Source organism: Scopulibacillus darangshiensis, assembly GCF_004341035.1.
Lineage (GTDB): Bacteria > Bacillota > Bacilli > Bacillales > Sporolactobacillaceae > Scopulibacillus > Scopulibacillus darangshiensis.
Window position 1 is genome coordinate 1 of sequence record NZ_SLXK01000006.1, and the last position, 115343, is coordinate 115343.

A 115343-nucleotide genomic window follows, 5' to 3' on the forward strand; every position below is an offset into this window, starting at 1 on the left:
ATACGGCTTAGGCCAGTCTATGTCACGTAGGGGAAACTGTTGGGATAACGCCCCTCAGGAGTCATTTTTTGGCCACCTAAAAGATGAGGTGGATTGTCAATCAGCCAGAACTATAAAGGAATTAAAATCCAAAATCAATCATTACATGGTTTACTATAACAATTACCGTTATCAGTGGAATTTAAAAAAGATGACCCCTATTCAATATAGGAATCATCTTCTATCTGCATAATCTCTTTTTTTAAAGTGTCCTTGACATGGGTGCCAGTTTAAAATGGCCGCCCTTTTTATTTCTGACGACTGAAATAATCAATAATAAATGTCTTGAAGGCTGCGGCAGCCGGTGATAAATAGGCCGATTGCCGAGAAGCAAGACCGATCCTTCTCTGACACGCCATATCATTAATCTTCAGAAGGGACATCCTTTCTGAGTCAATATCCTTGGTATGCGGCAAGATGGCAATGCCAAGATTTGCTGATACAAGACCTGCTAAGGTTGCCACTTCCTCCCCCTCAAATACGATATTCGGCTGAAAGCCCACCGACTCACACATCTCATCGAAAATTAATCTTAAACCATACCCCTTCTTCATGCAGACAAACGCTTCATTTTGAAGGCGAGAAAACGAGACATCCCTTTCGCTTGCCATTGGGTGTCCTTTAGGGACACATATGAATAATGGTTCAACAAACAACTGATCATAATGAATGTCGGGCGCGTGAACCGTTGGCGATATGAAGCAAAGGTCAATGTCGTTTTTCATTAATTTATCAAGCAATACTTCGGAATAACTTTGGTAAAGGCTGAACCTAATATTCGGATGTTCGTTTTTATATGTTGCAAGTAATGTTGGAACGAGTTCATTGCCCAGCGTATGTAAAAAGCCAATTGCAGTTTGGCCGTGTTCAGGTGATACAAGATCATGAATCTCCTGTTTCCCTTCTAAAATGGTCGCCATAGCGGTTTGAACTTTCTTCAGAAATAACAGACCATAACGATTTACTTTGATCGACCGCCCGGTTCTGTCGAACAGCGGGGCACCTAACTCGTCTTCCAATTTTGCGATCGAACGGCTTAAAGCCGGCTGTGAAATGGCCAGGGCCTTTGCCGCTTTGGTCATGTGCTCCATTTCAGCGAGTTTCCTGAAATATTCTAATTGATGCCATTGCACTTGCTTCCCCTCCTTTGAACTCATTAAATTATAACCTATATGCATTAATATAATGCAAATTATAAATTGGACGTATTAATTTAAAAGGCATATGATAAGGACAGTAATTCTTATACTTTAGAAGGTGAGAGTAGCAATGACATACATCGAGCATGGAAAAGAAGGATATTGGCGGGCTAATTTGGCATTATTTTTGGGGGGATTCGTTACTTTTTCTCTTCTTTATACAACACAGCCGCTTATGCCGGTTTTTTCTAAGGCGTTCCATATTTCACCCGCTGCAGCCAGTTTGAGCCTTTCGCTATCGACAGGCGCCTTGGCTGTTTTTATGCTTATAGCAGCGGCCTTGTCCGATACGCTTGGCAGGAAAAAAATAATGGTGTTTTCAATGTTCGCCGCTTCTTTAATTACTATTTTGACAGCCTTTAGCCTTAATTTTACTGATCTTTTGATTCTGCGTGCCGTCCTTGGCATCATGCTTGCTGGAGTCCCATCCCTCGCCATGACATATGTCAGCGAAGAGTTTCATCCGAGAAGTCTTGGAACGGCGATGGGTCTGTATGTCAGCGGCAATTCCATCGGCGGGATGTACGGCCGGATTGCTGTCGGGGGTTTTACTGATCTCTTTTCGTGGCATATTGCATTGGTTATAATGGGCGGCATCAGTTTCATTTTAAGCTTTTTCTTTTGGAAAGGACTGCCTGAATCAAGGCATTTTGAGGTTAAAAAGGTTACATTGAGGCGTACATTAACAACATTAGGCGGTCACTTGAAAAATTCGGGTCTGTTAAGCATTTTTTTTATTGCCTTTACCATAATGGGCGGATTTGTCACCCTTTTTAATTACATCGGTTATTTACTGTCCGAAGAACCTTATTCCTTAAGCCAAGGCGTTATCGGCTCATTATTCATCGTTTATCTAACGGGGACGTTCAGCTCAGCGTGGCTTGGAAAACGAGCTGATGTTAAAGGGCATTCTTATATCATCAAATTGTCATTAGCGATTATGTTGCTTGGAGTGGTCTTAACTATCGTTCCATCACTGATCATCAAAATTGTGGGGATCGCCGTTTTCACCTTTGGTTTCTTTGGTGCCCATTCCGTTGCCAGCAGCTGGGTCGGCGAACGTGCCAGACACAATAAAGCACAAGCTTCATCACTATACTTGCTGTTTTATTATTTAGGATCAAGTCTTGTCGGTTCCTTCGGCGGCTTCTTCTGGAGCCATATGGGATGGGGCGGCGTCTCCGGTCTAATCATCGGATTAATTATCATTGCATTTGGACTCACTTACTTTAGTGCTTCAAGAGAGAAAAATGAATTTAGGATGGAAAAGGACATCGTGTAAAAAAACAGCCTGGCATGCAGGCTGTTTTTTCTCAGGCCTTTATGAAGACGTTTTCTCCCGCTTTTTTATCGACTTTGGGCTTTCATCGACCTCATGAACGACCTCGAGACCGAATTTTTACCGACTTTGGGTGTTCATCGACCTTATGAACGACCTCGAGACCGAATTTTTACCGGCTTCGGGCTTTCATCGACCTCATGAACGACCTCGAGCCAGAATTCTTACCGGCTTTGGGCTTTCATCACCCTTATGAACGACCTCGACCCTGAATTTTAACCAGCTTTGGGTGTTCATCGACCTCATGAACGACCTCGAGACCGAATTTTAACCAGCTTCGGGCTTTCATCACTCTTATGAACGACCTCGAGACCGAATTTTTACCGGCTTCGGGCTTTCATCGACCTCATGAACGACCTCGAGACCGAATTTTTATCGACTTTGGGTGTTCATCACCCTTATGAACGACCTCGAGACCGAATTTTTACCGGCTTCGGGTGTTCATCGACCTTATGAACGACCTCGACCCTGAATTTTAACCAGCTTCGGGCTTTCATCACCCTTATGAACGACCTCGAGCCAGAATTTTTACCGGCTTCGGGCTTTCATCACCCTTATGAACGACCTCGAGCCAGAATTTTTACCGGCTTTGGGTGTTCATCACTCCTATGAACGACCTCGACCCTGAATTTTAACCGGCTTCGGGCTTTCATCACCCTTATGAACGACCTCGAGACCGAATTTTTACCGGCTTCGGGCTTTCATCGACCTTATGAACGACCTCGAGGCCGAATTTTTACCGGCTTCGGGCTTTCATCGACCTTATGAACGACCTCGAGCCAGAATTTTTACCGGCTTTGGGCTTTCATCACCCTTATGAACGACCTCGAGACCGAATTTTTACCGGCTTTGGGCTTTCATCACACATCTTTAAGAATAAATATTTGAAACTATTTTTGTTTGAATCATAAACAAACCCCAGCGGAAAACGTTCCGCTGGGGTTTTATACTAAGCGTCTTTTTGAACTTTTCTTCTAAGAACCATTTGCAGAATGCCACCGTTACGGTAGTAGTCAACTTCAACTTCACTGTCGAAGCGCGCAATCACTTCGAATTCAGTCGTTTTGCCGTTTTCATCAACAGCTTTGGCTTTAAGAAGCTGCTGAGGCCTAACGTTTTCGTCAATCTCAACGCTGATAGCCTCTTTACCAGTTAAGCCAAGTTCATCAGCGCCTTCGCCATCCTTAAATTGCAGTGGCAGGACGCCCATCATCACAAGGTTAGAGCGGTGGATACGCTCGTAGCTCTTCGCGATGACTGTCTTAATACCAAGAAGATTTGTACCCTTAGCTGCCCAGTCACGGGAAGATCCCATACCGTAATCATCACCGGCCATAACAATAAGGCCTGTGCCGTCTTCTTTGTATTTCATTGCTGCATCATAGATCGGCATCACGTCTTCTGTTGGCCAGTAAGTTGTATAGCCGCCTTCTGTGCCGGGTGCAATTTGGTTACGGATCCGAACGTTGGCAAACGTTCCTCTCATCATGACCTCATGATTACCGCGGCGTGAGCCGTAGGAGTTAAAGTCAAAAGGTTTAACGCCTTTATCCATTAGATACTTGCCTGCCGGGCTGTTCTTGGCAATCGCACCAGCAGGTGAAATGTGGTCAGTTGTGACTGAATCGCCAAACTTACCGACAATACGCAAATCTTTTAATGATTCGATCTTGCCTGGTTCAGGTGTCAGACCCTCAAAGAACGGCGGGTTTTGAATATAAGTGGAATCGTTGTCCCAATCATAAAGCTGTCCTTCGCTCGTATCGATATCATTCCAGCGCTCGTTTTCTTCAAACACGCGGGAGTATTCTTTCTTAAACATTTCAGGGCTGACAGACTTCGTCATGACCTCGCTGATCTCATCATTTGTTGGCCAGATGTCTTTGAAGTAGACGTCATTGCCGTCAGCGTCTTTGCCGAAGGAATCCTTTTGAAGATCAAAATTAACAGATCCGGCGAGTGCATAAGCAACAACAAGCGGCGGTGAAGCCAAATAGTTAGCTCTTACTAGCGGATGGATACGCCCTTCAAAGTTACGGTTACCAGACAGAACAGAAGCAACCGTGAGATCTTCATCATTGATCGCTTTTTCAATTTCTTCTGGAAGCGGACCTGAGTTACCGATACATGTTGTACAGCCATATCCGACAGTATTAAAGCCAAGCTTCTCAAGGTATGGCGTTAAGCCTGAATCGTTAAGATAATCCGTTACAACTTTAGATCCTGGAGCAAGGCTTGTTTTAACGTAGCCCGGAACTTTTAATCCCTTTTCAACGGCTTTCTTCGCAACGAGTCCGGCGCCAAGCATAACACTTGGGTTAGAAGTGTTCGTACAGCTTGTAATCGCCGCGATGACAACAGAGCCTGTTTTAAGGTCCTCTTCTTTGCCATCAGCATATTTCACTGTGCCTTTTTTGTTAATTTCATCTTCGCCAAGACCAAAGCCGTGGTTACCAGCTTCTTGAGTCAACGCTTTATTGAATTCGTCTTTCATATCTGAAAGCACAATCCGGTCTTGCGGACGCTTAGGTCCTGCCAATGATGGCTCGATTTCTGAAAGATCAAGATCGATCACTTTCGTGAACCTTGGATCCTTGGCATCAGGTGTATAGAACAAACCGTTCTTCTTGCAGTACTCTTCAACAAGCTTGATTTGTTCTTCACTGCGGCCTGTCAGGTGCATGTAATTAAGCGTTTCTTCATCAACTGGGAAGAATGTAGCTGTTGCCCCGTTTTCAGGTGACATATTAGAGATCGTCGCACGGTCTGCAAGTGACATTTGCCCCATACCAGGACCGAAGAATTCGACGAACTTGCCAACGACACTTTCGGAACGAAGCACTTGTGTTACCTTAAGCGCTAAGTCAGTCGCTGTTGTTCCTTCAGGTAAATCACCGGTAAGACGCACACCGATAACTTCAGGCACTGGGAAGTATGACGGCTGACCGAGCATGCCTGCCTCGGCTTCAATACCGCCGACACCCCAGCCTAAAACGCCAAGGCCATTAATCATTGTGGTATGTGAGTCAGTTCCCACCAAAGTATCCGGGAACGCTAAAAGTTCACCGTTATCTTCTTCAAGTCCATGTACAACGGACGCTAAGTATTCAAGGTTAACTTGGTGGACGATCCCTGTTGCTGGCGGAACCGCACGGTAATTTTCAAATGATGTTTGCGCCCATTTCAAGAATTTGTAGCGTTCAATGTTTCTTTCAAATTCTTTTTCCATGTTAAACTTCAGGGCATCATTCGTTGCGAAGCGGTCAACCTGTACCGAGTGGTCGACAACGAGGTCAACTGGTTTTTCAGGATTGATTTTTTCTGGATCGCCACCCATATCAGCCATTGCTTTACGCAAAGATGCAAGGTCGACAACAGCCGGCACACCAGTGAAATCCTGCAAAATGATCCGTGACGGATTGAAAGGCACATCAATTTCTTTGTTCAGCTCTTCAGTACCCCATTTTGCCAAATTTTCAATGTGTTCTTTTTTTATGACTTTACCGTCATATTGGCGTAATACAGATTCTAGCAATACCTTAATAGAGTATGGCAGCCTTTCGATATCGCCAAAATTTTTCAATGCATCCAACTTGTAATAGTTATACGTCTTGCCGTTAGAAGCAAACGTATCGCGAGCTTGATATACATCTTGCTTCGAATTGTCTTGTACAGAAGTCGGCATGTCTTTCACTCCTTCATTACATGTAACATCATCGTATAAAAACTTACATTCTTATAATAAAACAAAAATGGTTATAAGTAAAATTCAAGAAGGTTATGAATCGTCATAAGTACTTCTTATCTTAAAGAACAGCCATCACTTGGGAAACATCATCGCATTCCGCTTTTGTCATAGTACGCAAATCCAAAATCATCAACCCGTCTTGGATTCTGCCGACGATGGCGGGCGTTCCGCATCTAAGCTTTGCTGCTAATTGATCTGCAGAATAATAACGATGTTTTATCGCAACAGCATAGCTGTCGATAGAAACATCGGGCATTGTCCCTCCGCCTACCTTGGCAGTTGCCTCAATTATTTTTACAGTCATGTTGTCATATGTTTTGAGACAACCGCAAAGATCCTCTGCCCGCTTCCCCACTGACTCCAACCCTTCAAGCATATGATGAACGGTCGGTATCTCCTGAACTAGCCGTTCGTTGCTAAAATAGGATTGAATCGTAGCGGACAAGGCAGCCAAAGTGAACTTGTCCACCCTTAGAGTCCTGGCGAGCTGATGTTTTTTCAATCGATCAATCAATGTTTTTTTCCCTAATATAATACCTGCCTGAGGCCCTCCAAAAAGTTTGTCGCCACTGCAGGAAATTAAGTCAGGACCCTCTTGTAATATATCTTTTACAACCGGTTCATGTCCAATACCATACTTTTGAAAATTAAAAAAAGCGCCGCTGCCTAGATCTTCATAAAAAATAATCTTATTATTCCGGGCTATTTCCGCTAGCCTTTTCCTTGAAACTGAGGATGTAAAACCGACCATGTTAAAGTTGCTTTGGTGGACCTTCATGACCATTGCGGTTCGTTCGCCCATTGCCTCCAAAAAATCCTTTCCATGTGTCTTATTTGTTGTTCCTACCTCAATCAAACGCGCATCGCTTTCCTCCATTATAGAAGACACGCGGAATGAACCGCCTATTTCTACAAGTTCGCCCCGTGATACAATGACTTCCCGCTGTTTGGCAAACGCTCTTAAGATAAAAAAGACAGCCGCAGCATTATTATTTACAACCATTGCTGATTCGGCACCTGTCAGTTTGGTCAGCTGCTCCTCAATATGATCGTAGCGTAATCCTCTTTCACCAGTTTCCAAATCAAATTCCAAATTGGTGTAGTTCATCGCGGCGCCGTAGACGGCTTCAGCCGCTTTTCGGCTTAGCCGGGCGCGGCCAAGATTCGTATGTAAAATAACCCCGGTCCCATTTATGACTCTGCGAAGCCCTGGTTTAAGCAAGTCCCCAGCCTTTAAACTGAATAGGTCATAAATTTGTTTGTGGACGTCATCTTGATTGACGGCAGAAAGAATGGTTCCCTTAAGCATAATCCTAGCTTCCTCAACAGTTTCCCGGGCAAGGATTGTTAAGTAGTCAGCCGAAATACCTTGTTTCGTATAAAACTGAAAAATATCACTGTTTTGGATCGCTTTAATTGACGGCAAATATGAAAGCGGATTAACCATAATCCCTCACCTTTTTCTTAATATTGTAGTATACTCTTTTTTAAAGCGCAAAATAAGCCAAGCTTAAAGAAAACTCGCCGATTGGCGAAGACAGAGACGTAGTTGCGACGCACAGGACGGGCTAGTACTGGCGTTGTAACAGGATGTTACGCCTTTAGCCAATGCACTTATGTGCGTCAGAAAGGCTACTGCTTGAATCCGCTTCTTTGCTGCCTTGCGACAAAACGAAGTGGAGGAGCATAACTATACTCTCTGATTAACTAAGAAAGGGGGGATCAAGATGACTGACCTTAATAGATTAACAAAAATGTCATCAAAAGCCGGCTGAGGCTGCAAACTCGGTCCTGAGGACCTGTCGCAAGTTTTGCGGCAGCTGCCAAAGCAAGAAAAAGATCCAAACCTTCTTGTCGGAACGGAAACGTCTGATGACGGCGGTGTCTATAAATTAACAGATGAACTCGCCCTCATTCAGACTATTGATTACTTTACACCGATTGTTGATGATCCATATATGTTCGGCCAGATCGCAGCAGCCAATGCTTTAAGTGATGTCTATGCGATGGGCGGTGTCCCAAAAACAGTATTAAATATTGTCGGCTACCCAATGAGTGTTCTTGGACCGGATGTCTTAGCGGAGATTCTTAAAGGGGCGGCTGAAAAGGTCAAGGAGGCAGGTGCTGTCACAGTTGGCGGCCACTCCATTGATGACCAAGAGCCTAAATTCGGTCTCGCTGTTACAGGCCTTGTTCATCCTGACCGGTATTACAAAAATGTCGGCGCAAAGCCGGGAGACGTCCTCATTCTTACCAAGCCGATTGGTGTTGGAATCCAAACGACCGCCATTAAGCAGGATAAGTTATCCGGACAACAGATTGAAACCGTCAGCGCGGTGATGGCCCAGTTAAACAAGAAAGCGGCAGAAGCGCTAACCGGATTGCATCCGCATGCGGTCACAGATGTCACCGGCTTTGGTTTGCTGGGACATGCCTATGAAATGGCCTCTGGAAGCGATGTTTCATTTGTCATTCAATCAAGTCAGGTGCCGGTCCTGGAAGGTACAGAGTCACTGGCAAAAGCCGGTATTATTCCCGGCGGTACCAAGAAAAACCTTCGATGGCTTGAACAAAATATTACTTTTAACAACATTCCCGAACATATACAGTTCATTTTGGCTGATGCCATCACATCGGGCGGTCTTCTCATTAGTCTGCCAAATGAAGAAGCTAAGCAATACCTTGCAAACCTTCATAATAATGGGGCTTATGAAGCGGCAATTATAGGTGAAGTTGTATCTAAAGCAAATAAGGCAATTGCAGTTACCTAAAGAAAACTCGCCGATTGGCGAGCCTTTGGCGAAGACAGAGGCGTAGTTGCGACGCACAGGACGTGTTAGTACTGGCGTTGTAACAGGATGTTACGTCTTTAGCCAGTGCACTTATGTGCGTCAGAAAGGCTACTGCTTGAATCCGCTTCTTTGCTGCCTTGCGACAAAACGAAGTGGAGGAGCATAACTATACTTTCTGATTAACTAAAAAAGCACCTTGGCACATTCATGCCAAGGTATCTTTTTATTTCCAGCGCCGCTTATTGTTTTCCCGAACGGTATATCCCTCTCTGTCACAGCACTCTAGAAAAGGTATAAGATACTTTCGTGAAAGATCGAGAACCGCTTTGGCATCTTGAATAGTAAAGGCTTCATTGGATTTCTGCCTTAAGCGTTTGACAGCATCACAAAAGGCTTGGTGATGCATGAGCAAATCCTCTTCTAAAAGCATTGTTTTTCCAACTGAAAGAAGATAGTCCTTAAGATCTTTTTGTAATCCAGCAGGAATGCCGGACTCATCCGCTAATTCAGACCAGCTAACCGGCTTTAGACCTTGTTTGGCTAAGTCATTGACGACTCCTGTCATGCGCCTTGCCCACTGATCTGGAAAATGGGGAGTAAAATCAGACAGTTTCACCATGTGGTCGTGGCTTTCTAATTCATTACTCTCCTTTAACCGTTCATACACTTTACTCTGAAGCGCTTCGCCAAATGGCAAAGATCGGAGCAAATCAGCTTTCGAAAGGCCTTGCCTCATAGGATAGTCTTGGTGGTATGCTTTTAAATTTTCCAATAAAAGCCCCTGTGCTTGATTGAGACGATCATTAAGGACATAAGTATTATGGCTTAGGCGAGCAATAACGCGTCGTTCCAGTGTATCATTCAATATCTGGATTAATAAATCATTGGGCAGCCCTGTTGAACGAAGCAGGTCCCGTTCGGTTGCTTCTTCAAATTCAACTAAATACTGATAAACCAGATCTGCCGGTGCACCTTGAGCCTTCCTTTCAAGAAGCTTAATCGTACCTTCCCCAAACCTGTGTTTGACAGCTTCTACATCAATGACTTGACCGCCACCAATGGTCTCAGCGGGTGTCGGCCTGCGAACAATGAACCTATCCCCTTTTTTGGCAGTAAGAGGTGCTGCCAGTTCAATCTGACAATAAAGATCGTCACCAGCCTCACATTTATTTCTGTCAAACATGATAAGCTTTCCCATTACAGCAGCGGTTCCCAAATGGCAAATCACAGGTGACCTTTGTTTAAATGGGCGATCGATATTATTTAATATTTTCAGCTGAACATCCAGCCTTGAAGAAGGCATGTATATGGTGCCGTCAGATACAAGAACGTCGCCCCTTTTAACATCATCGCGTGACAGTCCGCCGATGTTCATCGCTGCCCGCTGGCCACTTGATGCAATAGAAGTATCCTTATGATGGATTTGCAAGCTTTTTACCTTCACTTTTTGCCCTTTGGGGAGAAGCATCAAGTTGTCATCTTTATGAACCTGTCCGTTAAAAATCGTGCCTCTGACGATCGTACCGAGACCATGTAAGGTGAAAACATCATCAATCGGCATTCTGAAGGGCTCATTTGGATTTTTTGCCCTTATTTCGTGGCTTGCCGCGTTAATGGCGTCCTTTAATAAAGCAATACCCTTTCCTGATACACTGTCAACTTTATATATAGGGGCGTCTGCAAAACTTGTCTTTTTCAAATATGAGCTAACATCCTCCTCGACCATAGCGAGCCATTCGTCATCAACAACTCCTATCTTGGTTAATACGATTAATGCCTGCTTAATACCAAGCAGCGTAAGGATGTCGATATGCTCCTCAGTTTGCGGCATCACCCCTTCATCGGCCGCAATAACTAAAATGACCAAGTCAATTCCTGCAACACCGGCAATCATTTGTCTTATGAACCTTTCATGTCCCGGAACATCAATGATAGCGGCACGCCTTTGATCTTCTAAATCAAGGTAAGCAAAACCATTTTCTATGGAAATGTTCCTTGTCTGCTCTTCTTTCAGCCGATCTGTTTCAATGTCAGTTAATGCCTTGGTCAGTGATGTCTTGCCATGGTCAATGTGCCCTGCTAATCCAATTGTCATGTCATGCTTCAACATATCAATCTCTCCAATGGTATTTGCCACTTTTTTTGCTAGCCGCCTTAACTTCTTTCACTTTATCAGAAAAGCTGATTGGAAAAGCAACGACATAAATTAGAATGACGGCGTGATAATTTTCTTTAATTCTTTATAAATCACAATAATGTCCTCCATCTTGATTCTTACTAGCCCGCTTGATGAAGGTGCTACGAAATCGATTGTTCCTTTTACAACAGCTTCCGGTTGAATGCCCCAGGAAACCTGTTGTTTTTTGGCATATTGTTGGTAGACACCTTTTCCTACAAAACAAACAACTTCAGGTGAGAGACTCAAAATTTTTTCCCTGAGCCTGTCTCTTCCTTCTTCGTATTCTTTCTTGGAAATATCCTTAGCTTCCTTTGTGGGTCTGGCAACAATATTGGTTAAACCGAAATGGTAGTTAAGGAGTTTATCGTCTTCCTCCGGTGCTAATTTCACCGGTGTCAACCCTGACCGATAGAGGATTGTCCAAAAACGGTTATTGGGATTCGCATAATGATGCCCGGTCTCTGCGGAACGAAGGCTTGGGTTAAAGCCGACAAATAGGATCTTCAAGTTCTTTTTGATATGATCCGGTATCGGTCCGATAGTAACACCTCCAAAAAAGAATAAAAGAGCAGCCGAAAGCCGCTCCCCCCATTGTATATTCATACATACTTTTTTGTAAATTGTGCCTTGCGATCCCCGAGCACCGCAGCTTGTGTTTTCACTTGTTCGTTGTCGTAGATATCCAAAAATGGTGTGGCTTCATAAAACCAGCTGTCGGGGACATTGTGGCCCCAGAACGTCCCTCTCTGGGGGTCGTCTAAATCCCAGCGAATCGGCTTAAAGTCCGGATCAGTCGTCAAATAATCGCCGGTATACAACTCAACACGATTGCCGTCCGGATCTCTTAAATAGAGGAAGAAGGCATTGGACAAGCCATGACGGCCCGGACCACGCTCAATAGCATCCCCGTATCCAAGTGAACCAAGCACATCGCAAACATGAAGAATGCTTGATGAGTCATTTAGAGTAAATCCGACATGGTGAAGCTTCGGACCTTCCCCATTCATAAAGGCCTGATCATGGACGGTTGGTTTACGATGGATCCACGAAGCCCAAATGTGCCCATCTGCTTCGGTATATTCTGATGAAACAAAGCCAAGTTTATTAATATAGAAATTGTGTGCTGCTTCAACATCCGGCACAAGACAATTGAAGTGATCAATTCTTTGCATCCTTGACCCTTTATACACGTCATAGCGCTGCAAGCTGCGTTCTACAGTATCCATTTCAGCAAAAAATTCTAATGGCATCCCCAATGAATCATACGTGCGCAGCGTTCTTCCCATCGCGTGCTGCGTGCCTTTTTCCAGCCATTTGGTTTCCAATCCCTTTGATTCAAACAAATAAGAAAGCGCTTCCAAATCAGCTTCAGAGTAAACTTTATAGCCAAGGGCATGAACACCCGGTTTATCCGCCTTTTTTAGAACATAACAATGGTGATTGTGTTCTTCAAGGCCCCTCAGGTAGATGTGTTCACCGTCCGATTCCGTTTCAACAAACCCTAAAGCGCTGACATAAAAGTCGCGCGCGGCATCAAGATCGGTCACATTAACTACTGCTCTCGCAGCGCGAAGAATATTAAAAGCCATTATTTTGATCCCCCGTCTCTTTTATGCTTTGACAGATTTAGGCAAGGAAGAGGCTGTTCCGCCTAAGAAATCTGTTATCATTTCTTTAAAAGGCTCTTTATCGTATCCATCAAAATAAGTCATATGCATCTTTACAGGGTCACCGAAGAAATAATATTCATAGTGCACTTGCCTTGAAGCAAAAGCACTCATCGTTAAATCCCAGCAGAGACGGAATAATTGCACGCGTTCATAGCCTTCCATGTTCTTCCCTTGTGCAGCCCGATGCAGAATTGGCCCAATTTCTTCATTTGCAAAATCCGCTTCGGTCGGAATGCCCATCATGCCAGATGCTCCAAGCACCCGCAGAATTTCTACAAGCCTTGGATAGACTTGAGGGAACCAGTTCCTTGCGGCATTAAGCGGGGCAAAGTCCGGCGTCATGATGCCCCACTTATCGATTTTGGCGTTATGTTCCGCACGATACAAGTGGGACTTCATCGTCTCAAGCGTCAGCATGATTTCTGTTCCTTTATTCTTTACGTGCTGGAACTGGTCGATGCCGATCGCATCCATTAAGCTTAAGACCGCTCCAAGCACAAATTCCGTTTTGACAACATTTTTGGCAATGACCTGATGTGATGAATGAACAACTGCGTTCGTTTCACCAAAAGTCCGGTTACAAATAGATGAGTCCTCAAGGACAAAGATGCGGTCCCATGGCACAAGCACGTTGTCAAAATAGACAATGGTATCGCCTTCTTCAAAACGTGATCCAAGCGGGTGGTCCCACTCGCTTTTTCCGTAATCAAAGGATTCTCTGCTCATAAGCTTTAGGCCAGGCGTGTTATTAGGAATGGCAAAGGCGATCGAATAGGGATCATCCTTCTCACCTGATTTTTTAACCGTTGAAGGAAACACCATGATCTCATCGGTGATTGCCCCTTGGGTAGCCAAAAGCCGCACACCTTCCACAACCACACCGTCCTGATTTTTTTCTACAACATGAAGGGCAACATTAGCGTCCTTTTGTTCATGGAGTGCTTTAGCCCGGTTCACTTGTGGATGGATCAAGGTGTGTGTCAGAGCAATGTCATTTTCTCGGCAATATTCATAATACTTTTTGATATTTTCGCCATACATGGGGTCACTTTCGGCAAAGAACTCATGTGCGGTGCCAAACGCCATCAGATCGGTATTAAGATAATCTGGAGAGCGTCCCATCATCCCGCCTGAATAACGGGCCCATTCGGTGATCATCTCACGGCGGCGGATCAAATCGTCAATCGTTTTTGGTTGTATGAAGGATAATCCAACTTTTTCTTTAGATGTTGGTGAGGTATACAGCATTTTATCCTGATTTTTATATTGGAGATCGAATAAACCTGCCATTGATTGAATGACATTTTTGAATGCCTGATGTTCCGTCACATCGTCGACCCTTTCCCCATGGATATAGACATTGTTTTTCGCTTTCTTCAGTCCTTCAACGTACTCTTGTCCCCTTCTTGCAGGCATGACTATTCCCCCCAATTAAAAATTATTATTCCTTTTTGCCAAACTGTGGAATATGATGATCACCAAGTGCGACGTGAATCACTTGTGTTTCCGTATAAAATTCAAAGGCGTAATGGCCGCCTTCCCGGCCAATACCGCTATGCTTAGAACCGCCGAACGGAATCCTCAGATCCCTGACATTCTGAGAATTGATCCACAGCATGCCGGAGTCAACGGCCTGTGCGACACGGTGGCCGCGCTGCAAATCCTTTGTCCATACATAACCTGCAAGGCCGTATGTCACATCATTGGCAAGTGCAATCGCTTCAGTTTCATCCTTAAAAGAGATCACCGCCATCACCGGTCCAAAAATTTCTTCCTGTGCCACTCTCATCCCATTCGTTACATTTAGCAGTAGTGTTGGAGCAACATAGTTTCCTTTGCTTAAATCTGCAGGAATATCTGCACTGATCACATCTGCGCCTTCTTCCGCAGCGATTTTAATATAGCTTTTTACTTTCTCATAATGTTCTGCAGAGATCAAGGGGCCAACTTCGGTCTGTTGGTCAAGGGGATCCCCAATGATGATATTGCCGATTCTTTCTTTTAAAGCGGCAACAAACTTGTCTTTGATCGTCTCTTGCACGAGCAGTCTGGAGTTCGCGGTACAGCGTTCACCATTAAAGGAAAATATGCCCCAGACAGCAGCATCCAATGCCCTGTCAAAGTCAGCGTCGTCAAACACGATAATCGGTGACTTTCCGCCAAGTTCCATTGAATATCGTTTTAATTGATCAGCACCATTTTTCATGATTTCCGAGCCTGTAACGGTTTCACCTGTAAAAGAAATCAGCTTGGCATCGGGATGTGCCACTAGTGCAGCCCCGGCTGTTTCGCCAAATCCGTGGACAACATTGAAAACACCGTTCGGCAGCTCAGCTTCATGAATAATTTCAGCCAGGCGCCCCGCCGACAAAGGTGATAATTCGGCAGGCTTCAGTACAACCGTGTTTCCGGTGGCGAGAGCCGGGGCAATTTTCCATGTTTCCAGCATGAATGGTGCATTCCAAGGGGTGATCAAGCCGGCGACACCAATCGGCTTATGAATCGTGTAATTCAAAAACTCGTTATCGACTTGATAAGCTTCTCCAGCCATACGTGTAGACACCGTTTCAGCATAAAAACGGAAATTTTGCGAGGCGCGGGCAGCTTGTTTTTTCGTTTGGCTGATCGGTAAACCGGTATCAACCGCCTCAAGGTAGGCAATCTCATCAGCATGTGCATCAATTATGTCAGCAATTTTGCGAATATAGTCAAGCCGTTCAGCAACCTTCATTTTCCCCCAAGGACCATTATCAAAAGCTTCTTTGGCAGCCGCAACAGCGGCATTGATTTCCGCCGATCCGCCTTCTGCCACTTCATTTATCATATTATTTGTGAACGGGCTAATGTTCCGAAATGATTTTCCAGATTGTGATGGGATAAATTCACCATTAATATACTGCATCACTTTTTTATCGGTATTGATTGGCAATGCTCATTCCTCCTAACATCTATATCTTTACTGTTCAGTTTTTGACTGTGTAGATCAGCTTATCACCTCATTTGGGATATCAACGTAATTGCTTAACACCGAACGGATTTCTTCCTGAAGTGCTTTCGACGGCAAATCCATTGGCAACCGCAGTGCCGGATGAATTTTACCCATCATCCCGAGAGCAGCTTTTAATGGCGCGGGATTAGTATCTTTGAACAGCACGTCATTTAACGGCATGAGGTCAAAATGCAGATTCTGCGCTTTCTGCAGATCGCCCTCAATCCAAGCATCATAAAGCTCTGCTACCTTTTTCGGTGCCACATTTGCCGTCGCGCTTATGTAGCCGGCACCGCCGATCGCAAGCATCGGGTAACACAATAGTTCAATGCCTGAATAGAGCAAGAAGTCTCTGCCGCAGTGCAATAGGACACGATTGACATGTTCAAAATCCTTATTGGATTCTTTGACGCCAATAATGTTGGGGCAGTCTTTATTCAGCTGTGCCAGTGTCTTAACTTCCATGTTAACCGCTGTTCTGCCGGGTATGTTATAGACAATAATAGGAAGGTCAACGCTATCCGTCACTGTTTTAAAATGTTTGTATAGTGCGTGCTGAGAAGGCTTGTTGTAGTATGGAACAATGACTAGAGCGGCATCCGCACCCAACTCCTGCGCTTTTTTCGTCAGAACCATTGTTTCCTGATGGTTCGTCGATCCGGTTCCTGGAACAACCGGAACACGGCCATCCGCCGTCGTTATCGCGATGTCCATCACCTTAATCCTTTCTTCCAATGTCAGCGAACTCGGCTCCCCAGTTGTACCTGTCACGGAGATGGCATGTGACCCGCTTTCGATATGCCAGTTAATTAAATTTTTGAGCGTCTGTTCATCAATCGTGCCATCTTCATGAAAAGGGGTAATAATAGGGGCGATGGATCCTCTTAATTTTGCACGCGCTTCCGTTAGATTGGCCAAACTTATCCTCTCCTTTTTGAATTATAGTAAAGTGATCATTTGAAACTGCTTGCAAAAAGCAGTTTCAAATGATGGTCAACTTGGGACTGTTATACGGTATGAAATTTAATCAATTGGTTATGACCATATTTCCCGCCAAAAAACGTCAGCGGATCGCCTTCGGACAGATGTAAATCCACCACTTCACCAATAAACAATGTATGATCTCCGACTTTATGAGAGTCGTATACATTGCAAATAATATTGGCCAGCGCATCCTTTATAACTGGGACACCGCCATGCCAATCAAACTCAACATCCTCTTTTTCCTTTTGTCCAGCAAAATGCATAGACATTTTCGTTTGTTTATCAGACAAAATACTGACAGCAAATTTTCCGGTTTGCTGCATTTTATCGTACATGTGCGCTTTCTCATCAATTGATACTGTAATTAGCTTAGGATCAAGCGAAACGGACATAAAAGCGTTTGCCGTCATGCCGTGAATGTGATCATCTATTACCGTTGTGATCACTGTAATGCCAGTCGCAAATTTACCCATCGCATCTCTGAAAGTCCGATCATCCAATATGATCACCCTCCTCAAGTGTCACTTAACCTTTTCCTCTTCAAGTGCGATTTCAATATTTCTTTCCATGTGCTCCAGTGTTATTTTTAAGAGCGCTATTTGCTCCTCGGAAATGCCATTGAAGACCTTCTGATAGACTTTTTCAATGGACGGCTCCAACACATGCCGAAGCCTTTCACCGGAATCCGTTAAATACACTAAAAAAGACCTTCGATCATTTGAATTGGCTTTTCGTTCAATCCATGTCTTCCGGTCCATATTATCTAAAATTCTCGTCAATGTTGCCTGATCTTTCCCAGACTTTTGCGACAATTCCTTTTGTGTAATGCCATCCTGCTCCCCTAGATATCTTAAAACTGTCCATTGTTCCGGTGTGATGTCATAACTTTTTAAATGAACAAAAAGTAAGTGAACAATTTTCCGTCCTGTTAATACCGTAGGGTAACCGACAGCTGCATCTATTGTGTTATGCATTGCCGCCACCTCTTTATTTATTTGTTACACCAATTATATGTATATCAAATTTAACTGTCAAATAAATTTCTATATTTTGATATGGCGTAATTTTCGGTATAAGGAAAACTCGCCGATTGGCGAGCCTTTGGCGAAGACAGAGACGTAGTTGCGACGCACAGGACGTGCTAGTACTGGCGTTGTAACAGGATGTTACGTCTTTAGCCAGTGCCCTTATGTGCGTCAGAAAGTTATACTTTCTGATTAACCAATGGAAATCCGGAGTCATATCGACTCCGGACCTATAAAGAATTAAATCGTTATAGTTTTACGAACCTCAAGGATGGCATCATGCAATGTCTGGACGAGGTCATTGACCTGTTCCCGGGTAATGATAAGCGGCGGGGCAAAGGCAATGATGTCAGTGCTGTCATAAGTGACTGCACGGCATATGACACCGCGGTCATGGAGCGCCTGAATTACTTTTGCTGCCACTTTTCTTTCCGGAGTAAAACGTTTATTAGTATCTGGATTTGCGACAAGCTCTACTGCCCCAAGAAGGCCTATGCTTCGCACATCACCGACAATATCAATTTGCTCCTTAATTTGCCTGAAACCTTTCAGCAATTCCTCTCCCATTTTTTGTGCATTTTCTACGAGGCCTTCATTCTCAATAATCTCAATATTTTTCAGTGCAACCGCCGACGCTGCCGGATGGCCGCTGTAGGTGAAGCCATGGAAGAGAGTGCCTGTCGAATGTTCTTTTAGCACATCATGTATGGAATCTGAGACGGCCACTCCGCCCAGCGGAAAATAACCGCTGGTCACACCTTTTGCAAATGTCATCATATCCGGAACAACATCCCAATGTTCAAGCCCAAACATTTTGCCGGTTCGTCCAAAACCGGTGATTACCTCATCGGCAATAAACAAAATGCCATACTCGTCACACAGCTTTCGAACCCCTCTGAAATAATCATCCGGCGGGATAATGACACCGCCTGCCCCTTGCACCGGCTCGGCTAAGAAGGCCGCTATCGTCTCAGGTCCTTCTTGCTCAATCATTTTACGGATGGAATTGATCGCTTCTTCTGTTCCAATTTCATATGGTGTTTCGACATGGAGAAAATCAGGGACGAGCATGCCGCCCATTTTCCAAAACTCCGGAATACCCGTGGCACTTGTCGCACCAGCGGAAACGCCGTGGTAGGCTTTTTTACGGGAAATAATTTTTCTGCGTTCAGGCTTGCCGGATATCATCCAATAATGCCGGGCTAATTTGAATGCCGAATCATTCGATTCCGATCCACCCGAGGTGAGAAACACAGCATTTAAATCCCCTGGCGTAAGGCCTGCTATTTTTTTTGCTAATCTGATGGCTGGTTCGTGGGAGAATGTAGAGAAGGCTGAACTGAATGCCAACTTTGACATCTGTTCTTCAGCAGCTTGAGCGAGTTCCTTTCTTCCATGACCAATATTGACATTCCAAAGCGAAGACATAGCATCAATATATTCCTTGCCGTCAATATCCTTCAAATAAATGCCGTTGCCTTCTTCGAAAATACATTTCGGGCCGGCCTCCTGCTGTTCTTTTATCGAGGATGTCGGATGAATAAAGTGGTTTTTATCCCATTCGATTAAGTTATCTTTTACTTGTGCAAGCATAAGGAATCCCTCCTGGTTTTTTGTATTTTATTAGTTTGCTTTAGTCTCGAATCGTTTGATCGCTGTAGCTTTGATTTAATAGATTTGTACCTGAGCCACTTGAATACTTCCCTTTTTTCATTTGTATAAAGAAAAAGGCTCCGATAATCCACCAAATGATCAGTATCATCCATTCAGCCGGCCAAACGAGTGAAGACGGCATATAAGGCATATATAACAACGCAATAGCCAATGCGAGGACAATCGCCGTCCAGCCAATCATATTCCCTTTTCCAGCTCTGTAGGGCCGTGGCATGTCAGGTTCTCTTTTCCGAAGGACGACGAACGAAATAGCTACCATTAACCACGAGACAACAATGGCAAGACCGCCGGCATCCGACAGCCAAACAAGCATAGGTCTTCCAAGAAGAGGGCATAGAGTCGCGAGAACACCTATCGCAAGAATGGCATTTGATGGTGTTTTGTATTTTGGATGTAATTTTCCGAACCATGACGGGAGCATCCCTGATTCCGCCATTGCATATAAGACCCGGCTGCCCCCGATAATAAAAGCATTCCAACTGGTCAAAATGCCCGCTACACCGCCAAGGATAAGGACCTTTGCGAAAATACCGGAATGGTATACGGCGGCCATGGAATCAGCAGTAGCCAGTTCGGATCTTGAAAGTGATGTATGATCCAGAGCCATGCCAACTCCGTAAATAATAGCCAAATAGAAAACAACAGCGGATATGACAGATATGACGAGTATTTTTCCAATAGACTTAAATGGGACATTCATTTCCTCAGAAGCTTGCGGAATGACATCAAAACCAACGAACATAAAGGGTGTCATAATAATGACACTCATGACGCCAGCCATTCCATCCTTAAATAGTGGTGATAAATTAGCCGATTCCCCGCCGATTGATGAACCAAAAATCAGCATGAGACCAATAAGAACAATGACGATCGTTAAAACCATTTGAACCATAGCAGCTGGTTTGACTCCAAGATAGTTGATAGCGGTTACAAAAATAGAGCCTATAACGCCTACAAGCACCCATGAAAGATAGACATCCCAGCCGGTAATCGTCCACATATAACCGACCTGGTAATTTGGAAAAAGGTAATCTATAACTGTTGGCAGCGCTACAGCTTCAAATGCCACAACCGAAAAATATCCAAGAACGATAAACCATGATGTGACATAAGATGCGGTGGTGCCCATTGCACGGAGTGTATATGCGTGCTCACCTCCCGCTTTTGGCATAGCGGAGACTAATTCAGCATAGGTTAGCCCGACAAAGACAACGAGAACACCGCCTACGGCAAAGGCAATCATAGCGCCAAGGAACCCCGCAGACGCAATCCATGTTCCTGATAAAACGACCCAGCCCCAGCCGATCATCGCACCAAAGGCCAGGATCAAGACATCCATGCGTGACAAAACCTTATCAAATTGTTGATTGGAATTGCCCATCTGCTTTCACCCCTTTAAATGGATTTAGTTTTCTGTCAAAAGGTTTTTTAGCTTACCATGTTTTGCATACTTTTTGATCTTCCTGACAACTGTTGATTGATTAACTTGCAGGGCCTCAGCACATTTATACGTATTTTTATACTTTAGATAAGCTTGTGTAACCAGTTGTCGCTCTAAATCTTCTACCGCCTGCTTTAAAGGGATAATATCCTTTACGACAATACCCTCCTGAATGTGACTTTTATAGTCGATAAGATAAGTTGGCAAACCCTCGATAGTCACCTTGCTTCCTTCACAAGTCACGACAAGCCTTTCAATAAGGTTCTCTAATTCACGGACATTTCCAGGCCAATGGTACCTCAGGAGATATTGGTAGACATCATCACTAATCCTTTTATTCATTTGATATTTCAGATTTAGTTGTGTCAGGAAATGATCCACCAAAACAGCAATATCATCCTTACGATGGCGCAAAGGAGGGATCATCATCGGGACGACATTCAACCGATAAAAAAGATCCTCGCGAAATTTCTTTTCTTTAACAAGTTGCGGCAAATCTTGGTTCGTTGCCGCTATGATTCTGGTATTCACATGAATTGGCTCATTTCCCCCTACCCGGCGAAAACAGCTGTCCTGCAAGAATTGCAGTAATTTCACTTGAACATTAAGAGATAGATCAGCCACCTCATCCAAAAATAAAGTGCCGCCATCAGCCAGCTCTATGACACCTTTTTTCCCTGCCTTATTCGCTCCAGTAAATGCGCCTTTTTCATAACCAAACAGCTCGGATTCAATCAAATTTTCAGGGATGGCACCGCAATTAATTTCAATGATTTTATTATTATTTCTGTTGCCTTCTTGATGGATATAACGCGCCATCACCCCTTTTCCGACACCTGTTTCACCTGCAATTAATACCGTGGAATCCACAGGTGCAACCTTGGCTGCCAACTGAAAGACCTCCTTCATTTCATTAGATTGGTAGACCACCTCTTTCTCACCTGATACCAATTGCCTTAATTGACGGAGTTCTGTTCGATATTGATTAAGCAGATTTTCCGTTTGTTGGAGACGGCTTTCAAGCATTTCAATTTCGGAAACTTCACGTGAATTAAAGACGATCCGATAAATCTCACCATCATCATCGAAGATAGGATTGCCTATGACATAAAGTCTTTTCCCTGTTCTTGTCCCTTGAATACAAGATACCTTTTTCTTTTCTTTTTGTACGACTGGTGTTAACGATGGTGTAAAAACATGCCTGTTTGCAAGGTCTGCTGTTTTTTGTCCAATTAACACCTCCTCTGACAACCCGTACAGCTCCTCACATTTTTTACTGACTTTTGTAATAACACCATCACCATCGGTTACGAGAATTTCATCAAAAGATTGGTTTATAATTTGCTCAAGCTCGAAATAATGGGGGTCATTATAGACAATCAACAACACACGGTATTCCTTTTGTTTTTCTACACGTTGAAAATGCAATCTGACTGCACCAAAGGAGTGATCCGCCCCACCTTCCAATGAACATTTAAAAAAAGTATTTTGTACATCGTCCGGCATTTGGTTGATGTTTGTAAATGGCCCCTCCATAGAAAGCAAATCAGCTGCCGCATCATTGTGGCAAAGAACATGGCCTTCTTTCGAAAACACTGTTGACCCAAATGACGAATCATTCATTAACGAGTCCAAGTTATTTATCAAGCAACACACCTCTTTTGAATAATATCCTCCCCTCCTAGTCATCACTACTATTCAATGCAAATTCGATGCCAATCTTTTGTTCCGAAATATCAGTTAACTCAGGTGAGCGTTAATGCGAATTTGCATCAGCATGTTGCATCAAATTTCAGATTAACCATATGAGCGGAGGTGTTCGCGATAAAATGCATTATCGCATAATTAATGCAATTATACATTAAAAAAGCAAGAAGCCTGAATCTAGCATCAGAGCTTCTTGCTTTTCACATGTGAAATGCCTTTAACCGCGTTTCATATCAATAACAAATTTATAGCGGTCACCGCGATAAGTTGATTTAACTAATTCCAAAGGTGCGCCGTTCTCAAGAAAGGTGTGGCGCTGTATGAGTAATATGGGGGCATTTTTTTCAATACCAAGGTACTTTGCCTCTTCTGCTCTCGCTACCGATGATTCCAGCACCTGATTGGCATGACCGATTTTAAGTCCCAATGTCTTTTCAATGTAGGAATAGAGTGACTGATTCACAGTCTTTTCAGTCAGGCCTTTAACCAAATTTGCTGAAAGGTACATTATTTCTAGAGCCATTGGCATGTCATCGGCCAAACGAATCCGTTTAATTTCATAGATAGGGTCATGTTCATTGATATTAAGACGATGCGCTGTTCCAGCAGACGCCGGGATTAAGCCAAAGTGAACAAGCCGGCTCCCTGGTTTTAACCCTCTTTTCTGCATATCCTCAGTAAAACTCGTCAGGCCTTGCAGTGGCTGTTCAATTTTTTGATCTGAGATAAAGGTTCCTTTTCCTTTCAATCTGATTAAGGTGCCTTCATTCACTAAATTTGTAATGGCTTGCCTAACGGTCATGCGAGAAACCTGGAATGTTTCAGTGAATTCCCTTTCTGAGGGTATGGCGTCTCCAGGTTTTAATGCTTGATTTTCAATTAACTGCTTTATATATTCCTCAATTTGGAAATAAATAGGAACAGGCGATTGTCTATCGATCACAGCCTATGCCCTCCTTTCATTGTCATCAGCAATGGATAATGCATCGCGGTCTGCAATGATTATAACATTGGAATGCTTGTGTAAGGAGGAAGCAGGAAAATCTTGATCAATCTTTTGATTCCTAAGTAACCGGTCTATCGCTTCTGCCTTACTTTTTCCGGACGCCAGAAGCAGGATTTCTTTGCTATCCAAGATCGAGCGAATCCCCATTGTCAAGGCATGTGCAGGAACCTCGTTAATGCTGTTAAAAAAGCGGGCATTTGCTTTGCGTGTCGATCGGGTCAATGCCACAGTATGTGTCCTTTGATCAAAAGTCGTGCCGGGTTCGTTAAAACCGATGTGGCCGTTTTGCCCAATACCCAGAAGCTGGAGATCAACCCCGCCAAGGGATTGAATTAGACGATCATACCGCCTGCACTCATCCTCCAGATCTTCCGCATTCCCGTCGGGTAAAAATCTTTGATCTTCAGGGAGGTCCAAATGACGAAAGAGATTTTCGAACATGTACGTATGATAGCTATTGGGATGATCCTTGGATAAACCAACATATTCATCTAAATTAACTGAACGGACATATCTATAGGAAGTATGATGATCATTAAAATCACGGATAATTTCTTTGTATGTTCCTTCAGGCGTACTGCCCGTTGCTAAACCAAGGACTATATTTGACTTTTCCTTAACCTTTGCGATCACGTATTGGGCTGCCTTAAGACTAAGGTCGCCGTAATCTTGCGCTTCAATAATTTTCATCGCTTTTCACCTCTCTTCCTGTCGGTAGGTCACAACCCCTCGGCAAATGGTCATGACAAGTTGATTATTATCATCCAATATAATGAGATCGGCGTCCTTACCGCGGGTGATGCTGCCTTTTCGGTCATAGACGCCGCATTGCATTGCTGGGTTGACAGAACCCATTTCAACAATATCCTCTAATTTCGCGGCAGTAAAAGCCATCATATTTTGCATAGCTTGATCCATTTTCAGGACACTGCCGGCGAGGCTTCCCGAAGCTAATACCGCCTTGCCATCTGTTACAGTTACCTCTTGTCCACCGAGGTCGTACGTCCCATTCTTCATGCACTTAGCCCGCATGGCATCAGTTATTAAAATTGTTTTCCCGGGGCCTTTTTGCCGATAGGCAAGATCAACTGTCTCAGGGCAAATATGGATGCCGTCAACGATCATTTCTGCATATAGCTCATCATGTAAGAGTGCTCCGCCAACGACCCCAGGCTCCCGATGATGCAGACCGCTCATTCCGTTAAAAAGGTGGGTGACATGCGTCGCACCAGCCTCTACAGCATTTGCCACATCCCTGAATCCGCCATTAGAATGGCCGATCGAAGCCACCACACCGTGCACGCTTAGATAGTTAATCAGCTTTAGACCGTTTTTAATTTCAGGTGCCACCGTCACTAATTTTATATTGTCTCCTGACAACTTCTGCCAAGCTTCAAACAGGTCAAGATCTCCGTCAAGAATGTATTCCGGCGGCTGCGCACCTGCTTTTTCCTGATTTAAAAATGGGCCTTCCAAGTGAATGCCTAAAATCTCAGCTTGCCCACTGGGTTGGTTTTTAATATAGTCTCCAGCATTTTTTATAGCCTTCTCTATAGCCGCCGGTTCTTGTGTAATTGTTGTCGCCAGGAAGCCTGTTGTAGCCTCCTTTGGTAAGGTTTGGGCAATGTTGCTTAAAGCTTCAGGCGATGCATCCATTGTGTCCGAACCGCCAGCACCATGTATGTGAACATCAATCATTCCAGGAAGGCACTTATAATCTGATGGAAAGTCGAATAGATCTTCGCCATCCTTATTAATAATCATCTCATCCATAGCTGAAATTTTCTCGTTTGTTATTTTAACCGAACCATTTTCAATCCATCCATTTTCTGTGTATATCGCAGGTCCTGTTATTCGCAATTGTCTGGTCCCTTCTTTTCACTTTTTTATTTTTATCGTAGCATGTTCCTAACACGCTGTCTAGACATCTATATTCCAGAGCAAAACATGTCGGATCAATGGTATAGACATCTATATTCCAATTGTGCTATGATAATGGCGAAAGAAAGCGATGTCATACTGTTGCAATGACTAATTTTATTTAAATGGTTTGTTCTAATGAATGACAACATTTAGAAAGGAGGAAACATGCTTTCTGAGTATTTTTCCCGTATTGAGACAATAATTAACCAAGTCAAAGGTAATGAACAAAGACTTAAAGATGCAGCTTCTATACTATCTGACGCCATTAAGAACGATGGTCTTATTCATATCTTTGGCTGCGGCCATTCCCATATGATATCTGAGGAAATATTTTACAGAGCAGGTGGTTTGGCTCCTATTCATCCGATTTTTATTGAAGAATTAATGCTTCACAAAGGGGCAGCGCGTTCATCAGAGCTTGAGCGAAAGAACAACTTTATTCAGCCATATCTCGACGAATGCCGCTTTAGTGACAAAGATGTCCTTATTGTCACTTCAACCTCTGGGATTAACGGTGTGCCCATTGATGCTGCGCTTTATGCAAAGGAAAAAGGTGTCTTCGTCATCGCCATCACTTCAGAGGCCTATTCGAAATCACTCGATTCCAGACATTGTTCAGGGAAACGCCTGTGTGATGTTGCCGACCTTATTATCGATAATTATTCAGTCAAGGGGGATGCTATCATGAGGGATGACCGGTTGAAGCAGCCGTTTGGACCGACATCTACCGTGATTGGCATGCTGATTATTAATAGTATTATTGTAGAAACCGTCCATCTGTTGGCCCAAGAAGGCATCACGCCGCCGCTGTTTTTGAGCGGTAATATCCAAGATGCAGATGACCACAATCAAGCATTAATCGAAAAATATAAAGACAGAATTCCTGTTCTGTCGAAAATTTAGGGGGTAGAAAAATGTTAGGGTTCTTACAAAGAATCGGTAAATCACTGATGCTGCCGATCGCAACTTTACCGGCTGCAGCGTTGCTGTTGCGTTTTGGCCAACCCGATTTATTGGATATCAAATTCCTTGCAGACTCGGGTAATGCTATTTTTGCGAATTTGCCGATCATCTTTGCAATTGGTATTGCGATTGGTTTTGCCAAAGATAACAACGGCGCCGCGGCACTTGCCGGTGCTATCGGATACTTAGTATTAAACAACGGCGCAGTTGCACTTGATAAAGACATAAATTTAGGCGTCTTAGGCGGTATTATTGCAGGTATTATTGCAGGTTTATTATATAACCGTTTTCATAATATAAAACTGCCGGATTGGCTTGCATTCTTTGGAGGCAGACGGTTCGTACCAATCGTCACATCTGGGGCAATGATTGTTTTAGCATTTATATTTGGTTTTGTCTGGCCCTATGTTCAAGATGCCATCAATGCGGCCGGCCAATGGATTTTCGATGCAGGAGCGCTTGGTGCCGCTGTTTATGGTTTGCTCAACCGATTATTAATCCCACTTGGATTGCACCATGTTATCAACACATTAATCTGGTTTGAATTTGGTAATTACCATGGTGTACACGGAGAAATTACACGCTTCCTAACGACTGATGATCCAAATGCAGGTTTGTTCTTAGCAGGATTTTTCCCAGTTATCATGTTTGGTTTACCCGCAGCTTGTATCGCTATGATTGCTGCGGCTAAGCCGGAACGACGCAAAGCGGTTACAGGGATGCTAATTGGTATTGCTCTTACAGCCTTTTTAACGGGGGTTACTGAACCGATTGAATTCTCATTCATGTTCTTATCACCTGTTCTATATCTTGTACACGCACTCCTGATGGCCAGTTCAATGGCTGTCACGTATTTACTAGGTATACGCGACGGTTTTGGATTTTCAGCAGGTGCTATAGACTATCTTTTGAACTTTAGAATTGCTACAAAACCACTTCTTTTGTTAGTCGTCGGCCTCGTCTATGCGGTCATTTATTTTATTGTTTTCTACTTCCTCATCAAGTGGCTGAATTTGAAAACGCCTGGACGTGAGGATGAAGAAGATATTGAAGAAGAAAATCCGGAGATGGCAGGCGTTAATGCTGAGGATAAGTTCGAAGTCATGGCTGCACATTTTCTTCTTGACTTAGGCGGTAAGGAAAACTTAACAAACATCGATAATTGCGCGACACGGCTGCGTCTGAATGTTAATGACTCCTCTAGTGTTGACGAAGGCGCATTGAAACGCCACGGTGCCCGCGGTGTGATGAAGATAAATAAGAAGAATGTACAGGTTATTGTGGGAACTAATGTGGAATTTGTGGCAGACGCATTAAAGCGTTTGGTACATTCTAGCGTTAACCCGGTGAATATTGTAAAGGATGAACATGAAAACCATCAAGCTGACTTGGAGAGTGAAGCTGGCATCGATGATGGGTCCAAGGTTGCTTCGCCTGTTAAAGGTAAAATCATGCCAATCACCGACGTGTCCGACCAAGTCTTCTCCCAAAAAATGATGGGTGACGGGTTTGCAGTTGATCCTGAAGATGGGATGGTTGTCTCTCCCATTGATGGTACAGTCAAAACTGTCTTCCCGACAAAGCATGCTATTGGCCTTGAATCTGATACCGGCTTGGAAGTGCTGATCCATGTCGGATTAGACACCGTTAATCTTCAAGGTGAGGGCTTCGATGTTTATGCCAAAGAAGGCGAAGAGGTTAAACAAGGGCAAAAGCTATTAACTTTCGACCTTCAAACAATCAAAGGTAAAGTGCCGTCAGTGGTCACACCGGTTGTCTTCACAAACCTGAAGGATGGCCAGGAAGTAGCCGTAAGGAAGACAGGTCTAGTCGGCCTTGGCGAAAAAAATATTATTGAAATTAAATAAAAACTTATTTTATAAGGGAACCCAAATCAATGGGTTCCTTTTTTATTGGGGATGAAAATGATTTGCTGATGGCCTTTTTATCTCGAGCTACTTAAGGGCATCCGTAAGAATCGCATGTTCATCCGTAAGAATTTCGATTTTTCCGTAACTTTCGGGGCATTATCCGTAACTTATGGCTTTTACCCGAAAAGGGAATGACTGCGATATACAAATTGTAATAAAATGGTGACACGACCATCCGCTTCTATTATTTTGATTATTATCGGACTGGGGTTTATTCTGAGTCCTATATTAAAATGAGTGAAGCTTTTTTCTCAGTTTATAAGGCGGACCGCGCTCTTTTCCATACGCTATGACAAGAATTTTCCTGTTTTTTATTTTACTAAAATGGTTAACCTCACCCTTCTTGGCAAACATTAATATAAATCACATGAAGGATGGAAAATAATGAGTTACCTCGAGATCATATTGCGCACGGTCATCATTTTTATCACCATCTTTATTTGGTCAAGAATCTTAGGAAAAAAACTTGTTTCACACATGACCTTTTTCGATTTTGTTGCTGGTATTTCACTTGGGTCATTAGTTGCCAGCAGTATTATGACTCCCGATATCCATCTCCTCCAAAGTGTCATCTCCATTTCACTTTTTGCTTTCCTTTCCTTATTACTTGGAATCATATCATTTAACAGCCTATCCTTGCGTAAAATCATCAATTCAGGTCCAGCTGTTGTCATCAAAGATGGTGAGGTTCAAGATGACGAATTAAAAAAGGCACGTTTAACAATCCATGATTTAATGATGTTATTGCGGAAAAAGGATGTTTTTTATATTGATCAAATTGAAGCTGCCATGCTTGAAACCGACGGCACGCTATCGGTGCTGATAAAACCGGAGGCGATGCCACCTACAAAATCTGATTTAAATACCGTCACTCCTACGCGGGGTTTGCCTTATAACCTTGTTGTTGATGGACAACCTGTAAAAGCAAATCTTCAAGGAATAAAGAAAGATGAAAACTGGCTGCGAACAATGCTGCAATCGCATGGTATAGATGACATCGAGGTCGTTTCGCTCTGCCAGATTGACCGCAAAAACCAGGTATATATCCACAAAAAATCCCATCGTTAATTTTGTTACGTTTCTTTTACAGTCCTTTTAAATAGGGTTTGAATCGGTTTTTTACGGGCAAATAATGTAAAGGCTCACCGATAACTTTAAAGCAACTCTGTTTAGGAGGAGAAAAAATATGGGAAAGCGTGACTATTATTTTGACAACGCAAAATTCATTTTGATTTTGCTTGTTGTCTTCGGTCATAGTATCAGCCCCTTAAAAGATGGCAACGGCGTGTTATTTTCACTCTATAAATTTATTTATTTGTTCCACATGCCTGCCTTTATTCTAATTGCTGGATACTTTACAAAAGGATTCGACAAACCAGGGTATGTTAAAAAGGTTTTTAAAAAGACATTGATACCCTATTTCATATTTCAAGTGATCTATAACTTCTATTACTTTTTCACAGGCTATGATGAGCATTTCACCTTCAGCCTGCTTGATCCGCATTGGTCACTATGGTTCCTGATCAGCCTGTTCTCTTGGCATCTCATGATCATACCCTTTTCCAAGATGGGGAAATATGGCTTTCCGGCTGCGCTTGTATTAGGGATTGCCGTTGGTTATTTTAGTGATTTCGGATCTTATTTAAGTATCGAACGTACCTTTATCTTTTTCCCTCTCTTTTATTTAGGCTATTTGCTAAAGGGAGAACACTTTGCGGCAATCAGGCAGAAAGCAAGCAAATTTGCAGCCATCCCCCTTTTGATCACGATTTTCGCAGGGTGTTATTTTATCTTTCCCGATGCATGGAAAGATTGGCTGTTAGGCTCATCATCTTACGCCGCTATGGGTGTTGACAGTTGGGAAGGCGGATTATATCGTCTGATCTACTATGCTGTTATTTTCGTAACAACATTCGCTGTTTTGACGTTAATTCCGGAAAAGCAGATGGCATTTACGAACCTTGGCGGCAAAACGCTTTATATTTACTTGCTGCACGGCTTTTTCGTCAAGACAATCGACCTCTTTCCGTCATATGAGAACATTCAGCACTTTGCTGGGTACCTTGTCTTGTTTGCCGCGTGCATCGCCTTGTGTTTCTTCCTGGCAAGCAGACCGGTTCGAACCTTTTCCAAACCATTGATTGAGTTAAAACTGCCGAAATTGAAGCAAAACAGCCATAGTGTGCCAAGATAAAAAACGCTTAGGAGAATATATTCTCCCAAGCGTTTTTTTTGATTTTTAAAATAAGCCAAGCTGCTTTGGCGCCAGACCCTCATATTTAATGTCAAGAAGCGTGAGCAGTGTGTTCGCATTGTCCGCAGCATCGCCTCCGGAATTATTGTTAAAAAGGACATAAATATCCTTGGTATCCTTTTGCAGCGCTTGAAGCTTCTCCTTCCATGCCTCGAGTTCGTTACGATTATACCTGTATAGGTAACGGACCTCACGCCAGTTCGGCTGGCCGCGGTTCACCCAGCCTTCCGTATTCCGGCCATGCATCCGTACAATCGTCTTATCTTCATTTGTAGGAACCAGGACGGTCGGTACGGAACCTACACCCGATTGCGGTTCATCGCAAACCGCGTGGATCCACATCTCACTTTTCATAAAAGCAAGTGTTTTTTCCTTCATGCCATCGGCAAACCATGATTGATTCCTAAATTCTAAGGCGAGCGGCACATCAGCCATGATTTCTTTTGTAAAACGGAGCAGATTTACATTTTCTTTGGTACATTCAAACCACGGCGGATACTGGAACAGCACAGCGCCAAGTTTGCCGGCTTCAATTAATGGACGAATGGATGACTTAAAAGCGGCAAACGTTTCTTTTAAGCCTTGATCAGGCGAATCACCTCTTCCGTGACCTGTTAATGTTTGATAAGCCTTGACAATAAATGAAAAAGAATCCGGCGTTTCTTTTATCCAGTTGACATAATTCTTTTCCGGTAAAATTGCATAAAAAGCACTGTCCAATTCAACAATCGGAAAATGACTGCTGTACATTTGCAGCTTAGTGCCCTTAGAAGGATGGTCATATACCGCCGGGTGGTCGCCCCACCCTGTTAAACCGACATATATCATTTTTAACACCCCAACAAGATTTTTTCCTTGTTACTTAAGAAGATCCTCTTTTTTCAGATAGTCCTTTGCGACTTCTTCCGGTGAAAAGCCTTTAACATTGACCTTGTAATTCATTTCACGCATCTCATCATCAGTAATTTTACCTGCGAGCTTATTCAATGCGTCTTTGATTTCAGGGTATTTCTCAATTGTTTCCTTCCTCAATAAAGGTGCACCCTGGTATGGCGGAAACAAGTTCTTATCATCTTTTAGAACAGTAAGATGGTATTGCTTGATCTCACTATCCGTCGAGTAAGCATCAATTAGATTAATATCACCGGTTTGGATGGCATGATAACGAAGCTTCGGTTCCATTGTTTTGACGTTAGGAAAATGCAAACCGTATAATTTCTGGATACCCTTATAGCCATCCTGACGATCGGCAAACTCAAGCGTAAATCCTGCCTTCATATGCTGTGCCACTGGCTTTAAGTCAGATATGGTTTCCAGCCCGAACCGCTTCGCCGTTTTGTCCGGTACAGCTAAAGCATATGTGTTGTTATAAGCCATCGGTTTTAGGTAGACCATATTGAATTTTTCGAGCAAGCCTTTTTTGGCTTGTTCGTAGACTTCCTTCCTGTCAGTGCTGACAGCTTTTTCTTTTAAAAATGTGGTAATAGCAGTCCCGGTAAATTCCGGATAAATATCGATGTCACCAGATTTCAGTGCATTAAACACGAAGGCAGTTTTGCCAAGATCTGTCTTCAGCTTAACGTCTAAATCAGTGTCTTGTTCAATCAATAATTTATACATATTGTCTAATATTGCGGGTTCAGCACCTAGCTTACCGGCAATGACGATATCCTTTTTGCCATTCCCCGACACAAGCGGAACGATAATGAGCAGAGCGACAACCAGGGCAGCGATGCCAACTGTTTTAAAGGAGCGCTTCAGGGATGTCCGCTCCACAAGTCGCAGAATCACATCGAACAAAATGGCCAGGGCAGCTGCTGGAACGGCACCTAATACAATTAAGTAATTGTCGTTGCGGTCAATCCCAAGAAGAATGAGGTCACCTAGTCCGCCTGCCCCGATTAATGCAGCTAAAGTCGCTGTTCCAATAATCAAAACCATCGCTGTCCTGATGCCAGCCATAATCACCGGCAAAGCAAGCGGCAACTCTACTTTAAATAACCGTTTTCTGCTATTCATCCCCATTGCTCTCGCAGCTTCGACAAGTGATGCATCAACCTCATTGATCCCCGTGTATGTATTTCGTAAAATCGGCAATAAGGCATAAATGACAAGTGCAATAATAGCTGGAACCTTCCCTATCCCGACTAAAGGAATGAGCAACCCGAGCAAGGCAAGTGAAGGAATGGTTTGCAGCACAGCTGAAATACCGATAACGCCTTCTGATATTTTGACATGCCTTGTTAAGTAGATTCCAAGAGGAATGGCGATGATGACAGCAAACAGAAGGGCGGTAAATGAAATTTGAATATGCTCAATTAATGCTTGCCAAAGCTCGCCCTTTCTTTCCTGAAAGACATCTAGAAATGCAGCCATAATCTAACCCCTTTCTCCCATTTTTTCAGCAAAATGCTTCAGGGCCGATTGTCTTGATATGGTTCCGATCATGACGCCATCCTTTTCGACTGGTATCGTATCTTCATCGATTAGGCGCCTAAGGGCTTCTTCAATCTTCGTGTCAGCTGAAAGAGGATGCTTTTGATCAAGTTCGGATTGATCCGTATGGCTACCATGAACAATTCCTTCAATGGTTCCCCCGCCATCGAATTGACGGGCAGGTGTGCGGGAGCCGATAAATTCCTTAACAAAATCATTGGCCGGATTTTGGATAATCGCCTCCGGTTTATCAACCTGGACGATTTCACCATGCTGCATGATACAGATCCGGTCACCAAGTGCCAGAGCCTCCTGCATATCATGGGTGACAAAGATAATCGTCTTCCTAATCCGCTGCTGCAAGTCCAAAATATCCTTCTGCAGCTTCTCTCGGCTGATCGGGTCTAATGCACTAAAGGGTTCATCCATTAAAATAATTTCAGGATCTGCCGCTAATGCCCGAATAACGCCGATCCGCTGCTGCTGGCCTCCAGATAACTCGCTTGGTTTTCTGTCCCTATAGGTCTCAGGGTCGAGCCCAACCATGTCTAAAAGCTCGTCCACCCGCTTTTTTATCTCCCCATGCTTCCATTTTTTCAATTCCGGCACCACTGAAATGTTCTCCTCAATTGTCATATGAGGAAATAAGGCGATTTGCTGAAGCACATAGCCTATGTTCCAACGCAGTTCATGAATATCATATTCACTGATTTTTTTATCATTGATGAAGATCGTGCCTTCGGTTAATTCAATTAATCGGTTGATCATTTTCAGCGTCGTTGTCTTTCCGCATCCGCTCGGACCTATAAAGACGAAGAACTCTCCCTTGTTAATCTCCAAATTGAGAGAATCGACCGCCTTCGTACCATCTTGATATTGCTTTGTCACATTTTCAAACCTGATCATCATCTTTCCCCCCTTTACCGGGTCTTTTTAGCTAAGTCATTTTTTTAGTTAATAAGAAAGTATAAACTTTCTTACGCACATAAGTGCAACTAGGCCTCTGGCTGCACCTTTTTAAGGCTTGCCAATCGGCAAGTTTTCTTTAGTTAATAAGAAAGTATAAACTTTCTTACGCACATAAGGGCAACTAGGCCTCTGGCTGCACCTTTTTAAGGCTTGCCAATCGGCAAGTTTTCTTTACGAAAAACAGGCAGGGAATTCTCGAATTTTGTAAGAATTTGCCCTGCCTTGTCAAAAAGTATAACGATTTAGAACATCCTAATCAAGTGAAAGGCTGTGTGACAGCGCATTGAAAATTGGAGAGTGATAGACAATTTGTATTTGATCAAAACGGTCCATACTTGTTAAAATATCCGCAGGGGTTTTAATCCCATTTTTCTTAACAAAGACATCACCTGAAAAGGTGCAAGCATTTTTACAATTACCATCAGCCGAGATCACGGTTGATCTAGATATTTTAATCGGTAATAAGAAAATAAAGTAATACAAAAAAACACACGTTTGATAATACCTTTTATCGAAACGTGTGTTTTTTATTAATTCCGGACATTTATTTCTTTTAATCTTTCATCAAGCTTGCGAAAGATATTTTGCAAATTCTCTTTTGGTATAAGGGCATACTGATCGCCAATCGCTGCTTCGTAAGTGCACCCGTTTTCTGTTTCGTTGATATAACCTGTTAAACCGATCCCCGTTTCCTCATAAATGGCTATAAGATTGGACTCAAGCTGCTCTTTTGGTGCATTAAAATGGACATGGAACATGTTTGAAACTGGTTCCATTGGCTTGGTTGAAACAGCGTGACACGAGTTGAAAAGCTGCGCAAGCTCCTTCGCTCCTTCATAATACTGCCCCATTTTATCCAATCTCTGTGTCAAAAAATAATCAGCACTGATAATATAAGGATAAAGGCTGATTAAATCACCGCCGTGCCGCCTTTTCCATACCTTTGATTCTTTTATAAATGCTTCGTCCCCTGCTAGAATTGCCCCGGCAATTCCGCCAATCCCTTTATAAAAGGAGACATAGACACTGTCAAATAACCGGCAAACCTCAGCAGCGGACCTTTTATAAAAGGGGAGAATTTCAAAAAGTCTAGCGCCATCTAAATGCAGCTTGATCCCTTTTTCACGGCAATACGCGGATATCGCTTCAAGGGTTTCATAGTCCGGCAGCTGACCGCCAATTTCACGTTGAGGCAATTCCAACAGCAAACAGGAAATATCCTCTTTCATGTTCACAATATCATCCAATTGAATCACACTGTCTTTATCCGCCAGCAATATCGGTTCTATATGGTGCAATTCTTTTAGCCCGTCTTCTTCATGGATTTCCAAATGGCACAATGGATGATAGGCCACTCTTTTCAGCCCTTTATGATCACACCATATTCTTAATGCGATCTGCTGGGCCATCGTTCCGCTTGGAAAGAAAACTGCAGCTTCCTTTCCTAAGTATTCCGAAAGTTTGTTTTGAAAGTCTTCTATGATGTTACCCGCTCCATAAATATCACTTTCTTCGTCCCCATCGAATTCTTTCAAAGCTTCTTTCAGCATCCGGATCTCCCTGTTGCCGTGACCCACAACACGATAATTGGTTTGTCTAAATGCTTCTAATAATGTATTCTTTTCACCCATTTAACGCTTCCCCTTTCAAACGCATTCTCCGGCAATTACATATTTCTATAAAACTTCTTATATTACCTTCAAAAACCGGGATTATACGTCATTTATTCAAAATATAAAGCTTGGCGCTCACATAATTCATTTAGATTATTGGCATTATATCCCTGAGGTGATTAAATGTGAAGAAGGCGTATAGTGCTCTAATTGCGGTACTTTTCCTTTTAACCTGTACTGCTGGTGTCCAAGCAAAAGGAAATACCGAACGGCAGCTTTATGCAACACCCAAAGATATACTTTTGGATATTATTGACCATCCGGTAGAGGAAATGGTTCAAAAAGAATATGGAAGGAGAATGCCATGGCGTTTTGGAAGTATTACGGAGGTAAGTCATGTTATAGACAAAACACGCATTGACAATAATAAGCCATTCAGCTGGTACGATGTTAAAGTAGATATTTATATTAAAAACTTTAAAAATAAAGTGACCGGCTTTGATGTTGACACACTAACTCTTAGGTTCACCCCAGATGTGTATACGAATGGCCATGCAGACATGGATGATTTAGGTGATACCAAATTTAAATTAATGGATTATCAGCGTCATTCAAATAAATGAGACAAACAACACGGAGAGACCGGCACCAGCAGTCTCCTTTTGTACGCCTGCACCTTTAATTGATTTTTTCAATCCTGCATATCCATTTATAATACAATACCAGGGTTATTAGCAGTATTGGGTCAGTCATTGCAGCATAACCTAAATGCCACCATCCCCAGTGAAAGTACCCCCAAGGCTTAGGGAGCAATGTTAGTAATTCATACATTAAAAGAACGAGTGTCCAACAAATGAAATAAAAAATATGCTTGATAATCGGGCTATTAAAGGGATACCAATTTAGAAACATAATATTCACAGGTGGGATAAGCATTGTAAGCGCGGGTAGAGATGCCCAATCATGCTCTTCTGTAAAATACCAGTAACCATGATATTTAAGATCTATAAATGAATCAAAAAGTGTTTGAAAGGCTATTGTGTATACCCATATATGAACAATTTGATTCTTTGAAAGCCTTTTATTTGTTAAGAAGGCGATGAAATTAAAAAGTATAACGGCAATAATGAGACCAAATATGTAAACCATCCCCATTGTTTATATCAACGATATTTTTTTCATTATTGTCTATTTATAACAGTCTTATTATACTAATTGCCTAAAAGTCCTACCAACAAAGACAAATAAGCCGGTAAATAAAAATTATTCTTAGTTCTAGACACCTTGAAACGCTTGTTATACCGGGGTTTATTCACTATAATAAATCTTGTGGGGAAATCGGAAAAATACTCTTGGTACCCTTAATATATGGGGCTGGTTGCGTAGCTGGTGCTTGCCTGGGTCTTCAAAACCCAACTGAGGTTTTACCCCTATCTAAACAGCAAGAATCCCATAGCTAAGGGATTTTTACTCTTATACTACCAAAGGGTTTCAGGGCTAACAAGTGGAGTCTTTTACAGTCCTTTTAGGTTAGACCCAGTGGTACTAAGATAACAATTCAGTGACTTTTTTGACACCTCGCTATAACAATGTTATTATAGGGGGTTTTTATTGTGGCTAAGAAGGTTATGAGAAAGTTAGGTAGGGGTAAGGGAGCAGGAGCTACACAAAAGAATAATCAAAAGCCTGTGAATATGTCTCTCAATGACATGTTTGAGAGGTTCATGCTGTATAAGAAAACTGAGGGATTAGCAAAGGACACTATTGAAAGTTATTACACTACTTATAGATGGTTTAGGGAGTATTTAGGCAGTGACTTAGAAAGAGATGAAATAACATTAGATGTTTTTAGGGACTACATAGACTTTATGCTAAATGAAAAAGGTATCTCGCCTGTTACCGCAAATGTCAGGATTAGAACAATGAGGACTTTCATTAGGTACTGTTATTTAGAAAATTACATTGATTTTCCTATACATGAAAGATTTAAACCACTGAAAACAAAGCAGGATACATTAGAATCATTTACCCCTCAAGAAGTCAAGAAACTGCTCAGTCTAGTGGATGAATCAACCTATACTGGCTTTAGAGACAAAGTTATTATCTACATTCTGTTGGACACTTTGGTAAGATGCAGAGAATTGATTAATATGAAAAGGGAAAATGTTGATCTACAAACAGGGGCTATTAAACTTGAGGCATCTGATACAAAGACAAAAAAGTCAAGGATTGTACCTCTTTCAGCCAGGACAATTAGAGTTTTAAAAGAGTATATGGATGAGACTGAGGACTTTGGTTCTGAATGGCTACTTGTTACCTATGAGGGCGAACAAATGGCTAATAACACTATAAGATATAGATTGACTGAATTAGGAGAAAAGGCAGGTCTAACCAATAAAAGAGTATCCCCCCACACATTTAGGCATACAGGGTCTTTATTCTACATAATGAATGGCGGCGATCCCTTCTCCTTACAAAAAATATTAGGACATTCTGATATGTCTATGGTAAGAAAATACATTCAAATGACTGATGATACTGTCAAAAGACAGCATAATACATTTTCCCCTTTAAAGAGTGTTTTCAACTAAGGGGATTGAGGGGTAAGTCTTAAATGGACTTGCTCCTCTTATATTTATATGCCTACTAAGCCTCAGCCATAACAGCGACAATAACAGCTTAATGTTTATACAACATTTGTTGCATAGCTTACACAGGGCTTATACAGGCTCTTACAGCCATTCTGACAGCTATATAATTCCCCTTACCCACTACAGCATGTTAATAGCTTTGTATAAGCCTCCTGCGTCCTTGCACAGTGTGTTAAAGGGAAAGCCTTTCCTGCCTATTCTACAGCCTAGGAAACTGCCTCAGCCCTTGCTACAGCTACAATAGCCCCGCCCTTTTCCTGCTATATCCCGCCTATCTCTGCTGTATAGGAAGGGTAGGGCAAGGGGTTTGTTTCTTGGGTGTCTTTGATGACATCTTGTCAGTACAGACTTTAGCACCCTAAGCATTGTCTAGCTTTAGCTATGGGCTTTCTGCTTTGCATCAGTACCTCATACAACCCCATCCTCAGTTAAGAACATGGCACTATAACCATTAGTTAGAGTGCTAACATTTAACTTAATCTTTTCATCCTCATCTACAGCGACAAAAAAAGAGAGCCTATTCAGCTCCCCACCCCTCAGTTTTCTTAGCCTTAACAGTATTTACTTTTTTCCCATTACTATCAATCTGATTTATACCTCCGCCAAAATGCCACCCATTGGACTCAATAAATTCAATAAATTTATCCATAAACTCATCATTATTAATGTCTGCATCAATAGCAAAAACACAGCCATCAATATCTACCCCTAGCTGTTTTTTCTTTTCCATATGTATCAGCCCCCGCTATTTCAGTAAAACAATTTTACCACAGCATAAAAAGAAAGAGGATAGCCAAAGCATAAGCCTCAGCCATCCTAACAAGAATATATTTAAAGTATTTATAGCTTTTGGGACATTGCTATGGGTTTAGGTCTGACTAAATAAACCTTGCCATTACAGAATTACTTTCCTGCTGTAGCTTTTACAGCATTACTATGCACTTGACTGCCTTGTACAGTTTTAACTGTAGGCTTGTTTACAGTTTTAGTTACCTTGAATGTACTAGCTTTTGCCAATGTCCTCACCTCCTTTAAATAGCGCCAATTCCTACTTATCTAATTTATATCTGTTTACCTGATACATCTTTTCAAGCATCTCAGGCTCATGCTCTATCATATACATTGCAAGAGTGTAAGCCTCTAAAGCCTCTGCTCCTGCCTCTCTACCAAAGCCTCTAAGGATGCCTTTAATCATGTTAGTGTGTAAGCCAAATCCTTCTGCTTTTTTAATCTCAAGAGCGGACATTCCTTTTATATGATGTAAGTACAAAACTTGCCCAATCCTAAAACCGCTAATTTTAGCTGTCATATTCTTAGAAACTAGCCTGTAAGCCATTGGAGACCATTCCTCAGCTTTCTCTCCTAATACTCTAAACTCATTAAATCCATAGTCTATGCTCATTGCATCGCCTCTCCCCTTTATTTCGCTTTATAAATAGAAAAGGCAGGAGCTTAACCCGCTCCCCCTCTTATTTGTAAGTCCAATCAGTACCTTGATATAGGACTGCTAAGCCCTGTACAAAAGGCTACCGCTATCTCTCTTGTTACCCCTGTTTAGCCAATTCTTGAGTACATAAATGGGCTGTCATTAGGTATATAAAGATGTACATTATTATGCTTAATCTTGCTTACTCCAAGGCTCTGAGCTGTAGAGTTATACAATCTAACCTGACCTGAAATCTCAGCATCTATAGTAGAAATAGCTTTCTTTATCGCCTCTTTATTCAAGGCATTAACCATAGGTTTAGCTGTCTCTACAACTTGCCCGCACTCAACAGCTACTTTCATTCTGTAGGTATTGAAACAATCTGCTAAAATGTCCATTTGCTCAGCCTTTCCTCTCATGCTTAGCGCCATCTGAGTAGAGTCTAGAGCCTTAATCCTCTCCTGCTTTCCCTCAATTTGCTTATTAATCTGCAAAACCTGCACCACAACATTAGATGCAATGTTTAGCCTATTAATAGACTGTCTAAGCCCTACAATGTCCTTCTCAAGCTGTTTCTTTTCCTCTGTCATCTGATTAGATAGCTCCTGATACTGTTTCTTACTTGCCCTTAGCTTAGCTGTATTAGCCTCCATTTCAGGCAATGTAGGGATGAGCTTTTTCATTTCTGCTACTAGGCTTTTTTCCGCCTTGTCCTCTAATCCCACCTTAGCCAACAATGTTATAAATTGTAATTTAGTTTTATTCATTTCTATTCCCCTTTTCAGTAGTAGTAAGGAAAACAGGCATTTATACCCTTATTTTCCTTTGCTACTAGTTCACCTGTGAATCCTTAAATTAAGGTATCATAAGGAAATTTCGCCTTTTTTGATGTAATACTTACTTATCCATACTCTCAGTTAACTAAGTAGTACCAAAACAGGGGGAGGGGATTAAATGCTTTTAAGAAAAGACATTGAGAAAATCAAAAGAATGACAACATATGAGCAGTACATTAAGCACTATAAACAATGGAAAAAAGCTAAGGCAGAACATAAGGGGGCTACAAAATGAGTGTACATGACTTAATGAATAAGGCAGATCAGAGGATTAAAGCTAAAGAGGTATTTACTGTAATAGATGCTAATGGCGAGGAAAGATTTGATGTAAAAGTCATTTCTCCACAGATGCAGGAGAAAGCACAAAAAAAGAAAGAGCTACAGACATATAAAAATAAATCTGATAATCCTTTTACCTTGGTTAATATGGAGGCATCAAGGGATGTAAAAGAATTGGATGAGCTGAATACTAAAGAGCTAGGATACTTTCTAATTCTGCAATCATATGTAGGCTATGATAATATGCTAAAAAGGTCAGCAGATGCTAAGCTCCCAATGACAGCTAAGGAGCTAGGAGAGGCTCTTAAAATTAAGAAAAGAACATATGATAAAGTGATTGAAAAATTCATAAAGATAGGACTGATGTATCAGGAGTCTGTTACTTTGTTTAGAAAAGGGGGGTATCAGGCCTTTTATATTGACAAAAAATACTGCACCAGAGGCTCAAGCAGGTCTGATAAAGTAGTTAAGATATTTATAGGCTCACTACAGGAGCTTTACAGTCATAATGACATCAAACCTGCTGACATTGGTTTTCTTTTCATGTTATTGCCATTTATGCACTTTCAAACAAATCATCTTGTAAGGCATCCATATGAGAGGGACTTTGCCAAAGCTGAGGCATTATCAAGAAAAGATATTGTAGCCATTACTGGTTTAGATGAAAAAAATGTAAAAATTCATCTCAGAATGAAACTATCAGGAGTTAATGTTTTTGGTACATTCAGAGCAGGTAGAAACTCAATCTATAAAATCAATCCTTCCTTATTCTTTAGAGGATTAGCACCTGATGAAAAATTAAAAGCAGACTTTACACTAACAGGGCAGAGCTTGTAATTGGCTCCGCTCCTTTTTTATGTCCAAAGAGTAGCTTTTTAGTCTAATTTTCCAATAATCCTCTTGGAGTTAATTGGGGGGTAAAAAAGCACAAAAAAGGCATGATTGGGGGGTAAAAAGGCACATCATAAAAGTGGCTCAACCCATTGGGAGAGTAGGGTTTAACCCCATTTTGCAAAAGGAGTATCTCTCTTATCTTACATCAAAGAACCTAACTGATTATTGACTGCTAACACAGTATTAAGAGCAAAGAGCATAAGGCTCCGCCTAGAGTCCTGAGACAGGCTCAGTCCTCTGCAACAATAACTTAAATGATTAGGGCATTAAATATTGTAGCTACAACATGGAATATATACAGTGGTAGGTACTTTTAGTATTGAGGATGGCTGATAAGCCAGACTCTAGGCGGAGCCTATAATAACTGCTATAGCTGCTAGTAACCTTTATAATCAAGGTAGCAGATAGCTGTAATAATGTAGGGAGGCATTGACCTCTCTAACTGTCTCCTATCTCAGTAGTAGAAGGAAAGCAAGAGGATAAGAGTATAGAGTATCTCTGCCCTGAGGTTCTACTCTTTGCCCTCATCAAGTATTTAATAACTGTAAACCAATATATAGGCAGTCTAGGTGTAGCTTTTCGCTATGCTTAGGCTGTCTTTTTTTTTTGTATCTGGACAGGAAGTACTTTCCCCTCAACAGTAACAAAAGGAATGGGAGAGCTTTCTTTACGCAACTTTCTTGCATACAGATCACCCTGGAATAGGAACGCACATTCCCCTGATCTTGGATTATTTAGATATTGTAAGAATGGCTGTATTGCTTGTGGCTGTAGGTGTTAAAGACTGCTGAAACATCCAAGAAATACAAGTTATGCCCAGTATAAAAAATATTTTTTTCTGCTATGAAATCATTTCAGAGGCAACAAAAAAGCACCCCCTAGAGGATGCCCTTGTCTTTAGCTATTGCGTATAATGATGATCTTGTAACTCCTGTGATCTGGCAGATGTCTTTAACAGTCATTTTGTTAGTTGATCTATTCGCCAAAAGGTCTAGAGCATGGAGCAAAGCGGGATTTTTATCAGTATACTTCTTAGGCTTAGTTTTGTATTTGCCATTTGCCTTGGCTATTGCAATGCCCTCTCTCTGCCTCTCAAGTATCATCTCTCTTTCCCATTCAGCCACAGAGAGCAGAATGTTTCTAATGAGCTTTGATGTAGTGTCAGAGTCTCCTATCATTGGTATGTTAAGAACTTTTAGGCTAATGCCTCTTTCTAGTAGCTCCTCAATTAAATGTATTCCATCTTTTAAATTTCTAGCAATTCTATCTAGCTTTGTAACAATGAGAGTATCCCCCTCCTGTAACAGGGATACAGCCTCTAGGATGCCCTGCCTGTTCAAGTCCTTACCTGATTTTTTCTCCTGTATGATATGCTCAGCCCCCGCTTGTTTGAGAGCCTCTATCTGCGGAACTAACTCCTGCCCTGCTGTGCTTACCCTTGCATATCCTATCTTCCTACTCATTACCACTTACCTCAATTAAATTCTCCTCCATTATTTCAGTAAGGATTTTATCTACAGTTTCCTGATCAAGTTTATGTAAGACTGCATCTAAAGTAATGTATGCTCCTAAGATGTCTGTTAGTTTGTCTACTTTCAGCATTATGTTCACCCTGTCCATTCCCCCTTAATTATCTGTCCTAAATATAGCAATAGTTTTTGGACATGTCAAATGGACATAACAAACATAGATATATCAAGGGTTAAGAAACTTGTCCAAGATGTTATACCCTTTAGGACACTGAAAAAATGCGAACAGTGAACAGTAAGAGTTAAGGGATGTGTCAGCCCCCCCCATAGGGGAATAGGGGGTAGGAGGAGTGCGGGAGAAGTGCCTTAAAAATACAAGTAAAAAAAAATAATCTTAATGGTAAATTATGTAATTAACAATCTCTGTTCTATACTGGTTTTACTGCGAAATAAACTTATGTAACACTATAAATTTCCACTGCTCTAAGTACTTGTTCAAACAGCGGGAAAACAGTATAATGTGACCTAGTGATGTATCAGGGAGTCTCTGTGGTACTTAGCTGTTTAGACCCAGTGGTACACCTTAAGAATGCTGTAACAGCAGGGTTTTCTGGGGCTGGTCGCGTAGCTGGTGCTTGCCTGGGTCTTCAAAACCTTTTGGGAGGCGCGTGCCGTCTCTGGTGGGTTCGATTCCCACACAGTCCCGCCATTTTCTTTTTAACAAGAATGATTGCCATTGTTACAGTTAGTTGAAGCGTAAAACTATTCTGAAGGTTGATAATTCATAGGGGCAAATATTAAAGAAAATTAGCATTATTCATTGTATAGTTTAATAAAGTCGTCTGATGTCAAGATTGTAACCCCATCAATAAAAACGGAGTGTAGTCCTGATTTTTTATCATCCGATATTAAATAATCAGCTTTCCCATAATATGCACAATCCAAAAACATATCATCTCTTGGATCTTTGCATCTCACTTCAAGCCGATTATCTTGGTCTATGGTATTAACTGACTTAGAATGATAAAAGATATACATTATTAAACTTAAGAATTCTATTCTTTTATCTATATCTCTAATTGCCTTTCTAGATATAATCTTTGCAACATAAGCAAGTTCCCCTATAGTATCTTGGGAAAAGAGAAGAGTTATTTTAACATTATTGAATAGATCCATTATTTGTTGGCTGCTATCTTTACCAGCAATGAGACCATCTATAAATACATTTGTATCTACAACTACTTTAGGTTTACTTACCATGTTTTTTTTCCAATAATTCCTTTCTAATATCTGCTGCAGTGATACCTTGTGCTTTCATCTCAGAGGTTATAATGTCTTTCATTTTAGCAAAAGCATTGATTTTCATAGGTGCTCCGACTGAACTCATATTATCTTCCTCCTCGTTGCACACAACTAACACCACCTTCAAGATAATGGTAATTAGTATATGCTAATATTGATTAAACTATACCATGAGAATGCCAAATAGTACAGAAAGTACTGTGCTCATGGTGACATCTATATTTCAGTCAACTCAATGAATAGGCTGAGGATTAGAACGGGTGGAAAGTGATACGATTCAGCGGCCGGAGCATTTACTGCAATATGTCGGGGGTATTAGGCAGAATAGTGAAACAGCTTTAGTAATTACGGGTTCCTTTTGCATCAAAAGCCGGACTCTTTCCATATGTACTCGCTTTGGTCAGCGTACATTTATGATAGAGTGCCTTCTTTATTTTTGCCAATATATAGGCTCGAGAACTATTTTACACATAGATTTTTTATCCGCCGATTATTACATCGTAGTAATCCTCAGCCTTCCTTTTGACAAAGGACCATCCATTCATCTATTTGAACTGTTTCAACTTTTTCATTGGCGGATGTTACATTGAAGTAGGTGTGAATCTCCTTACTCGCACTCAAAATATATTCCTCAACCTTTTCTATTTGGCCGGAGCTGGTTGCTGTACGTTTGACCCAATCTTGAAATTGATAAGGTTTTTTCCGGCTTCTAGACCTTGTTTCTAATAAACCCGCATCAGCAAACTGTTTTCGCCATTCTTCAATTGACAAACATTTCACATGACTCTCATCCCTCAACTTTTCCATCTCGTTCATAAACTCGGCCAGATTTCTTTCTTCAGGTACCACATTATCTATCATCAAAAAAGAACCGTTCGGTTTTAGCACTCTTGCAACCTCCTTGATAAATCTCTCTGGGTTCGGGAAGTGATGAGGTGCGATTCGGCATGTCACAATGTCGAAGGTGCGATCGAGAAACGGCAAGCTTTCAGCGTCAGCAATCACATACCAAATGTTCTGATAGGACTGATTTAAATGCTTGGCTGTATTAGCTAACATTTCTTTCGTTAAATCTGTTGCGAATACATGTTCCACAAAAGGCGAAAGGGCTTTCGCAACATGGCCGCCGCCCGTTGCTATATCAAGCGCAGTCCAATGGGATTCAGGGTTAAGCCATTCGATCAATAGGGTCAGGTCGGCTCCTTTGGCGTGTGATTCACTTGTGACGTATTTTTCAGCGTTTTTCGCAAACTGTGACCTCACCTTTTGCTTTGGATCTTGAGACATTGTCTTACCTCCATAAATCAGATATTTTGAAGAAAAAGAAAGCCAACAACTATTTGGCCTTCTTTTTCTAAACACGACTATTTCTTTGCCTAATATTTAAAGTCATCCCTTGGATTCATTACTAATGCCGCGTGTTTTATATATGATTTTACGGATGCTGTCCATTGACAAGTTGTATTTCTCCTCTAACTTTTCAATAGACAAACCCTCCATGTATAATCGATAAATCTCTTCGTTCCTTCGAGCAATTATCTGACGCGATCCGTTAATTTCTCCCCAGCCTGCTCGCTGATTTTTTTCCTTGGGGATATAGATGAGCTCGCCCTGGATATATTTCTGCAGTTCCTTCAGCAAACTAGGGGGAAACACCTCTTTCCCATTTTTGTATTGCAAAATTTACGTCCTCCTTATTAAGGTGTACGCGTATAGACATTTTCATATCATTCATCGGTTAAAATCTCCCTTCGTTTGATTTTTAGAGTAAAGCCTTTCTCATATTTATATTATAAGTGAATTTTCCAAATATAAAAAGAAATTTTAAATGGGGCCGCACATGCAGCCCCATGTCCTGAGATTTCCGCCTAAGCGGAAATCACCTCATTCTGCTTAATAATAATAATCAGCCTCCTTTCGCAACATTCTGTCGGTCCGACAACTCCATTAACTCATATAATCCGCCATGCGAACAAGTGAAAAAACATTTATATTTATTTTTTACCAAATTATATTAAGTTATCTAATCTGACCTGAACCCGTCATACAATACTTTGAGGTTGTTAATGCTGATAAACCCATTGGACCGCGGGCATGAAGCTTTTGTGTTGAAATGCCGATTTCAGCTCCGAAACCGAGGGCTCCGCCATCCGTAAAACGGGTTGAGGCGTTATGATAAACAGCCGCTGCATCGACTAAACTCATAAACTTACGGGCGGACGATTGATCTTCAGTAATAATCGCTTCAGAGTGCTTTGTGCCATAGTCTTCGATATGTTGGATCGCTTCATCGATATCATCAACTGTTTTGATTGCTATTTCCAAGCCTAAATATTCCTTCTCCCAATCCATTTCTTCTGCGAGGACGGCTCCAGGAATAGCGTCGACAATCATGCTGTCACCGTGAACAGCAATATTATGAGCTTTCAATGCATCGGTGAGGCCCTGCTTATTTTCATTTAACCATCTTTGATGAACGATGAGCGTTTCTGCCGCATTACACACAGCGGGGCGGTCTGTCTTGGCATTGATTAAGATGGATAAAGCCTTATCTGCATCTGCCTCCTGATCAATATAAATGTGGCAGTTCCCAACCCCTGTTTCTAGTACAGGAATCGTAGCGTTATCAACTACTGCTTTGATAAGGGAGCCGCCGCCCCTCGGAATAAGAACATCAATATGCTCTTTTTTTGTAAATAGCTGCTGTGTCGTTTTCCGATCTGTCGAATTAATAAATTGTACAGCCTCTTTCGGAATTGTTGTTTTTTCAAGGGCCTCATGCATGACATCTACGATTGCTTTATTTGAGTGTATGGCAGAGGATCCCCCTTTTAAAACGATAGCATTGCCTGACTTTAATGCCAGTCCTGTGGCATCAACCGTGACATTCGGTCTCGCCTCATAAATCATACCGATCACACCCAAGGGAACCCGGACGTTCGATACTTTAAGGCCATTGTCTAATGTCCAGCTGGATATTTCTTCACCAATGGGGTCTTCCAGAGCAGCGACTTCACGCAACCCGTTGGCAAATTCGATGATCCGTTCTTTCGAAAGTGCCAACCGGTCCATAAATGCCGCTTCATATTCCTTATCACGCCCCGCTTCAATGTCCTTGTTGTTTGCTTCTAAAATCCGCTTATATTCCTTTTCTAAATGATTCGCAAGCACATGAAGGGCATCATTTTTTTCTTTTGTTGATAAAATACCTAATATTTTTGCAGCCTTCTTTGCTGCAAGCGTTTGGGCTTCCAAATGTGTGTGATGTTTCGTTAATAAACTCACGACATTCCTCCTTAATTGATGAATAAGTCACTTTGCCTTATATGCCAACCGGAATCGATGTTTCCAGGTGACAAACTAAATCATTACAATGAACAGCTTCTTTTCCAGTTGTTACATCAACAACCTCTTTTTCAAACAGACATAATTGGCTTAATTGATCTGACGAATATTTGACGGCGCCGAGACCAATTTCCTTACCTTCCATATCGATCAGCCTGACGACAGAACCGCTCTTAAATTGGCCTTTAACATCATAGATCCCTGTTAGGTATAAACTGCCTTTTTCTTTAAAAATCGAATTCTTGGCATCGTCATCAATAATAATTTCACCCTCGGGTCCGGAATTAAAAGCAATCCATTGCTTCTTCAAATCCAGATTTGCGCTTTTTTCTTTTGACTCGAAATAGGTGCCCTTGGCCTTATTGTTAATGGCATCATATATGATATTTTTTTGGTTGGCTTTGCCCAGAAAGGCCGGGATGCCAAGAGCCATTGCGATCTTGAATGCATCAATCTTGGAGCGCATCCCGCCAGTCCCGACATGGCTGCCGCTGTCTCCCGCAGAGGCTTCAATGTCATTCGTTATTTCATCAACGTGTTTGACTAATGAGGCATTTTTATTTTCACGGGGATCCGCATCATACAGACCGTCAATATCTGAGAGAATAATCAGTTGATCGGCTTCAACGAGACCAGCTACCTTTGCTGATAGGGAATCATTATCACCGAATTTCAAGCGGTCGATTGTTACCGTGTCATTTTCGTTTACAATAGGTACAATTCCCCGCTCCAATAAAACATTAATTGTGTTTCTTGCATTGTTGTATCGGTTCTCATCAGAAAAGTCGCTTCTTGTTATTAAAATTTGTGAAGATACATAGCCATGGGAAAGAAACCGTTCCGAGTATGTTTCCATTAAAAGGCCTTGGCCAATTGAGGCTGCCGCTTGCTTTTCCGGCAATGTATTTGGTCGGTTTATACATCCGAGCTTCCGGTATCCTGCTGCCACCGCACCTGACGATACGAGAAGCACCTCATGTCCTTCATCCTTTAAACGGACAATTTCATCAACTAGCCGCTCAAGTTTCTTTTTGCTGATTTCTCCATACATACTTGTTATAGAACTGCTTCCTATTTTTATGACAATCCGTTTTTTATTCATTTTCATCTCCTAATCACTCCAGTTAGTAAAAAAATAAGCGGTCTAACATGCTTTATGGTGTCAGACAGCTTATCTTTGGTTTTCATCTATCCGCTTAGTTAGGAATGGGGGTTTTTTGCAGCTCAGCACTGATTTCTTTAGAACGTTCGGCTGCGCCTTTAATCGCTTCAGCTATGGCAACGCCCCCGCCGTTTTTCTCTAAAGCCTCGAGCCCAGCTGCCGTTGTTCCATTTGGTGATGTGACATTTTCCCTTAAATCGGTCGGTGACGTATCCGTCTCCATCAGCATCTTACTAGCACCAAAGATTGTCTGGACGGCTATCTCCCTTGCCAGCGCCTTGTCTAACCCTGCAGCCATCCCAGTTTTTTCAATATGCTCAACTAAATAATAGATATAAGCCGGACCGCTGCCTGCAATACCGGTAAAAACGTCCATTTTGTCTTCATCAATAATGGACACGCCGCCGATCCCTTGTAATAACATCTTAGCGTCCTGCACTTTATCCATGGCCGCATGCTTTCCAGGGGTAATGGCTGTAGCCGATTCTCCGATCATGCTTGAAGTATTCGGCATAACACGTATAACCTGCTGTCCCGCGTTTAACCGCTCTTCTATGAAGGATGTTGATATCCCCGCTAAAACGGAGAGAATAAGCTGATCAGGGCGCAGCCTGTCCTTTATTTCGGAAAGGGCATCCTCGGCATGCTTAGGTTTCATTGCAAGAATAAAAATATCTATGTTTCCATAATCCAGTGCATCCCGTTTGACGGCAGTAATGCCGTATGTTGCAGAAAGCTCCTGCAACCGATCATGACTAGACTTATTTGTAGCGATAACCTGCTTGGCAGGGATTTTTCCATCGTGGACAATGCCCGAAATCATCGCTTCCGCCATTGAACCCGCACCTAAAAACGCCACTGTCTTATTTTGTAACATCCAACGCCTCCTAAAATCATTACTTTTTTTAGTTGTTCGTATTTTTCTTTGTTTGTTCGCTTTTTTCTTTCAACAGTTTCTTATGATAGCACGTTTAAAATGATTATCAAGGATTGAGTAGGGTACAATCAGCCTGTGTAAGCGGAACCATTGGGACATAAATGACAGTCAAGGAGGCAGATCGAATGATTTCGTGCTTATAACCGGAATTTGCAAAGTAAGAGCCTGCTTTTCTATGAATCTTATCTTGATTCAACCATAGAAACCCAGATATAATGGAAATGGAAGGTTTTAAAAGGGGTGTGCGTGATGTCTGGATGGTTTATGACACTCATCATTACATGGTCCGTCATTTTTTTTGGCTTGATGGTCATCGGCGGTTTCTTTATGTTTCGCAAGTTTCTCAAAAGTTTGCCGAAAGATGACGGGAAATCAATACTTGATTGGCAAACGGATTACATAAAACAGACCAGATCTCTATGGTCTGACGAGCAGCTCGCCTTTCTTGAAGAATTAGTGGCACCGGTGCCCCAGTTATTTAGAGACGTTGCGAAGGAGAAAATCGCCGGGAAAATCGGTCAGCTTGCGCTCAAAAATAAAGCACGACAAATTACTGAAGCTTTGATTATCGAGGGCTATATCAAAGCAACACCAAAGCGTGATCACAAGTTTTTAAGGAAAACATTAACGAAACATGAGATTGATATACAACCTTATGAACATTTTTTTTAAACATTTTAAAGAGGGTCCCTTAAATTCCAAGGGACCCTCTTTTTTTATACTTTAAGAATGTTTAAGTTCGCTAAAGCGAAAATGCAGAATAAAGTATAAGGGCAACTAAGGCTTTCGCCATTAAAGCTTGGCGATAAGCCAAGTTTTCTTTATACTTTAAGAATGTTTAAGTTCGCTAAAGCGAAAATGCGGAATAAAGTATAAGGGCAACTAAGGCTTTCGCCATTAAAGCTTGGCGATAAGCCAAGTTTTCTTTATCAGTCTTTCACGTTGTTGTCGGGACGTCTCCGATCTCCATTCTGCGGACTAAGCGGCGGTACATGACATACATTGCGATCCGCCAAGGTAAAATCATGCCAAAGGCTAATGTAAAAAAGAGCCCGCTTGTCTGCGGCAAATTGATGCTTTTCTCCAAATAAATCTTCATGACGGTTCGAATGACAAGCAATCCAATGAGTATGAAAATGAAGGCCTTTGACCTTTTCAAATAAATCTCGTCATTTTTAACGTGAAATTTCGATGTTTTTATTAGAAAAATCGAGAACAAAACCCCAACTAAAAAGGCTTCGATCAGCTCGCTCCATGGTACCCTGACTTCCGGTACAACAAACATCAGAAAACCGGTAGACATAAATACAGGAGGCAATAAAATTTTCTTTGCATTCGTCGGCCGGTTGGATGCTTTCATTCTGACCACGATGATCGATACCGCGAACAGAACGCCGATCAATAGACTGCCAATTTTTATAAGCATTTAGATCAACCTTCTCACCAATTTAGAAAATACAATTGTCTCATCCACATTATAACGTTTTTCTATTCAACTTAAAAGGCTAAAGAAGGCACTTTAGCCCTTTTGCTTTGCTATATATTCTTCTAGCGTAATGTGATGTGTTTGAATGTATGATGCAGCTTTCTTTCCTACATAACGCAAATGCCATGGTTCATATTCATAACCGGTGATGCTTTCTTTACCTTTAGGGTATCTGATGATGAAGCCATAATCTGCGCAATGATCCTTGACCCAGCGGCCTTCCTCAGTATCGCCGAAGTCTTGAATGAGCTGATAGCCAACATCACTGCTAGAGATATCCATCGCAAGCCCTGTTTGGTGCTCACTTGTTCCCGGATGAGCACTGACAGCGCTCGCCTTCTTCTCACCTTGGGTTTTTACATTGTTGTTAAAGATGGTTACCTGTCTCTCATATGAACGGTAGCCCGATTGAGCATAAAGAATGATGCCATCTTTTTGAGCAGCCCGGAAGAGATTTTCCAAAGCATCTGCCGCTACTTTCCGAAGGTGCATCTTTTCATATGTTCCATCATAAGGGAATGGCACGTCAGGAATCGTCAAATCGGGAGGAGTGTACCCGTCAGGCAGCTTATGTGTTTTATTTACTAAAACTAAATGACTTTTTGGGTTTGATACAACCACTATGCCATCCTTAGACGTTGAGGCGGTTTTTGTATCCTTTTTGTTTTTATTATGATTTGATTGCGTTTGATCCCCTTTTTGCGGGTCTTTCTTATCGTTTGTTGTATCGTTATTGGTCTTCTGGCTGGATTGATTTGTATGATTGGATTGTTCTGCATTGTCTCCATTCGCACACGCGCTTAATGGTAGAAAAAGAGCGCCTGCGACGAATCCATACAAGATTTTTTTATTCATGATGACCCCTGTCTCCCTTGCCAAGTCTTTAAATCCTTTATAAGCTTATCATTTTTAGGACAGAATGAAAATAACTAAACCATCGGTGAAATTCTGATTAACCAAGATAAAAAGGGTACACCGAGGTGCACCCCTAATCTGCGACTATTTTTGCTTTCATGTTCTCATGGCCTGAACCGCATGGTACACTGCAATGAACCATATAAGTGCCCGGCTTTAGCGTGATCGTCTTAGTGCCTTTGCCTTGGATGTTAACATCTTGTCCTTCAATTTCGAAGCCATGGTAGCCTTCCTTACTCTTGAAGTTAATGGTAATCTCTTTATTAGCTGGGACCTTATACGTCTTTTTGTTAAATTTAAAATTGGTTGCTGTCACATTTAATGTTGCCGCTTGGTCATCTCCTGAAGCGCTGCCGGCGCCGTTATTATCATCTGAAGATTTCTTATCAGAGTTGCCGCATGCTGCCAATGCAAGAACAAGAACCATAATAACTGATAATGTCAAAAGCCACTTTTTTCTCAAGTTTAACAACCTCCTAGATTTGAAGTAATATAACCATAATAACCGATCTGAAATGCTGTTAAACAGCGACTTTATGAACGTTTTATCACATCTTTCCAGTTTTACTCCTTTGGGACCATGACCATTTTTCCTAATTCTTCTTCTAACCGGGCCACACCTTCAACCACAGATGAGACTGTGAGCGAGATAGCATCTGACTTATAGTCCTTAAATTTATGAGAGTACTTCGGATCATAGTAGTGTTCCAGAAAGAGTGAAATGATTTTATAATAGTCTTTCTGTTGATAAGCATCTTCCACTTCTTCAGCAAAAGCTGGATTTAAGTGTTTCCTTAATTTTATAAACGCCTCATAGACGGCGCCCTCATTGCGTGTCGGTTCGTAGGCTTCATAAATCGCCTGAACTCTTTTCTGAAACGGATAATGAATATGGAACCTTGTTCCGTTTTCTTTGCCGTTAATTATAAATTCAGGCAATACGACCCTCCCAATCCGTTTACTTTCAGCCTCAATCATATAATAAGAGGCATCACTAAGCTCCCTTAGCCTTAGCCAAAGCATGCATTCAAACCCCTTTTGACTGTTTGGTTCGAGCCCGACAGATCCGAAAATCGAACCACGATGCCCTGCCATCCCTTCCAGGTCTAAAACCGGGTAGCCTTTTTCCTTTAGGCTAAGAAGGATATCAGTCTTTCGGCTGCCTGTTAATCCTTCGACAACAACATAGGGCTTTTCCTCTTGTGCAAAGGCTTCGAGATCACCTACAATTCGCTTTCGAAATGATCTGATGCCGCCATCTAATTGTAATGTATAACAGCCCATAAGATTCATAATGGATGCGACACTTAAGCTTCGCATCCCCCCGCGCCAACAATAGATAACAGTTTGATCATAGGCTTTAGCATGTTTCCTAATTGTTTCAAACATGTGAGGGAGTTTTGGGGAGACGATTTTTAATCCTTCATCTTTGGCAATATGCGGTCCCTTTTGTTTGTACAATGTGCCGATCCTTGCCCTTTCATCGTTCGAAAAGAGCGGGACATTGATTGCCCCGGGAATATGAAATGCTTTAAATTCACCAGGAGAACGAACATCAATCAGACCAATCTGATCACTTTTATCAATGACTTCATCAATTGATATTTTTTTGACAACATCCATTTAGCTTCATCCTTCTCTTAGAACATCCTCATTCAATCATAACATCTCCATTATATCCACTTTAACTTAAAGTATAAAAAAAGATACCCATGAAGCATGAGCATCTCTCCTGATATCTATTTCGATTGATTATTGATGGCTTTCATCATTTGATTAATCTTCTTCTGCGACGGATTTTGCCCCATTTGCATCATCATCACACGAAGCATCTTTTCGTTAATCGGCGGGTTTTTCTTGATGTAATCCATCATATATTTGCGGGCGATGAAAAATCCAAGTAAAAGACCTACGATTAAAGCGACGACGCCCACAAGAATATATAGCCACATTCGATTGTCGTCCTCCTTTTTCTTTTCTTCCATTCCTTAGTTTACTATAAAGAAGAGCGATTGTACAACCCAATATCCATTAGATAAGATGGGCATTTCTGATCGGTTTTAACCAGCCGAAATTCGTTAAATGAAAATCGATCGCCAAAAAGCTTGAATCGATTTGTCTAAGCACTTCAAAGAAGGTTGCCTCTGCAGTATAATCCCCAATGCCCTGAAGCGTTAACCCTGAAGGCTGCACTTCAAGCTTCGCACGGCTGCCCCCTTTTGTACATTGAAAAATATGTATGTATCCCCGGCAATCGTATCCCGGATAGTGCCGGCAAGACATGCTGATCCTTTGTTGGATAGCATTGACCGGCATAGGCTTTGTTATATAATCAATTTGTTTATCAATTTCTTTCTTTATTCGCAGGTTATCGATGGTCCTTGCTTCTAAAAAAAGCTGATACAGCTTGACCTCTTGTCCAAAGTAAAAGCGGGCGACATCATCTTCTATAAGAAAGATATCATAATATCTCATATTTATCCTCCTTTTCGAAAAGTCTGTTTCACCCAGTATAGTACAGCTTTAACGAATACTCTGTCTAAATCGGTCGCGATGATTCACTACTTTTGTCGAAAGGCCTAAAAGAGCTAAATAGAATAAAAACCCTGTCCTTCTATAAGGAAAAGACAGGGTTTTCGATGATTTAACACGTTATTTTATCAGTTTCTTCATCATTTCAGCAACATTTTCGGGTGTGAAGCCATACTCCTCCATGACCTTTTCACCCTTAGCCGATGCGCCGAAACGGTCAATTGTTAAAAGCGCGCCTTCCGTTCCTACATATTTATGCCAGCCAAGAGATGCTCCCACTTCTACGCCAAGTCGTTTTGTCAAGGATGGCGGCAGGATTTGATCTTTATAAGCTTGATCCTGCTGTTCGAAGCGATCCCATGAAGGCATGCTGATAACGCTGACATGAGTGCCTTCAGACGCCAGCATCTCCTGTGCTCTAACAGCGAGTCCAACCTCAGATCCAGTCGCAAGAATGAGACCCTCTGCGGCTTCTTTCGCCTCGGAAACGACATAAGCCCCTTTCTCCACACCTTCCGATGCATGACGGACGGTGCCTTCCATTGTTGGCAGCCCTTGACGTGTCAGCACAAGCGCAGTTGGGTGATCCTGGCTCTCCACCGCCAGCTTCCATGCCTCCCTCGTTTCATTGCCATCCGCTGGACGAATGACAGACAAGTTAGGAATTGCCCGCAGTGATGCCAGTTGTTCAATTGGCTCATGTGTCGGACCATCCTCGCCAACGGCAATACTATCATGAGTGAAGACATACGTTACCGGAAGAGACATTAAAGCTGACAAACGAAGGGCCGGCCTTAAATAATCCGAGAAGACAAAGAAAGTTGAACCATAAGGAATCACTCCGCCGTGCAATCCCATCCCGTTAACAGCTGCCGCCATGGCGAATTCACGAACACCGAACCAGATGTTGCGGCCTTCATAGGTTGCTGATGTAAAGTTTTCATTGTCTTTCATGAGCGTCTTCGTTGATGAGGCAAGGTCCGCAGCGCCGCCGAACAATTGCGGCACGGATCCGGCCAAAGCGTTAATGACTTCATTGGACGTAGCACGAGTTGCTTTGTCATCACCAACTTGATAGTGAGGCAACTCAGCATCATAATTATCAGGGAGCTTACCTGCGATGGCATTTTCAAGCTCTTTTGCCAATTCAGGATGCGCGTTTTTGTAATCCGAGAACAAATTGTGCCATTCTTCTTCAGCGGATACGCCCTTATCAGTCTGGGCAGCGAAATGATCCCGAACGTCTTCTGGAACGAAAAACGGTTCATGATCCCATCCATAATTCGCTTTAGCTGCAATCACTTCTTCCTCACCTAATGGACTGCCGTGAACGCTGCTCGTTCCGCACTTATTTGGTGCACCGTACCCGATTGTCGTCTTGACTTCAATCATGGTTGGTTTATTTTGTTCTGCATTCGCTTCTTTAAGCGCTTTATGAATGGCGTCAATATCATTTCCGTCCTCGACACGAAGCGTTTGCCAGCCATAAGCCTCGAAGCGCTTTAGTACATCCTCAGAAAAAGCCATGTTAAGATCCCCGTCGAGCGATATATCATTAGAATCATATAAAACGACTAAGCGCCCTAAGTTAAGGTGACCCGCAAGCGACGCCGCCTCACCGGAAACTCCTTCCATTAAATCCCCGTCACCGCATATGGCATATGTATGATGGTCAACGATTGAATAATCCTGGCGATTGTATTTACCTGCCAAATGCCTTTCGGCCATTGCCATGCCGACCGCCATCGCAATCCCCTGACCAAGTGGACCTGTGGTGGCATCTACTCCCGGTGTATGATGGACTTCAGGGTGCCCTGGGGTTTTGCTTCCCCATTGTCTAAAGTTTTTCAAATCTTCGATGGTAACGTCATAATTGAATAGATGAAGCAAGCTGTATAAAAGCATGGAACCGTGACCCGCGGATAAGACAAAGCGGTCGCGATTGAACCATTCCGGATTTCTTGGATTGTGTTTCATGAATTGTGTCCAAAGCGTGTAAGCCATTGGCGCTGCGCCCATTGGCATACCAGGATGCCCCGAATTAGCATTCTCAATCGCGTCAATGGACAGTGTTCGAATGGTGTTTATCGATAACTGTTCGATTTTTTGAGTCAAAGCTTATCATCCCTTCATGATTTGTAACAGACATGTTCAGTTTAACACAAAAGCCTCTTATTCATCACAATATAACATCTAAAACCGTATATAAAAATGGCAGTATTTTAGCTGTTATATATCACCTTTATAGAAAAAGGACCCTGAACCCAGGATTTCACCTGCAGTTTAGGATCCTTTAGTATTTCATAGCCATTGGTTTCATGCAGTATAGCTTAGTTTTAAATCAGAACATTCATCATCAAAGTCTAATACGATATTGCTTGTAAACCACAAATCATCGGGACAGGAAAAGAAGGTAATACCTTCAATATTTGTCTTAGTGTCTAGTTCTGTTGGAAGGGCCTTCTCTACTCCCAACGCGAAGCCACCTTCATCATAACCACCGTATCTTACATATAATTTTAATCCATCACCGTCTTGTAAAGCCATCTCATCCTTATAAAACCGTGCTGCTTGCTTAGATATCTGTAACATATGGGATCACCCTTCCGAAGTTTGTTATATAACAGTATATCACAAAAAAAAGGTGATGCAACACAGAAAAAAGCCCAATTTCTCAAATTTCGAAAAATCAGGCTTTCGTACTAATGTAAATGACGTTTTGCTTTACTTTGTTTTAACTTTTTAGGCGTAACATCCTTGCCTTTTGGATCGACGACTTTAACGTTATGCAGATGTTCTTTAAAATTCCCGCGGAAGGCTTTTAAATATTCTTCCCTTAAAGATTTCTGTTCTTCCTTTTCTTCAGAAGTCAACGATTCTTTCTTCGACTTATTGGCAAGCTCTGAGATACGCTGTAATTTTTCATTGGAAAGCATATCAAAACCCCTTTAAAAAACGAAACTTTTGCTAAACAGCTATTAGCTTAACCTAAGTTATTCTGATATGCAAGAAGCGTGCTTATTTGTTTTCAACAGGAATGATCAGCTTTTGTCCAGGTTCAATGTGGTGGCGCTCGATATGATTGACCCGCTCTACCCATTCGATAAAACCATTCACTGATCTATTGGCATTTTCCTTATTTGAATTTGCAAGTGCCCACAATGTATCCCCTTTTTCGACAGTGACCGTCTTATATTGCTCGTAGCTTTCCGCCTTAAATCCTTTAGCCATGACTAGAAAGATCATTAATACTAATAAAAGGAATAAAATAACATATGATTTCCCGTTAATATGATGACGAATGGTTTGTTCCATTAAAACCGCTCCTTAAAGAATGTTTGTTCGTATTTTTATAGTAAAACGAACAGTTGTTTGTGTCAAGCTTTTTTTCGAACGAGTGTTTGTATTTATAACCATCACATGCTATACTATTGGTAAGAAATTCTTCCGTAAGAGGGGAGTTAATAGAATGAAATTATCCAAGCGTCAGCAAGATATCATTGATTTTATTAGAACAGAGGTTAATACGAAGGGCTATCCACCGTCAGTAAGGGAAATTGGAGATGCGGTTGGCCTTGCATCGAGTTCCACCGTTCACGGTCACCTTTCCCGCCTTGAAAAGAAAGGAATGATCCGCAGGGATCCCACTAAGCCGCGTGCCATTGAATTATTAAGCCTTGACGAACCAAGAATGGCAAAACAAGACACTGTGCACATACCGATTATTGGTAAGGTTACAGCCGGTCAACCAATTACTGCTTTTGAAAACATCGAAGAATATTTTCCTGTACCAGCTGCCATGGTTGGGGCTGACGAAGTCTTTATCCTTAATGTTATTGGCGAAAGTATGATTGACGCCGGGATCATGGATGGCGATAAGGTCATCGTCCGGCAACAAAGGACAGCGGATAACGGAGATATTATAGTTGCTATGACGGAAGAGGATGAAGCCACTGTCAAGCGCTTCTTCAAAGAAAAGGACCATATTCGACTGCAGCCTGAAAATTCAACGATGGCACCGATCATTCTTGAGAACTGTATTATTTTGGGCAAAGTCATCGGTGTATTTAGAACACTTCATTAATTGAATTATGCGTAACAAAAAAAGCAGACATGATATTGTCGGCTTTTTTTATACGCTCATATCTATCTCAGTCTTTAACTCTTTAAAAGCATAGTTTTTCATCACGGGCTTTGCGTCCTGCTGGGCTTCCTTATTCTCCAAACTGTTCAACGCTTTTTTAGTATAATCAAACGGTGCTAATCCTTTATATTCATCGTTAATATACAGATCGCAAAGATTGTTTCCTTTATAAACGATCTTTACTTTGCTGTCCATTAGGTGAGACAGGTAAACGCCTCGGCTTAGATGTATCATTATTTCATTTCCTCTTCCTTGTCTATTTGCTGCCAGTTCTTAAAATCGAGAAACAACTTAACCTCGTCTTTGGAAACGCCTAGCTCCTTCGCCTGCTGGATGAGATGCACCCAATCGTGATCCAATTCATCCTTTTTCCCCTTAAGTATCATTTCTACCGGCACATTCAATACCTCCGATAACTGTTGAATAATGTGAGCAGATGGATTTGCCTTCTGTCTTTCTATCTTACTTAGGTATCCTTTTGATATACCCGAGAGAGCGGCAAGCCGGGATATTGAAAGTCCCTTGTCTAAACGCTTATTTTTAATTTGTATACCAAGCATACACCTCAATTCCCTTAGATTCGTCTAAAATGATAGTGACTCTTTATTTTGTGCTTTCTTTTTCTCCGCTTGTATGATGAGCCGTTTCGTCGGATTTTTCATAGGCTCACAAGTTATGAGAGTAATTATACTTTTGTTGTCTCTGCTTTTTAAAATTGACAAATCATCTGGGTTAATAATTGTCTTATTAAATACAACGTAGGTAATTATTTGGCTCTTTGTTTCGATTAAAACCTCATCCCCGATTCCAACCTCAGGCAGGCGATTGAACTGTTTGCCATAAGTGTAGCTGCGATGAGCTGCGATGGCTGCATTTCCAACAGAGCCGATAGGTGCTGTCCCTTTAAGATGACCTCCTGCAATCTTAAGATGTTCCAGACTAGCCCCTTCTACAATTGGAAGGCGCAGGTTAATTTTCTTAATTTGCAGTATAGCAAGTATGTTACCAGATCTGTCACGGTTATTCTTACTTCCCTCGTTCTGTGATAAGACCTCAAATGTTTTATTTAGCTGAAGCATACTTTGTTGCGCTTTCCCGCCCTCCCATTTCACAAGCAGTTCTTGTTCTTGCCAAGCATGATAGGTACTGATCGCTTTTGGATAGCACATGGTTATGACACCGGCTAATATCAACAAATAAGCGAGCCATTTCATACTACCCTCGTTTGAACGGATGGGGAATGATCGATTTTTTGATTAATAATAGGATAATCCCAGCTGCCGTCAAAATGACTCCTGGAATAATGATTAATAATGGATTGGATTCACCGGTCTGTGGGAGCATACCTTTCCAACCCGCCCCGTCTGTGTTAGATGTTACATGAGTACTGACAGGTGTCAGACCCCCGCCATCGTTATGAGTTCCTCCGCCTTGAGTTGAAGGCGCCATATCACTGTCCACAAAAAAATTAAAAGCCACATCTGTCACTAAACCTTGGTATTCATTTCCTGACTTTTTAGGGAATTTAACCGTGAAAGTGAGGTCTTCCGAATCAAAGTCTTGGAGAGACCTTGATTCAAATCCTTTAAAATCCTTTAATCCCCCTTGATATAAGACACCTGATTGATCTTCTATTTTTACAATCAATTGATCAAAGAGCTTTTCAGACCCAGATTTGCGCCCGACGTCTAAATTATAGTTAAAGCTTTTATTTCCTTTATTATGAATGGTTAATGTCCTAGTCGCCCAATCCCCCGGCTTCATGTTATTAACATTAAACAAATAATCCTGTGGTGTTGTGGCCAGATCTATCTCTGCTGCGGTTTTGCTCGCACTTGTATTACCGAGCGGCAAAAATACAATCGCTGTCAGTGCCAAAAAACAGTACACCATGATTAACTTAAAAACGATCGATTTTAATTTCATAGTCTCTACCTCTCAATTTGGATTTGTAGAGGTTTCGTAAAATAAGGCGGGAAGATCCCGCCTTATTTGTAAGTTATCTTTCTGTACCAGCTGTTTGATGAGCATCAAAATTCCAAGTCAAATTTAAAGCATCACCTTGAAATTTATTCTGGTCTTTACCATTGTCTTTGAATTCAAAGTAGACGTACAGATTATCCGAATCTCCAGGTTGGAGCGGTCCATGTTCTCCAAAGATTGGACTCCATATTTCGTCCTTTATTGCATTTGGTGTCATACTTTGTAAATGAGATAAGGATGTTTCAAAAACCGGAATACTACCCCTATCGGCGTTGAATAAGAATTTCACAATAATATGATCTCCGAAATCCTCACCACCGTTGTTACCCTTTGCATCATCTACTGTATAACTTGTGCTCATAGCGACATCTTTGATCGGTAATGTACCACTGTTAGATAGTTTGAAGTGGCGGAACATTGTATCTCCCGGTTTGAGATTGTCGACGTTAATGATCGTAGACGGATCGACTCCTAAATCCAAAGTTCCTGCTGCGAAGGTGTTGTTTGTGACTTCTTGGTCGCTGAAATACGCGTAAGTTCCTCCTCCTACTAGCGACAGACCCAATGCCGCTGTGGCAATACCCATACCTAACTTCTTTTTAATACCCATCCTTTTCCTCCTCTTACCCGTTTTCGGGTATGTAAAGTTATATATGAACCCGCAAATTTGCGGAGGTTCATCCATTAAGGCTTCTTTCTCTCTTTTTGCATCACCTATGGCTTGGATCTGACATATCTTGAAGGAGGTTAGGTGATTGATTGATTAATAGATTTTTTATCTTTCTTCACCAGCAGTTTGCGTTGCATCAAAAGTCCACTTAAGATTGACCTTATCGCCTTGGAATTCATTTTGGTCCTTATCATTGTCAACAAACTCAAATTCAACGTACATTTTATTCATTTTACCGGCCTTTAGCTTTCCGCCGCTGCCGTCTATGATGTTCTTTTGTATGACATCAAGCGGCTTGCTTTTTAGCTCCGCTAATGTCGCTGAGTACACAATGCCTTGGTTATTAGTATCATTAACCAAAAAGTTAACCATGATATGCTTGCCAAAATCATCTTTGTTATTACCTTTAGCATCAGTGACTGTATAGTCTGTATTTAAAGTGATGTCCCCGATATCAAGTGAACCATTGTTCTTAAGCTTGAACTCCCGATACATTGTATCCCCAGGTTTGATGTTATCCACATTGATAATCTTGGTTGGATTTGTGGTCAGATCCAAAGTCCCCGCCGCAAACGTGTTATTCGTTACTTCCTGATCGCTAAAATAAGCATAAGTTCCGCCGCCCACCAAAGATAAACCAAGTGCTGCTGAAGCAATTCCCATACCCAATTTCTTTTTAAGACCCATTATAAGCATCCTTTCATTTACCTATTTCCCAATAGATATGTACAATTTATTTTGAACCCGGGGATGGGCATGCCCTTTCCGGGAATCAAGCTTATTGACTTACTGTTGACGTATCCTTTTCCTTTGGATCCTCTAAATCTTTTATAGCCCTCCAAATCGTGATAACTGAGTAGATGATTAATAGAATCCCTGGAAGAACTAGAAGAATCGCTGTCCCCTCTTTTGATTGGGCATAATTCATAAAATAACCGACGTAGGGAATGGTGAACCCGGTATATACCGCCATGACATTTTTTGCTAGTACAGGCTCTCTATCAGCTTCCTCATTGTTGTCACCCTTAGTAATATATTGCGTGTGACTACCCGTTCCTTTCACCTCATGGATGCGGTGAGTGACGACCGTATGTTGATCCTTCAAAAAAGTAATGACTTTACCCTTCTTGAGGTTGGTTTTATTTTCGATCGGTTTTACTGCAATGATCGATCCGGTTAGAAAAGTAGGTTCCATTGAGCCGGATAACACCGACTTCAACTGATAACCAAAAAAGTTCGGTTCACCGCCTGATGCCTTTGATGAAATGACGACAAACCCCATAAAAAGTAATGTTATAAACAAAATTGTCGTCACGAATCTGCTGACCCATTTTTTGAATGTGTGAAATGTCATGTTATCCTCCCGTTATGTGTTTAACTTTCCCTTTACTTTTTCGTTGTATCCTGCTGAATAGACTGATTATCGTCTTGTTTCACTTCTCCTTCTGGTGCTTTGGATTGTTCCTCTTTATTCAGCTTCTTAACTTCCTGATTCTTATCACCAGAACCATCTTTACTCTCCGTCACTTGTTTTTCGTCACTGCTTTTTTCCGCAGTCTGTGTCTTGTCAGGAGCAGACCTTGATTTATTGGATTCTGATTTAACATTGTTCTCCGCTGCTTTCGCCTTTTTACTATCATTAGATTTCGCTTCTTCTTGCTGCTTACCCGACTTTTCCTTCTCAGTTTCCGCCGGTGCCTTGCAAGATATCGTTATGGCTTCACTCCACAGCTCACCCTTGCCAGGATGATCTGGGCGTTGGTATGCTTTAAACATATAGTTACCAGACTTTTCCGGTTTGTAAGTCAGCGTGTGTTTTCCCCCTGATTGCAATGCTGGAATTTGCCCGGACGCTAAGTTTGAGCCATTTTTAGGATTTCCTTTCGAAATCCAGTAAACCTCATATTTTACCGGCCCTTTCATCGCCTTTGCATCTTTACCGTTTTGGATGATGGCAGCGAGTTCATCACATGTTCCTTTTTGGCTGATAAATTTAAGGGAGCTCTTATCCCATTTATCATCCTCACCCGTGTCCCATGACCCAACAGGGATCGTCATCGCAACCTTTTCTGAATCATTGAAATAGGCGTTTGTAGGTGATGTTAACGTCATCCCGCCGACGACCATCCCTAGGAAAATCAGTCCAATTTGCATAGACAATATGTAAGCCCAGTGTTGCTTTCTATACCTTCTTAGTCTAGTCAGCCTAATGATGACTCCTCCCCCCATGGGAAACTATGACGATCGTTCGTTATAAAGAACAATCAAGTAAAAAAAATAGTCATAAATAACTACCCATAATGGTGTTCTTTTTACCGAACGTTTATATTGCTAGTATAAAAGCTTCATCGTAAAATAAAAAATTCCATATTTATACGTTTTGTTCGTTTTAACGAACAAAACGTGCGCTTTCCTTTAAATTTCTCGATTTTCCTTACATTATCAAATTTTTCTAAAGAATTTTCGTCTTTGGATCAAACTTTTGTTGTGTTTTATATAAAGAACAGCCATCCAATTAATTACATGTATCTTTAATATATATATTAAAATTCCTCCATCCAATGTATAATAAACAAGACAAAAGATGATCGACCACAAGCTTTCATCTCAACATCAGAGGTGGTTCAACATGCTGGGCAGTTATATAAAAGAGCTAAGAATACAAAAGAATTTATCATTAACAGAACTGGCTGAGCGGGCCGGTGTTTCTAAATCATATCTGAGCACTATTGAACGAGATCTTCAGAAAAACCCCTCAATACAATTCTTAGAAAAAATCGCCTCTGTACTTGACACCACTGTTGAATCAATAGTCCAGAGCGAACCTTCTATGTCAAAGGACCAAGAGTTACCTAACCTTGATAACGAATGGATATCAATTGTAAAAGAAGCGATGGAATCTGGAATTGATAAGAAGGATTTTAAAGAATTTCTTGACTATCAAAGATGGCGCCGAAATAAAGAATAAACGTCTTAACCAATCATCCGCTTATTGATGATTGGTTATTTTTTATGTAAGCCATAACTTCCCCTTTAGATAAACCCAAGCTCTTAGCAAGTAAAATTAATTCAATCCATTCAGTGTCCAATCTTTCTTTAAGCATTAAACTTCCTCCTCTAAATTTAAAAACCAGCCCTAAGACAATCATCTTTAGGGCTGGTTCACTATTAGTAAAACCAGCTTTTCCAATTATTATAAATTAATAGCGCGTATGATCTTGTCACAATCTGTTTGCTAATTACAACTTTTATTCGACGATTTCTTCTATAAATTTCTCGTAATCAACAATATTCCTTATACTAATCTTAATACCTTACCGTTTTTTAAGTATACTTGGCTAAATAACAAAAAACCCCGACACCGATAGTGTCAGGGGCTTCAAGTCTTAATACAGGCTCATATATTGTTCGCGTTCCCAAGGATGGACTTGCGTGCGGAACATATCCCATTCGATCTCTTTGGCTTCAACAAAGTGCTCTAGGGCATGGGCGCCAATCGCTTTGGTCATAACCTCGTCTTTCTTCAAGACCTCAAGCGCCTCTTTCAATGTTGCCGGCAGATCCATGATGCCTTCTTCTTCTCTTTCTTCTTTATTCATGACGTAAATATTCCGATCAGTTGGTGCCGGCGGTGTCATATTATTTTTGACCCCGTCAAGACCGGCTGCAAGCATCGCAGCCATCGCAAGATAAGGATTTGCGGATGGATCGGCGCTTCTAACCTCAATACGTGTGCTGATGCCACGTGATGCAGGAATCCGCACCAGCGGACTGCGGTTTCTCATTGACCATGCCACATAGCTTGGCGCTTCATAGCCTGGGACCAAGCGTTTATAAGAATTGACCGTCGGATTGGTAATGGCGGTAAATGAGCGGGCATGTTTAATAATGCCGGCGATAAATTGCATAGTAGTTTGACTCAAACCATTTTCATTGGATTCGTCATAAAATGCGTTGTTATTATCTTTAAAGAGTGACATGTTGGCATGCATACCGGATCCATTGACACCAAACAGCGGCTTCGGCATAAATGTTGCATGCAAGCCATGCTTTCTCGCAATGGTTTTAACAACCAGCTTGAATGTTTGGATATTATCGCAAGTCGTTACCGCATCTGCGTATTTAAAATCGATCTCATGTTGCCCTGGTGCCACTTCGTGGTGGGAGGCCTCAATTTCAAAGCCCATATCTTCAAGCTCAAGCACAATATCACGGCGGCAGTTTTCACCAAGATCAGTCGGTGCAAGGTCAAAATATCCGCCTTTATCATTTAATTCAAGCGTTGGTTCACCTTTTTCGTCCATTTTGAACAGGAAGAATTCCGGTTCCGGACCAATGTTAAAGTGCGAAAAGCCTAACGCTTCCATTTCTTTTAATTGCTTCTTTAAAATAGCACGAGGGTCACCTTCAAAAGGCGTTCCGTCAGGATTATAAATGTCACAAATCAGACGGGCAACTTTGCCTTTTTCAGACGTCCATGGGAAGACAACCCACGTATCAAGATCTGGATACAAATACATATCCGATTCTTCGATACGGACAAACCCTTCAATGGAGGAGCCATCGAACATCATTTTATTGTCCAGAGCTTTTGTTAGTTGATCAACAGGTATCTCGACGTTTTTGATAATTCCAAGTAGATCGGTAAATTGCAAACGGATAAACCTGACATTTTCTTCATCCGCCATTCCCATAATATCTTCTCTAGTATACTTTCCCATAGCTTAGTGTGATCCTCCTCAAAATTTTTTGTGCTAATTAATGAAAAAATCGTGATAGCTCGCCTTGGATAAGGGAAGCCTTGCCGTGCCTGCCCGCCTGAATCAATTCCGATTTTAAATATTTCATCACATCGGCATTGGACATCTCGGGTTTTTTTGCAACTTTCTCCACGGGTGGTTGCATAGCTTCGATCGTTTTCATACCTAAGACATGCTTAATGCCGGCTAAATTAACGCCTTTATCCAGCAAAGACTTAATCTCAAGCAACTGTTCCACATCATTGAAAGAAAACACACGGCGGTTGCCTTCAGTTCTCTCAGGCTGCACGAGATGATGTTCTTCATAATAGCGAATTTGCCGGGCGGTCAAACCTGTCAGCTTTTGAACGATACTCATCGAAAATAACGGCATTGTTCTGCGAATCTGATCATCCACCGTCACAACCCCCTTTCACAATTATTATTATACTTAATGTTATTGTAGGTGTCAAGAGATGTTAGGTTTTCTAACATAAAAATAAACGGACAGAAACATTATATTGTTCCTGTCCATTCTGCCATTTTCTAATGCCATTCTTTATCCATAAGTTCATCAACTGCGATTAATATTGCTGCCTTGACATGTTCGAAGGTCAGTCCGCCTTGGACAAAAGCTGTATAAGGGGGCCGTAACGGACCATCGGCTGACAGTTCCAGGCTTCCTCCCTGAACGAATGTCCCTGCAGCCATAATGACATCACTTTCATAGCCAGGCATAGGACTTGGGTAAGGGGTCACATGCGAATTAATCGGCGAAGCCTTTTGAATAGCCTGGCAAAATGTGACCATTTTATCCGGGTCATTAAATGTGACTGACTGAATCAAGTCTGTTCGGTGTGCATCCCAATTCGGAGTGGTTTTCATGCCGAGCTTGTCCATTAAAGCTGCGGTGAAAACAGCACCCTTAAGCGCCTGCGCTGTGGTATGCGGCGCCAGGAAAAAGCCTTGATACATATCTGTCAAGCTGCCTGCGGTCGGTCCAACCTCTCTTCCCAAACCGGGAGCTGTAAGCCGTTCGGCACAACGGTCAACCAAATCTTCTTTGCCGACGATATATCCACCTGATTTAACAAGGCCGCCGCCTGGATTTTTAATTAATGAGCCCGCCATTAAATCCGCTCCAGCGTGGCATGGCTCTCTCTCTTCCACAAATTCACCATAACAATTATCTACAAAGATGGTAACTTCGGGATATTGCGTTTTAATCCGTTTAATCGTTTTTTCGATGTCATTAACGGAAAAGGAAGGGCGGGTGTCGTAACCGCATGAGCGCTGGATTGCAATAAGACGGGTATGGGATCCAACAGAAGCCAAAACCTGTTCGACATCGATCTGACCATCTTTTAACGGGATAATGCTGCAGCCGATGCCAAAAGATTTCAAAGAACTGATTGATTCACCGGATAAACCAATAACACCTCCTAAAGTATCATAAGGTCGCCCGGTAATATATAATAATTCATCTCCAGGTCTTAAAACCCCAAATAAAGCCGTGCTGATTGCATGTGTCCCAGATATGAGCTGCGGCCTTACAAGGCCCGCCTCCCCGCCAAATACATCAGCATAGACCGCTTCAATTCCTTCCCGGCCAAAATCATCATACCCATAACCCGTTGTGCCATGAAAGTGAGTATCACTGATACGGTGTTCCTGGAAGCTTTTCAATACGCTATACTGATTTGCCTCAGCTATTTTTTCAATGTGTTCGAACCTTTGCTTTATCTGTTCTTTAACTTGTGTAACAACCGTCTTGAGACGGCCGCCGTGCTTCAACTGGTTATACATATCTGTGCTTACTCCTCGCTGTTGCAGTGGGATGTTAATTTAAAATAAAGCGGGGAATCTTGTAAAACATAGCCATTGTATTCAAACTGATCTGTTTCTTCAATCCAACGCCTGTCAGTGACGATGGTACTCATTTTAACCGCAGCCATCAGCTTGCCATTCCCTGCATTAATTTTTTTCCTATAAGGCACCATCTGCTCAATAATCTTTGCCTCAATAACAGCACGGATCTGTCCGATATCCTCAGGGTTAAAAACGGTGACAAGAAGCGATCCCTTAGGGGGTATAAAGGCTTCCCTAAGCAAATCCCTCTTGTTATACAGCATCAGCTTGGGGATATTTCCCGCATTAAGGTCTTCCAGCAGTTCATTAACTGTCAACTCATGCTGCATATGATCCGGATGGGAAATGTCAACCACATGGATTATAAGATCCGCACCCGTCACCTCCTCAAGTGTTGACCGAAACGCTGCCACTAAGGTGGTTGGCAAATGCTGAATAAAACCCACGGTATCAGACATCAGCGCTTGAAAACCATTGGGACATTTAAATTTCCGCGTTAAGGGATCCAAGGTGGCAAACAATTGGTTTTCTTCAAAAGATTCCGCTTCAGTTAAGCGATTAAATAAGGTGGATTTCCCGGCATTCGTATAACCAACTAAAGCGATCTGGAATTGTTTGTTGTTTCGGCGCCGCTCGCGATAACGCTCTCTGTGCTGAACAATGGTGTTCAATTGTTTTTTTATATCTGTGATTCGCTTTCTTATGTAACGCCGGTCAGTTTCAAGCTTAGTTTCCCCGGGACCGCGTGTGCCGATGCCCCCGCCAAGACGGGATAACGCTGTCCCCATCCCGCTTAGCCTTGGGAGCATGTATTGCAGCTGGGCAAGCTCTACCTGAAGCTGACCCTCCCTGGAATTTGCCCTCATGGCAAAAATATCTAAGATTAGTTGTGTCCGGTCAATCACCTTTGCCTTTAAACGATCGGCTAACCGAGCTTGCTGGCTGGGGGTCAGCTCGTCATTGAAGATAATCGTATCCGCATCAACAGTGTTTTCCAAGTTGGCGAGTTCTTCAACCTTTCCTTTGCCTATATAGGTTGCCGCATCAATGCGCAGTCTTTTTTGGGCAATCGTCGCTTTCACTTCACCGCCGGCGGTTTCAGTTAATGCATTCAGTTCCTCCATCGATGATTCAAATGATTCATCACTCATTGTCGGTAATTGACATCCCGCCAATATCATTTTCTCCATGCTATTCCTGCCTCTTTTATATAGTCTTGCCTTCATCTACGGTAAGGTCGCAAGCTCTGAGCGTCAATAAGGCATCGCGATCATATTGGCCTTCCCTGAGGAGCCTGACTGCCTGCTGCCTAATCATCTTTTCAATCAGATTTCTGACGTACCGCCCGTTACTAAAGGATTTTTCATTCTCAGATACTTTTTGCTTTAAATGCCTTGTGAGCTTCTTCTTAGCCTCAATCGTCAGCTTATATTCCTGTTCTTCTAGCATTTGCTCTGATATTGTCATCAATTCACTGTCAGTATAATCGGGAAAGGAAATTATTATCGGAAATCTTGAAGGCAGTCCGGGATTTAGCTTTAAAAAACGGGCCATTTCACTGGAGTAGCCGGCAAGGATTAATACAAACTGATCCTTTTTATCTTCCATTTGTTTGACCAGCGTATCGACAGCTTCCTTGCCAAAATCCTTTTCTCCACCCCGAGCCAAGGAATAAGCTTCATCTATAAATAAGATACCACCCATCGCCTTTTTTACCAAGTCGCGCGTTTTTTGTGCTGTTTGGCCAATATATTCACCAACGAGATCTGCCCGTTCTGCTTCAATTAAGTGTCCTTTTGGGAGAATGCCCATATCTCGAAAAAGCTCCCCCAAGAGTCTAGCAACCGTCGTTTTGCCTGTGCCGGGACTTCCTTTAAAAAGCATGTGCAAGGATTGGTTTTGAACATTCAGGTGCTGTTCCTTTCTTTTTTGGCTGATATAAAGCCAGGCGTAAATTTCCTTAACCGTCCGTTTGACTTCTTCGAGCCCCACTAATTTATTTAATTTCATTTCGATATCATCTAAGGGGCGATGCTTCCCGCGCTCTTCTTTTTGCGGAGTAACCGGGGTCTCGGCATTCTTCGTTTGGCTAAGAATAACATTTATTTGACTTTTTTGCTTAAGAGTATAAGTATCCGACACGTGACTCACCTCACTGTTCCTTTGCTTCACTATACGCCCTCGCCTCTTTTTTGTGACAAACGCCCATTTCCTTTCAAAGGAACAGAATGCATCCTGATAATTCATAGATATGACAAAGGGTTATTCTTCAGAAGGCAAGATAATTGTAAAACACGTGCCGCGTCCTAACTTACTGTCAATATGTATTCTCCCGTCCATCGCTTTTATAATTTGATAGCACACCATGAGACCTAATCCTGTTCCAGTTTCTTTGGTTGTGTAAAACGGCAAGCCTGCTTTGGCAATTTGTTCACTCTCCATGCCGTGACCGTAATCCCGAATGGTAATGATAACGGACTCACCGCGCTTGACGGTTTCCAAATCAATAAAACTGTTATTATTCGAGGCTTCCACACCATTTTTAACAATATTTAAAAGAACCTGCTGAAACTTTTCTTTACTTCCTTTAATGTAGCAATCCATACGATCTTGGCAACGAATTTCTACCCCCTTTAATAGGGCATATGAGGTTAACGTCTGTATGACAAAATTAAGCTGATCTTTCACAAGAAACCGTTCAACTTTAATTTTCCCAGGCTTAGCAAAAGAGAGATAATCTGTAATGATCGCGGTCGCCCGTTCCAGCTCAAGCTCCATTGTAATGAGATAGTGCTGATACTTATCAGAAAGCTGCTTATCAGACCTCAGAAGCTGTAGAAAGCCTTTAATGACAGTCATCGGATTACGCACTTCGTGGGCTACGCTTGCAGCCAATTGACTGGCAATATGCGCCCTTTCCGACTTTGCCACTTCATGGCTAAGGACATCATTTTCATGCATCGTTTCGATGATAAAAACAACAAACCAATTTGTTAAAACAGGGTATACAATAAAACCGAAACTAAACCAAGGGCTTGTGATAAAAAAGGACAAATCCTTGAACATACGTACAAAAAAAATAACCAATAAGGAATGAAAGATAATAATCCCACTCGTAAACAACAATTTTGTCAAATACTTCTTATCCTTAAATTTATTATATGTAAAGAAAAGCATGATCACCGTGATGATATATGAAACCAGGAAGATATATACCCCTCCGCCTCCGAGCATGATCCTATAAAGCACCATGACAACGGTGGTTAATACCCCAACCCCTATGCCGCCATAAAGAAATGAAGCTAACCACGGGGCAATCCTTAAATCCATCAACACCCCTGATTCATGGGCTACCGGAAAGGACATACATAAAATGATCATTAAAGCTGAAAACAAAAAGATCAAAAAAGATTTTTGCTTTCTTAAGTTTCGGTGCATGGACCTTACTCCAAAATGGATGAGTGTTAACGCTAATATTAAAAAAACTTGTACGATAAACTTAACAAACACGATTCCTTATGCCCCCTGTCTCCTCATACAGCACATCCCTTCATGTTCATCATAATATAATATGAACTGAGATAATAGACTAAAACAGAAAACCTCCAATGGAGTATTGGAGGTTTTCTCGTATTATTCAGATTGATTATTCAAATTTACTGGCTTTGAGGGTGAAAAGGTCGAGATGGCATGCTTGAAAATTAATTGCTGTTTACCATCCGTTTCAAGCAGGACTGTAAAGTTATCGAAACCTTTAACTTGCCCTTTCAACTGGAAGCCGTTAAGCAAAAATATTGTAACAAATGTGCTTTCCTTGCGAAGCTGGTTCAAGAAAGTATCTTGAATATTAACTGTTTGTTTCATACCATGATCCTCCTTTTTCTCTATATCAGATTACTTCGACCTTATTTCCAACTTTCCTGCAACAAACCGAATGATTTCTTCAGCTTTTTTCTCAAAATGGTCCAGCGCCTCTGTCATATCAAACCACGTAACATCCATTTGATTGCGGAACCATGTGTATTGTCTTTTTGCAAAACGGCGTGAATTCCGTTTTAAAAGGCTCACGGCTTCCTGAAGTGTACATTCTCCTTCAAAATAACGGTATAGTTCCTTATAGCCAATCGCCTGGACCGCTTGAACATTGCGAATGCCACTATCATACAAAGCCTTCGCCTCATCGATCAGGCCGGCTTCAATCATATCATCAACTCGCTGATTGATGCGTTTGTAAAGCAACTCACGATCCATCGTCAGACCGATTAAAGCTATATCGAAGAGCGGTGCGGGCTCTTGATCTTGCTGATGCATGCTAAAAGGCAGTCCTGACAGATGATAAACTTCCAAAGCCCTAATGACACGGTTCACGTTATTTGGGTGGATGGCTCGTGCAGACACTGGGTCGATGTCGGCTAATTTCTGGTGAAGCACCATGTTTCCCTGCGATTCAGCAATACGTGCCATTTCCTTCCTGAAATCCGGATCATCTTCCACGTCGGTAAATTGATAATCATAGGCAGCAGCTTTGATGTAGAGACCTGTGCCACCTACAAGGACAGGACATTTATGTTGTTCGTTCAAGTCATGTATAAGTTGTCTGGCGTCAGATTGAAAAGCTGCCACAGTATATGGCTCAGATGGCGGCAGGAAATCAATGAGATGATGCGGGATACCTTGCATGTCTGTTTCAGGGATTTTTGCTGTTCCAATATTCAATCCCTGATAAACCTGCATCGCATCACCATTAATCACTTCGCCATTGAATACCCTGGCGATATCAAGGCTCAATTTTGTCTTCCCAACAGCTGTTGGACCAACGATAATAACTACTTTTTCTTTCATTTTCTATTCCTTTCATGCTTTGAAAGTGCCCGGGAAGTACCTTTTACATCACCCGTTTAAATAACTTTTCCATTTCGTACGTTGAAAAGTGCACGATCACCGGCCTGCCATGAGGACATGTAAAAGGGTCCTCAGCTTCTTTTAACTGTTTGAGCAAGGCGTCGATTTCATCTGCCCGCAGATAACGGTTCGCTTTAATTGACTTTTTGCATGACATCATGATCGCCAATTCCTCCCGCAGCTTCTTAATCGAGATATGACGATTTTCAAGAAGCTGACCCACGATATCTTCAATCGTTTCTTTTTCTTTCCCATTGGGAAACCATTGCGGATGTGATCTGATAATATAAGAGTGTTGACCAAAAGGCTCAAACGCCAAGCCTATTTGTTTTAGATAATCTTCGTACTCCCCAATAGTGGTGTACTCGGAAGGCGTAAATTCAAATGTCATAGGTACGAGCAGCTCTTGCACCTCTTTTGCTGTTTCGCCAACCTTTTCACGATAGAATTCGTACTTAATCCGCTCTTGAGCTGCATGCTGATCAATGATATATAGTCCATTTTCATTCTGGGCCAGAATATATGTGCCATGCATTTGACCGATGGGATAGACCCTTGGCATTCTCTCAGCCTTATCAACAGGGCTTGATGATTCTGGTGAGTGAAAAGCCTGCTCTATCGTTTCGTCCCATTCTTGGTCCGGTTGTTCTTGGTTGTCACGGTGTTGATCGTATTTGGCTGCTGGCTCTTCAATAACCGGCGGACTCACGGCAGTAGCATTTTTTTGCCGTTCGATTTTTCTCTCCTTTTTCTCAGGAAAGCCGGCATGCGATTGATCGAAGTCAAGCTGTTGCTGTTCCGGTTTCAATACACTTTCTTTTCTATCTCTTTTTTGCACTGACGGAATAAGCTGTTCTTGATGAAACGTCTCCCGAACGGCCTGTTCAATCAGCTGACACAACTCTTTTTCTTTGCTTATCCTCGCTTCAAGTTTCGCTGGATGAACATTGACATCAATCAATGTAGGATCCATCTCAATATGAAGGACAGCAATGGGGTACCTTCCGATTGGCAAGAGTGTATGATATCCGGCCATAATCGCATTGAAAATAGGATAATTTCTAATATAGCGGCCATTGATGAAAATATAAACATATTGTCTTCCCGCTCTTGTAACTTCTGGTTTCACCAAAAGGCCCCGCACTTGGAAGTCCAATGATTCATCCCGTACCTGTAGTGAGGCTTTTGCCGTTTGCATCCCATAAATAGCCGCCAGCACCTGTCGCAAATCACCTTTTCCATTTGTTTGGAATACCGGCTTTTCATTGTGTGTCAGTCCAAACCGGACTTCTGGGTAAGAAAGGGCAAGCTTATTCATAATATCAGAAATTTTACCAAGTTCAGTGTGGACCGTTTTTAAATGTTTTAGACGTGCTGGTGTATTAAAGAAAAGATTCGACACAGTAATTTCTGTTCCGCGCCGGCTCGCCGTATGGCCTGATTGAATGATATGACCGCCCTGCAGAACCAGATGCGTTCCCGCCTCCTCGCCAGTACACGTTTTCAATTCGAGATGGGAAACGGATGCAATACTTGGCAGGGCTTCACCTCTAAAACCCAAAGTCTTTATATGAAAAAGATCATTTTCCTCAGATATTTTACTTGTGGCATGACGTTCAAAAGCGATGTCACAGTCATCTTCAGCAAAGCCATGACCATTATCTGTTATTTTAATTTTTGTTAACCCGCCTTCTTCAACATCAACTTGAATGGCCGATGCCTCAGCGTCAAGGGCGTTTTCAACTAATTCTTTGACAATCGAAGCTGGGCGTTCAACCACTTCCCCAGCAGCGATTTTATTCGCAAGCGGCTCGTCCAGTTTTCTGATTATCCCCATTGTCACCTCAGCCTTTCTGCTTGCCCGTTGGCGTTTTTACTTTTTAAGCTTTGTTTGTAATGTGTACAGCTGATTCATTGCATCCATCGGCGTCATCGCCATTAAATCGATGGCTTTTAGAGCCTTAATGGCTTGCCTTTCTGCAGATGTGAGTTTCTCCTTCTCTTCCCCCGGCTTTTGCTCTGCAAAGAATGTCAGCTGTTCTATTTCGTCAGGTTGTGTTTCTTTTATTCCTGACACCATTGGGCCAGGTGTTTCCATTACTTTTGCCTGATCGGACTCAAGCACCGAAAGAATCGCCCCCGCACGCTCAATGAGCGCTTCAGGCAGTCCAGCTAACTGAGCAACATGAATGCCGTAACTTTTGTCAGCTTGTCCTTCCATTACTTTATGCAAGAAAACAACCTTGCCATCCTCCTCCATTGCCCCGACATGAACATTTCGCAGCCGCGGCAGCTCACCTTGGAGGTTCGTCAATTCGTGATAATGCGTTGAAAATAGCGTTTTAGCAGATATGTGATCATGGATGAATTCAACAATAGCTTGTGCCAGGGCTATACCGTCATACGTTGATGTTCCTCTTCCGATTTCATCTAATAAAATCAAACTGTTTTGAGTTGCGTGGGACAAGGCGTATTCTGCTTCAAGCATTTCCACCATGAATGTGCTTTGACCGGAAACTAGATCGTCCGCAGCACCGATTCTGGTGAAAATTTGGTCAAAGATCGGCAAGACAGCGGACTTGGCAGGTACAAAACAGCCGATTTGCGCCATGATAGCAGATAGTGCTGCTTGTCTCATATAGGTGCTTTTCCCGCCCATGTTCGGACCAGTGATCAATAGTGTCTCACAGTCATCGTCCATGTAAAGGTCATTGGCAACAAAGGTTTGATTCTTCATCACCTTTTCAATAACGGGATGGCGGCATGCTTTCATGCGAATGATCCGATCGGCTGAAAAAACAGGTTTTACATACTGCCCCTCTTCACTAACCACCGCAAAACTTTGAAGGACATCAATTTCGCTAATAAGTTTAGCTAAAGTTTGGAGCCGCACAGCGTGAGCTTTCACCTGCTCCCGTATCTGTTGAAAAAGCTCATATTCCAAATCAACCAGTTTTTCTTCAGCCTCAAGAATCAGCTTTTCTTTTTCCTTCAATTCAGGAGTGATGTAGCGTTCAGCATTCGCAAGCGTCTGCTTTCTCTCATATCTTCCCTCGGGAAGGGATGGGATGTTGGCTTTTGTTACTTCAATATAATAGCCAAATACTTTGTTGAAACCGACCTTCAGTGATTTAATCCCGGTCGCCTTTCTTTCCTGTTGCTCAAGTTCGGCAATCCATGCCTTCCCATTTCGGCTAATATGCCTGTATTTATCGAGTTTGTCATCATAACCGTCTTTTATGATCCCGCCTTCGGTCACTGATATCGGCGGATCTCCCCTCACACCTGCCTTGATCATTGCTTTGACATCGTCACAAGGGTCCATTTGCCGGCTCAACTCCCGAATGGTGTCATTCGTAATGACTTGCAAGGCCGTGATGACGTCCGGGATTTGCTCAAGGGAGCGCATTAATTGAATGAGCTCTCTTGCATTCACATTACCAAAAGCGACCCTGCCGACGAGCCGCTCAAGATCATAGACCTGACTAAGGGATGTTCTGACCGTTTCTCTTTCAAAAAAGCTGTCAATCATCGCCTCAACTGCAGAATGTCTTGCTTCAATACTGTCTTGATTCAACAACGGCTTTTCAATCCATTGTTTAAGCTTCCTGCCGCCCATGGCTGTCTTTGTCTGATCAAGCAGCCACAGCAAGGTTCCGTAAGTTTTCTTATCGCGCATCGTAGCCGCCAGCTCTAGATTGCGCCTGGAATTCGGATCAATCGCCATGAAATCCAACACAGTGTAAACCTCTGCCATCTGTAAATGATCAAGCGAGCGCTTTTGTGTTTTAATAAGGTAGCACAATAATCGGCCAAGTGTTTGGCGCAACTTTTCTTGATCAATTCGTGATGCGATCTGTTCAAGGGGTTCAGGAATATCTATGCCATCCTCATATGACACCGTTATATTAAGCCGTTCGTAAAGGCTGTCAACCTCGGATGACTCAAACGAAGGCGCGACAACCACTTCTTTTGTTTCAAACGCTGTGATTTCCTGGATGACGCTATCCCATGATGGCACTGATGCTACCTTCGTTTCACCCGTTGTCAAATCACTCACCGCGAAACCGTAAGTCCCGTCATCAAAACTAGTGATAGAAGTTAAATAATTATTTTGCTTAGGCTGAAGTGTTTGATCATCCATTACTGTACCCGGTGTGATCAACTGAATGACTTCTCTTTTAACCACACCTTTTGCTTGCTTTGGGTCTTCAACCTGTTCACAAATCGCAATTTTGAAACCCTTTTCGACCAGCACTTTTATGTATTGTTTTGCGGCATGATAAGGAATACCACACATCGGGATGCGTTCTTTGGCTCCCCCATCCCTTGATGTTAATGTGATTTCAAGTTCCCTCGCCGCTTTTTTGGCATCCTCAAAGAACATTTCATAAAAATCACCTAAACGGAAAAATAAAAAGGCATCTTCATATTGTGCCTTGATTGACAGATATTGCTGGATCATCGGAGTATATGTCATAAAGATTTCTCCACTCCTATTTTTTATCGTTCATTCGTTCTGTATTATACCATAAATCCAGCTGTTTTCGCCGAAAACAAAAAGAGAGAAGATCATCTCTTCTCCCTGACATTTCTATTCATCTTCATCTTCAACAATGAAATCTGAATCTATTTCTTCAAGGGCAGCCTCCAGTTCATCATCTTCCCATTCTTCCTCTTCATTGAAAAAGTCGTCATCATCAACCTGAACTTTCACTTTCGTTTCACCAATCACTTCGACAAGGAACTCCCTCTCAACCTGAGCAACAATTTTATTACCATTTGGCGAAATGTTCGCTTCTAAGGAATTTGGTTCCTGCAAGGTTGTTGCTACAACCTCCATCCGATCAGAAACGACATTCTTATCCTTTACGGTTAGCGGGACCTGATCACGATAAGCGACGTTCTCACTAACTACTTCGGTCTTTGTATTGTTGCTGTAGGAGTACCAAATATTCACATCATAGCTGCCTTCAACAATGACACAATCCCTTTGATAGTGGGTTTTATATTTATGATTGATGACCCAACATCCTAGGATACTAGAAGGTTTATGTGTTGGTGAAATAGAATGCGCTGTTTGACTGAATTTCTTGCCCTTACCACAGATGGCTTTTGTTATGATTTCCCGATAAGCATAGTCTTTAATACCAGACAAGGGTCCAAAACCTCCTTTACCTTCTTCTCTGTCATGTTATGCGGGACGAATAACTAGTGTGCCTTAAAATTGATTGTTTCGCCCTGTCACCATACTTTAATGTATGGAGAAGGTAATGAAGTGGTCACAAAGAAAAGGAAAAAGAGCCCCCTTAATGGGAAGCCCTTTGTCTTTTATTTACATCCAAGAGGATTGCCGGCGTTTAATCCGGAGCCTGTTTTACCCTCTAATTGGTCGCCGCCGGTTGATTGAATAATCTCATCTGTCACTTTATTGGAAATGGTTGTTGAGATCAGCTGAAGCAGATCATTGACATCCTCTTGCGATTGTTTGAACTCTTGTACAATAGGAATGCTGTCTAATTCTTTCATTAACTCATCGAGCTTAGCTTCATTTTTCTTTAAAGCTTCATGCTTTTGGAAATGTTGCAGATTAACAGATTCCTTTTGATAAAGTTTAATTTGTGCGATGATCTTCTGGACCTTCTCATTTTTATTGATCTTTTCTTCAGCCTGCTTAAAAAAGTCAACCTCATCAGTTGTAGCAATCATTTGCGCAATGTCTTTTGCTTTTTCAATGATTTCACTTCTTGTATATTCCGTCATTCGCTTTAGACCTCCGCCTTTTCTTCGATTAGCTCACCATCTAATGACCATGTCTTTACATTTTTCACCCGAACATTAACAAGGTTGCCGATAAGTGATTTTGGTCCGCGGAAATTGACGACTTTATTCGTTCTTGTGTGCCCTGATAAAACATCGGGATTTTTCTTGCTTGCCCCTTCAACGAGCACTTCAACAACTTGATCGGCGCACTTAGCATTGCTTTCGGCAGCAAGCTCATTCACAAGGGCATTCAAGCGCTGCAAACGTTCCTTCTTTACTTCCATGGAAATGTTATCTTCCATTCTCGCAGCCGGCGTACCTTCGCGCGGAGAGTAGATAAAAGTGTAGCAGCCATCAAACTGGCATTCACGCACTAGCGACATGGTATCCTCGAATTGTTCGTCAGTCTCATTCGGAAAGCCAACAATAATATCAGTTGTAAATGTTGCATGAGGTATCGCTGCTTTGATTTTATAAAAGAGTTCCAGATATCTTTCCCTTGTATATTTTCTGCCCATAATCTTAAGCATGTCGGAATTGCCAGATTGCACAGGCAGATGGATATGCTCAACTAGGTTACCGCCTTTTGCGAGCACCTCAATCAGATGATCATCAAAATCCCTGGGATGGCTTGTCGTAAAACGGATTCTTGGTATATCTATTTTCCTTATTTCATCCATCAAATCACCGAGACCATAGTTCTTAATGGATTCCAAGTCTTTGCCATAGGCGTTAACATTCTGACCTAATAAAGTGATTTCTTTGTAGCCTTGGCGAGCAAGCTCCCTAACCTCATCAATGATTTCCTGAGGGTGACGGCTTCGCTCCTTACCCCTCGTATATGGCACAATGCAATAGGTACAGAATTTATCACAACCGTACATAATATTGACCCAGCCGCGAATATTTCCTTTTCTTACCTTAGGGAGATTCTCAACGATGTCGCCCTCTTTGGACCAAACTTCCATGACGATCTCTTTGCTGAACAGGGCTTCTTTAACAAGCTGTGGCAATCGGTGTATATTATGTGTGCCGAAAATGAGATCAACTTGCTGGTGCTTCTGAAGAATCCGGTTAACGACCGATTCCTCTTGAGCCATACAGCCGCAAACACCTAAGATAAGTTCAGGCTTTTCACGTTTTAAATTCTTGAGATGTCCAATTTCACCAAACACTTTATTTTCTGCATTTTCTCTTATAGCGCAAGTGTTAAGCAGAATGATGTCGGCATTTTCCTCATTTTCTGTTGCTTCATAACCAATTTCTTCAAGGATGCCGGCCATGACTTCAGTATCATGTTCGTTCATCTGGCACCCGTAAGTGCGGATTAAATATTTTTTACCTTTACCAATTTCCTCTATATCATCAGGTATACTGAAATCATTTAAAAATTGTATCGTCTTTTTACGGCGTCTTCTAGCTTCTTTCAGAGACGGCGGTTTAAATGTCGTTTGAAAATATGTCGAATAATCCTTTTCCGTCTTATCTTGTTTCGCCTTAGTCATTATTGCAGCCTCCTTCCAATAGGCATCTTATACCATCTATAGATTATATCATTTTCTTTTATGTAGATAAAGCAGATGAAAAGCGTATGCGCCTTGGTCAGCCCCGAAAAGCACTGGAGGCCCCCGAGGAGGCTGTCGCCGCCGCAAGGGGGCCGAAGTGACTCGAGGGGCTAGGCCCTGAAGCTGGCCAATGCTATCACCCCCATACTTTCAATACAGATGAAAAGCCTGTTTGCTCATAAGAACAAACAGGCCGTTGTCTTCAATTTATTCTTATTATCTAGGTTCTACGATCAGCTTTATGGCTGTCCGTTCTTCACCATCAATCTGTATGTCTGTAAATGCCGGTATACAAATGAGATCAACCCCGCTCGGTGCTACAAATCCTCTGGCAATAGCTACAGCTTTCACCGCTTGATTCAACGCACCAGCTCCAATGGCTTGGATTTCGGCTGTGCCTCTTTCACGAAGGACACCTGCTAGTGCGCCAGCTACGGAATTAGGGTTGGATTTTGCTGAAACTTTTAATATATCCATTCTTGAACCTCCTCGGGTAGATTGTCATCCCATATTATTTATATTCCATATGGACACTGGTATTCCTTCTTTTATATACAATTTTCTAATTATTCGAAACTAGCCATAAAAAGGGTGATCATCATTGATTAGTTTTCTTTCAATCTTAACGGCCTTGCCTGTTTTGTCATTCACATCAATAACGGCACAGCCTAGTTGCGTGCGCCCCGTTTCGCTTTCAAAACGGACCGGAAGATGTGTTAAAAACCTTTTTATCACAGCGTCCCTCTGTACACCAAGGATGCCATCATAAGGCCCCGTCATTCCGACATCTGTTAAATAAGCAGTACCTTTAGGCAGAATCCTTTCATCGGCCGTTGGCACGTGTGTATGTGTACCAACAACAGCCGAAACCCTGCCATCCAAATACCAGCCCATTGCCAGCTTTTCACTCGTCGTTTCCGCGTGAAAGTCGACAAAAATAATAGGTGTCGTTTTCCTGGCCTCTTCAATAAGCCGGTCAGCCGTGCGAAAGGGATCGTCAATGGCCGGTAAAAACGTTCTGCCTTGCAAATTAATGACAGCTGCCTGCAACTGATTAATTTGCAAGAATTTCATCCCGTCACCGGGTGTTCCATCAGGAAAATTGGCTGGTCTGACAAGCCTTTTTGCATCGTCGATAAATTCAAAAATCTCTTTATTATCCCACGTATGGTTGCCCATTGTTACCATATCGGCGCCTGCTTCCATAAAAGAGCTATAAATCTTTTTGGTTATACCCTTCCCGTGGGCAGCATTTTCGCCATTGATAATGGTCACCGTTGGGCGATAATGATTTTTTAATTTAGGCAGGTAATCAGCCACCATTTGCCTGCCAAGCTTTCCATAGACATCTCCGATAAATAATATTCTCATAAGAATTCTCCTTCAATAGATCGCTATCGTTTATTATAACAAATAAAGAAAACTTGGCTTTCGCCAAACAATTAAATAATAAAAGCTACACTCATTCATTATAGGACTCAGACTCCGCTATTTGCGAAAAATTAACTCAAATGACCTCTTGAATGACCGAATAACGGAACGACAGTCCGATAAAAATCCTAACGATATAGGTTAATGTCTACATTAACTATAAATTTGTCTAAAAATCATCGTTATTTATACAAATAATTGATGATTTAGTCGAAAGTCACAATAAGTTATCCTCAAGACGACCATTTTATAGTTTCCTAAAAGAAAAAAAAGCGGCAAAACATGCCGCTTTTTTTATTTCGCATATTCTACTGCTCTTGTCTCACGGATTACCGTTACTTTAATATGTCCAGGGTAATCGAGTTCATTTTCAATCTTCTTGGTAATATCGTGTGCCAACTGATATGATTTGGTATCATCTATGACATCCGGCTGCACCATGATCCTAATCTCACGCCCCGCTTGAATCGCAAAGGATTTCTCTACTCCTTCAAAAGACTCGGAGATTTCCTCAAGCTTTTCCAAACGGCGTATATAAGTTTCAAGCGTTTCCCGTCTTGCCCCGGGCCGGGCCGCTGACAATGCATCTGCAGCCGCAACCAATGTGGCGATAACGGATGTTGCCTCTGTGTCACCGTGGTGGGAAGCGATGCTGTTAACAACAACCGGATGTTCTTTGTATTTCGTTGCCAGTTCAACACCGATCTCAACGTGACTGCCTTCAACCTCATGGTCGATGGCTTTGCCGATATCATGCAATAAACCGGCACGGCGGGCTAGCGTCACATCCTCGCCCAATTCTGAAGCCATTAACCCTGTTAAGAACGCAACTTCCATCGAATGCTTTAATACATTTTGTCCGTAGCTTGTTCTAAACCTAAGTCGGCCAAGAATCTTAATGAGATCAGGATGTAAACCGTGTATACCAACCTCAAACGTTGTCTGTTCGCCATATTCTCGGATCATCTCGTCCACTTCACGGCGTGATTTGTCAACCATTTCTTCGATCCGCGCTGGGTGGATTCGACCATCCTGTACAAGCTTCTCTAAAGCTACACGGGCGATTTCACGCCTGATTGGATCAAATCCCGATAATATAACCGCTTCAGGTGTATCGTCAATGATAAGATCAATGCCAGTTAAAGTTTCAAGAGTCCGGATATTGCGCCCTTCACGCCCGATAATCCGGCCCTTCATCTCATCATTTGGAAGGTTGACCACAGAAACCGTTGTTTCAGCCACATGATCTGCTGCACAACGTTGGATGGCAAGCGAAAGAATATTCTTTGCTTTCTTGTCTGCCTCTTCTTTGGAGCGATTTTCGATCTCCTTAGCAAGCTGTGCCGCTTCGTGCGCCGTTTCCTGTCTAACTTGGCCCAGGATCAATTCCTTCGCCTCTTCATTGGTTAATCCGGAAATGCGTTCAAGCTCCGCTTGCTGTTCTTGCAGCAATTCCTCCACTTTGCTTTCCATCTCTTCAATTTGTCGTTGTTGTTTCCCTAGAGAATCCTCCCTTTTGTCTAATGAATCCTCTTTTTTATCAAGTGTTTCACTCTTGCGATCGAGCAAATCTTCTTTTTGAACAAGTCGATTTTCTTGTTTTTGAAGTTCGTTGCGACGCTCGCGAATCTCACCTTCAGCCTCAGTTCTCAAAGTATGAATGTTATCTTTGGCTTCTAGAAGTGCTTCTTTTTTGAGTGCTTCCGCTTCACGCTTGGCTTCTTCTACGATCTGCCTTGAAGCATTTTCAGCGGTTGCTATCTTGGCTTCAGCGATGGACTTTCGAATAAAATAACCAATAAAAAGACAAACTACAGAGATCAGCGCAATGGAGATGATAAACCATACTGTCGTCATCCAATTCACCTCCTTGCTATTAACAATTCTTTCGAGAAGCCATAGAAGGCTTCGTTTTTTAAACAAAATCAAACATGCATTTCAAATTTAAAGAAATTAGAATATACAATTCAATTGTATATATGGAAAAAAGGCTTGTCAATGTCTATATACAGAAGTGCAAAAAACTAGCGCTTTTTCCAGCACTAGTTTTCTGTAACCTGGGTATTTTTAACATATGTTATAATAACTCGCCTTGCTTGTTCGAGTCTTCAGTTTCCGATTCTTCAACTTTGTTGTCAAGTTGATAGTGTGTACGGATCTGTTCAACAACATGGTCACGAATATCACTGTTTTCTTTAAGGTATTGCTTAGCGTTTTCCCGTCCTTGACCAAGACGCTCCTCATTATAGGAATACCACGCACCGCTCTTTTGAACAATGTCCAATTCAGAACCAATATCAAGAATTTCACCTTCATGAGAAATGCCCTCGCCGTACATAATATCTACTTCCGCCTGCTTAAATGGCGGAGCAACCTTATTTTTGACGACTTTGATCCTCGTTTTGTTGCCGACCATTTCATTGCCTTGTTTTAAAGTTTCCGCCCGGCGAACCTCAAGCCGGACAGACGAATAAAACTTCAGCGCGCGGCCACCCGGTGTCGTCTCAGGGTTACCGAACATAACACCGACCTTTTCACGAATCTGGTTAATAAAGATCGCTGTTGTTTTGGATTTATTGATCGCTCCCGAAAGTTTTCTTAGAGCTTGAGACATTAACCGCGCCTGCAGACCAACATGGGAATCGCCCATCTCCCCTTCGATTTCTGCTTTCGGTACCAATGCCGCAACGGAGTCAATAACGATAATATCCACGGCACCGCTTCGCACCAGTGCCTCGGCAATTTCAAGCGCCTGTTCACCTGTGTCAGGCTGAGATAATAATAATTCATCGATGTTAACGCCAAGCTTCTCAGCATAAACCGGATCCAAAGCATGCTCGGCATCGATAAACGCTGCCTGGCCGCCGTTCCGTTGTGCCTCAGCTATGGCATGCAAGGCCACAGTTGTTTTACCTGAAGATTCAGGGCCATAGACTTCAATGATTCTTCCGCGCGGATAACCGCCGACACCCATCGCAATATCAAGAGCCAGTGAACCGCTTGAAACAGTTGAAATCCGCTGTTCAGCCTGTTCGCCAAGCTTCATAATCGAACCCTTGCCAAATTGCTTCTCTATTTGTCTTAACGCCATATCCAAGGCTGCTTTACGATCACTCATGAGATCACTCCTTAAATGAACTACTTCCATCATAGCTTTTTTTTTGGCATTTGCCAATACTTTTTGCGAACATTTATTCGATTAATTAAATGGAGATGTCTTTAATACATATCTCCGCAGCAAGTCGAAGCCTGATTTAGCTGTTCTGATTCTAATTGACGGTCTCGTCCCATTCATATGATATAAAAAGCTATAGGCTGTCATCGCGTCCGCGATTCCAATATAAACTGTTCCGACATCCTTATCTTCACTCTTCTCCGGACCGGCAACACCGGTAAAACTTACGCCAATGTCTGCCCCGCACTTCGCTCTGACGCTTTGTGCCATTGCTTTGGCACAGGCCTCACTGACAGCCCCGTCACTTGCCAATAATGAAGCAGGGATATCCAGCTGCCTTTCCTTCACATCATTTGAATAAGAAATAATTGATCCCTTAAAAACATCCGACGCCCCGGGTATATCCGTCAATTGTTTACTGAACAGCCCCCCCGTCAGACTTTCCGCAGCTGCTACCGTTAAGCTGTTTTCTTTTAACTGATAAAAAGCAGCCATGGGAAGCGTCATCGGATCGTAACCATAGAAATATTGTCCAACCCTTCCCTTAATAAGCTGTTCGGTTTGATCAATCATCTGTTCCGCATGAAGCCTGTCCGTATGTTTGGCAGTCAGTCTGAGTGTAACCTCACTCTCTTTGGCGAGCGGGGCAATGGTAGGATTTGATTGACCGTCAATAAGATCCATAATTTCAGTCTCAAGAGCCGATTCACCAATGCCGAAAAATTTCAACACCCTGGAGACGATCTGTTCTGAATGACGGCCAGATAAATGCGGTTTGACGTAATCCAAATACATTGGCCTCATCTCAAAGGGTGGCCCCGGGAGCAATATATACGTCCGTCCGGATGTCTCTGTCAGCATCCCCGGTGCCATGCCCTGACGGTTAGGCAGCACGTCACTTCCTTCAATGACCAGCGCTTGTTTTCGATTATTCTCTGTCATATGACGGCCGGTTTTTTTGTAATAATCAAGGATGCTTTGCAGCGCCTCTTGATCATAGACTAGCTGACGGCCAAGAATTTTAGAAATCGTTTCCTTTGTTAAATCATCTTTTGTTGGACCCAATCCCCCGGTAAAGATGATGAGATCAGCACGTTTCTCCGCCTGTTTGACTGCCATTTTCAGGCGGTCCGGATTATCCCCTACGACAGTATGAAAATAGACATTGATGCCAAGCATAGCAAGCTGTTCTGATAAAAATTGCGCATTCGTATTGGCTATTTGTCCTAATAATAATTCTGAACCTACAGCAATGATCTCCGCGTTCATGTCACACACCTACAATCATGTTATTTGGATCTAAGCAAGACTTCCCGGTTCTTATAAAAGTAATCCCATCCGGAAATAATGGTCATGATGACCGCAACCCACATAATAATTTGGGCAAGCGGAAATCCCCCCCAGCCAAACGGCACATTGTTAAACAGATACAAAATAATCCCCACCATTTGGAATAAGGTCTTCCATTTGGCTACACCACTTGCGGCAATAACGTCACCTTCACCAGCTGCTACTAGCCTAAGTCCTGTAACCGCGAATTCTCTTGCTAAAATAATGATCACCATCCATGAAGGTATAAGGTCAAGCCCTACGAGAGAAACGAATGCACTGGTAACAAGCAGTTTATCTGCTAACGGATCAAGGAATTTCCCGAAATTCGTGACGAGGTTCAGCTTCCTTGCATAATAACCATCAAGCCAGTCCGTACAAGATGCAACAATAAAGATGATGCCTGCAATAAATTGTGAGACGGATATTTCGGCACCGCCAATGGTTATCGTGCCGAGTGACATGGGGACAAGCAGAAAGATGAGAAAGATGGGAATGAGGATTACTCTTGATATTGTTATTTTATTAGCTATATTCATGTCAGATTCCTCCTTAAAATCGAAAAAACATTTATTTAATTTAATGATAAAAGAGTCACCAAGTTGTGACTCTCTTGTGTGACATTACTGCTTGTCAAAAGTAATGTAGATGTTCTGTGTAGTCGTGTCATTCGGGAAATCAAACGTCTCACCGTTAATAGTCATAACCGTGTTATGGGTGTTGCCAATCCTGATGCTGATTTGTTTGGCGTCAGATGCATCAAAATTAAAATCCTTGTCATCTTGCGCTAAACCAAACGCATATTTTTTTCCAGCTTTACTGTTCTCGGCGCCGATCCACGTTTGGGTTCCCGGCTTGGCGGAAATGTTAACCTTGAACTGATCAGTCTTAGCTAACGTGTAATAAGATGAGCTTCCCTCGGTCTTATCTAATGTCAGCGATGGCCTTTTATCGGTTTGTTTCTTCTGTTCATCCTTCTTTTTTGCCTCTTTTTTATTCTGATCTTTTTGGTCATTGGCAGCAGCTTTATGATTTCCATCTTTTTTGTACGAAATCTCGGATTTATTCTCAGGCTGATTTGCCGTAGATTCGGAACGGTTTGACGATATGTATATGGCTACCATATATATACCAACCAGAACAGCTATTAACGCAATGATGATTATAATTTTTGGTAAAAAGGAAACAAACATCGGGCCATTATGCTTCACAGGCTTTGGCGCCTTCCTTTTTCGTTCCTTGCTCCTCTGAATTCTGGTACCGCTTGCCAGGTCAACATCAACAGGCTCTTGCCGGGCTTTAGGGATTTCACGAGTGTACTCGGTAAACAATTCTTGTGGGTCAAGCCCAACGGATTCAGCATAATTTTTAATAAATGCCCTTGTATAAAACTCTCCGGGGAGCTGACTGAAATCTCCCGCTTCAATAGCAGAAAGGTAGCGCTTTTGAATTTTTGTTGCACCTTGGACATCCTGCAATGACATCCCCTTTTCATTCCGCGCATCCCTTAATGCTTGACCTAATTCGCTCAATTATTAACACCTGCCAATATTAATTAAAAATCAAAAGATGATAAATCGGGTTGGGTGACTTCATAGACGATTTCCTCATCATGGGTGTTTCGTAATTCAATGATGTAGTCAAAGTCCTCGAGACGGTATTCAGTGCCTTGTACAAAGACATCAGGGTGTTCAACAACCTTTGTTACCGGCATACGCATGACTCGGCGCAAGAGCTCCCAGTGGCGTTCCGATGACCGTCTAGTTGATACAATCCCATCAATAACAAAGATATGGTCATCAGAAAACTCTTCTTCAGCCAATTGGCTTCTGACCGTTTGCTTAAGAAGAGTTGAAGAAACAAACAGCCACCTTTTGTTGGCACAGACGCTAGAGGCTACTATGGATTCCGACTTGCCGACCCGAGGCATGCCGCGGATGCCAACCAGTTTGTGACCGTCTTGCTTAAAAAGCTCTGCCATGAAATCAACTAACAGTCCAAGCTCATCACGTATAAAACGAAAGGTTTTCTTATCATCGGCATCCCGCTCAATGTAACGTCCATGGCGGACAGCCAGCCTGTCACTTAGTTTGGGCTCCCGTAATTTGGTCAATGTAATGTTATCCATCGTTTTGACAATGGCTAATAACCGTTCAATCTGGGCGTCATCATCAGTTAATAAAAGCATCCCGCGTCTTTCATTGTCAACACCATTAATGGTCACAATATTTATCCCTAGCATCCCTAAAAGTGAGGCCACATCGCCCAACAATCCGGGACGGTTTCTATGTATTTCATACTCCAAATACCACTCTTTTTTATCCATAGCAAGACCCCTTCCCCTTTTTAAACATATCATTATAAATCTATAATAAATGATCTTACCTTTCAAGAAAAGACTTAACAGCCAATGGTCATGTTATATTCAATTGTTTTTAAAAAGGGAATGCCTATTGGCATTCCCCGGGTTTAACCTTGAGTTCCGTTGTTTTTAACCAGCTTTACCATCATATGGGCAATGGCGTGCTGTTCATCTTTATCGGCAACACTCCATAAATCCGACAGGATTCTTTGCTGTTCATTTTTTGGGTCGACTTTATCAGCAAGATGGCTGCCAATTTCAGTTGCGAAGTTAGAAATAGCTTCTTCGCTAATCCCTTTATCCTCCGCCTGATGTAACTTATCACCCAGAAAGTTCTTCCATGAATCCCAGTTATCTAATACAGACATTTATTTATACCTCCTTGAATTGGTCCTTCAAGGATAGGATGTCTGACATGGGAAAAAATATGCATGACATTTAGCAATGCCATGCACCATTAATCGAAACCACTTGACCATTAATATAATCTGCCTGAGGTGAAACGAGAAATCCGACTAAATCAGCCACCTCATCAGGGTGACCTAGCCGCCCCATGGGGATATCTTCTTTAATAAACTCAAGATCTTCCTCACTGAAGTCCGCCATCATCTGGGTGTCTACAGCCCCGGGAGCCACTGCATTAACCGATATACCGCTCGGGGCTACTTCTTTTGCCAGAGCCTTAATAAAGCTATTCTGGCCGCCTTTAACCATGGAATATAAAACTTCCATAGACGCACCTGTCAGTCCCCAGATCGATGATATGAAGACAATCTTGCCGCTTTGATTATTAATCATTGGCGGCAACAACTTCTGAATTAGAAGAAAAGGACTTGTTAAATGCAGTTGGACATTGTCGTCCAATTCATTTTCCGTGACTTCAGTCATCAGTGACACACTGCTCTTTCCGCTGTTATAAACGACACAGTCCAACGGATCACGAATTTGTTCAAGCAAATGGAAGACGCCGGATTTTTGGGTCAGATCTGCCTGAACAGCTTCAAAAATTTGTTTTGGATGGCGGTCCCTTAATTCACTAACCATCTTATTAATATTATCTTCCCCGGTGTTATAGTGAAGATATAGGGAATAGCCATCCGTTGCTAACCGGCGGGCGATGGCTTGACCGATGCCGCCGCTCGCTCCTGTAATAAGTGCAATATCCAATGTCATCACCTATTTTTTGATGACCGCGCACTTGGTAAACGCGTCATCATGAAAATGTTCTTGAAGGGTTTGGTTAAGCCCCTCGATTGTGAGCTCTTCAAGGGTTGGAATGAGATCAAACAAATCCATGCTGTTAAACTTATACCTTGTAAACTGATTCGCAATATATTCAGGTGAATTTAAGGCCCTGAGCATGCTGCCAATCCGTTTTTTCCTTGCCCTCTCAACAGCTTCCTCATCCAATATTCCGGTTTTGTAATCATCAATAATTTCCTTAAGACGCTGGGAAAGTTTCTCAGGATCCTCAGTGTTGCCTCCAATCGCTGAAAAACCAAACTGATACTCTTCACTATACTCAAAAGAGAAGCTTTCATCAATCAGACCTTCATCAATCAGCGCTTTATAATTTTCAGTACCCCTTCCGAACATAAGCTCCAAAAGCAGCTGGACGCTGAGTTCATGTTTCATCAAATCACTTCCCGACCGATGAATGTCCCGCTCTTTAAAACCAACCAGACACTTTGGTGTTTGTACACCCATTTTAACCGTTGATTCTTTTTTGGCAACACTCTTCGGTTCATCAGGATATTGTCTTTCAATTGGCTGTTGATCAGTATATTCCTTCTTAGACTGATTTTTCTCAACCAATGTTACAATGTCATCTGGGTCAACCGGGCCGACAATAAACAACAGCATATTGCTTGGATGATAAAAGGTCTTATAACAGTCTAATAATAACTCTTTTGTAATATGACTAATGGATTCAATTGTACCGGCAATGTCAATTTTGATCGGGTGTTGATGATACATATTCTCGATCAGGCCAAAATAAACCCGCCAATCAGGTGTATCACTGTACATTCTTATTTCCTGACCGATGATCCCTTTTTCTTTTTCCACACTTTCTTCGGTAAAAGCCGGTGTTTGAACAAAATCGATCAATGTTGACAGGTTTTCCATAACCTGTGATGTGCTCGAAAATAGATAGGCAGTTCGGGTGAAGGATGTAAAGGCGTTCGTTGATGCTCCCTGTTTCCCAAAATCCTGAAAGACATCACCGCCATCAGGCTTTTCAAACATTTTGTGCTCAAGAAAATGAGCGATTCCGTCGGGGACCTTTTTCCAGTCGCTTTGGTTCAAAGGGATAAAATGATTATCAATGGATCCGTAATTTGTTGTGAATGTTGCAAAGGTTTTGTTAAAATTCTTTTTTGGCAAAATGTAGACCTGAAGGCCATTTTTCAATTTATGATGATAAGCAGTTTCCTGAAGCTGATCAAAGACTTGTTTCTCCATGCTAGCGTCCCTCCTCACCTTGTAAAAAATAAATGGTATCTAGTGATGTTTGTTCTGCAACACGAACAATGTCATCCCTCGTTACACCGTCAATTTGCCGGAGCCAAGTTTCAACAGGATGTGTCTCTCCCGATAAAACATCTTGGTATAACAGATCAATCAAAGAAAAAGGACTGTCTAATGATTCCAAAATAGCATTTTTGAGCAATGCCTTGGTTTGGTCAATTTCATGTTCACTAAAATCACCCTTCTGTACGGCCGCAAGCTGTTCTTTAATAATATCCACCGCTTGATCATAATTTTCGAATTCAATTCCTGACATCACAATCAATAGTCCTTTATAGCTTTCATACCTTGAAGCAGCGTAATACGCAAGACTTGCTTTTTCCCTGACATTCATGAATAGCTTTGAATGAGGGAAACCGCCAAACAGACCGTTAAATACTTGTGAAGCGTGATACAGAGCATCACCAAAAATAATATTTGTTCGAAAGCCTAGATTAAGTTTACCCTGTTCAACATCCTGCTGTTCCTTCACGGTGTTAACCCTTTCAGGTACAATCGGTGAAAATCGCCTATCAGCCGCCGCAGGCGCCTGCCTCTCTTTAAAGAGTAATGAGGCTTTCACACGTTCCAAGACTTGGTTCGTTTCGAAATCGCCGACAATATAAAGGTCTAGTTGATCTTCCGCAAGCATTTTTTGGTAATAGCGGAAAAGCTCTTCGGCTGTAATTTTTTCCAATTCATCCTGATAACCATAAGTATGCAATCTGTAGCTTTCATTTGGGCACATTTCGTCGATCAGCCGTTGGTTGGCAAACCTCATTTTGTCATCTACAATACTTTCGAGCCTTTGTTTTAAAGCCCTTTTTTCTTTTTTGACCGTCTTTTCATCAAAATGGCCGGCTTCGGCATTAGGCTGAAACACAACTTCTGTCAAAAGACTGATAGCGTCATCCAAAAGGGATTCCGCACCTGAGATAAACCGCTCATTAGCCACCGTCACAAATAATGAGAGTAAATGATTATCCCCTTTTTTTGACAAAGCAGTTGACAGTGTTGCCCCATATAAGTCATCTAATCTGTGCTGCAAGGCTTGTGAAGATTGTGAAACAGCTGTTGAGCTTTTTAGAACATAAGACAATAGCGCCCGTTTTGTTATATCTTCCTTTTCCAAAGGACTCCTAAACTGAAGGAAAAGGGTCAATGTTTTAAATTTATCCGTCGGGATCATATGTACATTAAGACCGCCTAAGGTATGAATCTGTTCATTAATATACGACATTCAGATCACCTCTTTTAAATAATATGTCTTAAAAATTATTTTACCCTAATAACTTCATTGTTATCTATATTTATCAATCATTACTTAACCCCGCCCTATAAATTAGCGGGGTTATTTTAAGGATTTAAAATTGTTTACCTTTTCCCCTTAATATACGGAATGCCGCTTGCTTTAGGAGCGTCGGCACGGCCGACAAACCCTGTCAATGCCAAGATCGTTAAAACGTATGGCGCGATTAATAAATAGACATCCGGGATATCTTTCAGAAGCGGGACTTGTTCTCCTGTGATACTCAAGGATTGGGCCAAACCGAAAAATAAGGCGGCTCCCATAGCCCCGATTGGATTCCATTTTCCGAAGATCATTGCTGCGAGCGCGAGATACCCTTGGCCAGAAATGGTTGTGCCGCTAAAATTCGAGGAAATCGTGACAAGATATACAGCACCGCCGATTCCGGCGAAAGCACCGCTTAACATGACGCCGATATATCGCATTCTCGAAACATTAATTCCTAGTGTATCGGCTGCAGCCGGATGTTCGCCTACTGATCTTAACCTTAACCCAAAGGGTGTTTTATATATAATGTACCAAACAATAAACGCGATGATAATGGCAATATAGGATGTATAGGTCACATGGGAAAAAAATAACGGGCCAATAACCGGAATATCGTGCAAAAACGGAATATTTGTTTTATCAATTCGATGTTTGATATACGGTGTTTGGCCTTTCCCATTAAACATCAGTTTAACCAGGAAAACCGAAAGACCCAGAGCTAGAAAGTTAATAGCCACACCGCTGACAACCTGTTCAGCTCGGAACGTAATACTAGCCAAAGCATGCAGCAATGAAAAGACTGCCGATGCGATGGCTGCAACCAGGATAGCAAGCCACGGTGACGCCCCGCCCAGACCCCACCCTTCAAAGATGGTTGTCATAATAGCCGCGATAAAGGCACCGATGATCATGAGCCCCTCCAAACCAATATTAACAACGCCTGATCGCTCACTGAAAACACCGCCAAGAGCAGTAAAAATAAGGGGGGTAGCAGTCAAAATAGCCGTTGGAATGACAATTTCTAAAATATGCATGATATCCATATTATTTGCCCCCTTTCTTTAAGCGAACGAGCAGCCACCTAATCAAATAACTCGAAGCAACAAAAAAGATAATTAAAGCAATGATGATCTGTACGAGGTCTGTCGGAACGCCTGCGATGGATTGCATGCTGATCGACCCTATTTTCAGTCCTGCAAATAATGCCGCACCAAATATAACACCTATAGAAGTATTTAACCCTAATAAGGCAACGGCAATGCCGTCAAATCCAATGCCAATGAATGTCGAGTTAATCGTCATATACTGATATGTCCCGAGTCCTTCCATCGCACCTGCGACTCCGGCAAAAGCGCCGGAAATCGCCATGGAAAGGATAACGTTTCGATTCACATTCATTCCGGCATATTTGGAGGCATTAGGATTAAAGCCAACGGATCTCAATTCATATCCTTTGGTGGTTTTCCAAAGGATAAACCACATGATGACCGCCGCGATAAGTGCAACGATGAATCCCCAATGGAGCCGTGACCCCTGCGTCAAATCCATAAGAAACTTAGAGGACAATGACGCTGATTCAGGAACCGATGGTGTTCTTTCACCTTGTGTATAAAGGTATGTCCGAATCAAATAGTTTGTCACATGAAGAGCAATATAGTTCATCATAATCGTTGTAATAACTTCATGAACTTTAAAACGCGCTTTAAGAAAGCCCGGGACAAACCCCCAAATAGCGCCTGCTAACGCAGCGGCGATAATGGCAAGCGGCAATAGCACCGCTTTCGGCAGGTCGCCAAAGCCTATACCGACAGCAACAGCAGTAAACCAGCCGACAAGCAGCTGCCCCTCAACCCCAATATTGAACAGTCCTGTCCGAAAGGCAAAGGCAACCGCAAGTCCAGATAAAACCAATGGGATCATAGCCCTTATGGTTTCCCCGCTATAATATGGTTCAAAGAAAATAGAATGAATAATAGATTGATAAGCTAGCAACGGATTGTAGCCAGTAATCAGCATGATTATTGCACCGGCAAGAAGGCCAAGTATGACAGATATGACAGGGATCAGGAAACTGAATAGACGATTATTATTAAAAATTCTCTTCACGCTGCACCGCCGCCTTTTCCTTCTGGCCTGCCATTAACAGACCCAATTCATTTTCATTTGTTTCACTTGGTGTAACAATATCAATAATGCGGCCTTCATAAATAACCGCAATTCGGTCACTTAAATTCAAAATTTCATCCAACTCAAAAGAAACAAGCAAGACAGCCTTCCCTTGCTTACGTTCTTCAATCAGTTTGTTATGAATAAATTCAATCGCGCCGACATCCAGTCCCCGCGTCGGCTGTGCAGCTATTAGCAGATCAGGGCTGCGATCAATTTCTCTGGCAATGATCGCTTTTTGCTGGTTGCCTCCAGATAAAGCTCTGGCTGGGGTATAAGCATCGGGGGTTCGGACGTCATATTCTTTAATGAGACTTTTTGCCTTTTGATAAATGTTGTTATAATGCAGATACCCTGCCGTCGCTTGCGGCTTCTGATAATACGTTTGCAATACAATATTTTCACCGACGGAAAAATCAAGGACCAATCCATGTTTGTGGCGATCTTCAGGGATATGCCCGACGCCTTTCTCAGTGATTTTTCTTGGACTTAAATTTGTGATTTCCTTTTGATTTAATGTGATCGATCCCTTTTTAACCTTTCTTAACCCGGAGATGGCTTCAATCAGCTCAGTTTGACCATTGCCATCGACACCGGCAATCCCCAGGATCTCGCCGCCTTTAACTGTCAAATTCAACTGATCGACGACCGGGACTTTTCGCGAATCAACGACCGTCAAATTGTCAACAATCAATACATCACCATTTGGCTTGTATGGCTCATCATTCACTTTTGTATTAACTTGACGGCCCACCATCATACTGGCAAGTTGATCAGGATTGGTATCCTTTACCTCCACAGTGCCGATCCCTTTTCCGCGGCGAATGACTGTACAGCGGTCACAGATTTCCATAATTTCTTTTAATTTATGGGTAATCAGGATGATTGATTTGCCTTCTTTAACAAGCAGTTTCATAATTTTAGTGAGCTCTTTGACTTCAAGAGGAGTTAGAACCGCGGTTGGCTCATCAAAAATAAGAATGTCTGCTCCTCTATATAATGTCTTTAAAATTTCTACCCGCTGCTGCATGCCGACAGAGATATCCTCAATTTTTTTATTAGGTTTAACATCCAGCCCGTATTGTTCGGAAAGTTTCATAACTTGCTTTCCGGCATGCTTTAAATCCAGTTTTCCGCCCAGAGTCGGTTCACTGCCCAATATAATATTCTCGGTGACGGTAAATTTGTCAATTAACATAAAGTGCTGATGAACCATGCCAATGCCGAGGCTATTAGCAATATTAGGGTCAGTGATATTCACTTTCTTTCCTTTAACGCGGATGTCACCTTTTTCGGGTTGGTAAAGACCAAACAACACATTCATAAGTGTTGATTTGCCTGCTCCATTTTCACCCAAAAGAGCATGGATCTCACCTTTGTTAACCTGCAAAGTGATATCGTCGTTGGCAACAATTCCGGGAAACTCTTTCCGGATGTTCCGCATCTCAATCACATAAGACATTTTTCTCGACTCCCATCTATTTAAGGCCTTTATCCAAATAATGGACAAAGGTCGGGAGCGACCCTTGTCCATTCCTCATCAATACTATTTAAGCGAAGAAAGATAAGCATCATATTCTTTATCTGTCTTCGGTGCTTTAATCTCTCCGTTAATAATCTTGTTTTTATATTCTTCAACTTTCTTAAGCTCGTCAGCTGAAACATGCTCCATATGGTCTTTGTTAGTTGTAATTCCCACGCCATTATCTTTCAAACCAAACTCAAGCACTTTTCCACCTGGGAATTTGCCTTGCTGAGTTTCCTTAGAAACCTCAGTGACAGCATTGTCAACACGTTTAACCATTGAGGTCAAAGTCACATCTTCAGGAAGACCTTGTTCGTATTGGTCACGGTCAACTCCGATGACCCAAACATTTTCACCATTTTTCTTGCGTGTCTTAGCTTCAGTAAAGACGCCGTTACCAGTCGCGCCGGCAGAATGATAAATGATGTCTGCCCCTTTGCCATACATCGTAGCTGCAATAGCTTGCCCTTTATCAGGCGCATTGAAATCGCCAGCATATTGAACAAAAATTTTGGCGTCCGGGTTAACGGTTTTCACACCCGCCTTGAATCCGCTTTCAAATTTCTTGATCAGTTCAGATTTAATCCCGCCAATAAAGCCAATTTTTTTGGATTTTGTCGTCATTCCGGCAACTACCCCCACCAAAAATGAGCCTTGCTGTTCCTTAAAGGTAATGCTTGCAACGTTTTTCATTGGCTTTTTGTTATCATCCGTAACAACGCTGTCAACAATAGCAAGCTGTGCATCAGGATTTTGCTCAGCGGCTTTTTTAACATCGCTCTCCATCAGGTAACCGATCCCGTATACAAGATCATAGTTCTGGTGAATCAACTGATTAAGGTTTGGTGCATAATCGGCTTGTGATGTTGACTGGAGGTATTTAACATCCTTGCCAACCTTCATATCATTTTTCTTGCCAAAAGCCTTTAACCCTTCCCACGCTGACTGGTTAAATGACTTATCATCCACACCGCCGGTATCCGTAACCATGGCAACTGTGAAATTGTCATCCTTGCCGTCCTTGTTGCCTGAATTTCCGGAATCCTTGGAACCACAGGCAGAAAGCAGCATGCCAACAACAAGCATAACAGCTACTAGTGCTGCATATTTCTTTTTGAACACCCAAATGTCCTCCCTTTTTCCCCTTTAATATTGTAAAAGAACTGTAATACAATCTAACTATAACTTAATTCCATTGAAAAATGAATATCAAATGTTATAAAAATGCTAAAATTCGACATAATAATACACAAACCCGCCAATCGGCGGGTTTGTGTTATTGTGAGGAAACATCATCTTCAATTTTTGCCACTAAAACTTCTCTAGGTTTACTGCCTTCATACGGCCCTACGATCCCATGTGCTTCCATCGCATCAATTAGCCGGGCAGCACGGGTATAGCCAATTCGAAACCGTCTTTGCAGCATGGACACTGAAGCGGTTTGCATGTCAGTGACGAGCTGTACGGCATCATCATACAAATCGTCATCCACCTTTTCTACTGTCCCCTCGGGCTCATCGCTTGGGATCATATTTTCCTGATACTGTGCTTTTTGTTGGCTGATAGCAAAATCAACGATTTTTTCAACCTCATCATCCGTCAGGAAGGCCCCTTGTATACGCGTTGGTTTTGAGGCACCGATCGGCAAGAAGAGCATGTCACCCTTACCCAAAAGCTTTTCAGCCCCGCCGGAGTCGAGAATCGTTCTGGAATCCGTCTGTGATGAGACGCTAAATGCGATTCGGGAAGGAATATTTGCCTTAATGACGCCTGTGATGACGTCTACCGAAGGCCTTTGGGTCGCGATAATCAAATGAATCCCCGCAGCACGGGCCATTTGGGCCAGTCTTGTGATGGCATCCTCCACATCCTTTGATGCCACCATCATCAGATCAGCGAGCTCATCAATAATGACAACGATATACGGCATCAGCGGCTGCTGATCGCCATTCTCTTCATTATGACGGCGTATATAATTATTATACCCTTCCAAATTCCGTGTGCCGCTGTCAGAAAACAGTTCATAACGCCGTTCCATCTCGCCGACTACTTTCTTTAACGCTTGTGACGCTTTTTTGGGATCCGTTACAACTGGTGTCAGGAGATGGGGCACCCCATTGTACACATTCAATTCAACCATTTTAGGGTCTACCATTAACAACTTAACCTCATGAGGTTTGGTCCGCATTAAAACGCTTGTAATAATCCCATTAATACAAACACTTTTCCCGCTTCCTGTCGCTCCAGCGACAAGCAGATGGGGCATTTTGCTTAAATCAGCCAAGACAGGTTCACCCGATATATCACGGCCGAGTCCAATGGCGAGTCTTGACCCCTGTTTCTTTGCGTTATCGGACTCAAGAACTTCGCGAAGACTTACCATTGCGACATCTTGGTTAGGAACCTCAATTCCCACGGCAGATTTACCTGGAATCGGCGCTTCGATCCGAATTTCTTTTGCAGCCAAGGCCAAGGCCAAGTCATCATTAAGGCTGACGATGCGGCTGACCTTCACACCAACATCAGGGTAGACCTCGTATCTTGTAACGGCTGGCCCCAAATGAACCTTCTTTACTTTTGCCCTGACCCCAAAGCTTTCAAACGTCTTTTCTAATTTACGGACATTGTCAGCAATGTGTTTGCGTTCATGATGCTGTGTGTTTGCTTTAGGGCGGTCCAGGAGGTTAACGGGCGGCAGTTTATACGCTGTATTTTCAACCTCTGCCATAGTAAAGGCAGGCACCTTGGTTTCATCTTCCTGTTCTTTTTCTTGCGGTTGTACAGGCTGTTGTTCATTTATTTTTGGTTCAGCCTCTTGAACGGATTGATGCTCACTGAAATCATGGATGATCGGTTCAGGATCTGACTCAGCCTGTTCATCCGTCTCTTTATCCCGGCTTTTATCACTTCGCTTGTCCTGCTTTTCCTTCCGTTTTTCCTTCATTTGCTCGATTTGATCCTTTTGCTTGGCAACGGCTGCTTGACCCGCCTTTTTCATCCGGCCAAGAAGTTTCTTAGCTGTGTCACGCAAAGATTTCCCTGTAATTAGGATGATAGCAACAAGAATTAGAAAAAATGACATAAACATCGTTCCGGTAGTATCAAACAAGGCATGGAAAAAGGCAAAACCGATTGCGCCAATCATGCCGCCGCCAAGCTGATCCCCCGCAATGTTTCCAGACAGCTGCCCTTTATAAAGATCCCAAGTGTTAAGAATGACTGATTTATTCCGCCACTTGCTATAAGCAGTCAGTGCACTAAAAAGCTTGATATGGCTTAGCAGCAACAAAGAAAATGTTAAAAGATAAATTCCCGTTAATCTTCTAGTAAAAAAATGGGGCTGCTGCTGTTTCCAAATGTAGTAGATTGATAGAATCAATGTCCCAATAAAGAGCAGCATGTACCAATTCCCTAAAAATAAACGGGCAGCTTCGACAAAGACGTTTCCCACCGGGCCTAGTTTGGCGATGGCGATGCATGTTAAAGCAAATATTAATAGACCTGATATCTCATAAATAATCGTATCTTTCCAACCTTTATTTTTTTGGCTTTTTCTCTTTTTTTTCTTAGCCACAATATACACCCCAAAACGATAGAATAGATAACAAGCAGCTTGGCTGCTTGTCATCTCCTTTGTTTATTTAACCTTATATTTAATGTACAGTAAAGTGTGGATTACAGTAAAGGCTTCAACAAAAGACAATAAAGCAATAACTTCAATTAGTTCTTATGAAGATATTGTAACACCTAATAAAATGAAAGAGTACATGCCTAAGAGTACATGCCCAACAATTTGGCGTCCCGCTTTGGTCTTTCCGTCTTAGGAGGTATTCGCGTCTCAATGAGCGTTGACTGCGTCCGACACTGCGTCTTGGATGGGATATTGCGTATGGCCCGGGTTTACTAATCAGATTAAGGACAGTGATTTGTTTAAATCACTGTCCATTTTTATCTTGGGAAATGTATTTTTTAAAGTAAGGGCTTCATTGTAACCATTTCGCCGGGCTGATAGCGCTGGTCAAGAAAGTGATTGGGATCTGAGCTGATCAACTGAAGGATTTTATAGTCGTCACCTTCCGTCTCCTCAACGATCAGCTTGACTCCGTTCATCTCCAATGTTTTTTGCTTCTTTTTTGCTTGGTCTTCTTCCTCATCAAAAATAACGTCGTGAGGATAAATCGTATAAAGGATCATTGGACCACCTGCTCATCTGGCTGCTTTCCCTTGTTTTCATCAATCAAGTTTTGCAATTTTCCAAGGGCATGACCCAAACCTCCGACCTCGTCAATAAGCCCATATTCTACGGCATCCGTTCCAACGACATTCGTTCCGATATCTCTCGTTAAATTGCCTTGGCTGTACATCAATTCTCTAAATTTATCCTCGGTTATATTAGAATGTGAAACAACAAACTGTGTAACCCTGTCCTGCATTTTATCCAAGTACTCGAATGTCTGCGGCACACCGATAACAAGTCCGTTCATTCGGACCGGATGGATGGTCATTGTCGCGCTCTCGGCTATAAAGGAGTAATCCGAAGCCACAGCAATTGGAACACCGATGGAGTGACCGCCGCCCATAACCAAAGTTACGGCCGGCTTGGAAATCGTCGAAATCATTTCAGCGATCGCGAGTCCCGCCTCGACATCACCGCCAACAGTATTAAGAATAACCATTAATCCCTCAATTTGATCATTTTGCTCGATCGCAACAAGCTGGGGAATCAGGTGTTCATATTTTGTCGTTTTATTTTTTGGCGGCAATGCCAGATGTCCCTCGATTTGACCAACGATCGTCAAGCAATGAATATTCGACTGTGCCTCTGGAGCCTGGGTTTGACCGAGCTTTTGAATTTGATTAAGTATAGCATTTTGTTCTTGTGCCTGCTCTTGCTCTTGTCCTCTTTCCGGTTGTTCTTCAGGCATGCTCACATCTCTCCTTTTCCTCATACTAAAGGTAGTATTTGATGGAGAAGATGCTTTTATGCCTAAAGCCTATGTTTCGTTTAATACCCAAATGTCGCCGTTTCTTCCGTTAATCTCTTTGAACGATCTCAACACCGTCTTTTTATCAATCTCGGGCGTTCATCACCGGCTGAAGACCATTTCTCCCTTTAATTTTACTGATTTTGGATTTTTGGTTTAATCCGATTGGAATTATAGTGGCAGGCACTCAATAAATATGGAATCCATGGCGAAGCAACAACGGTAGCTTGCTTTATTTAATACAACAATAGTTTTATTAAATCGAACGAACTACAATTGCGGCATAAATAGAGCCCTTATATCTTACCACGGTCTAATCCGCGCTCCTTGACAATATTACCAAACATTGCCCCACAAGCCGATATTTTGTATTTCCCCAAAAAGCAAAAACAACACTGCTGTCGCGAGTGTTGTTTTCTGGTTTTATATTTCCATGATAATTGGCAGTATCATTGGACGGCGTTTGGTTTTGTCGTACAGGTACTTGCCCAAAGAGTCTCTTATCCCATTTTTCAATGATGACCATTCAGAGACATTTTTGGTCAGTGCTTGCGATAAGACTTCTGCAACGATGTTATTCGCATCTTCAATCAATTTCTCCGATTCGCGGACATAGACAAATCCCCGTGTAATGATTTCAGGTCCAGACAGAATCTTCTTGGACTGTCTGCCCAGCGTCACAACGACGACGAGAGTGCCGTCCTGGGATAATAGCCGGCGGTCACGCAAAACAATATTTCCGACATCACCGACACCTAGGCCGTCAACCAAAAGCTGACCTGCCGGGACTTTCTCGATTTGCCTTGCCTGTCCTTTTGTAAATTCAACAACATCACCTTTATCCAAAAGGAAAATATGATGAAGCGGAATACCATTTGAAACGGCCAAGTCTTGATGAGCCTTTAACATTCTAAATTCACCGCGAATTGGTACGAGATACTTTGGCCTAATTAATTCCAGCATAAGCTTAAGTTCTTCTTGGGAAGCATGGCCAGATGTATGGACCCGGTCCCCGTAAATAACTTTAACTCCAATTCTCATCAATGAATCAATAGCCTTTGTTACGCTTTTCTCATTACCTGGTGTTGACGATGATGCAAAAATAAATAAATCGTTTTCTGTTAGCGATAACCGTTTGTGTGAATGACTAGCAATGCGAGTTAGGGGTGAAATCGGGTCGCCTTCAATACCTGATGTTAAGATGGCTATTTGATGATCTTTAAGTTTATTTATCCTGTCTAAATTGACTAATGTCCCTTTAGGTATGTCAAGATAACCGAGTTTAGTGGCCATGCCCACGATTCGTTCCAAATAACGCCCGTCGATGGCAATCTTCCGGTTATTTTGCACAGCTGCCTGAACCACTTGTTGTATTCTGTGAATATTCGTGGCATACAGTGATGTGATGACACGGCCTTTGGCAAAGTAAAAAATATCGTCCAAATTTTCGCCGACCACTGCATCAGACCGTGTTTTACCTGGGACTTCAGCGTTTTTGCTGTCGGATAAAAGGCATAAAACACCTCTGTCACCGATTCGGGAAATTTTACTGATATCGGGCTTTTGGCCGTCCACTGGTGTATAGTCAAATTTAAAATCCCCGGTATGTACAACTGCTCCTTGAGAAGTGTAAATAGCAAATCCTACAGAATCAGGAACGCTGTGATTCGTTCTGAAGAAGGCAATCGTACGACCAGCAATCCTTAAATCTTTGCCGGGTTCGATCGTGTTTAGTTTAGCCCTTTTCAGAGCATTAACATCCTTTAACTTTTCTTCAAGCAGAGCGATCGTCAGTTTTGTTCCGTAAACCGGTGCTTTCAAATCCTTAAGTAAATACGGCAAGCCGCCGATATGAGCCTGATGTCCATGAGTTAATAAAATAGCCTTAATACGGTCCTTATTTTCCACTAAATATGCCGCATCGGGAATCACGGTATCAACACCAAGCATATCATCGTTAGGGTGCATTAAACCCGCATCGATAATAAAAATATCTTTATTCACTTCAATGACTGTCATATTATTGCCAACTTCACCAACGCCGCCCATTGCATAAATCTTTACCTCGTCATCCTTATGCTTTGACAATGGGCATTCCTCCTATTAAGTTAAACAGCCATCTGGTTCACCCGTACTAATCATTTCTTTTATTATAACCGATTCCAAAATTAAAGTACAAGTTCAAAAATAATAAAATGTGCTGGGAAGATAATTTTAGGGATCAGCCGTCAGTGCTGATCCCTTATTTAATGCTATTTAACTTTTTGGAGGTAGATTTCATATACCTTATTTAGGCTAGCATGCTCATCTTCATTCAGAGGCAGCATAGGGAGTCTTACCCCGCCAGCTTCAACGCCATTTTGATTTAATAATGTTTTAACAGGAACAGGACTTGGGGCTGCAAATATCGCCCGCATTAATGGCAGCATAGTCAAGTGGTCTTTTGCTGCACCGCGGTGATCGCCCGCGAGGAACGCCTCTATCATTTTTGACATGTGCCCTCCAACAAGATGCGAAGCAACCGAGACAACGCCCTGTCCACCGATCGAGAGGGCGGGAAGTGTCAAGCCATCATCACCGCTGTATAATACAAAATCGTCTGCTGTTTGTGCAATAATTTCAGCCATCTGGTCGAGGCTGCCGCTTGCCTCCTTGACTGATGTAATGTTATCAATTTTGGATAACTCAATAATCGTATCGGGAGTGATATTCACTGAAGAACGTCCCGGGATGTTATAAATCATTATTGGCAGCTTGATATTTTCGGCAATCGTTTTAAAATGCTGATAAAGCCCTGATTGATTTGGTTTAGAATAATATGGCGCCACAATCATTATGCCGTCGACACCCAATGCTTCGGTCTCCTTGGAAAACTCAATCGTACTTTTCGTATTATTGCTGCCTGTCCCCGCGATCACTGGGACGCGGCCGTCCGTAATTTTTACAACCTGTTCAAATAATTTAAGCTTCTCAGCGTTTGAAAGTGTCGGTGATTCACCTGTTGTCCCGGCTACAACAAGGCCCTCGGTTTTATTTTCTATTAAATGCTCAACTATTGCTGTCGTCCGTTCGAAGCATACTTCCCCTTTGTCGTTAAAGGGGGTGACCATCGCTGTTAACAGTCTACCGTCATTCAAAACTTCCAGCTCCTTTAAGATTGATCAATCGCCACTTCATGATCCTCTTTTTCCAGTTCAAATGTTTTATGCAAGGCAATCACGGCCTGCTTCATTTGATCTTCATCCACCAGCACCCATATCGTCGTATGAGAGTCAGCTGATTGCAAAATACGAATGCCGCTCTTCGTAAGCGTGTTTACGATTTTGGCGGTAACACCGGGCGTACCGGCAATTCCCGCACCGACTAAGGACACCTTTGCACAGCCTCTGAGTACCTCTGGCTGATAACCTAGTGAGGCCAGCGTTTCAACGGCGAGATCCGCCAATGGCTCCATGACTGTATAAACAACACCTTGCGGGCTGATGTTGATCAGGTCAACACTAATTTGTTTTACCGCCATTGCTTTGAAGACCTTGGACTGCAGGTCAAAGTCATCTTTTTTGGCGTTGACACGAATTTGAACAACACCACCGAGGTTTGTTATGCCGGTAATAAGCCTTTCCTGAACATCTTGACCCCTTCCTCTTTTTTTAATCGTAGTCACTAATGTTCCAGGGTCGTCGTGGTGTGTCGAACGAATTCGCATTGGCACCTTCGCGTTCATAGCAATTTCGACTGCTCTAGGATGAATCACTTTCGCCCCTTGATAAGCCATATTGCTGACTTCATTGTAGGTGAGAACTGATAATTGACGGGCATCAGATACAATCCGAGGATCCGCTGTCATCACTCCCTTAACATCTGTAAAAATATCAATCCATTCGGCATTTAGAGAGGCACCAAGCGCTGCGGCAGACGTGTCGCTGCCCCCTCTGCCAATCGTTGTCGTCTCCCCAGCATTCGTTTGACCTTGGAAGCCTGCAACAACAACCACATCCAATGCTGCCAGCATTTTTTCAATCCGCTCAGTTTTCATTTCCATGATACGGGCCCTTGTAAACGTATCATTGGTTCGGAATCCCGCCTGACCACCTGTCAATGCCTCGGCCTTCAATCCGTTTTCTTTTAACATATTAGAAAATACAATGGATGAAATTGTTTCACCACAAGACATAAGCAAATCGGTTTCACGCGGCGAAGCAAAACGTGGATTGACCAGCCCAAGCAGAGTATCCGTCGCATAAGGCTCACCTACACGTCCCATTGCTGAAACAACTATGACAACCTTATAGCCTTCATCCACTGCCTTAATAACATGCTTTGCTGCCCGCTGACGGTCATCCTCTGATTTGACAGATGTCCCGCCAAATTTTTGAACAATGATATTCATATTGCTACGAACTCCTTCATTTAAGCTTTAATAATTCCGAGTTTAACTAAGCTTTCTGCAATTTGAACGGAATTCCAGGCAGCACCTTTCAAAAGATTATCTGAAACGATCCACATATGATAACCGCCCGCATAATCTGGATCTTTACGGATTCTGCCGACAAAGACCTCTTTTTTTCCTACTGCATCAACAGGCATCGGATAGACTTGTTGTTTAGGATCATCCTGAAGAACAACTCCCGGTGCTTCTGACAATAACCGCTTGATGTCAGGGGCTGACGCATCTCCTTCGTTATCAACTTCAATATATACTGATTCCGCATGACTAGTCGCGATCGGCAATCGGACACAGGTTGCTGTCACCTTCAACCCCGAATCACCCATGATTTTCTTCGTTTCATTGATCATTTTCATTTCTTCAAAGGTGAAGTCATTTTCCTGAAATTTATCAATTTGCGGGATAGCGTTAAAGGCAATTTGATAATGTTTGTCATCACCCTTAACCGGCAGAATATTAGGTTGAGTGTTTTTCCCGTCTAAAACATCTCTTGATTGTGTTTCCATTTCTTCGAGAGCAGACAAACCCGCACCTGATACAGCCTGATATGTGGATACAATAACCCTTTTAAGACCGTATGACTTGCGTATAGGTTCCAGTGCTGCAACCATCTGTATAGTTGAACAATTCGGGTTGGCGATAATCCCCTGATGATTAAATAACTCATTTTCGTTTACCTCAGGAACAACAAGCGGAACCCCATCATCCATTCGATAAGCGCTTGTATTGTCTATGACAATAGCACCTCTTTTAACAGCTTCCGGTGCTAGTTGTTTTGAAATAGAGCCACCTGCACTAAAGAGAGCGATGTCGATACCTTCAAAGGCTTCGGGAAGAGCTTCTTTTATTGTTATCTCTGTTTCTTTAAATAATATCGTTTTCCCAGCTGATCGTTTGGATGCAAGAAGGGTTAATTCTTTGATCGGTAATGCGGACTCTGATAACATATCCAGCATTTGTTTTCCTACTGCACCAGTTGCTCCTACAACAGCCACGTGTAATCCATTTGTATTTAACATGATAACTGCCTCCTTCGATCCATCGTTTATTAGGTATAAGTTCATTTAATTGAATGAAGGAGAAACAGATAACGTTTCCCCTTACTAAAACTATTACTATTTTATCATAATATGTTTTGGATGGAAGAAGGATCGCCTTAATCCCTAAATTTCTCTATGATCAAAGGCTGCAATTGCTTCCCATTTATCGCTTCTTCAACTGTATCTTTCATCAGCGACATCCTCGCGACGAGTGAATTAGGTTTCTTTTCCGGATCATCCTGCCCAAATGGTATAAAATAAATATTTTTCGCTGCAAGCAACTTAGTGATATTGGCGCCGTTAAGACCTAATCCGTCATTTGTTGATATACCCAGCACCACAGGATTAAGATTTCTTAGGGTGGCTTTGGCAGCCATTAAAACAGGAGAATCCGTCATAGCATTAGCAAACTTGCTGATTGAATTTCCTGTTAGCGGCGCAACAACCATGCAATCAAGCGGTGTTCTTGGTCCAAAGGGTTCTGCTGTTACAATAGAGTCAATGACTTCGTTTCCAGTTAATTCTTCGACTTTCTTAATCCAATCACGTCCGTCACCGAATCGAGTTACTGTATTTTTTACTGTATAGGTGACAAAAGCCGTCACTTTGGCGCCATCATCAATAAAGTCCTGAATATGCGGAACAACCTGGTCATAGGTACAATGTGATCCCGTAATCCCTAATCCAATATGTTTCCCCTCTAGACTCATTACCTTGAACCCCCTTGAAATTTATCTTGCAGCAGTTCCGATAGGACATTTGCGATAATTCTCCCTGCTGTCTTGGGCGCGACGATCCCAGGGAGTCCTGGAGCTAAAATGGCTTTTATTCCCCGCTTTTCCGCATAACGAAAGTCGGTGCCTCCCGGCTTTGATGCCACATCAACAATTAGGGCATTTACCGGCATATTGGATAAAACCTCGCCGTCCAAAACCCTTGCCGGAATTGTGTTAATGCATACATCGATATCGTGGACATTCTGTTCAAGATCTCGAATATAAAATGGCTTCATACCCATCTCAGAAACCCTTGCCAGGTGTTCAGGTCTGCGGGCCCCCACCCGTACATTGGCACCAAGCGCCTGAAACGTTCGTGCAAAAGACATTCCGATTCTGCCTAGGCCTAATATGACAACTTTTGATTGATTGATGGTGATATCGGTATTTTGGATCACCATCATTAGAACTCCTTCAGCGGTGGGAACAGAGTTATATATAGCAACATCATCACGTTCAAATAACTCCACAATATCCCTATTTGATTCTTTGGCAATAGAACTGAGATATGGTGTGCTGATACCGGTATAAATGGTACAATGCTTCGGGGTCCTTTTGAGCCACTCCTTGGTTATTTTCACCGTTTTATCCGAAAATATTGTTTCTATAATTCCCTCGTCGCTTGCCCCGCTTGTCGGTAATATAATACTGTCTACTTCGGCGCAGTCAACTTCATCCAATTCGACTTTTGAAGTCCCGTTATAATTCTGATCAAGCTGGTCAAACCCGACTAATGATAGCTGAGCATCAAGTTCATTTAATTTTTTGATCACCTCAAGCTGTCTGGCATCTCCACCTAAAATGACGAGTTTCTTCCCTGTTAACATTTGCAGGCATATCTCCCCTCTCTAAGTAATTAGGCGTTCGAGGGAACGTATTTTAGTGAATCCTCGGATTATAGTATGTGGGGGGTGCTCGGACGGTGAGCAAAAAAAAAAGCAACCGCCCATTGTTCAAAAAGGGCGGTTTACTATTTGGCCGGCACTTTTGGCCGCTTAAACAATTTATTTATTGATTGCCTTCGGAAGCGCTCCCGAAGGGCTGATAACTGAACAGGAAAAACTTCCGTTAAAAATAGAAGCGGCAATTTCATGCACATCAGAGAGAGAAACAAGGTCAATTTTGGTAGACATTTCATCCATCGGTCGATCACGGCCCAAGATTAGTTCGTTCTTGGCATTTCGGCTCATTCTGCTGCTGGTGCTCTCAAGACTTAACATCATATTTCCTTTGATTTGTTCCTTGCTGTTTCTTAATTCCCTTTCACTGACACCTTTTTTCACCAAATGATCAAGAGATGCAAGAACCGTATCGTAAAGCTGGTCAAGCTGTTCTGCGCCTGTTCCTCCGTAAACTGTCAATAGACCACTGTCCCTATATGACGTGTGATATGAGAATATAGAGTAGGCGAGCCCCTTGTCCTCCCTAACCTCTTGGAACAATCTGCTGCTCATGCTGCCGCCGAGAATATTATTCATTACGATTAACGGATAAACGCTTTCATTACCATTTGCTATTCCTTTAAAACCAAGGCAAATATGAGCCTGTTCTGTTTCCTTTTTTCTGGCAAGTTTGCCAGAGTGAAACACCGGTGCCTCATGCCCGATCTCTTTCGCGGTGACATCGTATTGAGAAAAGGTTGCATCAACAGATTCAATGATTGATTCATCAACATTTCCGGCAATTGAGACGACAATATTATTAGGTGTATAATAATTGTTCATATAATTTCTTAGGTCATCCGAATGAAATTTATTTAGCGTTTCCTCAATACCAAGAATGGGGTAGCCAAGTGGATGTTGACCGTAGCTTGCTTCACTTAGCAGATCATGGACGAGATCATCCGGAGTATCTTCATACATCTTGATTTCTTCGTTAACGACTTGCTTTTCCTTTTTCAGCTCACCCTCATTCAGTGCTGAATGAAAAAACATATCCGAAAGCACATCAACTGCATATAGAGCATGTTCATCAAGAACCCTTGCATAATAACATGTATATTCCTTCGAAGTAAACGCATTCACTTGACCGCCAATCTGGTCAAATGCTTCCGCGATGTCACGTGCACTTCTTTTGGCTGTTCCTTTAAAAAGCATATGCTCAATAAAGTGTGAAATTCCGTTGTTTCTTTCCGTTTCATGACGTGATCCTGTTCCAATCCAGACACCGATCGTTACGGAACGTACGGTGGGGATTTTCTCAAGTAAGATACGCACGCCATTCGAACAGGTGTGCTTTTGTGTCAAAGATGTCTCCTCCTAAGTCCAGTCATTCTTTTTCCTAGAACCACTATAACATTTTAGACAATCAACCACAATTTTGAGACATTTTGAAAGTATTTTTTCTACCGGTTTATTCTTTTTTCGCTCATTAGTTCCGATACCGTGCCGAATCGGTACCCTTTTTCTTTAATGCCGACTATCATGTCCTCCAAACCAGCTGCAGCAGATTTCGTTGGGTGCATTAAAATCATTGAGCCGCTCTCTACCTTTGTAACAACGTGTCTGACCATGTCCACTGGTGAAGGATTTTTCCAATCCACAGTGTCCACGGTCCATAAAATTGTTTTCATTCCAAGCTGATCAGCGGTATCAACCGTTTGCTGATTAAAACTGCCGCTTGGCGGTGCAAACCATTTTGGTTTAATATCTAACGTTGCTTGAATAATATCATTCGTCTTTTTTAATTCTTCTGTTGTTTCAGCCTTAGACCGTTTGTTCAAGTCTGGATGGCTGTATGCATGATTACCAATATCATGTCCTTCTTCACTTATCATCTTAGCGAGGTCAGCATTCTTTTTGGTCCAGCTGCCGTCAAGAAAAAACGTTGCTTTAATATGATACTTATTTAACATCTTTAGAATTTGCGGGATGTATTCATTTCCCCATGCCACATTTATTAATAACGATACCATAGGCTTTTCCGGGTTCCCGCGATAAATTGGGGCAGGCCGTAAATCATTCAAATGAATATTCGGCGGCACTTCTGAATAAACAATTTTTTCAGTATCAAAACCATCCTGCTTCATCTTTTTATAACTAGCCTTAATGTCAACAGACAAACCGTTATAACCCGGAATGGCTTTCCAAATCTTATCTATTTTTGCATCAATAGGTTTGATATCATGTTTGGCACTAAATACCTTAATTTTCTTATACAAGTCATTATGTATTGACCCTGCTGACGACGTCATGGCTTTTGTTGCATCTGGCCAAATAAACATGGCGGTATATGGATTTGTGAAACTTCCAAGGGTTAACACTAGTAAACCTGCAAAAAGTATGAGATGCATGGCATGTTTTCTTTTCATACCTATTCCCCCCTTGTACAACTTTATGCACTTTGGTAAGGGGAGTAGAACAAGTCTCAGGGAATAAAGAAAACCGATTGGCGAAGCCAGAGGCGTAGTTGCGACGCACAGGACGTGCTAGTACTGGCGTTGTAACAGGATGTTACGTCTTTAGCCAGTGCACTTATGTGCGTCAGAAAGGCTACTGCTTGAATCCGCTTCTTTGCTGCCTTGCGACAAAACGAAGTGGAGGAGCATAACTATACTTTGCTGCCTTGCGACAAAACGAAGTGGAGGAGCATAACTATACTTTCTGATTAACTAAAAAAAGAAGCGGGTCCTTTTGACCTGCCTCTTATTCCTGACTATTCTTTTCTTCCTTTTCTTCCTTTTCATCAGTCATGGCTTGTTTTCTTGACAGCTTAATCCTGCCTTGTTTGTCGATATCAATGACTTTTACCAAAACCTCATCGCCAAGGCTCAGGATGTCTTCAACTTTATTAACACGTTTTTTATCAAGCTCGGATATGTGAACAAGTCCGTCTTTTTGGTTGAAAAGTTCTACAAAAGCACCAAACTTTTCGATACGTTTGACCTTTCCTAAGAAGATATCGCCAACCTTTACTTCCCGGACCAGATCTTCAATAATTCCTTTTGCCCTATCGTTCATTTCGGGATCGCTCGAGGCAATGAAGATTGTACCGTCTTGCTCAATATCAATTTTTACTCCGGTATCCTCAATAATTTTATTAATGATTTTCCCGCTTGGTCCAATCACGTCGCGAATTTTATCAGGATTAATCGTCATGGTTAAAATTTTAGGTGCGTATTGTGAGAGTTCTTCTCTCGGTACGTCTAGTGTAGCCAGCATTGAATTCAAAATGGTCATGCGGCCTTCTTTTGCCTGATGCAGAGCCGTTTCCAGGATATCACGGTTAATTCCAGAAATCTTAATATCCATTTGAAGAGCAGTCACGCCTTTTTCAGTGCCGGCAACCTTAAAGTCCATATCGCCAAGGGCGTCTTCCATGCCTTGAATATCGGTTAAGACAACAACATCGTTCTCGTGCTTTACAAGACCCATTGCAATGCCGGCAACCGGAGCCTTAAGCGGAACCCCCGCATCCATCATGGCGAGTGTACTGGCACAAATGCTTGCCTGTGATGTTGAACCATTTGATTCAAGAACTTCCGATACAAGACGGATCGTGTAAGGGAAAGAGGTTTCAGAAGGAATGACAGGCTCTAATGCGCGTTCGCCAAGCGCACCATGTCCAATTTCTCTGCGTCCCGGTGCTCTCATTGGGCGTGCTTCGCCAACGCTGAATGGCGGAAAGTTATAATGATGCATGAATCGTTTGGATTCTTCAGCATCCAGCCCATCGAGGATTTGAACGTCACCAAGTGCTCCTAAAGTACAAATGCTAAGGGCTTGGGTTTGTCCCCGAGTGAAAAGACCCGACCCATGCGTTCTTGGCAATAAGCCGACATCAGAAGAAAGCGGCCTAATTTCGTTGATGCGCCTACCATCAGGACGAATATGCTCGGTAACAATCATGCGCCGAACCTCTTCCTTAACAATCTTATGTAAGACATCCTCAACTTGTCCAATATCATCTTCATTTTCATTAGCCTCAAAGACTTCAAGAACCGAAGCTTTCACTGCATTAATCGCATCTTCTCTTGCATGTTTTTCAAAAGTCTTGATCGCTTGCTTCATGCGGTCGCCGACCAATTCACGAACGCGCTGCTCAAGCGCTTCTTCTGCTTTAAATAGAACAACGGCCATCTTTTCTTTTCCAAGTTCAGCCGCAATCTTTTCCTGGAAAGCAACAAGTTTTTTGATTTCTTCGTGTCCAAATAGAATGGCATCAAGCATGACTTCTTCAGGTACCTCATCCGCCCCTGCTTCTACCATATTTATAGCGGCTTTGGTGCCGGCAACAGTGAGATGGATGTCGCTCTTTTCCATTTGTTCAACCGAAGGGTTTATCACAAATTCACCATCAACCCGTCCGACAATCACACCGGCGATCGGCCCGTCAAAAGGTATGTCAGAAATGCAAAGTGACAGAGATGATCCGAGCATTGCTGCCATTTCGGAAGAACAGTTTTGATCAACACTCATGACCATACTGACAATTTGGACTTCATTTCGGAAACCGTCCTCGAATAATGGACGTATTGGACGATCAATAAGCCTGCTGGCAAGGATCGCTTTTTCACTAGGCCGGCCTTCCCGTTTGATAAAGCCTCCAGGAATTTTGCCAACAGCGTATAGACGTTCTTCGTAGTTCACTGTTAAAGGGAAAAAAGGTAAATCTTTTGGTTCGCTAGAAGCGGTCGCAGTTGATAAAACGACCGTATCACCGTATCGAACCAACACAGCACCGTTAGCTTGCTTGGCAAGGCTGCCAATTTCAAGAGTTAACGGGCGGCCGGCCCAATCCATGGTGAATGATTGCTTATCTTGTTCCATGATTATGGGTGCCCCTCTCTAATTTAATCGATTTGTTTAAACAATATTTTTTGCTAATAAAAAAGCGGGAAACCTCCCGCTTTTTTTAGTAATTATCGACGTAAACCGAGCTTGTTAATAAGCTCGCGGTAACGTGTAACATCGTTGTTACGCAAGTAAGTAAGAAGATTACGACGTTTACCAACCATCTTAAGTAGACCGCGACGTGAATGGTGATCCTTCTTGTGTGTACGCAAGTGATCATTCAGCGTGTTGATCTGCTCAGTTAGGATAGCAATTTGCACTTCCGGCGAACCTGTATCATTATCATGAGTTTTGAACTCACTGATCAGTTCGTTTTTACGTTCTTGAGTTAAGGCCATCCTGTTTCACCTCCTGTTTCGAATCCCCGTCAGCCCAGCAACCGCCGGTGTATGCGAATCGCCATGCTGCGGTTTTTTATACAACAATAATTAGCATACATGTTTTTTAGCCAGAATTCAAGTCATTACGGTAAAAGGTCGAAAAAAGCGAAAAATGCGGGTGTCCTTCTATTATAAACCATCTTCCTGAGAAAAATAACAAATCGCTTTTACTTTATCATTTTCCATTTGGGCAACAAGATCTTCTACATTATCAAACTTTTCCTCATCCCTTAGTTTCTTTCCCCAAGAGACGGTAACTTCTTCTCCGTAAAGATCACCATTAAAATCTAATAGGTACACTTCTATTGTCACAGGCTGATTATCATCATAAAAAGTCGGCCGAATCCCTATGCTGCACAATCCGTTATACCAGCGGCCATTCGCCTTCATTTGAACTGTATAAATACCATTTGCAGGGTAAACGTAGGGTGCATCACATTGTATGTTAGCCGTTGGGAATCCAATTGTTCGCCCGCGTTTGTCTCCATGGACGACAACACCCTTCATTTCATACGGCCTGCCCAAATACCGCGCTGCACGATCAACCGCACCATCTGAAATTAATTCGCGGATTTTTGTTGTACTAATTTTCTCCCCGTCCATATCAACCCTTGATATAACTGAATACGAAAACATTTTACGAGAATATTCGCCAATGTTTTCCATATTCCCTTTTGCCATTCTGCCGTAAGTATAATCGAAGCCTGCAACAACATGTTTGGCATGGAGCTTGATCAAGTATTCATCCACAAATTCCTGGGGTGAAAGGCGGCTGAAGGTCTCATTGAATGTGACAAAATAGATTAAATCCACCCCCAAATCGGCGATAACCTCCGCTTTAGCATCTGGAGGAGTGAGATAGTTGTCCCTTTTCCTCAACTGTTTTAGCACCATCGAAGGATGGGGGTGAAAGGTCATTACGGCTGCTTGCAGACCCTTTTCTCTAGCCATTTCGACACCGGCCTTAATAACTCTCTGATGGCCGATATGGACGCCGTCAAAATAGCCGAGTGCAATGACTTTCTCTTTTGTGTCGTCATGATTAATATCAGGCGGATGTGTTAAATATATCTTTTCCATTGCAGTCACCTTCTATAATTTATTAACAAGAACTTTATCAGGTTTCATTAATTCTGGTTTGGTAGGATGTTGCTGGTATATAGCCAGGCAATCACCATCCTTATTATATATGGTAAAGATACTATTTTGAAAGCCCTTTGGCAGATTTAAGACAGCACCGTTCATTACCCGCTTTGCTGTCTGGTCATCAACCGTCAATGATTTTAAGTGTTTTAATGCCAAACTCATGTCCGAAAGGCATGATGCAAAGCTGTCCTCATTAATTTTCTGTTGAAGCATTTCAAATGTGTAGCAGTTTTT

109 protein-coding genes and 1 tRNA gene (1 of these 110 running past the window's edge) are annotated in these 115343 nt (G+C 42.3%); 14 read left to right on the top strand and 96 right to left on the bottom strand.

The window, feature by feature from the left end; translation table 11 throughout:
* A partial coding sequence (locus EV207_RS06030) for an IS3 family transposase (protein ID WP_165886846.1) occupies window positions 1–232 on the top strand: 232 nt, incomplete at its 5' end.
* 55 nt (window positions 233–287) lie between these two features.
* Here EV207_RS06030 and EV207_RS06035 read toward each other — a convergent pair.
* Window positions 288–1172 carry a LysR family transcriptional regulator gene (locus tag EV207_RS06035; RefSeq protein ID WP_165886847.1) on the bottom strand — a complete coding sequence of 295 codons (885 nt, stop codon included), beginning with the start codon at window positions 1170–1172 and terminating at the stop codon, window positions 288–290.
* Between the two features lie 136 nt (window positions 1173–1308).
* Between EV207_RS06035 and EV207_RS06040 the strand changes: the two genes are divergently transcribed.
* Complete coding sequence (locus EV207_RS06040; protein ID WP_132744701.1) at window positions 1309–2520, top strand: MFS transporter; 1212 nt, start codon at window positions 1309–1311, stop codon at window positions 2518–2520.
* A 1006-nt stretch (window positions 2521–3526) separates the two neighbouring features.
* Here EV207_RS06040 and acnA read toward each other — a convergent pair.
* Both acnA and selA read right to left on the bottom strand, forming a co-directional pair.
* Window positions 3527–6262: an aconitate hydratase AcnA gene (gene acnA, locus EV207_RS06045; RefSeq protein ID WP_132744703.1), complete on the bottom strand. Its 2736-nt coding sequence runs from the start codon at window positions 6260–6262 to the stop codon at window positions 3527–3529.
* A 121-nt stretch (window positions 6263–6383) separates the two neighbouring features.
* Window positions 6384–7772: an L-seryl-tRNA(Sec) selenium transferase gene (gene selA / locus EV207_RS06050; RefSeq protein ID WP_132744705.1), complete on the bottom strand. Its 1389-nt coding sequence runs from the start codon at window positions 7770–7772 to the stop codon at window positions 6384–6386.
* 280 nt (window positions 7773–8052) lie between these two features.
* Here selA and selD point away from each other — a divergent pair, with 280 nt between their 5' ends.
* Window positions 8053–9096: a selenide, water dikinase SelD gene (gene selD, locus EV207_RS06055; protein ID WP_132744707.1), complete on the top strand. Its 1044-nt coding sequence runs from the start codon at window positions 8053–8055 to the stop codon at window positions 9094–9096.
* Window positions 9097–9340: 244 nt separating this feature from the next.
* Here the strand turns inward: selD and selB are convergent, their stop codons facing one another.
* The 14 genes from selB to nagA form a co-directional block, all read right to left on the bottom strand.
* The gene (gene selB, locus EV207_RS06060) at window positions 9341–11254 is read right to left on the bottom strand and encodes a selenocysteine-specific translation elongation factor (protein ID WP_132744709.1); all 1914 of its coding nucleotides are present in this window, start codon (window positions 11252–11254) and stop codon (window positions 9341–9343) included.
* A 69-nt stretch (window positions 11255–11323) separates the two neighbouring features.
* A complete protein-coding gene (gene mug, locus EV207_RS06065; protein ID WP_132744955.1) occupies window positions 11324–11836 on the bottom strand; it encodes a G/U mismatch-specific DNA glycosylase in 513 nt (170 codons plus the stop codon).
* 59 nt (window positions 11837–11895) lie between these two features.
* Window positions 11896–12885 carry a 3,4-dihydroxyphenylacetate 2,3-dioxygenase gene (gene hpaD, locus EV207_RS06070; RefSeq protein ID WP_132744711.1) on the bottom strand — a complete coding sequence of 330 codons (990 nt, stop codon included), beginning with the start codon at window positions 12883–12885 and terminating at the stop codon, window positions 11896–11898.
* Between the two features lie 21 nt (window positions 12886–12906).
* Entirely contained in the window at window positions 12907–14382 is a 1476-nt protein-coding gene (hpaB, locus tag EV207_RS06075) for a 4-hydroxyphenylacetate 3-monooxygenase, oxygenase component (RefSeq protein WP_132744713.1), read from the bottom strand.
* Window positions 14383–14407: 25 nt separating this feature from the next.
* Window positions 14408–15868: a 5-carboxymethyl-2-hydroxymuconate semialdehyde dehydrogenase gene (gene hpaE, locus EV207_RS06080; RefSeq protein WP_132744957.1), complete on the bottom strand. Its 1461-nt coding sequence runs from the start codon at window positions 15866–15868 to the stop codon at window positions 14408–14410.
* 81 nt (window positions 15869–15949) lie between these two features.
* The gene (gene hpaI, locus EV207_RS06085; protein WP_132744716.1) at window positions 15950–16873 is read right to left on the bottom strand and encodes a 2,4-dihydroxyhept-2-ene-1,7-dioic acid aldolase; all 924 of its coding nucleotides are present in this window, start codon (window positions 16871–16873) and stop codon (window positions 15950–15952) included.
* A gap of 89 nt (window positions 16874–16962) precedes the next feature.
* Window positions 16963–17439 carry a flavin reductase family protein gene (locus tag EV207_RS06090; RefSeq protein ID WP_132744718.1) on the bottom strand — a complete coding sequence of 159 codons (477 nt, stop codon included), beginning with the start codon at window positions 17437–17439 and terminating at the stop codon, window positions 16963–16965.
* Between the two features lie 21 nt (window positions 17440–17460).
* Window positions 17461–17913: a MarR family winged helix-turn-helix transcriptional regulator gene (locus EV207_RS06095; RefSeq protein WP_132744720.1), complete on the bottom strand. Its 453-nt coding sequence runs from the start codon at window positions 17911–17913 to the stop codon at window positions 17461–17463.
* Window positions 17914–18204: 291 nt separating this feature from the next.
* Window positions 18205–19557 (bottom strand): aminotransferase family protein, encoded by a 1353-nt coding sequence (locus EV207_RS06100; RefSeq protein ID WP_132744722.1) that lies wholly within the window; start codon window positions 19555–19557, stop codon window positions 18205–18207.
* A gap of 40 nt (window positions 19558–19597) precedes the next feature.
* A complete protein-coding gene (locus EV207_RS06105; protein ID WP_132744724.1) occupies window positions 19598–21019 on the bottom strand; it encodes an APC family permease in 1422 nt (473 codons plus the stop codon).
* Between the two features lie 24 nt (window positions 21020–21043).
* Entirely contained in the window at window positions 21044–22726 is a 1683-nt protein-coding gene (locus EV207_RS06110; RefSeq protein WP_207902927.1) for a sigma-54 interaction domain-containing protein, read from the bottom strand.
* 277 nt (window positions 22727–23003) lie between these two features.
* Window positions 23004–23729 carry a GntR family transcriptional regulator gene (locus EV207_RS06115; RefSeq protein WP_132744726.1) on the bottom strand — a complete coding sequence of 242 codons (726 nt, stop codon included), beginning with the start codon at window positions 23727–23729 and terminating at the stop codon, window positions 23004–23006.
* 3 nt (window positions 23730–23732) lie between these two features.
* Window positions 23733–24482 carry a glucosamine-6-phosphate deaminase gene (gene nagB / locus EV207_RS06120; protein ID WP_132744728.1) on the bottom strand — a complete coding sequence of 250 codons (750 nt, stop codon included), beginning with the start codon at window positions 24480–24482 and terminating at the stop codon, window positions 23733–23735.
* 6 nt (window positions 24483–24488) lie between these two features.
* Window positions 24489–25652, bottom strand: a complete 1164-nt coding sequence (nagA, locus tag EV207_RS06125) for an N-acetylglucosamine-6-phosphate deacetylase (RefSeq protein ID WP_132744730.1) — start codon at window positions 25650–25652, stop codon at window positions 24489–24491.
* A 228-nt stretch (window positions 25653–25880) separates the two neighbouring features.
* Here nagA and EV207_RS06130 point away from each other — a divergent pair, with 228 nt between their 5' ends.
* The 4 genes from EV207_RS06130 (at window position 25881) to EV207_RS06145 (ending at window position 30803) form a co-directional block, all read left to right on the top strand.
* The gene (locus EV207_RS06130) at window positions 25881–26618 is read left to right on the top strand and encodes an SIS domain-containing protein (protein ID WP_132744732.1); all 738 of its coding nucleotides are present in this window, start codon (window positions 25881–25883) and stop codon (window positions 26616–26618) included.
* Between the two features lie 11 nt (window positions 26619–26629).
* Window positions 26630–28546 (top strand): N-acetylglucosamine-specific PTS transporter subunit IIBC, encoded by a 1917-nt coding sequence (gene nagE, locus EV207_RS06135; RefSeq protein ID WP_132744734.1) that lies wholly within the window; start codon window positions 26630–26632, stop codon window positions 28544–28546.
* Window positions 28547–28993: 447 nt separating this feature from the next.
* The gene (locus tag EV207_RS06140) at window positions 28994–29677 is read left to right on the top strand and encodes a DUF421 domain-containing protein (protein ID WP_132744736.1); all 684 of its coding nucleotides are present in this window, start codon (window positions 28994–28996) and stop codon (window positions 29675–29677) included.
* A 118-nt stretch (window positions 29678–29795) separates the two neighbouring features.
* Window positions 29796–30803 carry an acyltransferase family protein gene (locus EV207_RS06145; RefSeq protein WP_132744738.1) on the top strand — a complete coding sequence of 336 codons (1008 nt, stop codon included), beginning with the start codon at window positions 29796–29798 and terminating at the stop codon, window positions 30801–30803.
* A gap of 45 nt (window positions 30804–30848) precedes the next feature.
* Here EV207_RS06145 and EV207_RS06150 read toward each other — a convergent pair whose 3' ends face one another.
* The 4 genes from EV207_RS06150 to EV207_RS06165 form a co-directional block, all read right to left on the bottom strand.
* Entirely contained in the window at window positions 30849–31691 is an 843-nt protein-coding gene (locus tag EV207_RS06150; protein WP_132744740.1) for a DUF72 domain-containing protein, read from the bottom strand.
* Between the two features lie 30 nt (window positions 31692–31721).
* Complete coding sequence (opuFB, locus tag EV207_RS06155) at window positions 31722–33239, bottom strand: osmoprotectant update ABC transporter permease/substrate-binding subunit OpuFB (RefSeq protein ID WP_132744741.1); 1518 nt, start codon at window positions 33237–33239, stop codon at window positions 31722–31724.
* 3 nt (window positions 33240–33242) lie between these two features.
* Complete coding sequence (locus tag EV207_RS06160) at window positions 33243–34205, bottom strand: ABC transporter ATP-binding protein (protein WP_132744961.1); 963 nt, start codon at window positions 34203–34205, stop codon at window positions 33243–33245.
* Between the two features lie 593 nt (window positions 34206–34798).
* Window positions 34799–35899: a threonine aldolase family protein gene (locus EV207_RS06165; protein WP_132744743.1), complete on the bottom strand. Its 1101-nt coding sequence runs from the start codon at window positions 35897–35899 to the stop codon at window positions 34799–34801.
* 167 nt (window positions 35900–36066) lie between these two features.
* Between EV207_RS06165 and EV207_RS06170 the strand changes: the two genes are divergently transcribed.
* Complete coding sequence (locus EV207_RS06170; protein WP_132744745.1) at window positions 36067–36504, top strand: DUF3888 domain-containing protein; 438 nt, start codon at window positions 36067–36069, stop codon at window positions 36502–36504.
* A 990-nt stretch (window positions 36505–37494) separates the two neighbouring features.
* A complete protein-coding gene (locus EV207_RS06180; RefSeq protein WP_243646969.1) occupies window positions 37495–38472 on the top strand; it encodes a tyrosine-type recombinase/integrase in 978 nt (325 codons plus the stop codon).
* 577 nt (window positions 38473–39049) lie between these two features.
* On the opposite strand, the gene EV207_RS06185 is transcribed toward EV207_RS06180, so the two are convergent.
* The 3 genes from EV207_RS06185 to EV207_RS06195 form a co-directional block, all read right to left on the bottom strand.
* Entirely contained in the window at window positions 39050–39262 is a 213-nt protein-coding gene (locus EV207_RS06185; protein WP_132744747.1) for a YggL 50S ribosome-binding family protein, read from the bottom strand.
* A gap of 318 nt (window positions 39263–39580) precedes the next feature.
* The gene (locus tag EV207_RS06190) at window positions 39581–39934 is read right to left on the bottom strand and encodes a hypothetical protein (RefSeq protein ID WP_132744749.1); all 354 of its coding nucleotides are present in this window, start codon (window positions 39932–39934) and stop codon (window positions 39581–39583) included.
* A 152-nt stretch (window positions 39935–40086) separates the two neighbouring features.
* Window positions 40087–40725, bottom strand: coding sequence for a hypothetical protein (locus tag EV207_RS06195; RefSeq protein WP_132744751.1), 639 nt, complete (start codon window positions 40723–40725; stop codon window positions 40087–40089).
* Window positions 40726–41025: 300 nt separating this feature from the next.
* Between EV207_RS06195 and EV207_RS06200 the strand changes: the two genes are divergently transcribed.
* Window positions 41026–41910 (top strand): hypothetical protein, encoded by an 885-nt coding sequence (locus EV207_RS06200; RefSeq protein ID WP_132744753.1) that lies wholly within the window; start codon window positions 41026–41028, stop codon window positions 41908–41910.
* 935 nt (window positions 41911–42845) lie between these two features.
* Here the strand turns inward: EV207_RS06200 and EV207_RS06205 are convergent.
* Together EV207_RS06205 and EV207_RS22960 are read right to left on the bottom strand one after the other, a co-directional pair.
* Window positions 42846–43430, bottom strand: coding sequence for a recombinase family protein (locus EV207_RS06205; protein WP_132744755.1), 585 nt, complete (start codon window positions 43428–43430; stop codon window positions 42846–42848).
* Entirely contained in the window at window positions 43423–43569 is a 147-nt protein-coding gene (locus EV207_RS22960; RefSeq protein WP_165886848.1) for a hypothetical protein, read from the bottom strand. The genes EV207_RS06205 and EV207_RS22960 overlap by 8 nt, the downstream gene beginning before the upstream one ends.
* A 479-nt stretch (window positions 43570–44048) precedes the next feature.
* Here EV207_RS22960 and EV207_RS06210 point away from each other — a divergent pair.
* Window positions 44049–44145 (top strand) — tRNA-Sec (locus EV207_RS06210).
* 104 nt (window positions 44146–44249) lie between these two features.
* Here the strand turns inward: EV207_RS06210 and EV207_RS06215 are convergent.
* From EV207_RS06215 to proC, 7 genes are all read right to left on the bottom strand, one after another.
* Complete coding sequence (locus tag EV207_RS06215) at window positions 44250–44696, bottom strand: putative toxin-antitoxin system toxin component, PIN family (RefSeq protein WP_132744757.1); 447 nt, start codon at window positions 44694–44696, stop codon at window positions 44250–44252.
* Window positions 44686–44823 carry a hypothetical protein gene (locus EV207_RS22965; protein ID WP_165886849.1) on the bottom strand — a complete coding sequence of 46 codons (138 nt, stop codon included), beginning with the start codon at window positions 44821–44823 and terminating at the stop codon, window positions 44686–44688. The genes EV207_RS06215 and EV207_RS22965 overlap by 11 nt, the downstream gene beginning before the upstream one ends.
* Before the next feature lie 425 nt (window positions 44824–45248).
* Window positions 45249–46025, bottom strand: a complete 777-nt coding sequence (locus EV207_RS06220; protein ID WP_132744759.1) for a class I SAM-dependent methyltransferase — start codon at window positions 46023–46025, stop codon at window positions 45249–45251.
* A 102-nt stretch (window positions 46026–46127) separates the two neighbouring features.
* Window positions 46128–46418: a CD3324 family protein gene (locus EV207_RS06225; protein ID WP_132744761.1), complete on the bottom strand. Its 291-nt coding sequence runs from the start codon at window positions 46416–46418 to the stop codon at window positions 46128–46130.
* Window positions 46419–46757: 339 nt separating this feature from the next.
* On the bottom strand, window positions 46758–48023 hold the full coding sequence (locus tag EV207_RS06230; protein ID WP_132744763.1) for a glutamate-5-semialdehyde dehydrogenase: 1266 nt from the start codon (window positions 48021–48023) through the stop codon (window positions 46758–46760).
* Between the two features lie 37 nt (window positions 48024–48060).
* A complete protein-coding gene (proB, locus tag EV207_RS06235; RefSeq protein WP_132744765.1) occupies window positions 48061–49191 on the bottom strand; it encodes a glutamate 5-kinase in 1131 nt (376 codons plus the stop codon).
* An 88-nt stretch (window positions 49192–49279) separates the two neighbouring features.
* Window positions 49280–50122 carry a pyrroline-5-carboxylate reductase gene (proC, locus tag EV207_RS06240; RefSeq protein ID WP_132744767.1) on the bottom strand — a complete coding sequence of 281 codons (843 nt, stop codon included), beginning with the start codon at window positions 50120–50122 and terminating at the stop codon, window positions 49280–49282.
* A gap of 306 nt (window positions 50123–50428) precedes the next feature.
* Here proC and EV207_RS06245 point away from each other — a divergent pair, with 306 nt between their 5' ends.
* Entirely contained in the window at window positions 50429–50854 is a 426-nt protein-coding gene (locus EV207_RS06245; RefSeq protein WP_132744769.1) for a DUF2621 family protein, read from the top strand.
* 265 nt (window positions 50855–51119) lie between these two features.
* On the opposite strand, the gene EV207_RS06250 is transcribed toward EV207_RS06245, so the two are convergent.
* The 10 genes from EV207_RS06250 to yneA form a co-directional block, all read right to left on the bottom strand.
* Window positions 51120–51608 carry a CcdC family protein gene (locus EV207_RS06250; RefSeq protein WP_132744771.1) on the bottom strand — a complete coding sequence of 163 codons (489 nt, stop codon included), beginning with the start codon at window positions 51606–51608 and terminating at the stop codon, window positions 51120–51122.
* 93 nt (window positions 51609–51701) lie between these two features.
* Window positions 51702–52523 (bottom strand): M15 family metallopeptidase, encoded by an 822-nt coding sequence (locus EV207_RS06255; RefSeq protein ID WP_132744773.1) that lies wholly within the window; start codon window positions 52521–52523, stop codon window positions 51702–51704.
* Window positions 52524–52656: 133 nt separating this feature from the next.
* Window positions 52657–53046, bottom strand: a complete 390-nt coding sequence (locus tag EV207_RS06260; protein WP_132744775.1) for a cupredoxin domain-containing protein — start codon at window positions 53044–53046, stop codon at window positions 52657–52659.
* A 101-nt stretch (window positions 53047–53147) separates the two neighbouring features.
* Window positions 53148–54206 (bottom strand): tRNA 2-selenouridine(34) synthase MnmH, encoded by a 1059-nt coding sequence (mnmH, locus tag EV207_RS06265; RefSeq protein WP_132744777.1) that lies wholly within the window; start codon window positions 54204–54206, stop codon window positions 53148–53150.
* A gap of 116 nt (window positions 54207–54322) precedes the next feature.
* Window positions 54323–54535, bottom strand: a complete 213-nt coding sequence (locus EV207_RS06270) for a YneF family protein (protein ID WP_132744779.1) — start codon at window positions 54533–54535, stop codon at window positions 54323–54325.
* 79 nt (window positions 54536–54614) lie between these two features.
* A complete protein-coding gene (gene sirA, locus EV207_RS06275) occupies window positions 54615–55058 on the bottom strand; it encodes a sporulation inhibitor of replication protein SirA (protein ID WP_132744781.1) in 444 nt (147 codons plus the stop codon).
* Between the two features lie 177 nt (window positions 55059–55235).
* On the bottom strand, window positions 55236–57230 hold the full coding sequence (tkt, locus tag EV207_RS06280) for a transketolase (RefSeq protein WP_132744783.1): 1995 nt from the start codon (window positions 57228–57230) through the stop codon (window positions 55236–55238).
* Window positions 57231–57431: 201 nt separating this feature from the next.
* Complete coding sequence (locus EV207_RS06285) at window positions 57432–57707, bottom strand: HesB/YadR/YfhF family protein (RefSeq protein ID WP_132744785.1); 276 nt, start codon at window positions 57705–57707, stop codon at window positions 57432–57434.
* A gap of 110 nt (window positions 57708–57817) precedes the next feature.
* Window positions 57818–58051 carry a DUF896 domain-containing protein gene (locus EV207_RS06290; protein WP_132744787.1) on the bottom strand — a complete coding sequence of 78 codons (234 nt, stop codon included), beginning with the start codon at window positions 58049–58051 and terminating at the stop codon, window positions 57818–57820.
* 82 nt (window positions 58052–58133) lie between these two features.
* Entirely contained in the window at window positions 58134–58430 is a 297-nt protein-coding gene (gene yneA, locus EV207_RS06295) for a cell division suppressor protein YneA (RefSeq protein WP_132744789.1), read from the bottom strand.
* Window positions 58431–58584: 154 nt separating this feature from the next.
* Between yneA and lexA the strand changes: the two genes are divergently transcribed.
* The gene (lexA, locus tag EV207_RS06300) at window positions 58585–59199 is read left to right on the top strand and encodes a transcriptional repressor LexA (protein WP_132744791.1); all 615 of its coding nucleotides are present in this window, start codon (window positions 58585–58587) and stop codon (window positions 59197–59199) included.
* A gap of 48 nt (window positions 59200–59247) precedes the next feature.
* On the opposite strand, the gene EV207_RS06305 is transcribed toward lexA, so the two are convergent.
* From EV207_RS06305 to tapA, 8 genes are all read right to left on the bottom strand, one after another.
* Window positions 59248–59493, bottom strand: a complete 246-nt coding sequence (locus EV207_RS06305; protein ID WP_132744793.1) for a hypothetical protein — start codon at window positions 59491–59493, stop codon at window positions 59248–59250.
* Window positions 59493–59819, bottom strand: a complete 327-nt coding sequence (locus tag EV207_RS06310) for a helix-turn-helix domain-containing protein (protein ID WP_132744795.1) — start codon at window positions 59817–59819, stop codon at window positions 59493–59495. The genes EV207_RS06305 and EV207_RS06310 overlap by 1 nt, the downstream gene beginning before the upstream one ends.
* A 24-nt stretch (window positions 59820–59843) precedes the next feature.
* Entirely contained in the window at window positions 59844–60473 is a 630-nt protein-coding gene (locus EV207_RS06315; RefSeq protein ID WP_132744797.1) for a class D sortase, read from the bottom strand.
* Between the two features lies 1 nt (window position 60474).
* Window positions 60475–61185, bottom strand: a complete 711-nt coding sequence (locus tag EV207_RS06320) for a TasA family protein (RefSeq protein WP_132744799.1) — start codon at window positions 61183–61185, stop codon at window positions 60475–60477.
* Between the two features lie 73 nt (window positions 61186–61258).
* Entirely contained in the window at window positions 61259–61852 is a 594-nt protein-coding gene (locus EV207_RS06325) for a CalY family protein (RefSeq protein WP_132744801.1), read from the bottom strand.
* Window positions 61853–62017: 165 nt separating this feature from the next.
* The gene (locus tag EV207_RS06330; protein ID WP_132744803.1) at window positions 62018–62599 is read right to left on the bottom strand and encodes a TasA family protein; all 582 of its coding nucleotides are present in this window, start codon (window positions 62597–62599) and stop codon (window positions 62018–62020) included.
* A 91-nt stretch (window positions 62600–62690) separates the two neighbouring features.
* Complete coding sequence (sipW, locus tag EV207_RS06335; protein WP_132744805.1) at window positions 62691–63266, bottom strand: signal peptidase I SipW; 576 nt, start codon at window positions 63264–63266, stop codon at window positions 62691–62693.
* Window positions 63267–63298: 32 nt separating this feature from the next.
* Window positions 63299–64141, bottom strand: coding sequence for an amyloid fiber anchoring/assembly protein TapA (gene tapA, locus EV207_RS06340; RefSeq protein ID WP_132744807.1), 843 nt, complete (start codon window positions 64139–64141; stop codon window positions 63299–63301).
* Window positions 64142–64541: 400 nt separating this feature from the next.
* On the opposite strand from tapA, the gene EV207_RS06345 reads away from it, so the two are divergent.
* Window positions 64542–64880, top strand: a complete 339-nt coding sequence (locus EV207_RS06345) for a helix-turn-helix domain-containing protein (RefSeq protein ID WP_132744809.1) — start codon at window positions 64542–64544, stop codon at window positions 64878–64880.
* A gap of 13 nt (window positions 64881–64893) precedes the next feature.
* On the opposite strand, the gene EV207_RS06350 is transcribed toward EV207_RS06345, so the two are convergent.
* The 45 genes from EV207_RS06350 to truB all read right to left on the bottom strand — a co-directional run.
* Window positions 64894–65016: an anti-repressor SinI family protein gene (locus EV207_RS06350; RefSeq protein ID WP_132744811.1), complete on the bottom strand. Its 123-nt coding sequence runs from the start codon at window positions 65014–65016 to the stop codon at window positions 64894–64896.
* Window positions 65017–65298: 282 nt separating this feature from the next.
* Entirely contained in the window at window positions 65299–66633 is a 1335-nt protein-coding gene (glnA, locus tag EV207_RS06355; protein ID WP_132744813.1) for a type I glutamate--ammonia ligase, read from the bottom strand.
* A gap of 37 nt (window positions 66634–66670) precedes the next feature.
* Entirely contained in the window at window positions 66671–67069 is a 399-nt protein-coding gene (locus tag EV207_RS06360; RefSeq protein ID WP_132744815.1) for a MerR family transcriptional regulator, read from the bottom strand.
* Between the two features lie 128 nt (window positions 67070–67197).
* A complete protein-coding gene (locus EV207_RS06365; RefSeq protein WP_132744817.1) occupies window positions 67198–68457 on the bottom strand; it encodes a methionine gamma-lyase family protein in 1260 nt (419 codons plus the stop codon).
* An 8-nt stretch (window positions 68458–68465) separates the two neighbouring features.
* Window positions 68466–69710 (bottom strand): GTPase HflX, encoded by a 1245-nt coding sequence (gene hflX, locus EV207_RS06370; protein WP_132744819.1) that lies wholly within the window; start codon window positions 69708–69710, stop codon window positions 68466–68468.
* Between the two features lie 16 nt (window positions 69711–69726).
* The gene (gene spoVK / locus EV207_RS06375) at window positions 69727–70662 is read right to left on the bottom strand and encodes a stage V sporulation protein K (protein ID WP_424511353.1); all 936 of its coding nucleotides are present in this window, start codon (window positions 70660–70662) and stop codon (window positions 69727–69729) included.
* Between the two features lie 120 nt (window positions 70663–70782).
* Window positions 70783–71958 carry an ATP-binding protein gene (locus tag EV207_RS06380; protein WP_132744823.1) on the bottom strand — a complete coding sequence of 392 codons (1176 nt, stop codon included), beginning with the start codon at window positions 71956–71958 and terminating at the stop codon, window positions 70783–70785.
* Between the two features lie 195 nt (window positions 71959–72153).
* Window positions 72154–72384 (bottom strand): RNA chaperone Hfq, encoded by a 231-nt coding sequence (gene hfq / locus EV207_RS06385; RefSeq protein WP_132744825.1) that lies wholly within the window; start codon window positions 72382–72384, stop codon window positions 72154–72156.
* Window positions 72385–72414: 30 nt separating this feature from the next.
* On the bottom strand, window positions 72415–73362 hold the full coding sequence (gene miaA, locus EV207_RS06390) for a tRNA (adenosine(37)-N6)-dimethylallyltransferase MiaA (protein WP_132744827.1): 948 nt from the start codon (window positions 73360–73362) through the stop codon (window positions 72415–72417).
* Window positions 73363–73405: 43 nt separating this feature from the next.
* A complete protein-coding gene (gene mutL, locus EV207_RS06395) occupies window positions 73406–75259 on the bottom strand; it encodes a DNA mismatch repair endonuclease MutL (RefSeq protein WP_132744829.1) in 1854 nt (617 codons plus the stop codon).
* Window positions 75260–75295: 36 nt separating this feature from the next.
* Window positions 75296–77902 carry a DNA mismatch repair protein MutS gene (gene mutS, locus EV207_RS06400; RefSeq protein ID WP_132744831.1) on the bottom strand — a complete coding sequence of 869 codons (2607 nt, stop codon included), beginning with the start codon at window positions 77900–77902 and terminating at the stop codon, window positions 75296–75298.
* 114 nt (window positions 77903–78016) lie between these two features.
* Window positions 78017–78571 carry an outer spore coat protein CotE gene (cotE, locus tag EV207_RS06405; protein ID WP_132744967.1) on the bottom strand — a complete coding sequence of 185 codons (555 nt, stop codon included), beginning with the start codon at window positions 78569–78571 and terminating at the stop codon, window positions 78017–78019.
* A 182-nt stretch (window positions 78572–78753) separates the two neighbouring features.
* Complete coding sequence (locus EV207_RS06410) at window positions 78754–79185, bottom strand: YlbF/YmcA family competence regulator (RefSeq protein ID WP_132744833.1); 432 nt, start codon at window positions 79183–79185, stop codon at window positions 78754–78756.
* Between the two features lie 5 nt (window positions 79186–79190).
* Window positions 79191–80690: a tRNA (N6-isopentenyl adenosine(37)-C2)-methylthiotransferase MiaB gene (gene miaB / locus EV207_RS06415; RefSeq protein WP_132744835.1), complete on the bottom strand. Its 1500-nt coding sequence runs from the start codon at window positions 80688–80690 to the stop codon at window positions 79191–79193.
* Window positions 80691–80966: 276 nt separating this feature from the next.
* Complete coding sequence (spoVS, locus tag EV207_RS06420; protein ID WP_132744837.1) at window positions 80967–81227, bottom strand: stage V sporulation protein SpoVS; 261 nt, start codon at window positions 81225–81227, stop codon at window positions 80967–80969.
* Between the two features lie 99 nt (window positions 81228–81326).
* Complete coding sequence (locus tag EV207_RS06425) at window positions 81327–82121, bottom strand: TIGR00282 family metallophosphoesterase (protein ID WP_132744839.1); 795 nt, start codon at window positions 82119–82121, stop codon at window positions 81327–81329.
* A 354-nt stretch (window positions 82122–82475) separates the two neighbouring features.
* Window positions 82476–84038 carry a ribonuclease Y gene (gene rny / locus EV207_RS06430; RefSeq protein WP_132744841.1) on the bottom strand — a complete coding sequence of 521 codons (1563 nt, stop codon included), beginning with the start codon at window positions 84036–84038 and terminating at the stop codon, window positions 82476–82478.
* A 220-nt stretch (window positions 84039–84258) separates the two neighbouring features.
* On the bottom strand, window positions 84259–85299 hold the full coding sequence (gene recA, locus EV207_RS06435) for a recombinase RecA (RefSeq protein WP_132744843.1): 1041 nt from the start codon (window positions 85297–85299) through the stop codon (window positions 84259–84261).
* Between the two features lie 81 nt (window positions 85300–85380).
* Window positions 85381–86625, bottom strand: coding sequence for a competence/damage-inducible protein A (locus EV207_RS06440; RefSeq protein ID WP_132744845.1), 1245 nt, complete (start codon window positions 86623–86625; stop codon window positions 85381–85383).
* 20 nt (window positions 86626–86645) lie between these two features.
* Window positions 86646–87224, bottom strand: a complete 579-nt coding sequence (pgsA, locus tag EV207_RS06445) for a CDP-diacylglycerol--glycerol-3-phosphate 3-phosphatidyltransferase (protein WP_132744847.1) — start codon at window positions 87222–87224, stop codon at window positions 86646–86648.
* 84 nt (window positions 87225–87308) lie between these two features.
* Window positions 87309–88217 (bottom strand): helix-turn-helix domain-containing protein, encoded by a 909-nt coding sequence (locus EV207_RS06450; RefSeq protein WP_132744849.1) that lies wholly within the window; start codon window positions 88215–88217, stop codon window positions 87309–87311.
* Window positions 88218–88240: 23 nt separating this feature from the next.
* Window positions 88241–89011 (bottom strand): DUF3388 domain-containing protein, encoded by a 771-nt coding sequence (locus EV207_RS06455; protein WP_132744851.1) that lies wholly within the window; start codon window positions 89009–89011, stop codon window positions 88241–88243.
* Between the two features lie 143 nt (window positions 89012–89154).
* The gene (locus EV207_RS06460) at window positions 89155–89415 is read right to left on the bottom strand and encodes a DUF3243 domain-containing protein (protein WP_132744853.1); all 261 of its coding nucleotides are present in this window, start codon (window positions 89413–89415) and stop codon (window positions 89155–89157) included.
* 70 nt (window positions 89416–89485) lie between these two features.
* Complete coding sequence (gene ymfI / locus EV207_RS06465; protein WP_132744855.1) at window positions 89486–90214, bottom strand: elongation factor P 5-aminopentanone reductase; 729 nt, start codon at window positions 90212–90214, stop codon at window positions 89486–89488.
* Between the two features lie 9 nt (window positions 90215–90223).
* The gene (gene yfmH, locus EV207_RS06470) at window positions 90224–91510 is read right to left on the bottom strand and encodes an EF-P 5-aminopentanol modification-associated protein YfmH (RefSeq protein ID WP_132744857.1); all 1287 of its coding nucleotides are present in this window, start codon (window positions 91508–91510) and stop codon (window positions 90224–90226) included.
* Window position 91511: 1 nt separating this feature from the next.
* Window positions 91512–92795 (bottom strand): EF-P 5-aminopentanol modification-associated protein YfmF, encoded by a 1284-nt coding sequence (gene yfmF / locus EV207_RS06475; RefSeq protein WP_132744859.1) that lies wholly within the window; start codon window positions 92793–92795, stop codon window positions 91512–91514.
* Window positions 92796–92929: 134 nt separating this feature from the next.
* Entirely contained in the window at window positions 92930–93895 is a 966-nt protein-coding gene (locus tag EV207_RS06480; RefSeq protein WP_132744861.1) for an ABC transporter permease, read from the bottom strand.
* A 1-nt stretch (window position 93896) separates the two neighbouring features.
* On the bottom strand, window positions 93897–94958 hold the full coding sequence (locus EV207_RS06485) for an ABC transporter permease (RefSeq protein ID WP_279389174.1): 1062 nt from the start codon (window positions 94956–94958) through the stop codon (window positions 93897–93899).
* The gene (locus EV207_RS06490; protein ID WP_132744863.1) at window positions 94942–96480 is read right to left on the bottom strand and encodes an ABC transporter ATP-binding protein; all 1539 of its coding nucleotides are present in this window, start codon (window positions 96478–96480) and stop codon (window positions 94942–94944) included. The genes EV207_RS06485 and EV207_RS06490 overlap by 17 nt, the downstream gene beginning before the upstream one ends.
* Before the next feature lie 84 nt (window positions 96481–96564).
* Window positions 96565–97629, bottom strand: a complete 1065-nt coding sequence (locus tag EV207_RS06495; protein WP_132744971.1) for a BMP family lipoprotein — start codon at window positions 97627–97629, stop codon at window positions 96565–96567.
* A gap of 190 nt (window positions 97630–97819) precedes the next feature.
* Window positions 97820–100117, bottom strand: a complete 2298-nt coding sequence (locus EV207_RS06500; protein WP_132744865.1) for a DNA translocase FtsK — start codon at window positions 100115–100117, stop codon at window positions 97820–97822.
* Between the two features lie 395 nt (window positions 100118–100512).
* The gene (locus tag EV207_RS06505) at window positions 100513–100737 is read right to left on the bottom strand and encodes a YlzJ-like family protein (RefSeq protein ID WP_132744867.1); all 225 of its coding nucleotides are present in this window, start codon (window positions 100735–100737) and stop codon (window positions 100513–100515) included.
* A complete protein-coding gene (locus EV207_RS06510) occupies window positions 100734–101468 on the bottom strand; it encodes a ClpP family protease (protein ID WP_132744869.1) in 735 nt (244 codons plus the stop codon). Before EV207_RS06510 ends, EV207_RS06505 begins: the two co-directional genes overlap by 4 nt.
* 483 nt (window positions 101469–101951) lie before the next feature.
* The gene (locus tag EV207_RS06515; RefSeq protein ID WP_132744871.1) at window positions 101952–103616 is read right to left on the bottom strand and encodes a ribonuclease J; all 1665 of its coding nucleotides are present in this window, start codon (window positions 103614–103616) and stop codon (window positions 101952–101954) included.
* A 164-nt stretch (window positions 103617–103780) separates the two neighbouring features.
* Window positions 103781–104665 carry a 4-hydroxy-tetrahydrodipicolinate synthase gene (gene dapA, locus EV207_RS06520; RefSeq protein WP_279389175.1) on the bottom strand — a complete coding sequence of 295 codons (885 nt, stop codon included), beginning with the start codon at window positions 104663–104665 and terminating at the stop codon, window positions 103781–103783.
* A gap of 14 nt (window positions 104666–104679) precedes the next feature.
* A complete protein-coding gene (gene dapG, locus EV207_RS06525; RefSeq protein ID WP_132744873.1) occupies window positions 104680–105918 on the bottom strand; it encodes an aspartate kinase in 1239 nt (412 codons plus the stop codon).
* 20 nt (window positions 105919–105938) lie between these two features.
* A complete protein-coding gene (gene asd / locus EV207_RS06530) occupies window positions 105939–106994 on the bottom strand; it encodes an aspartate-semialdehyde dehydrogenase (RefSeq protein WP_132744875.1) in 1056 nt (351 codons plus the stop codon).
* Window positions 106995–107131: 137 nt separating this feature from the next.
* On the bottom strand, window positions 107132–107725 hold the full coding sequence (locus EV207_RS06535) for a dipicolinate synthase subunit B (RefSeq protein ID WP_132744877.1): 594 nt from the start codon (window positions 107723–107725) through the stop codon (window positions 107132–107134).
* On the bottom strand, window positions 107725–108618 hold the full coding sequence (gene dpaA, locus EV207_RS06540) for a dipicolinic acid synthetase subunit A (protein ID WP_132744879.1): 894 nt from the start codon (window positions 108616–108618) through the stop codon (window positions 107725–107727). The genes EV207_RS06535 and dpaA overlap by 1 nt, the downstream gene beginning before the upstream one ends.
* Window positions 108619–108795: 177 nt before the next feature.
* Entirely contained in the window at window positions 108796–110037 is a 1242-nt protein-coding gene (locus tag EV207_RS06545; protein ID WP_132744881.1) for a M16 family metallopeptidase, read from the bottom strand.
* A gap of 98 nt (window positions 110038–110135) precedes the next feature.
* Complete coding sequence (locus EV207_RS06550) at window positions 110136–111101, bottom strand: polysaccharide deacetylase family protein (protein WP_132744882.1); 966 nt, start codon at window positions 111099–111101, stop codon at window positions 110136–110138.
* A 334-nt stretch (window positions 111102–111435) separates the two neighbouring features.
* Window positions 111436–113559: a polyribonucleotide nucleotidyltransferase gene (pnp, locus tag EV207_RS06555; protein WP_132744884.1), complete on the bottom strand. Its 2124-nt coding sequence runs from the start codon at window positions 113557–113559 to the stop codon at window positions 111436–111438.
* 92 nt (window positions 113560–113651) lie between these two features.
* Window positions 113652–113921, bottom strand: coding sequence for a 30S ribosomal protein S15 (gene rpsO / locus EV207_RS06560; RefSeq protein ID WP_132744886.1), 270 nt, complete (start codon window positions 113919–113921; stop codon window positions 113652–113654).
* Window positions 113922–114092: 171 nt separating this feature from the next.
* On the bottom strand, window positions 114093–115043 hold the full coding sequence (locus EV207_RS06565; RefSeq protein WP_132744888.1) for a bifunctional riboflavin kinase/FAD synthetase: 951 nt from the start codon (window positions 115041–115043) through the stop codon (window positions 114093–114095).
* A gap of 12 nt (window positions 115044–115055) precedes the next feature.
* A protein-coding gene (gene truB / locus EV207_RS06570; protein ID WP_132744890.1) for a tRNA pseudouridine(55) synthase TruB crosses the window boundary here: on the bottom strand, window positions 115056–115343 show its end. It continues 624 nt past the right edge of the window; the window shows 288 of its 912 coding nt (coding positions 625–912); the start codon falls outside the window, past its right edge — the gene reads right to left on this strand; the stop codon is at window positions 115056–115058.

Bases quoted from the DNA above. Each gene is read 5' to 3' on its own strand.
- EV207_RS06040 (WP_132744701.1), top strand. From the start codon at position 1,309: ATGACATACATCGAGCATGGAAAAGAAGGATATTGGCGGGCTAATTTG.
- acnA (WP_132744703.1), bottom strand. From the start codon at position 6,262: ATGCCGACTTCTGTACAAGACAATTCGAAGCAAGATGTATATCAAGCT.
- selA (WP_132744705.1), bottom strand. From the start codon at position 7,772: ATGGTTAATCCGCTTTCATATTTGCCGTCAATTAAAGCGATCCAAAAC.
- hpaD (WP_132744711.1), bottom strand. From the start codon at position 12,885: ATGGCTTTTAATATTCTTCGCGCTGCGAGAGCAGTAGTTAATGTGACC.
- hpaB (WP_132744713.1), bottom strand. From the start codon at position 14,382: ATGCCTGCAAGAAGGGGACAAGAGTACGTTGAAGGACTGAAGAAAGCG.
- hpaE (WP_132744957.1), bottom strand. From the start codon at position 15,868: ATGCAGTATATTAATGGTGAATTTATCCCATCACAATCTGGAAAATCA.
- EV207_RS06095 (WP_132744720.1), bottom strand. From the start codon at position 17,913: ATGCATAACACAATAGATGCAGCTGTCGGTTACCCTACGGTATTAACA.
- EV207_RS06100 (WP_132744722.1), bottom strand. From the start codon at position 19,557: ATGCTTGCACAAGTAAAAGATAACTTAATCGAATGGGATAAAAACCAC.
- EV207_RS06105 (WP_132744724.1), bottom strand. From the start codon at position 21,019: ATGGGCAATTCCAATCAACAATTTGATAAGGTTTTGTCACGCATGGAT.
- nagB (WP_132744728.1), bottom strand. From the start codon at position 24,482: ATGAAAATTATTGAAGCGCAAGATTACGGCGACCTTAGTCTTAAGGCA.
- EV207_RS06130 (WP_132744732.1), top strand. From the start codon at position 25,881: ATGCTTTCTGAGTATTTTTCCCGTATTGAGACAATAATTAACCAAGTC.
- nagE (WP_132744734.1), top strand. From the start codon at position 26,630: ATGTTAGGGTTCTTACAAAGAATCGGTAAATCACTGATGCTGCCGATC.
- EV207_RS06140 (WP_132744736.1), top strand. From the start codon at position 28,994: ATGAGTTACCTCGAGATCATATTGCGCACGGTCATCATTTTTATCACC.
- EV207_RS06145 (WP_132744738.1), top strand. From the start codon at position 29,796: ATGGGAAAGCGTGACTATTATTTTGACAACGCAAAATTCATTTTGATT.
- EV207_RS06150 (WP_132744740.1), bottom strand. From the start codon at position 31,691: ATGATATATGTCGGTTTAACAGGGTGGGGCGACCACCCGGCGGTATAT.
- opuFB (WP_132744741.1), bottom strand. From the start codon at position 33,239: ATGGCTGCATTTCTAGATGTCTTTCAGGAAAGAAAGGGCGAGCTTTGG.
- EV207_RS06160 (WP_132744961.1), bottom strand. From the start codon at position 34,205: ATGATCAGGTTTGAAAATGTGACAAAGCAATATCAAGATGGTACGAAG.
- EV207_RS06165 (WP_132744743.1), bottom strand. From the start codon at position 35,899: ATGGGTGAAAAGAATACATTATTAGAAGCATTTAGACAAACCAATTAT.
- EV207_RS06185 (WP_132744747.1), bottom strand. From the start codon at position 39,262: ATGGAAAAGAAAAAACAGCTAGGGGTAGATATTGATGGCTGTGTTTTT.
- EV207_RS06190 (WP_132744749.1), bottom strand. From the start codon at position 39,934: ATGAGCATAGACTATGGATTTAATGAGTTTAGAGTATTAGGAGAGAAA.
- EV207_RS06195 (WP_132744751.1), bottom strand. From the start codon at position 40,725: ATGAATAAAACTAAATTACAATTTATAACATTGTTGGCTAAGGTGGGA.
- EV207_RS06200 (WP_132744753.1), top strand. From the start codon at position 41,026: ATGAGTGTACATGACTTAATGAATAAGGCAGATCAGAGGATTAAAGCT.
- EV207_RS06205 (WP_132744755.1), bottom strand. From the start codon at position 43,430: ATGAGTAGGAAGATAGGATATGCAAGGGTAAGCACAGCAGGGCAGGAG.
- EV207_RS22960 (WP_165886848.1), bottom strand. From the start codon at position 43,569: ATGCTGAAAGTAGACAAACTAACAGACATCTTAGGAGCATACATTACT.
- EV207_RS06215 (WP_132744757.1), bottom strand. From the start codon at position 44,696: ATGGTAAGTAAACCTAAAGTAGTTGTAGATACAAATGTATTTATAGAT.
- EV207_RS22965 (WP_165886849.1), bottom strand. From the start codon at position 44,823: ATGAGTTCAGTCGGAGCACCTATGAAAATCAATGCTTTTGCTAAAATG.
- EV207_RS06220 (WP_132744759.1), bottom strand. From the start codon at position 46,025: ATGTCTCAAGATCCAAAGCAAAAGGTGAGGTCACAGTTTGCGAAAAAC.
- proB (WP_132744765.1), bottom strand. From the start codon at position 49,191: ATGAAAATGAATAAAAAACGGATTGTCATAAAAATAGGAAGCAGTTCT.
- proC (WP_132744767.1), bottom strand. From the start codon at position 50,122: ATGTTACAAAATAAGACAGTGGCGTTTTTAGGTGCGGGTTCAATGGCG.
- EV207_RS06250 (WP_132744771.1), bottom strand. From the start codon at position 51,608: ATGCTTATAAAAATTGGCAGTCTATTGATCGGCGTTCTGTTCGCGGTA.
- EV207_RS06255 (WP_132744773.1), bottom strand. From the start codon at position 52,523: ATGAATAAAAAAATCTTGTATGGATTCGTCGCAGGCGCTCTTTTTCTA.
- mnmH (WP_132744777.1), bottom strand. From the start codon at position 54,206: ATGGATGTTGTCAAAAAAATATCAATTGATGAAGTCATTGATAAAAGT.
- EV207_RS06270 (WP_132744779.1), bottom strand. From the start codon at position 54,535: ATGTGGCTATATATTCTTGTGGGCGTCGTCGCTTTAATCGTAGGTCTT.
- sirA (WP_132744781.1), bottom strand. From the start codon at position 55,058: ATGAGATATTATGATATCTTTCTTATAGAAGATGATGTCGCCCGCTTT.
- EV207_RS06285 (WP_132744785.1), bottom strand. From the start codon at position 57,707: ATGTTACAGATATCTAAGCAAGCAGCACGGTTTTATAAGGATGAGATG.
- EV207_RS06290 (WP_132744787.1), bottom strand. From the start codon at position 58,051: ATGCTTTCCAATGAAAAATTACAGCGTATCTCAGAGCTTGCCAATAAG.
- yneA (WP_132744789.1), bottom strand. From the start codon at position 58,430: ATGGAACAAACCATTCGTCATCATATTAACGGGAAATCATATGTTATT.
- lexA (WP_132744791.1), top strand. From the start codon at position 58,585: ATGAAATTATCCAAGCGTCAGCAAGATATCATTGATTTTATTAGAACA.
- EV207_RS06305 (WP_132744793.1), bottom strand. From the start codon at position 59,493: ATGATACATCTAAGCCGAGGCGTTTACCTGTCTCACCTAATGGACAGC.
- EV207_RS06310 (WP_132744795.1), bottom strand. From the start codon at position 59,819: ATGCTTGGTATACAAATTAAAAATAAGCGTTTAGACAAGGGACTTTCA.
- EV207_RS06315 (WP_132744797.1), bottom strand. From the start codon at position 60,473: ATGAAATGGCTCGCTTATTTGTTGATATTAGCCGGTGTCATAACCATG.
- EV207_RS06320 (WP_132744799.1), bottom strand. From the start codon at position 61,185: ATGAAATTAAAATCGATCGTTTTTAAGTTAATCATGGTGTACTGTTTT.
- EV207_RS06325 (WP_132744801.1), bottom strand. From the start codon at position 61,852: ATGGGTATTAAAAAGAAGTTAGGTATGGGTATTGCCACAGCGGCATTG.
- EV207_RS06330 (WP_132744803.1), bottom strand. From the start codon at position 62,599: ATGGGTCTTAAAAAGAAATTGGGTATGGGAATTGCTTCAGCAGCACTT.
- sipW (WP_132744805.1), bottom strand. From the start codon at position 63,266: ATGACATTTCACACATTCAAAAAATGGGTCAGCAGATTCGTGACGACA.
- tapA (WP_132744807.1), bottom strand. From the start codon at position 64,141: ATGGGGGGAGGAGTCATCATTAGGCTGACTAGACTAAGAAGGTATAGA.
- EV207_RS06345 (WP_132744809.1), top strand. From the start codon at position 64,542: ATGCTGGGCAGTTATATAAAAGAGCTAAGAATACAAAAGAATTTATCA.
- EV207_RS06350 (WP_132744811.1), bottom strand. From the start codon at position 65,016: ATGCTTAAAGAAAGATTGGACACTGAATGGATTGAATTAATTTTACTT.
- glnA (WP_132744813.1), bottom strand. From the start codon at position 66,633: ATGGGAAAGTATACTAGAGAAGATATTATGGGAATGGCGGATGAAGAA.
- EV207_RS06365 (WP_132744817.1), bottom strand. From the start codon at position 68,457: ATGTATAACCAGTTGAAGCACGGCGGCCGTCTCAAGACGGTTGTTACA.
- hflX (WP_132744819.1), bottom strand. From the start codon at position 69,710: ATGGAGAAAATGATATTGGCGGGATGTCAATTACCGACAATGAGTGAT.
- EV207_RS06380 (WP_132744823.1), bottom strand. From the start codon at position 71,958: ATGCACCGAAACTTAAGAAAGCAAAAATCTTTTTTGATCTTTTTGTTT.
- hfq (WP_132744825.1), bottom strand. From the start codon at position 72,384: ATGAAACAAACAGTTAATATTCAAGATACTTTCTTGAACCAGCTTCGC.
- miaA (WP_132744827.1), bottom strand. From the start codon at position 73,362: ATGAAAGAAAAAGTAGTTATTATCGTTGGTCCAACAGCTGTTGGGAAG.
- mutL (WP_132744829.1), bottom strand. From the start codon at position 75,259: ATGGGGATAATCAGAAAACTGGACGAGCCGCTTGCGAATAAAATCGCT.
- mutS (WP_132744831.1), bottom strand. From the start codon at position 77,902: ATGACATATACTCCGATGATCCAGCAATATCTGTCAATCAAGGCACAA.
- EV207_RS06410 (WP_132744833.1), bottom strand. From the start codon at position 79,185: ATGACGGAATATACAAGAAGTGAAATCATTGAAAAAGCAAAAGACATT.
- miaB (WP_132744835.1), bottom strand. From the start codon at position 80,690: ATGACTAAGGCGAAACAAGATAAGACGGAAAAGGATTATTCGACATAT.
- spoVS (WP_132744837.1), bottom strand. From the start codon at position 81,227: ATGGATATATTAAAAGTTTCAGCAAAATCCAACCCTAATTCCGTAGCT.
- EV207_RS06425 (WP_132744839.1), bottom strand. From the start codon at position 82,121: ATGAGAATATTATTTATCGGAGATGTCTATGGAAAGCTTGGCAGGCAA.
- rny (WP_132744841.1), bottom strand. From the start codon at position 84,038: ATGACGACAGTATGGTTTATCATCTCCATTGCGCTGATCTCTGTAGTT.
- recA (WP_132744843.1), bottom strand. From the start codon at position 85,299: ATGAGTGATCGTAAAGCAGCCTTGGATATGGCGTTAAGACAAATAGAG.
- EV207_RS06440 (WP_132744845.1), bottom strand. From the start codon at position 86,625: ATGAACGCGGAGATCATTGCTGTAGGTTCAGAATTATTATTAGGACAA.
- pgsA (WP_132744847.1), bottom strand. From the start codon at position 87,224: ATGAATATAGCTAATAAAATAACAATATCAAGAGTAATCCTCATTCCC.
- EV207_RS06455 (WP_132744851.1), bottom strand. From the start codon at position 89,011: ATGGATAAAAAAGAGTGGTATTTGGAGTATGAAATACATAGAAACCGT.
- EV207_RS06460 (WP_132744853.1), bottom strand. From the start codon at position 89,415: ATGTCTGTATTAGATAACTGGGATTCATGGAAGAACTTTCTGGGTGAT.
- yfmH (WP_132744857.1), bottom strand. From the start codon at position 91,510: ATGGAGAAACAAGTCTTTGATCAGCTTCAGGAAACTGCTTATCATCAT.
- yfmF (WP_132744859.1), bottom strand. From the start codon at position 92,795: ATGTCGTATATTAATGAACAGATTCATACCTTAGGCGGTCTTAATGTA.
- EV207_RS06480 (WP_132744861.1), bottom strand. From the start codon at position 93,895: ATGGATATCATGCATATTTTAGAAATTGTCATTCCAACGGCTATTTTG.
- EV207_RS06490 (WP_132744863.1), bottom strand. From the start codon at position 96,480: ATGTCTTATGTGATTGAGATGCGGAACATCCGGAAAGAGTTTCCCGGA.
- EV207_RS06495 (WP_132744971.1), bottom strand. From the start codon at position 97,629: ATGCTTGTTGTTGGCATGCTGCTTTCTGCCTGTGGTTCCAAGGATTCC.
- EV207_RS06505 (WP_132744867.1), bottom strand. From the start codon at position 100,737: ATGATCCTTTATACGATTTATCCTCACGACGTTATTTTTGATGAGGAA.
- EV207_RS06510 (WP_132744869.1), bottom strand. From the start codon at position 101,468: ATGCCTGAAGAACAACCGGAAAGAGGACAAGAGCAAGAGCAGGCACAA.
- dapG (WP_132744873.1), bottom strand. From the start codon at position 105,918: ATGAATATCATTGTTCAAAAATTTGGCGGGACATCTGTCAAATCAGAG.
- asd (WP_132744875.1), bottom strand. From the start codon at position 106,994: ATGTTAAATACAAATGGATTACACGTGGCTGTTGTAGGAGCAACTGGT.
- EV207_RS06535 (WP_132744877.1), bottom strand. From the start codon at position 107,725: ATGAGTCTAGAGGGGAAACATATTGGATTAGGGATTACGGGATCACAT.
- dpaA (WP_132744879.1), bottom strand. From the start codon at position 108,618: ATGTTAACAGGGAAGAAACTCGTCATTTTAGGTGGAGATGCCAGACAG.
- EV207_RS06550 (WP_132744882.1), bottom strand. From the start codon at position 111,101: ATGAAAAGAAAACATGCCATGCATCTCATACTTTTTGCAGGTTTACTA.
- pnp (WP_132744884.1), bottom strand. From the start codon at position 113,559: ATGGAACAAGATAAGCAATCATTCACCATGGATTGGGCCGGCCGCCCG.
- rpsO (WP_132744886.1), bottom strand. From the start codon at position 113,921: ATGGCCTTAACTCAAGAACGTAAAAACGAACTGATCAGTGAGTTCAAA.
- EV207_RS06565 (WP_132744888.1), bottom strand. From the start codon at position 115,043: ATGGAAAAGATATATTTAACACATCCGCCTGATATTAATCATGACGAC.